The sequence below is a fragment of the Anabaena sphaerica FACHB-251 genome (assembly GCF_014696825.1).
GTDB lineage: Bacteria > Cyanobacteriota > Cyanobacteriia > Cyanobacteriales > Nostocaceae > RDYJ01.
In genome coordinates this window covers 115,344-230,686 of sequence record NZ_JACJQU010000002.1, presented here as the reverse complement: position 1 = coordinate 230,686, position 115,343 = coordinate 115,344, and the positions used below count along the sequence as shown (strand labels likewise).

The following is a 115,343-nucleotide window of genomic DNA, read 5'->3' as shown; positions in this document are numbered from 1 at the left end:
ATTAACACATCTTGAGTCTATATAAGCGGTAATGCACCTTCAACGAAAACCAAACTACTGTATAGATAGAAAATAGAAATAACTCTCTTCTTCCACTCTCCCAAAACCTTTGTCATTCATGAGTTTTATAATTGATAATCAAAAATCTGCGACACGCACAAACTTAACTCCTGAAACTGTGGAGAAATCACCAAATCATCACCAGCAAAAATCCCCACCTCATGATAAATACCATCAATTAATTCCAACACTAACACAGTCTTATTTTCTGGATCAATAATCCAATATTCAGGAATACCACAATCTTGATATTGTAACCGCTTGGCTATAAAATCTCTATCTCTTTGTAATTCCCCTGGACTCACCACTTCAACCACCAATAAAGGTGGTAACATTGATAATCGTATGGTGTTACGTTTTGCTAATTGTTGAATATGTTCTGCTCGAATAATAGTTAAATCAGGATAACGGTTTCTCGGTTCTCCTCTTACTTCCAATTCTAAACCATGTCCCCGTACTCTTTTATAACCTAACAATGCAACAAATTGAATTAATAAAAACGTGGCAACTTGTACATTAATTCCTGAGTCCGGTGGCATTTCTATTAACTCTCCATTATATAATTCATATAATTTATCTGAACTATCATCATAAGCTAAATATTCTTCAAAACTTTGAAAACGTGGCTTAACTTCTAACATGATAATTCCTCCGTTATCAGTTGTAAAATTTCTGAATATTCAATTGTGAATAAATAGGTAAGTCTCAAATTTGGGAATAGCAAAGATGCTATAAATCTGGATAATTAATCATTAATTATTTTGACCTCACACTCCCGTTTCGTCACAAAATGCCGATAACGAAACATCGCTTCTAACTGCACTTGAATTAACCAACCGCTAACAAATTCCACCCCATCACCACCAGGAAGAGAATAAGCAATATTATCAGTTAATTTTGTCTTTCCATTTTCATCTGTAAACTCATGACGATGTACCCAAGACTCAAAAGGTCCAGATATTTGTACATCAGTAAACAGACGACATTTTTCATAGTCAGTGTGACGTGCTAACCAAGTCAAAGGTAAAGGCCCCAGAAACAAGCGAAACTCAGTTATTGCACCTTCATCAAGTCCCCCTTCGCGTCGGAGTACCTGTACAGGTTGCCAAGGTGGGGTTAGTAGTTGTAAAATATCTGGTCTTTCATGGAATTTCCAAACTACTTCGACGGGTGCATTAATAATGGAAGAATAAGTAAAGTGCAGCATGAAACGAAAAACCTAAACTTTAACCTTCGTATTCACTATCTATTTCAATATCTAGCGTATCTTCATCAATTCTGACATACAAAATATTTGGACGACAGCAAATTTGACAATCTTCTATATAATTTTGCATCATTCCTGCACTGAAATCAATAAAAGTTGTATTTTCTTCTCCACAATAAGCACAATAAAATTCTGATGTGTTTTGCATTTTCTCACTTGGGGAATTTTTGGTTTTTATTGGACAGGGGACGCAACGCGAAAATGACTCATCGCTTCCGTCAAATGCTTTATTAGTGTAGACTGTGGTAAGGGTCCTTGCAAGTGATTCCAAGGTAAAATTTGCTCAGTTGACCAATTACTATAAACGTAATAATCTAAATCGGGAATTTTTCCTTTTAATTCTTTAAAAGCGCGTTTGTAACTACCTAAAGAGTCACCAAAATCACGAGTTAATTCTAACAGATAAGAAAGTCTGCGATCGCCCCTCGATAACAAAGCTTGAATAACAGACCAATTATAACTTTCTGGACGAAAATCTATACCCTGCGGTTTTAGCTGTTTTTGTAAAGACTGTAACCGCTTTTCAGATTGTTTATTCACCCCAAACCATTGAAATGGCGTGTGAGACTTGGGTACAAAGGTGCTGCATCCCAGCGTTAACCGCAAACCAGGAGCAGCTTTTTTTACAGATTTCATCATTGCTACCGTTGCATCTAAATCTTCTGGTTCTTCCCCAGGAATACCCACCATTCCGTATAGCTTCAAACTTGATAAACCTCCAGCTTTAGCATTTGCTGCTGCTTGGATAATTTCATCGTTATATAACTTTTTATTGATAATTTGGCGTAATTTATCCGAACCACTTTCTATAGCAATAGTCAGTGAACGGGTATCACGTTTTGCCAAAGTTGCAGCTAACTTTTCCGTTACCGTATTGGTTCTCACAGAAGCAACACTCAACCGCACATCATCATATTTTGGTTGACTAATATAATCTAATAACTCTGAAAATTCAGGATGTTGAGTTACAGAAGCACCCAATAAACCCAGACGGTTAGTAACTTTTAAACCTTGTTCAATAGCAGGAATTAAAGAACTTTCTAAACTCGCAGTTCTAAAAGGTAGAGTTAAATAACTTGCTAAACAAAAGCGGCACATTTCGGGACAACTCCGCACCACTTCCACCATGAAAATATTTTCCCATGCAGCTTTTTCTGTGACAACAGTAGAAGCAGAAAGAGTATTTCCTCGGTAAGTTTGCTTTTGAATAACTGCGGGAATATCAGAAGTAATGGGATAAATTGATTTTATCTCACCATCATTGCTAGAATATTCAACACTATATAAACTAGGAATATAAATACCAGGAACTTGGGCTAATCTTTTTAATTTAATTTCTCGTGTTGCGTTTCTAACTTCTTTATAAGCTTCAATAAAACTTCCTAGTAAAATTTCCCCATCACCTAATAAAATCACATCAAAAAAATCTGCGAAAGGTTCAGGGTTAGCAGTGAGAACAGGTCCTCCACCAAAAACGAGAGGATGATTTTCAGTTCGATAACTTGCGCGCAGGGGAATTTGTAAAGATTCTAAAAGATTGAAAATATTCACATAATCTAATTCCCAAGACATAGAAAAACCTAATATTTCTGGTTGTCTAGGAAGTTGTTCTTGAGTATCAGTAAATAAACGACTTACCTGTAAATCATCACGCATCGCTAAAGTTGCCCAAACCACCTGATAACCAAGACTCGTTATTCCCACCGTGTACTCATTGGGAAAAGCGAAAATCAAAGGAATAGCGTCAGTCTTGGGGGTTGCTGGGCTAAATAAAAGACGTTCCGAGTCAAATACAGATGATGTCACAGGTTCTTCTAAAAGGTTATCTATATCTAATTGTAAACCAAATAATCATGAATTTGTCTCTTGAATAGAGATAAAGCACCATACTTTACCGTGTAAACGTAACCGTTCAGGTGTGACGAAGTAGGTTGAAAGGCTTTAATGACAGAGACCATTTTATTAAAATTTTACATGATTTTGACCCAAAACATAGGTAAGATATCAGCACTTAACACCAAAATTATATTAACTCAATGAAAGTAGCTCCATTACCACCCAATGAAGCACAGAGGCTAAAAGCACTCTCAAAATACCAAATTCTTGACACTGCTGAGGAAGCTGGTTTTGATGATTTAACTGCTTTAGCCGCATATATCTGTAATACTCCTATTGCCTTAGTCACCTTAATAGATGAACATCGACAATGGTTCAAATCAAAAATCGGTTTAGAAGCAACAGAGACTCCTAGAGAAGTAGCTTTCTGCGCTCATGCTATTCTCCAACCAGAGGAAATGCTAATAGTGCCGAATGTTCTAGAAGATGAGCGTTTTTTTGATAATCCATTGGTGACAGAAGACCCTCATATTCGGTTTTATGCAGGCACACCTCTAGTTACATCAGATGGTTTTGCCTTGGGAACTCTGTGTGCTATTGACAAAAAACCGCACATTCTTACTCAAGAACAAATTGCAGCCCTGAGTAGATTAGGCCGTCAAGTCCTCACACAGATGGAACTGAGAATTAATTTAGTTAAGTTAGAAAAAAATCTGACCCAGCGTCAAAAAATTGAAGATGAGCTACGCATCAGTAATAAACATCTTTTTCATACTGTACATAAGTTAAGACGAACTCAAACAAAACTGATTCATGCGGAAAGAATGTCCAGTTTAGTTCCTCTGATTACAGGTATTGCCCATGAAATTAATAACCCCGCCAATTTTATTTATGGCAATCTCAAGCATTTGGATGATAATGTCAGAGACTTACTCGACTTATTAAGTCTTTACCAAGAAAATTATCCCCATCCAAATCATCGAATTCAACAAAAAACCGCAGCTATAGATTTTGATTTTCTGACTGAAGATTTGTTTAAAATCCTCAGTTCTATGAAAGTTGGTACTCAGAGAATTCGGGAAATTGTGCTGTCCCTGCGAAACTTTTGTCGGGTAGACGAATCAGAAAAGAAAGTAGTGAAGATAGAAACAGGTATTGATAGCACATTATTATTTTTACAGCATCGACTGGAAACAAAGGGACATCGTCCGAAAATACAAGTTATTAAACAATATGGTGAACTACCATCAGTGGAATGCTATCCAGCACACCTAAATCAAGTTTTTATGCATCTGTTGATTAATGCTATTGAGGCTTTAGAGGAGGCTTTTGTCAAGCAACCTGAACAAAAGAATAAGCCAACAATTCGCATTCAGACTGATTATTCTAGCGCAGGCTGTGCTGTAGTCAGAATTGCAGATAGCGGCATGGGAATCCCTGAAGTTATTGGTAAACAAATATTTGACCCATTTTTTACAACTAAACCAGTAGGGAAAGGTCAAGGTTTGGGATTATCTATTAGTTATCAAATTGTAGTTGATAAACATGAGGGAATATTGAAGTATGTATCTCAAGCAGGAAAAGGTACAGAATTTTGGATTGAAATACCTTGTAAAAAAGAGACACTAATACCAATGACAAATTAAAATATAAAAATTAAAACTTGTGGGATGGGCATACTGACCGCCCTTATGTACCTGAATCAGAGGAAATGTGCTGTAAGATTTGTGTACATCTTTGCCGAACGTAACAATAAGCTGTGGTTATCTCAAGACGCTTTCCAGAAACACTAGAGGGAAGGTGACAGGTGACAGGGAAGCCAGCTGTTCTTTCATTTGTAACCAGTGGGTAATATCCCCAGTAGGACGCTCATCACAGACAAAAGACGATAGACTCATTACAAATATGAGTCAGGTTTTTCTGTTCCTTTCCCCCGGAAGTGACTTCTGCATCAAGATGAATGGTGAAAAATCAGACAATTAATGTTTTTTAGTTGATTTATTATTAACAAGATTAATTTTGTTATAAGTACCAGTTTGATTATGACCAATCCCAAAATTTTCTCTACATCTTTAAATTTTCAAGAAGATTACCCCTGTCCTGTGTGTCGCATCGGTAAAATTTCCTCTATGCCGTTAATGGAAGCAATGTCTTGTGACTTTTGTCAAGAAATTTTTACAGTCAATTTGGAATCACAGCAAATCAAGATGCCTTCTAGACAACCGCCGCTGGTGTGGCGTTGGAATGGCTTTAAGTGGAATCAAGCCCAATTAGAAGGTGTGGAATTAGGTTGGGGTTACGTGTTAGCCGCAATTGCTTTTGTGATCTTTCCCACTAGCTTAATTGGTATAGGAGCCTATTATTTACCACCAAATTCTGATGTTCCACTTTCTTGGATACCATATATTTGGACATTACTGACCTTTGTGTTACACTTATCAATTATAGTTTGGATTTTTATTGAGATTTATCAGATTCCCATTCGGGCATATTGGCGAGCGATAAGTCACTGGAGAAATGGCATAACCAGGTGAATTATAAATTGGTAATTGGTAATTGGTAATTCGGAATATTTCCTATGGCTATAGCTTGCGTGACGAACTAGGAGTCATACGCCACGCTCCGCAAACGCGAAGGTAATTCGTAAATTATTGATTTTCTCCCCGTTCCCCATCTCCCCTGTTCTCTGTTCAGAGTTCCCTATACCTAAGATGGCTACATCAATCATAATTATTATTATTTGATTTTCCAACAACAATACATCGTATGAGCGAACTGGAGCAGTACTACAGAGTCTTAGATTTAGAGCCTGGAGCAACACTAGAAGAGGTAAACCAGGCTTACAAAGATTTAGTGTTTGTTTGGCATCCTGATCGCCTACCTAAAGATAACCACCGCTTACAACAAAAAGCTCAAGACAAGATCAAAGCCTTGAATGAAGCTCGTGAAAAATTACGTTCTTTTAAAGATCAGTCTCAAACTGTAAATTATTCTAGACCAACTCAACAAAAAAAACCATCTTCGAGTTACTATCAACAACCACAAACCAACTATCAACAGCCAAACCAAAATCCTGACTTAAGCGGCAAAGATTTTAGTCGAGCTAACCTCAGTAACAGAGACTTATCTGGCAGAAACCTAAGTTATGCTAATTTGAGCGGTTCTAATCTCAGTGATACTTTTATGCACAAAGTTAATCTCAGAGGTGCGGATTTGTCGGAAGCAAACTTATTTAGAGCTAACCTGTTGTTAGCCGATATGAGAGAAGCAAATTTACGCTCGGCTAATTTGATTGGTGCGGATCTCAGTGGTGCTGACTTGCGGGGTGCTGACTTGACAGGTGCTAGGATTCGTTCAGGAGAACGTTTGCTGGTGAAATTAATAGGTGCTAACTTAACTGGGGCGATTATGCCTGATGGCGCAATTCATCGCTAAACTACACTGAATTTATCAAAGGATCAAGAACTAAGTTAACCATACTTGCAAGATGGGAAACTGAGTAATCTTGCTGAAGACAAAAATTCCTAAAAATGGTATCTTACGTAACAGAAAAATTAAAATGTTCTGCGGGAAGCTACTTTAGGGGAGTTTATAATATTCCCAAAAGAGTATTTAAGTTTTAATTTTTGAATTTTCATGGGAAAGTAGGGATAGTCATAACTTAGAAACTCTTGTAATTAACGATTTTGGCAACTTCAAGTGGGAAAGTAATTTAATTTTTTGTGTATAGATCGTCATGAATATAGCAATAATTGGGTGTGGTTATGTTGGTTATTCAGTTTCTCAATATTGGCAGCAAAATAAAAATTTTATGCTCACTGCAACCACAACTAGTCCTGAGCGAGTTCCTGGACTAAAAGCAGTAGCTCAAAAAGTTATAGTCACTAAAGGCAATGATTATGAATCTCTAAAATCCGTATTACAAAATCAAGATATCGTTTTGTTAAGTGTAGGGGCAAAAAACGGAAATACCTATGAAGAAACTTATTTAGAAACAGCAAAAACGTTAGTATCTATCCTCAAGCATTCTCCCAACATCCACCAATTGATATATACAGGGAGTCATTCTGTTTATGGCGATAGAAATGGTGTATGGGTAGATGAAGAAACACCACCAGCACCTGCTAATCTCAATGCTCAGATTCTCCGCAAAACTGAAGACGTTTTACTATCAGCAGAAAATGAAAATCTGCGCGTTTGTGTTTTGCGCTTGGGGGGTATTTATGGACCCGGTAGAGAATTGGTGAAAATATTTGGACGAGTCGCTGGTACAACTCGTCCGGGGAAAGGTGAAGAGATCACAAATTGGGTGCATTTAGATGATATTGTTGGGGCGATAGAATTTGCTCGTGATCACCGCTTACAAGGTATTTATAATTTAGTTGATGATGCTCATCTTACCAGTCGAAAATTAATTGATAATGTCCTCACAAAACATAATTTAGCTAATGTGATATGGGATGCAACAAATAAGAGTACCCGCCAATATAATGCGTGGGTGTCGAATCAGAAGCTAAAAGATGCAGGATACCAATTTATCCACCCCCAAATCATTTTTTAGCAACTATCTATCTATGAAATTTTAGCATCATGCGATCGCCAATGTTAGCTAATTCCTCGGACATAACAACATCTCCTACCCATTTTTATACCTGGGAAAATAACCGCTGTGCTTATGAAGTACATCAATCGGTAAATTATCATCCTGAAGATATTCCTTTACTATTAATTCATCCTATTGGTGTAGGATTATCACGGCAATTTTGGCAACGTTTTTGCCGTGAATGGTATAATACCAATCATGGAAATGTCATTTACAATCCTGATTTATTGGGATGTGGTGAAAGTGATACACCCAGGAAAGCTTATACACCAATTGATTGGGCAAAACAGTTACAATACTTTTTACAAACAGTAGTCAAAAAACCTGTAATTTTAATAGCGCAAGGTGCTTTATCACCTGTAGCAATTGAATTAGTCAAATTATCACCAAATTTAATTACTGGATTGGTATTTTCTGGGCCAACAGCTTGGAGTGTAACTACTAAAAATGCCCCTAAATGGCAACAAAAATTGCTTTGGAATATCTTTGATTCACCTATAGGTAACGCATTTTTTCGCTATGCACGCACCCGCAAGTTTTTAGTTTCTTTCTCAACTGAAAAACTGTTTGCTTCTGGTGATGCTGTTGATGAAGAATGGTTAAATACTTTATTAGCAGATGCTAAAAATATGGGTGGACGTTATGCTGTATTTTCCTTTTTAGCGAGATTTTGGCAACGGGATTATAGTAGTGATATTGCAGCTATTCAACAACCAACTTTAGTAGTTTTGGGAGAGACAGCATCAGCTATTAGTAAAGAAGGTAAAAAAGAAACTCCAGATGAAAGAATGGCTGATTATCTGGCTTGTTTACCCGAAGGAAGGGGAATAAAAATTAAGGGGAGAAATGTTTTACCCTATGAATCAACGGCTGATTTTGTAGCTGCTATATCTCCTTTTATTAAGGGATTAAACTCTCATTCATGATATGGTTTGGATAATTAATCAACGTTTGGCTAATTTATTATTAGATTTATAAAAATTGCCAGCTACACATCCCCTAAATCTTCAATCAGGTGTTTTGAAATAATATTCGGTAGGGTAGGTACAGGCGAAAAATTAAAAAACTGATTACAATACTCAAGGCTAAAAATAATTACCTTGTGTTACTAATCATGGAAAATTTTGTTTTTTACAATCCTGTTAAAATCCTCTTTGGCAAAGGCCAAATTGCCAATATTGCTTCAGAAATCCCCGCAGATGCCAAAATCCTCATCACCTACGGCGGTGGTAGCATTAAAGCCAATGGCGTTTATGATCAAGTAAAATCGGCTTTAGCTGGAAGGAATGTATTTGAGTTTGGGGGAATTGAACCCAACCCTCACCTGGAAACTTTGATGAAAGCGGTGGAATTAATCCGCAAAGAAGGGATTGATTTCCTCTTAGCTGTCGGTGGTGGTTCCGTTGTTGACGGGACTAAATTTATAGCAGCTGCGGTTCCCTTTGTGGGTGATCCTTGGGATATTTTAGCAAAAGGCGCACCGATAACTGCGGCTGTTCCTTTTGGTGTGGTCTTGACTTTACCAGCAACTGGTTCGGAAATGAACCCAACTTCGGTGATTACCAAGTCGGAAACTCAAGAAAAGTTATATTTCGCTAATCCCCTAGTGTTTCCAAAATTTTCTGTTCTTGACCCAGAAACTACTTTCTCCCTGCCTACGAGGCAAATTAGTAATGGGATTGTGGATGCTTTTACTCATGTGATGGAGCAGTATTTAACCTATTCAGTGAATGCACCATTGCAAGATCGCATGGCTGAGTCAATTCTGAAAACGCTGATTGAAGAGGGGCCAAAAACCTTAGCAAATCCTACAGATTATGATGCACGGGCGAATTTAGTTTGGGCTGCAACAATGGCATTAAATGGGTTAATTGCTGTTGGTGTTCCCCAAGATTGGACAACTCACATGATTGGTCATGAGTTGACAGCGTTGCATGGTATGGATCATGCTCAAACTTTGGCGGTTGTGTTACCTAGCACTTTGACAATTAGACGCGATCGCAAATGGCAAAAACTTTTACAATATGCAGATAGAGTTTGGGAAATTGTCGGTGGTTCGGATGAAGAACGAGTAGATGCAGCAATTAGTAAAACTCGTGATTTCTTTGAATCAGTTGGTGTTCGCACTCGTTTATCTGACTATGGTGTGGGTTTAGAAACTATTCCCGCAGTGATCAAGAATTTAGAAAAGCATGGGATGACAGCTTTGGGGGAAAATAAAGATGTTAACCTGCAAGTTGTTGAGAAAATTTTAGCTCTTTGTGCTTAGAAATTAAATAATTAGGTCAGGCTTTTGTCTGACCTTTATTAAACCAAACCTGCTAGTGATTTACAATTAACGGTTGGAGAGTTGTTTGGTTGTTAGAGTAAAATTGATTATTAGTTAGAATAAGAGTATAATGATTAGGGATATTTAGGAGATGATTTTATGAAATTAAAAATCAAATCAAAAGTTGATGCAGAAGGTAAATTATTTTTACAACTTCCTCAACATTTAGCTAATCAAGAATTAGTAATTATTATTAGTGATGTTTTTGAAGAAAAAATACCGACACCGGAAGAATTAAGATATGCTGCTGATTTTTTTGATAAAACTGCGGGAAAATGGGAAGGTAAAATTTTAGCTAGAGAAAATCTAGTTGATTGTGATCAAAGAATCTGGGATATTGAATAATGATTTATTTGCTAGATACTAATATCTGTACCGTTTTTTTCTAGTGATTTACAATTAAAGATTGATGAGTTGTTTGGGTGGTTGTTAGAGTAAATTGGTATAATAAATTTTGATTTCAAAGGAAATATATATGAATGTATCAGAACGTGACCAACAAGGTGATATGGGTGTATATGGTGTAGGGCTAAAAGTTACAGAATTAGGTTGGATATATAGACCTCAACCTTTAAGAGATATAGGTATTGATGCTCAAATCGAAGTCGTGGAGAATAATAAAAGTACGGCTGAATTCATAGCTTTACAAATTAAGTCCGGTGATAGCTGGTTTAAAGAAACAAATGAACAAGGTATTGTTTTTAGGGGTGATATTCAACATTTAGAATACTGGCAAAACTATCCACTACCTATTATTGTCGTACTTTACGATAGTACAAATCATATTGCCTATTGGCAAGTAGTAAATACAGATATAGTTATAAATACTGGGAAAGGTTGGAAATTGATTATTCCTTTTAACCAGAAAATTGATAAAACCTCTGAAACTACCTTGAAAGAAATTTGTAAATCAATATTTTATTCAGAAATTTTTGAGATTCTAAGTGTTAAAAATGTTAGTCATGCTAAAGCAAAACGATATACAGCTAATATATTAGTCTACGGTCAGCGTTCTAAAGCTGATATCATTAGTGTCATAAGACAAGTAACTAAAGATTTAACTAGCCCTAAATACTACATTACCAATAGTCCAGCACAAGTTATTTATCTTTTTATTTATATCGGACTTGAGGATGTAAAGATAGCAAACTGGATTTGTCACAGTCAATGGATAGATGAAAAATTAGACTCACACTTTAGACCAATGCTAATTGAAGGAGTTGATATTGGAGATGGTATTATTTCTGAATGGTCAAATAAATATGAAGATTGGTCTAATTGGTTTAAAAAGGATATAACAACAAAACAAAAATTTCTCGAAAAGACTATACCCATTATAGATAAAATCAAAAAGATAGTAGAAGAAATTTCTCAATTGGTTTTGTACTACGATAATAAAAACATTTATTATGAAAATTTTATAAAAAAAATGGTAAATTTTGAAATCGAATTAACAGCACTATACCACCAATCAATAGATATAGGTAATCCTGCTTTAGAATGCAAAGATTTTGCTCAAAGATTTTATAATGTCATGGCATATGCACATAATATTACTCTACCATTTTCACAACAAGGATTAAAAACATGGAACGAACATAATCGCTACCACATAATGAAAGACTCAATAAAAGATTATCAGCGTGAAATATTAAGATTAGAGTATGAACTTGAAAAACTATAGGACTCCTAAAAAATATGCCTACTGAAACTGTTACTCTGCAAATACCCGAAATTATCTATCAACGGTTAGTCAATACCGCTCATGCTACTCAACGCCCTTTAGAAGAAGTCATGCTTCATGCTTTACAAGTGGGTAGTCCACCAGCATGGGATGATGTACCAGAGGAATTTCAAGCCGAACTTGCGGCTTTAGATAAGTTAGATGATAATACTCTCTGGCAAATTTTCCATAGTCAGAAAACAGCAGCCGACATGGAAGAATATAATAACTTACTAGAGAAAAATTCTAGTGATACATTGACAAAAACAGAAAGATTAAATTTAATATCTCTCCGACACGAAGCTGATCTTTTTATGTTACGTAAAGCCCAAGCCGTTGTTTTACTTCGTTGGCGAGGATATAGTTTACCAAATCCTTAAATTCTTGTGTCTACATATATTTCCGAAGGTTTAAGAAAACAAATAATATTATGATTATAAATAGCTAGACAAGCGAGTAAATTTATGTCAGTTATAGCAGCTAAAACTTACGTAGAGTATCGGAACGATGGATATTGGGTGGAAGGAACTCGGATTTCTCTAGATTCGATTGTTTATGCTTTCCGAAAAGGCTTATCACCTGAAAGCATTGTTCAATCTTTTCCGCTACTAACCCTAGAACAGATTTATGGAGGAATCACGTTTTATCTAGCTAACCGCGCTGAGATTGATACTTACTTGGCAGATGAAGAAGCGGCTTTTGATGCTATGCCTCAACCATTACAAACCAGTGATCCTATTTTATATGAGAAACTCAAGGCAGCGAAGACAGCAAGACAACAGGTGAGATTGTGAATATTCGCTATCAAGCCGATGCTGATTTGAATCAGTCTATTGTAACGGGAGTTCTGCGACGAGAACCCAGCATTGATTTTCAAACTGCCTTTGTTGGTGGCTTAGAAGGTGTAAAAGATTCAGAAGTATTGGGAATGGCTGCACAGCAGGGGCGTATCCTTATCAGCCATGACCGTAAAACAATGCCATCAGAGTTTGCACAGTTCATTACCAACAACCAAAGTGCGGGCGTTATCATAGTTTCTCGTAAATTACCGCTTGAAGTCATTATTGAGGAACTATTGCTGATTTGGGCAGTATCCAATGCAGAAGAGTGGCTTAATCGGATTGCAAAACTACCCCTTTGAGGTAAGCTAAAAATGCCCATGCAGCCGCTTGTTCAACAACTTTAAAATATATTTAACCAAAACAAGTAATTAAAAAAACCACTATGACACAACAACCAATACAAGTAATTGGCGGTGGACTCGCAGGAACAGAAGCAGCATGGCAAATAGCCCAAGCCGGCGTTCCTGTAATTCTCCACGAGATGCGCCCTAAACGCTTCAGCCCTGCCCATCATACGGAAAATTTGGCAGAATTGGTCTGTAGTAACTCCTTCGGGGCTATGGCAAGCGATCGCGCTGCGGGATTATTACACGAAGAATTACGCCAACTCGGTTCTATTATCATCGCTAAAGCAGATGAACACGCAGTTCCCGCTGGTGGCGCTTTAGCAGTTGATAGGGGACAATTTGGGGAAGATTTAACCCAAACATTAGCAAATCATCCTTTAATTGATTTCCGCAGGGGAGAAGTTAAAGAAATTCCTGAAGGTATCGTTGTTTTAGCCAGTGGACCTTTAACAAGTCCCGATTTATCGGCAGATTTACAGCGTTTTACCGGGATGGAATATCTTAACTTTTTTGATGCTGCCAGTCCTATTATTTTAGGAGATTCTATTAATAAAGATATTGCTTTTATGGCTTCCCGTTATGACAAAGGTGAAGCAGCTTATCTGAATTGTCCGATGAATAAAGAACAGTATTTACATTTTTGGGAAGAATTACGTAAAGCTGAACAAACAGAATTAAAGGACTTTGAAAAAGAAACAGCAAAATTTTTTGAAGCTTGTTTACCAATTGAAGAAATGGCACGACGGGGAGAAGATACCATGCGATATGGTCCCCTGAAACCAGTGGGTTTATCAGATCCGCGCACGGGTGAACGTAACTATGCAGTAATTCAATTGCGACAAGAAGATAAAGCAGGTCAACTTTGGAATATGGTAGGTTTTCAAACTAATTTGCGGTGGGGTGAACAAAAACGAGTATTTCAAATGATTCCTGGTTTGGAAAAAGCCGAATTTGTCAGATTAGGAGTCATGCACCGCAATACTTTTTTAAATGCACCGCAGTTAATGTCTGCAAGTTTGCAATTTAAAGAACGTCCAACTTTATTAGCAGCAGGACAATTAATAGGAACAGAAGGTTATACTGCTGCATCTGCTGGAGGTTGGTTAGCGGGAACAAATGCAGCGCGGTTAGCTTTAGGAAAAGAACCGCTAATTTTACCCGTCACAACAATGATGGGGGCTTTGTTTGAGTTTATTAGATCAGCTGCACCTAAGCATTTTCAACCGATGGCTCCTAACTTTGGCATTGTCCCAGATTTGGGAGTGAGAATCAAGAGTAAACCGGAAAAATATGGACGTTATCGAGATAGATCCTTAGCAGATTTAGCCAGCTGGAAAGCTGCAAATTTAGGATAATCAATAAGATCCCCGACTTTTTTTTGATATTGTCGATAAATGATATATTAATCATAGAAGTCGGGGATATGAACTTTATTATATATATTTATCAGAAATGGCTAACGCCACGCTACGCTATCAGGATGTCCAGGATTTAAGGATTTACAGGATTTTAATTGACTGCTGAAAATCTCGACAAATCACTCTTTATTCTTTCTCTTTTAATATTACTAATCCATGAATACCTATTGCTGTTATTACACCTCCTAATAATCCCCAAGTAGCATCAGCAAAAACATTAATTCGATGAGCTAAAGCTCGATGATAGGCAAATTGCAGATTTCTCTCATTAACTTTTTCATCCTTGACTAATTGTTCTACATAATTTTCAGCTTTGATCAGTGCAGAGTAGTCAGTACCAAAGTAATATAGCGAGATTAAAAATACTAGCAAACCAGGCATGACTAAACTAATTAATAAAATTCCAGGACGTGTGTTCATAATTACTTTTAACAGTAGGATTGATTATATTCTCAAAATTCACGTATAATATCAATTAAACCACAATAAAATCACACCGACAATTGGTAAATGCACAAAGGTAAATTAACGGTCTGGAAAGATGATCGCGGATTTGGATTTATTCAACCCGATGATGGTGGAAAAAAAGTTTTTTTACATATCTCCAATCTCAGAAATAAACGAAATCGCCCTCAAGAAGGGGAGATGATTAAATATCAACTGACAACTGATGAAAAAGGCAAACTTACAGCTATCAACGCATCTATTCAGGAAAAATTTTCAGCGTGGATATTAATTTTACTAATTCTATCAATTTTACCTGTTTGGGGAACAGTGAAACTATCCATGATTTATGGTAATCCTTTACCAATGGCTGTTTATCCAATCACAGGATTAATTACTTATTGGTTTTATGCACAGGATAAAAAGCAAGCAACTAATGGAAATTGGCGCACTCCTGAAAAAACTCTCCATTTTTGGGAATTAATAGGGGGATGGATTGGTGGTTTTATGGCTCAGAATATACTTAACCACAAAAGCAAAAAACCTTCTTATCAATCAGTTTATTGGCTCATCGTAACTGTTCATTTGGCAGGTTGGGCATATTGGTTATTTTTGCAGCCATAAAATTTGAGCCGTCGTTCTTAACTATGTGTTAGGTTTTACCCAATTTTGGGCATAATGCTGTATAGGTTTGCACTGCTTTGGCTGAATTTAACTAGATGAAAACGGCATTTTTCCCAAAAATTAGATTGTGGTGGTTGTTTCTGACATTTTGTTGTGTTGTCTGGAGTGTTTTGGTATTTTTACCAGTATATGCAGAGTCTTCGCAAACAATTAATACCCTAAAACAACAACAGCAGCAAGTTCAGCAGGAGCGTGAAAATGTTATTCAGAAACAAAACCGCTTAACGAATCTGCAAACAGAAGCCCAAAAACACTTAACTGGAATTGAGCAAAATTTACAAACTACTAATAGCCAAATTCAAAACAGCGAAACTAGGTTAAAATTCGCTACCGAAAGCCTCCAGGAGTTAGAAGCAGCTTTGGCTGTAACAGAACGTAATTATGAAGACAGACGAGTTGCAACAGTGGCGCGGTTACAATTTATTCAGCGATCGCCATCTTCACAGGGATTGGCTGTTTTGCTGCAAAGTCAGAATTTGAGTGATTTTATCAGCCGTCGTCATCAGTTAAAGTTAGTTTATCAGGCAGACCAGCGAATTTTGTCTAAACTTGCAGAACAAGCTAACTTCTTAATTCAGCAAAGAACGGATGTAGAACGGCAAAAAAACGTGATTTCTATCATTAGAGAGCAATTATTAGCCCAAAAATCTGATTATCAAGCTCAAGCAGAGTCACAGGGAGAATTGATTCAACGTTTAAACAGCGATCGCTTGGCTTTGGATGCAGCACAAAAACAGTTACAACAAGACTCGGAAAATTTGACAGTTTTAATTCAACAAAAAATTGCTGAACAACAAGCCAGAGAAGCGCGGGAAGCAGCACAAGCAAAAGCTAACAGCAAAATTTGGATTCGTGGTACTGGTATTTTTGCCTTTCCTAGCGATGCACCCACTAGCAGTCCTTTTGGTTGGAGAGTACACCCTATTCTCGGTTATCGGCGTTTTCATGGAGGTTTGGATTTTGCCGCTAGTTATGGTAGTACCATTAGATCCGCAGATTCAGGTACAGTAATTTTTGCTGGCTGGTATGGTGGTTATGGTCAAGCTGTGATTATTGATCATGGTAAAGGAATTACCACACTATATGGGCATTGTAGCCAGTTGTATGTGAGTGAAGGGCAATCTGTGCAAAAAGGACAAGCGATCGCTGCTGTCGGTTCTACGGGTTTATCTACAGGACCACACCTACATTTTGAAGTTAGACGCAATGGTTCACCTGTTGACCCTGCAGATTATTTATAATTTAATTCTGACTCAATTCAAAAAGTATGTTATACTCTCAAATGTATATGTAAGGGCGCGTGGCTCAGTGGATAGAGCAACAGGTTCCGGTCCTGTGGGTCGGGGGTTCAAATCCCTCCGCGCTCGTTTTTTTAATAAAAATCACAAAAGAGAAAGTTGATTTTCTCTCACTTCACCTTATTTTATCCCTTATACAACTTGTTAGGGGTAAATTGCCTATCAATACTTTTTACGTCTGTGTGGAAAATGTAATATTCCTACTCAGCTTGCTCTATTAGGGGACTTGCGTAAAAATAATAAGTAAAACGCTGTCATATATCTTCACAATGTCACTCACCCAGCTTACTCAAACCCTTACCCCTCCCCACACACCCGCAGACAAGCGGGGATATGATTATGATTTGGTGATTGTTGGTGGTGGGATTGTTGGCTTAACTCTGGCTGCTGCTTTAAAAGACTCTGGCTTAAGTATACTGCTAATTGAAGCTAGGGTGACATCAGCATCTGTGGCTAAAGGCCAAGCCTATGCTGTACATATGCTGTCAGCCCGCATTTTCCAAGGAATTGGGATTTGGGAGAAAATTCTGCCTAATATCGCTAAATATAGACAGGTGAGTTTATCTGACGCTGACTATCCCGATGTGGTGAAATTTCAAACTTCTGATTTAGGAACACAAGAATTAGGTTATGTGGCGGAACATTATGCACTGTTAGAACCTTTACAGGAATTTGTGCAGAGTTGTGTTAATGTAACTTATCTGTGTCCAGCGGAAGTGGTAAATACGCAGAATGAACAAGATATAGTTACTGTTAATATTAAAGTTGATGGTGAAAATCGGACGATTCGCAGTAAGTTGTTAGTAGCTGCTGATGGTTCACGCTCACCAATTCGTCAAGCTGCGGGCATTAAAACTAAAGGTTGGAAATATTGGCAATCTTGTATAGTGACTTTTGTCAGACCAGAAAAATCTCATAACTATACAGCTTATGAGAAATTTTGGACGAGTGGACCTTTTGCAATTTTACCTTTACCTGGGAACCGTTGCCGAATTGTTTGGACTGCACCTCATGAAGAAGCAAAGGCTTTGTGTGCTTTAAATGATGAGGAATTTTTGGCAGAACTAACTAAGCGTTATGGTGATCAGATGGGTAAATTGGAATTATTGGGCGATCGCTTTATTTTTCAGGTACAGTTAATGCAGAGCGATCGCTATGTTCTCCCCCGTTTGGCTTTAGTTGGTGATGCAGCACACAACTGTCATCCCGTCGGTGGACAAGGTTTAAATTTGGGTATTCGTGATGCAGCAGCTTTAGCTGAAGTTATCCAAACAGCACACCAAGCCGGTGCAGATATTGGTAACATTGAAGTTCTCAAAAAATATGAAAATTGGCGAAAAAAAGAAAATCTCGCCATTTTAGGTTTCACCGATTTATTAGATCGGGTATTTTCTAATAACTTCTTACCAGTGGTAATCATCCGCCGTTTGGGTTTATGGTTGATGCAGCGAGTCCCAATGTTGAAAATATTTGCACTCAAATTAATGATTGGTTTAAAAGGGAAAACTCCAGCATTAGGGAAACAGTGAATATTGCTAACTAAATTTTACCAAGTTCTCAACCTGGTTTGAATATCAATCGGGTTGATTTTCATCGTAGTATAGGGATTTAGCAACCTCAGTTGAGTCAAATTAATGACGATCATGGGAAAAAGAGATTTTTTAGGATGTAATATTTTTTTATCCTTATAATATAAAACCAAAAGGTAGATACCTGATTTCTTAAAGAAGTCGGCGATTTTGGTATATTGTTATGAATTGTTCTGAATAATATAGCAGGAGTCAGGAGTCAGGAGTAAAACCCTTTTGTAGTGGGAGTTTCATTATCAATTCATGTCCTAACCACCCTGTCCATGGTTATAACATACATAAATCTTTTATGAGTAAAACCACTATTAAAAAATGTATAGGTTTATAACAGTGAGTTATTTATATATTAAAATTGGAAAACAGCTTTGTTACATAAAAAACCATGAAATTAAAAATTATACCTTACTCCCTGGCAGTATTTGTCTTATGTAGCGGATACGCCATCACTCAATCTGTATCAGCAAATCAGCCGTTAACAGTAGCTCAGTCGATCTGGAAGAATTTTTCTGATCCAGAAGGCAGCTTTAGTATTTTAATGCCAGGTATACCTACAGTATCAAAACAAACGGTTAATACGAAAAATGGATCTGTGGAAGTCAATCTCTTTACAGTCGAGCGCCAACAAGAAGAGGTGAAATACACAGTTGCTTATATTGATTATCCCGAAGATTATATTGAGCTATTGAAGCGTAATAATTTGATAGAAGAAGCAATAGATGCTGGCAAGAAAACAGCGTTAGAGAATGCAAAAGGCACCTTAATTAGTGAGGAAAAAATTAGTTTAGGTGATTATTTTGGTAAGGAATTTAACTACACCAAACCAGGTAACAAGATTATTAAACACAGAATTTTTTTAGTAGAAAAAAGGTTATATCAAATCAGTGCGGAAACTACCAGTAATAAGCAAAAATATTTAGTTAAAAGTATTACAGGATTTTGTAACTCTTTTAATTTATTACCAAAGTAGTCGTCATCAGATAAATTCTTAGTGTTGACGTTTAACATCCATTTTATTTGATGTTGTATATAGACTTGACATTATGTGAATTGGGAATTAGTTTTATTTTTTAAGCCACAACTTATTGCTGTTCAATTATCAACCTTTATGTATAGCTGAACGACCCCAAATACTTTGTCAATAACCAAACTCACATAATTTGTCATCTATCTATGGATAAAATTCTTCCTCCTTCATAAATCTGGATTGATTTATCAATCAAACAAATGCTTGGCTGTATCAGCAAAGACTGTGTTAAAATAGGAGATAGTTTTATAAAAATCCATGATGAATTGCTCTGTTATCATGATTTATATCACTTGGAAGTTTCCTGTTTACCAAGAATTAAAATGGGAAAATATCAGATAAGTGGAATTCACGGAATTAATTCACCAATTTTCCATGATACAGAAATTATAGAAGTATGATGCTCTTTTAGATGAGGCTCGTGTAGCATTTCATGAATGGCTGACGCGCACATCATTTTTGAATACTCTTAAACTTTTTGGTTGGTCAATTTGGTTAATTACTCAAGGGATAAACCCTATAGGGGTATTAATTAGACATTTGCGAGTTTTGAACCGTGATATTCTTTTTTATCCGCCACACCACCAAAGGAACTTTTAACAGGGAACGCTTAATTAGACATCTTGCACATCTCCGTATAAGCCCAAGCAATTTAACAAAGATGCGCGAGCAGTCCACCTATTTCATTCGTAGCGGGTGGTTTACGAAAGCTCAAAGCTGCAACTTAAAAGTGATAACATTTCCCGCTAGTAGTGTTAAAGTGGCAAGAAACTGATCGGAATCTTTCTTTTCCAGACGCTAGGCTAAAAGCGGGTATCCATGCTGAAGAAACTAAAAAACAAGCAAATTTATCTGATCGCTGGGGCTGGACTATGTGCCTTTTTAGTTGGGGGTATGGTATCAGCCCCACAAGCTGGAAAAACCCTAAGTAAATGGTTGAACTTGAGTCAGAGTCAGCCTGAAAAAGTATCTGAGGCTAATAAATACCAGTCAGTTGTATTTAATTGGGTATCAAAATCTTTACCAGAACGAGCAGCCAAACTAGCGGAAATTGCGGAAAAAGGCGCTTCACCAGATCGGGAAAGGGCGCGTTATCTTTTGGCAAGTGATTATATTGAAACTGACCAAGGGAAAAAAGCCCTAAGTATACTGGAAGGGCTAGAGAAAGACTATCCTGTTTTAGCACCATACATCTTACTTAAACAAGCCCAGGCGCAAGATATTGTGGGGGAGAAGGGTAAGGCTTCGGATCTGCGGCAAAAAGTGGTGAAAGATTATGCTGAAGACGCAGCGGTAGTTAAGGCTATATATTTGATTGGGCAACCTAAACTACATGATCAAGCGATCGCTAAATTTCCTTCCCATCCCCTCACTTGGGAAATTATCCGCAAACGCTTACGAGAGAATCCTAATCAACCCAAGTTACAATTAATCTTGGCACAATACGCTGCTGATGAGCCAGGAATCATTGGTATTTTAGATCAGTTAGTGAAACAGCCCCAACTCACATCCGCAAATTGGGAACTAATCGGTTCGGTATATTGGGATAATAACCAATTTCCCAAAGCAGCAGCTGCTTATACTAAAGCACCCAAAACAGCTAAAAATCTTTATCGCACCGCCAGAGGGTTGCAGTTAGATAAAAAGCGAGATCAGGCAGTCGCTATTTATAAACAACAGGTACAACAATTTCCTACTGCCGAAGAAACCGGAACAGCCCTATTAAGATTAGCAGAAATCGCTCCAGGTAAAGCTGCAATACCGTATCTTGACCAAATAATTAATAAGTTTCCCAAACAAGCACCTACAGCACTGGTACAAAAAGCCAAACTGCTAGAAACTCTCCCAGATAATCAGTCAGCTATAGCAGCCTGGAAATTACTGTTAGGTAAGTATAGCAACTCTGAGGAAGCAGCAGAATATCGCTGGACAACCGCCCTGAGTAAAGCTAAAGCTGGAGATTATGTAGGTGCATGGCAATGGGCAAAACCCATTGCTACGGAAAGTCCTAATAGTATTCTCGCTCCCAGAGCCAGTTTTTGGATAGGTAAATGGGCAACTATACTAGGGAAACAGGAGGATGCGCGGACTGCATACCAGTATGTACTGAGTCAATTTCCCCAATCTTATTATGCTTGGCGTTCTGCAAGCATTTTGGGTTTGGATGTAGGTGATTTTAATAACCTACGGTTGATGAATCCAGAAATTAGTCCTCCGCAACGTCCTGTACCTCCAACAGGTTCTGATGCTTTTAAAGAGTTATATTTGCTGGGACAAGATCGAGATGCTTGGTTGGAGTGGGAGACAGACTTTAAGAACAATAATCAGCCTAGCGTAGCCGAACAATTTACGGAAGGGTTGATGCAGTTAGCAAAGGGTGAAAATCTGATCGGTATTGCCAAGATATCTAAATTGGAAGATCGGGAAACACCAGAAGAACAAGCAGAATATACCGCTTTAAGTAAACAGATCACTTATTGGCAAGCTCGTTATCCGTTTCCCTATTTCTCAGAAATAGAAAAATGGTCTACTACACGAAAAATTAATCCTCTGCTAGTTACGGCTTTGATGCGGCAGGAGTCAATGTTTCAACCAAAAATTAAATCTATAGTTGGTGCGACTGGTTTAATGCAGGTAATGCCCAGTACAGCAGCGTGGATAGCCCCACAAATCAATGTTGATATGAAAACCATTGATTTGGAAAACCCGAATGATAACATCATGCTGGGTACATGGTATTTGGATCATACTCATCAGCAATATGGTAATAATTCCATGTTAGCGATCGCAAGTTACAATGCAGGTCCTGGTAATGTTGCCAAATGGCTGCGAACCATACCCAAACAAGACCCAGATGAGTTTGTGGAAGAAATTCCTTTCGGTGAAACCAAAAATTACGTCCGCCAAGTATTTGGTAACTACTGGAATTATCTACGGTTATATAATCCGTCTATCTCTGCTTTAGTAGCTAAATATTCAGCCGAACAACCGAAATTACCGACACAGTGATGGGGACTGGGGAGATGGGATAATACCTATTACCTGTTCCCAATTCCCTCTTCCCTCTTCCCTGTTCCCTGTTCCCTGTTCCCTGTTCCCTGTTCCCAATTCCCTCTTCCCTCTTCCCTCTTCCCAATGACTAATGATCATTGTTTTTTAAAGTAACAGTGAAGACTCGTGGTTATCTGTTAAAAATTACATGAAACTCCAATAATCTCAGTATTTTTATCGGCATATCATTTATAGTAATTCCATAGCAATCAAACAAATTCCAGATTAATGACTCAGGGGAAAAAATCCATGCAAGTTATCAACCAAAGTTCCGCTCAGAACTCAACACAAGTTTCTACTGATAGCCGTAATTCAGAACAAGATCAATCCAGTGTTTATACTCTAGAAAATTTGATTCAAACCTTAGAAGAGGTAGCTAACTACATGACAGGCAAATAATGTCTTGGTATTATTTGTGTATGCACAAAGAGCGATCGCTCTCTATCACTTTCGGGTTATTATGCAAATAATCCTGCAATAATCCACAACCTTGTTTTAATAACATATCTAACTTAATATCTGACAGGTTGCGTAAAATCACTGTTCCATTACCACTACCCGCAGCCAGAGTTTTCCCATCAGGACTAAAACTGACACTGGTCAACTCATCCTTATCACCCTTTAAAACCATCAATAAAGTTCCTTCCTGACTGAAAAGTCTAATTTTATCATCACTGTTAACCGCCAGGGTTCTAGCATCCGCACTAAAACTAACACTGATCAAACTATCACCATCACCTGACAGTGTTTTCCGTAAACTACCGTTCCGATTCCAGAGTTTTACCGTACTATCAATACTGACACTGGCGATAATTTGACCATCAGGAGACCAAGCTACACCATTTACTCGTCGAGAATGACCAGTTAAATCGGATATAAATTTACCATCTTTTCCCCATATCTTCACTAATTTATCATCACTGGCTGATGCTAACAGCTTACCATCAGGGCTGAAACTAACCCAATTGACGGCATTACCATGACCGGGTAATGTTTTCAGCAGCTTACCTTCACGACTCCAAAGTTTCACCGTACTATCTTTACTTGCAGAAGCAATAGTTTTACCATCGGTTGACCAAGCGACATCTAAAACAGTATCTTTATGACCGGGCAAAGTTTTGAGTAGCTCACCTTCTCGACTCCAAAGTTTAACTGTGGTATCCTTACTTGCAGAGGCAATCGTTTTACCATCAGGCGACCAAGCTACCCCCCAAACTTGACCTTGATGGCCTGTAAATGTGTTCAGTAATTTACCGTCTTTACTCCAGAGTTTTACGGTTTTATCTCGACTCGCACCCGCGATCATACTACCATCAGGACTAAAACTGATACTCGTTACCCAATCATAACTAGCTTTAGGATTTCGCAACAGTACATCATCCCAGCGCCAAATTTTCACAGTTTTATCCCTACCCGCAGAAACTAAAGTCCGACCATCAGGGCTAAAATTAACACTATTCACCCAATTATTATGTCCTCTGAGAGTTCCTAATAACACACCGTCCCCACTCCAGAGTTTCACGGTTTCGTCGGTACTCGCGGAAGCGATAGTTTGACCATCGAGGCTAAAACTCACACTGGTGACACCAGAAGTATGACCTGACAAAGTTCTCAGTAACTTACCTTCTCGACTCCACAACTTAATATTTTTGTCTAAACTAGCCGCAGCAATAATTTTACCATCGGTTGACCAAGCGACATTTTTAACCGCATCTTCACATCCGAGTAAGGTCTTGAGTAGTTTACCGTCCCGACTCCACAATTTAACAGTATTATCTGCACTACCCGAAGCAAGTATTTCACCATCGGTTGACCAAGCTAAACTTAAAACTGCACTATCATGACCCTGCAAAGTTTTAAGTAATTTCCCTTCCCGACTCCATAATTTTACTGTCTTGTCGGTACTAGCTGAAGCAATAATTTCACCATTAGGGCTGAAAACCGCACTATTCACAACTGAGGTATGATCGATTAAAGTATTTAATAAATTACCTTTGCTGTTCCACAGCTTTACTGTCTTGTCTTGACTACCAGAAATAATAATTTGACTATCAGCACTAAAACTAACACTATTTACTACGTCTTCATGTCCTGATAAACTTCTGAGCAAAGTACCATCAGGATGCCACAGGTTAATTGTTGTATCGGCACTAGCTGAAGCAATTAAAGAGTTATCCGGACTAAAAGTAACGCTATTAACTCCAGACGAATGACCTTCTAAGCGGTTACGTTCTTTGACTCCATAAACTGCTTGATAGAGGGACGTTAACACCTGTTCTCTGGTTTGAGAACTTACCCAAATAGTCTGTTTTAATTTTTTCCCGGCTTTTAAACTATCTTTGAGTGCGTCAATACCTTTTTGGGAAGCAAACAGAGTTTGACTAGATGCACTGAGAGTTTTAATTTCGCTATTTATAGAAGTAATCACAGAAATAGTTAAACCCATGATAGCCACAACAGAAGCAGCAAGGGCAATTTTTAACGTGCGGTTTAACCGCGCTTCACTTAACCTTTGTTTTTCTTGACTTTCTGCGAGTTGGGCGGTTAATTCTTTTTCTTTGAGTTCTCCGCGCAGATATTCAATTTCTAACTGACTTAGTTCTTCTCGTTTGCGTAATTTTCGTAATTCTGTGAGTAAGTCTACTCCTTGTTCATGCTGTGTATCTACAAGTGTCGCGTGCTGTTTTTTTTGCCTTACTTCACTTTTAAGACGTTCAATTTCTTGTTGACTATTTTCAACTTTATAACGTAAATAATTGAGTTGTACTTGTAAACTTGATTCTTGTTGTTGTAGATAACGAATTAGGTCTACCAAATAATCATGAATAAGTTGATAGCGTTCAGGAACGTCGGGAAATAGTACAACTAAACCTGAACTTACTAAAACTTTTAAAATTAGTTCTAATTGGTTATTAGCTTCTAATTCTGTCAATTCGGCTGCTAATTCTGCCTGGGTTTTAAATGGGCGTTGGTTACTTTCATCGGTTAATAAATACAAAACAATTAAAGCAGCCCGTTCATTGTCTGGACCACAGTCTTTAATTAATTCTTTAATATATCGTTCAATTAGTTTATTGGGTCTGTAAGGCTGATACTGGGATAAACTGGTAATGCGTTCATCTTGCAGTTGTGCGCCGACTACTTGCAATTCAATGGGACGAACTTCTCCCAGTTCTGCGGATAAATCTTGGACTAAGGCATCAATTAAAGCAGGTTCTAAATGCAGTTGGGAACGTTCGGTTAATTTGTGAATAATGGCTTTTGCATATTCAGGAGAAAAATTATTTAATTGATAACGAATATTTTTGTCGAGAATATTATGATTAATTGCTTCTAGTGAAGATAGATATTTAAAGTCAAGCAAGCGATGTAAATAATCTTCTCGTAAAGTTAAAATAACTTTGACAAAAGATATATTTAAACATTCACTAATAAAACTATCAAAAGCTTGTTTTTGTTCACGGTCAGTATGACCAAAAAAGAATTCTTCAAATTGGTCAAATATTAAAACTGTAATCAGATGATTATTGGCATTTTCTCGTAATTGTTGCCAAATACCCTCAATGGTGGTAGGTGAAACTAGATCAGGTATAATTTCTGGTGCAATGTCTGCTGCTTGAGATTGAAACATTGCTGCTGTTAGAGATTTACCTAATTCTCGCACCCAATCGGTATAAATTTGCAGGACAACAGGAATGGCAATTTGATCACCTATGGCACGGTTTTGTAATGCAGGTATTAAACCAGCAGTAACGGTAGAACTTTTACCCACACCAGATGGACCATGAATGACGATCAGCTTGTAGTCAGCGCGGCTAATTCTGCCAATTAAATTATTTATATCACCTTCCCGACCGGAAGCAGCAATTTCTAAAGCAATGCTGCTATTTCCCGATGCAGACATAACAGCGGGGTTGGTAACTTTACGTTGAGGTTGCAAACGTCCAGCACCGATAAAGGCACGGAAACCATATTGCTGTTCAACGGAACGGCGTTTTTGTCTAATTAAATAAGCTTCCAGATAGCAATCAGCTTCAAAATAGAGCGATCGCAAATTTTTTAACAAGCGAATATAACGATGGGCATCATATTGATGTTCACTGTTTTCTAAAGAAACCAATAGTTCTGTTTTCGCCTTTTCTAAATATTCAGATGCTACTTTTTCTTGCCCTAGTCGTTGTTGTGCTTTTGCTAAAGTTAAATAATAAATTTGCGCTAACAGTAAAGGAAATAAACATTTATGAGGATCACTTTGTTTTTGAGCTTCTCCTAATTTTAGTAAGGCGATATGCGCCAAAATACTTGCTTGCATCCAGCGCGACTGTTGTACAGCTACCTGTGCCAACAAACCATAGTCACAAGCTAGTTGAATTTGACTACCATAATTTTGGTGTAGTTCTAAAGCCTTTTCGGCGACAATTTGTAATTCTGACCATGCTGATAAACTTTGCAAGACCTCAGCTAATTGACCAACAAATTCAGCAACTAAATCTGTACGTCCAGCTAAATTAAAAGTGTGTAAACATTGTTGAAAATAATTTTTTGCTGCTTGCCCATATTGGTAACTTTCTGTTTGATTGTGTTCGGTGAGACGACAATAACATAACCCGATATAAAGTAACAAAACTCCCTGTTTGAGAAGATGGGGAGACGGGGAAATGGGAAGATGAGGTGAGGGAGAAAGATTATCCCATTCGATAATTCTGCCTTTGTCCCATTCTCCAGTAATTTGCCTTTCTTCTCCTGCTACTTCGTTATACCAAAATAATAAACTCTGGCGAAAATGATTTAAAGCTGAATTTATCCTGTCACTTACATAATCATCTAGACCAAAGACAAATTGTAAACTAGCATTTAATGATGGATCTAAACTAATGCCCCGATTTTCTAAATCCTGAATCGCAAAATGGAGTTCATAGCTACGGACCCATACTTGTTCAATGGTGGAATAATTAGTTTTTTTGTGCTGACCTTGAGGTGTTCCGTTGTGTAAAGCTTGTGCAAATAAAGTGTCAGTTTCCTGTCGTAAAAATTCTAACAACGCAGGAGAAGTCATTTTAAATTTAATTGGTGTTGCTGCCCAACTAGCAAAATCTGGGGCTAATTTTACTACTTTTTGCAACGCTTGCTCATTTACCCAGATTACCATGGGAAATGGATGATGTTTGCGAAATTCATCACGAATTTGATTAATAGAAATGAGCAGATCATCGAGTTTTTCTACCGACTCTAAACCCAAAATCATTAATGCTGCGGGTTGATGAACTTGTTGCTGTAAATGAATGGTAGTATATAGGCTCAGGGAATTTGAAGATAATACTACTTTTTGAAGTTTGTCATCTTCCCAACCCATTTTCGTGAGTTTTTCTAGGATTGAATCCCGTAAACTTCCATAGTTACAACTCACCAAAACAACGGAAAATTCGCCCTGAGAAAGAGAAATTGCCCTGGCTAAACTGCGTAAGGAACGTTCATTATCATTATTAATATCTATTGCTGTGTTTCGTTCAACCATGATTTGAATTTTTGGGTTTCTGCTAACACGGGGTTGACACCAAACCAAGCTCCTTGGCGATCGCGATATTCAAACACAAACAAACTACGTAATAATGTATGATATTCTATGTCACCTCTGACTCTTTGTTCCTGCATAACTTGAAAAATTAATTCCCACTCATGGGGGTCAATAGCGTTAGATCGAAAATCTCGTTGTCGTAGGATCACTAATTCTAAACATTCCCGATCAAAAGGTGGATCTTGTTCCCGCAGACAGTCAAATAACAGTCCTAACAAGTCACGGACATGGCCACCACTGATCAAACACAAGCGGTCTAGAGTTTCCTTGCTATCAAATAGTTCTGTAATTAAGTTTAAACGATGACTGGGCAAAATGTCAGGAAAAGCCCTAGCTAGTACCATTTGTCGCATCAATTCTATTCCCTCTGTATAAATTTCTCCAGTGCGTAGTAACACAGGTATCATTGGTAATACTTTCGGTGCAACGCCACCACCTAAACGATGTTGCAGTTCGGCGCTATCGTTGGAGAAAGTTAAAGACAAAGGAATAGTATAAACAAGATGACAATTGAGTTTACGTAACTGTTCACCCCGTTCGATAAACAAGTATTCAGGGAGCGATCGCCCAGACGCGAGCGGTCGAAACGCTACCCGATCCAAGTTATCAACAATCACCACCAATCCTTTTTTACCCCTGGCTTTAAGTTCACTATTCGCACGTTGCAAAAGTTCTTGATTAATGGAAAGTAAAATATTTTCCGTGCGTGGTTCTAGGTAGTCTCTTAACCTTCGTCGTAACTGAGGACTTTCTTTAGTTTTCGCCGTAATTTTAGCAATACCTACTGATAATTCCGCCTCTACCCCCAGTTCCACAGGTGTTTGCAGAAAATCCACTATCTCAGTGAACAACTTGGCAAAATAGCGCGGTTTGAGGTTGATTTTCATCGCCTCCAGACTTTCACTCACTTGCCCAGCAACAGCTAAGAGAATATCCGTCACATCCACATCCGCCATTTCCAAGACACGGGTAGACTCAAAATATACAACCTGAAACTGCTGTTCCTCTAATTCTGCCTTGAGGCGCAACAACTCCGTAGATTTTCCACAACCCAGGTGTCCTGTAAATAATTGACAGGTCGGTGTATTCGGTGAAATTTTGGTAATAGTTCGCAGCAACGCCTCAATAATCTTACCGCCCCGCACCGAGGCAAAATCGATATAGTACAGGCGATCCGCAGCATTTTCAATCATTAGTGGTTTGCTCGGATTACAAGCCTGATAAAATCTTTCTAAATCTAGGATCATGATGAATCAATCTACTTCACTCAAGAACGGGGAACAATTCATAATTCATAATTCATAATTCATAAGTCATAAACTTCTGACTCCTGTAGAGACGTTCCCCCGGAACTTCTCTACTCCTGACTCCTGACTCCTGAATTCTTATTCAAGATTGCCGTTATTTTCAATGTCATGGTTTAATTTAAATCCCATATCTCCACCATAGATTATCTCGCCTTGTCTTTCTCCTGCCAAATCCCAGGTAATTTTTTCAGGAGGATTGAGAAAATTTTTATACGCTAAAGCCATTTGTCGTGCTGCTTCCAGATGGGGAACTTTACCTGTTCCTGTTCCCAAGCCAGGACACACCACAATTTCGATGGTTTTTTCACCTGTTTGGTTATGCTTTCGCACAGCCAAAAGCATTGCCCACATAGCTAAATAAACGTGATCTGTAGATGCTATCCTCATGGGTATCCGCATGGTTGGTGTATGGGCAATAAAGGGATGTTGAGGATGATTAGTTTCTACAATCATTGATGTGCCAACTGGTTGTTCTCCTAGATATTCGCTCAGAATACGTTGTTGAACTCTATACATCAACTCTTTTCCAAAACAGTTGATAATTGCCAGATCAACTCCACCATCCATCAACCCAAAAGAGTTAGCAGCACTAACCATACAATCAAATTCTGACAAATCTTGAAAATAGCCATTAAATATTTCTACATCAGGCAAATTTTGAAAATATTTTTGAAAGGCTTTATATAAAGTAATTTCCGGGGCTGATAATATTAATTTAATGACAGAATTTTTGCTCATTGATTCCTCGTTTATTTTAGGTTTACTTATTTAGCAGAGAAAATAAAATAATTTCATTTAATTATTCAATAATTAAATAACTCAATTTTTTCAATTTCTAGACTTTATTAATCTTACCTTATCACAAATCACCAATCATCAATCTTTACACATACCTAAGCGCAAACAATCTTCAGTTTGGTCATCTCTAGCGCCGATAATTTTTAGTTTTAGCTGAAAATTAGCATCGGTTACTACTGGATTTTGAGGAATTTTCATAGACGTTATATACTGGAACAGCGACGAATTACTACTAGTAATACCTAAAGTGGAATTGGATAGGTATATTGGCAGTACCATCAATCCCATATAAATTTTCCTCTTCATCATCTTAAACCTCTGTTCCTATTGATGATTGCGTTATGGAAAACAATCTTTAATGAACCAGGGTTAACACAGCACGAAAAAAATAAAGCTATCATGATATATCAATCAACAGTTTCATATTACAGCAGGAGTCAGGAGTCAGGAGTCAGGAGTAAAACTGGTTTTGTTTATAGGTTTCAATTTAGATTCTGTACTTCATTGATCTGCAATCTGCTGTATGAACTTTTTGAGTTTTAACTTCTGTGTAACAGTAATAGCTACTCCAGTAGGACTTACGCAAGATTGAACTCAAAACCTGATTCTTGCGTAGGGGTAATACCGCAACGGGCAAGCAAGCTACATGAATTACCCCTACTTCCGTTCTGTTTTGCGTAAGTCCTGTCCAGAAGTGATTCATCAATGAATGGTTTCCTACGTATTTTACGTAGACATCCCCCTAAAGATGTCTTCTTACTTACTTATGCAGATGCAACACCACACAACCGGAAAAATCTCTCAAAACCAACAAAACCTCTGTTGCTAGTCGCTCTGGCAGATAAAATAGTTAAGGAATGTTGCCTATTAATTGACTCATGACACCTTCACCAGACGTAGATACTATCAATTCTCCCGATGTTGACAGTGAAAGAAACAGTAACTCAGCAGCTGATAGCCTTGATGAGTTACCAGATGAGGTAGAAATGTCCTTATCTGACCATCTGGAAGAATTGAGGCGGCGGATTTTTTATTCTCTTATTGCTGTAGCGGTCGGTGTGATCGGCTGTTTTATGGTCGTTAAACCCCTGGTGCAGTTACTGGAAATCCCCGCCCATGGGATAAAATTTCTGCAACTAGCACCGGGAGAATATTTCTTTGTCTCCATCAAAGTTGCCGGTTACAGTGGTTTGGTACTTTCTAGTCCTTTTATTCTTTACCAAATTGTTCAGTTTGTACTTCCCGGTCTGACTCGTCGTGAACGTCGTTTGTTGGGTCCTGTGGTTTTGGGGTCGAGTGTACTTTTTGTTGGGGGGTTGGTATTTGCTTATTTTCTCCTGATTCCCGCAGCTTTGCAATTCTTCATCAGCTACGGTGCAGATGTAGTAGAACAACTGTGGTCAATTGAAAAATATTTTGAATTTGTGTTGTTGTTGTTATTTAGTACTGGATTAGCATTTCAGATTCCTGTTATTCAATTATTGCTAGGTAATTTAGGTATTGTTTCTTCAGCACAAATGCTGGCTGGTTGGCGTTTTGTAATTATGTTTGCAGTGGTTTTGGGAGCAGTTCTCACACCTTCTACTGACCCTTTAACTCAAAGTCTTTTAGCGGGAGCAGTTTTAGGGCTTTATTTTGGTGGTATTGGTTTGGTTAAACTCACAGGTAATTAATGGTAATTGGGAAAACAATAGGTGACAGGTTACAGATGACAGGTGACAAGGAGAAGATTATTCTTCCTATCTCCCCATCTCCCCATCTCCCCATCCTCACAAGGGTAGGTTTTTTACAATTGGGTGAAGGCAGGACTAGGAAGACTCTGTCAAACGAGTTTTATGCCACTGCCATCCATCACTCTTGACATCTCTATAACCACATTCAATTCCGATACGTAAACTGTACCAGAGAACATCCCCAAGTTCTGGTGCTAAATCAGTAACAATCAACCAAGGATCTTGATAACCTTCATCCCAACGTGCTAATAAAGTACAATTCAAAGGATGTGTTTTAAAACAAGTAACAACTCCTGAGCAACTCATTCCAGTTTGAGGTACTACTGTGTCAAGAAACCGCCATTCCTTCTCACCTCTAATTTGAAATGTTCCTTGATGATTAATTCTTAAAAAAGGATGCCAATTCAAAGCACAAATATCGAAAAACAACCAATCGGCATAAAGACCTCTATCTGCTAAGACGATTACTTGCCAGTCAGGAGGAATGGCATCTTTTAAGGATTGAAAGAGCTTGTGCCAATGAGGTTTCCAAGAGCCTCTACCCCTGTGAGCGGCAAGGGCAGGGGGCAGAGGAGAAGAGTTATCCCCCTTGCTCCCTGCTAGAAAGCTCCTTGTCCTCTTCACTGTCACCTGTCACCTGTCACCTGTTCCCTGTCCCTCAATTTTTCCTAGCTAATGTCAATCCATCAGCTATGGGAACTAAACTCAGGGTAATTCGTGAATCTTGATGTAACTTTTGATTAAAGGCGCGAATTTTTTTAGTTTGATTATCTTGAATTTCGGGATCTGCAACTTTGCCAGACCAAAGTACATTATCAACGGTAATTAGTCCACCTGGTCGAATTAATTGCAGCGATCGCTCATAATAATTTTCATAGTTACCTTTATCAGCATCAATAAACGCAAAATCAAAACTTGATCCTTCCCCAGCTGCCAGCAAATTATCTAAAGTTTCCAAAGCTGGAGCAATACGCAAATCAATTTTATTAGCTACCCCTGCTTTTTCCCAATAACGGCGAGCAATGCTGGTAAACTCTTCACTCACATCACAGGCGACAATCTTACCATCTGCTGGTAAGGCCAACGCTGTCACCAAGGAACTATAACCTGTAAAAACACCTACTTCTAAAGTTTTCTTTGCTCCCAGCAATTTAACCAGCAACGCCATCAACTGTCCCTGTTCTGGGGAAATTTGCATTATAGCCATTGGTAGCTGGGCGGTTTCTTGACGTAGTTGGGTTAAAATTTCCGGTTCGCGCAGGGAAACTGACAGTATATATTCATATAAGTTTTGTTCTAAGCCTATTGTTTTTTTGCTCATTACGGTGGTGCTAATAATGGATGTAACTAACTATATCACCGCATTTGGGAAATTTAGATAAATCTCAAATAGTTCTTCCTTATCAATTTGATTGTACCAAATTTCAAATCACTTGTCAACCTCAATATTCTATCTTGGCGCTGAAAACTGGGAAATTTGCGATGCTTGCAACAAAAGAAGCGATTGCCTACGGCACTGCGTTCCCATCTCCCGCCATCATGTAATTTTGGACAAGGATTATGAGAGGCGAGAGAATTCCTGCTCAAGCCTCTATGTTGAGAGATGTTGCGACCACGGTTAAAGCTTGAATTTTTTAGCTGATTCCCCTCTAAAATTGAGAAATTAGTTAAAACTGTTCTCCATAAACATTATTACGCAACCAGCTTGTGTTAAAGGGGGTAAGATGAGTCGTCCAATCATTCTTGGTATTGTTGGTGATAGCGCAGCCGGAAAAACCACCCTAACTAGGGGTATTGCTCAGGTACTTGGACCAGAGAATGTTACACTCATCTGTACCGATGATTACCACCGTTATGATCGCACACAGCGGGCGGAAATTGGAATTACTGCTCTCCACCCTGACTGCAACCATCTCGATATTATGCAGCAGCATTTATCGCTGCTACGGACAGGACAACCAATTCTTAAACCAGTTTACAGCCACAAAACTGGGACATTTGAAGCTCCAACCTACATTAAACCCAATAAATTTGTAATTATTGAAGGTTTACTTGGTTATTCTACCCGTGCAGCCCGTGATGCTTATGATGTTAAAGTTTATCTTGCCCCTCCTGAACCACTACGGGCTACCTGGAAAGTGAAGCGAGATACCCAAAAACGCGGTTATAGTGAAGAACAGGTATTAGCAGAATTAGAAAAACGCGAACCAGACTCAGAAAACTTTATCCGACCCCAGCGTCAATGGTCTGATATCGTTGTCAGTTTCTATCCTCCCAATGAAAATGAGGATGAAACCAATGGACATTTAAATGTGCGTTTGGTGCTACGGCCAACAATTCCCCACCCGGATTTTACTGAGATTATCCAAGCAGGTAATGATGATTATACATCAGCGGTGCGTCTGGGACTAGACCGAGATATGGGTAAACCGGTGGATGTGTTGGAAGTTGATGGACACGCTACCTTGGAACAGGTGAATAAGATAGAGCATATTATGTGCAATGATATGCCTTACTTAAAAAATATCTGCGATCGCGAAATTAATCCCGAACTAGGCAAAATCGCCGGGACAACCGGAGAAACACTGCAAAGTTATCCCCTTGCACTCACACAGTTAATCATTACCTATCATATGCTCAAAGCTACGCAAATTTATCAGTAACGGGGACTGGGGACTAGGCAAAATTCATCAACTTTTGCCTATTCCCTATTCACTGTCACCTGTCACCTTTCTTACAACCAGTTTCCCACTAAAACAAAAGCTGACCAATAATAGGGATGGGAAAATTTTGTATTCTTATCCCGTAAAATTGCTAATTGAGCGTTGCGGAGAATTTCGGCTTTGGTATGTTTGTTATTAGATAATTCTTGATAAAATTTGGTCATTAATAAGGCAGTAGCTTCATCATCGACATACCAAAGACTAGCTAGAGTGCTACGCGCTCCTGCTCTAACGGCCATTCCTGCTAGTCCTAAAGTTGCTCTTTTGTCTCCGGCCGCAGTTTTACAAGCACTAAGAACCAATAATTCAATGGGACGAATCTGCTTTTGATCTGAACGCAGAAGATTATTTAAATCATCTACATTCAGTTTTTCATTCCAAGTGAGAACAAAAGTATCTTCCGCTTTAGAACTAAATTCACCGTGAGTAGCTAGGTGAACTACTTGATAAGGATTTTGGTTAACTTTTTGCTCTAGTTGTTTATCTGTAAAGGCATCATTTTTTAGTAATAAGGAACTAGGAACCTGTGCTTTTATCCGTTCTAATTCTGAAACTACATTAGGAAGAGCAGGAAAACCGAAGCGAGCCTCACTTAATCCACCACCAAGCACTTGAATTTGTTCTCTAACTAAAGCTTTGGGGTCTATTAGTTGTAAACTGGGAGCATTAGCAATACTGTATTTTTCAATCAGATATTGTTTACCATCATAAAGAACACTCATAGGAATATTTCGCAGAAGTCCATCGGAGATAAATACAAGATTCTTGACTTTATTGGCTTGTAATTTCTCTTCTGCTGGTTTGATTAACCAGTTATAGACTTTTTGGGAAAGTCCTAACATTTGTTTCTGAAAAACTATTTCTGAGCGACGAGCTAATTTAACTCTTAATTCTTCAATATGATCTTCTATTTCTGACTGAGATAATTGTTCACTATGGTGATATAAAGTTTGATCAGGAAGTGCAACAATTACTTCTAAACGATCTTTGAGAACAATTGTATAGAAAATTGCTGATGTGCGATCAATTTGGTCGATTTGTACAGGTTTGGCATCTAGACAAGCATTACGAAAGAAGTTGTCTAGTTCTGCTAGTTGTAATGATTCAATTACTTCTCTAGCTTGTTTGAGTTCTTCTTGACTGGGACTGTCTTCTAACAGTAATTCTACTAGTTCTCGATAAACTGGTTCAACTCGTTCTCGAAAATCAAATTGTGCGTCTGAACTAATTGCAACTATATCAGTGCGGATGGATTTGAGGGTTTTAACTGATTGAGTGTATGCAGCTATAGCACTCTCACGATCAGCTTTTGTAGTTCCTGCTTTTGCTGTAATAATTCTGCCTAGTTGCCATTGCCATTGATAACTCAGTTCAGGTGCATTATTACTTTGAGAAATAAGCAAAGCTTTTTCGGTTAATTCTCTGGCTTCTTGATAGCGTTGATTTTTTTCATAGAGGTTTCCTAAAGTTCCGGTTGCATAACTTTCTCCTCTTTTATCTTCTAATTTATGAGCTATTTTAATTGCTGTTGCTAGTTCATTGGATAACCAAGATGGAGAATAATTTTCTGGGGGTAATTTGAGGAGAATTCGTGCTAAACTAATACGAGAATAAACGGCGGTACGAGTAGGCGGTAATTCGGTTAAACTGTTTTGGATTTGTGGTATTAGTTGTTTTGCTAATGATAATTGTTCATTGTTTAATAGTAATTCTAATTGATTTAATTGTCCTTGAATTCTGAAATCAGATGAGGGTGATGTTTCGATAACCTGTTGAAAATATGCAAGTGATTTTTGAGTGTTATTTCCTTGTGATGTGCTGGTTTTACCTAAACTAAGAAGTGCTTGCGTAGTTGCGGTGGGAGAAGATAATTTTTGAGCGATCGCTAAACTTTCTTCTAACGCTATTTGAGATTTATCTAATTGTCCTATTCCCCGCAATACATCCCCCAAACTTAGTAGTGCTTTAGCTTTAATCAGGGTATCCTGTTGTTGATTCAGAGTATTCTGACTATCAACTAAAGTTTTCACAGCTTGATTATATAATCCTAAAGCTTGTAAAGCTTGAGCTTGATTAATTTTACTTCTCATTGATCCGGTGTTTTCGCCAATTTTTTGATATGTATCTGTGGCTCGTTTCCAAGTTTCTAAAGCTGCTTGGGAATTACCCATAGACAATTGTATTTGTCCTTGAACTTCCAGAGTTTGAGCTAGTATTTGTTGGCGTTCTTTGCCATCTTTAATTTTATTAATATTCTTCAAGCTACTTGTAATTGCTCGTCTAGCTTGTGTTAAATCTCCCATTTTTTGATAGACTAAAGATAAATTTCTCCAAGCCATGACCTGACCAACTATATCACCTTGTTCACCATAATTTTTAATCGCATTTTGCAAAATCGCAACTGATGATTGAAATTGTCCATCTTCATATAACTTTTGAGCTTGTTCTTCTAGAGATAAAGGATTTGTGACTATTGAATTATTGATGTTGTCCTTACTAGAAATAGCCAGGACTTTTTCTGCTGTCAAAAAGCTAGTAAGAGATAAAATACCAAGAGTTAAAATTGAGATATTCTTCATTATATTTACCCTTTTGAGTTCAAGCTATTTAATCAATTTACCAAAATATGATTTATCATCACTAATTTAATGACAACCAGGATGAGTTAAAGCTGAATTTTGCAGCGTAACCTTGGGAGATTCTGCTGTTAGAATCACCTTACCATCAGCAGTAATTATCCATCCTTGCGCTTCCTGAATTACCCGATTGTTAATATTTTCCTCCTCCTGATTTACTTGTGATTTCCTCATCACAACAGGTGTGGTTTCCTGCTTACCTGACCGAGTAGCCCATTCTAGCATACCTGGAGAATTGCTAATTAATTCATCACTTTCAGCAGGTAAACCACCGCTACCGATAATTGTAAAAGAACTCTTTTTAGCAATTTGTTCTGCTGAACAAATATCTTTCCCTACTAATGATTCTGCATCGACTAAATTGCCAGGTAATTCTATTAAACCAGAAGTAGGATTTACATCAGGAGTATTGATTTCCACTTCTCCAGCTAAACCAAATTGAGAAGATGCGGTAATATCACTTCTTTCGGTTAATTGTTGTTGATATTTTAATCCAAAAATAGCATTAGTTGTAATGTTAATTTCCCCGCCATTTCCTTGATAAGCATTAGCGGTAATATCACTATTTCCTCTAGGAAATGCTATAATAAAAGGAGCATTTATATTGATATTTCCTCCATTTCCTCCTGATTGACTTGTACCTGCTGTGGCACTGATTCTACTGTTATTTAGCAACAATAATAAATTTTGAATATTGAGATTTATTTCCCCACCTTGGTTACTGGCAGTTTCAGCACTAAGAAAGGCTTGATTATCTAGACTCAGAGTACCTGCTTGCAGTGAAACATCTCCACCTTTACCACTACCTTGACTATTTACTCCTATCCCTGCGCCGTTTTTAATCATAAAAGTGAGTGGATCAATGGTAATACTACCACTATCACCTATTGAACCTTTTTCTGTGTTAGCAAATAATCCAGTATTTGTGCTGTCTAAAGTAATATTATCTTTCACATTTACAATGATATTTCCGGCTTTGGCTGTACCAGATGTGGTGGTTAATAATTGTGCGCCATTATTAGCAGTGAAGGTGTTAGCATTGAGGTTGATATTACCACCCTTACCACTACCAGAAGTTGCAGCTGATATTTTCACTCCATCTGCAATATTTAAGTTTTGGGTGTTAATTTGAATATGGCCTGCATCACCTGTTCCTGTGCTTTCAACTGCTAATTTTCCCTGTCCAGTAATGTTAATATTTTCTGGTGCGTTGATAATTAAGTCACCACCTTTACCACTGGCAGAAGTGGAAGCAGATATGCTGGAATTGGGGAAGAGAGTAATGTCTAAATTGGGGTATTTTTGGTAAGGATTGAGTTTTAATGTACCTGCGGGTGCTTGTCCTTGAGTTTCTGCAAAAATTCCCACCACGCCCGCTAAATTCATTTGAGAGGCATTTAAGGTAATGCTGCCTCCTTGCTCTGTATTCGTAGCATTTTTAGTGGCTGTGGCAGTGATCCGAGCAGTTTCTGATAAAGTGAAATTAGGAGTATTAATAATGATATCGCCGGCTTTTCCTGCGCCATTAGTTTCCACTGAAACAACGGGTGCGAAATTCTGTACTTCTACACCTAAATTAACTAAATTATTGGCATTAATATTAACTGTGCCGCCATCACCACTACCATTTGTAAAAGCTGATATTTGTCCCCCACTTTCTAATGTTAAAGTAGCACTATTTAAGATAATATTTCCTGCTTTTCCTGCATCTTGAGTATAGGCGAAAATTCCTGAGGGTTGTCCTTGATTATTAATATTTGCCTGAATCGGATTAGGTTCTAGAGAGATTTGTAGATTATAGGATGTTCCTGTAATAGCCTGACCAGAAAAAGTTTTATAACTACTAGGAACACCTTGATCATCAAAATTGCTAACTTGAATATAATAAGTTCCCCCTTGGGTGAAAGTATATCGGAGATATGGGTCTTGTTGTAAGGTCATAGTAGTATCACTTCCTCCCGCAGCAAGACCATGAGAAGTATCATCATTAGATGATAATTCGTTACCCTGACTATCTAATAGGGTTAATTTTGTATTTATAGCGGGAAAATTAATCAATTTTGCTTGTTCATCATATTCATAATTTAGCCCAGTATTATCAATATCAAAAACTGCTTTTGTCCCGGCATTCACGTTAATTGCATAAACATGAATTTGATCATCTCCTGTAGCATTTAAGGATACATAAGGGGATCTGGTATTATATTCTACATTAGGATTTGTTTGGTTAGGATTATTGAGGTAAAAATCACTAGCTTGCAGTTGTTGTGCTGTGAGGATGGAATTATTTGTCCCTATATTTAAAATTTGTTGATTACCAAAATCATCGTAATCACGTTTACCTACATTTTGCCCTGGTAAGGCATTGGGGTCAGGATTAGCAAAGTTAGGATCTATTCCACCGATGATGATACTATCACTCGCATTAACAATAATTTCCCCTGCTTTTGATGTTCCTATTCCTTCTGTTAAGGCTTGAATTTGACTGCCGTTTAATATGGATAATGTGCGGGAATTGAGTTGTATATTGCCACTATTGCCTGATGCTGTTTTCGTAGCAGATGTACTAATACTACTACTATTACTAAGAAATATATTTCCATCGGGGACATTTAAAAATATATTACCTGCATTTCCTTGATCTGCGGTTAAACTTTGCAAACTACTACCGTTCTTTAGGGATACATTTTGGGCATTGATATTAATATTTCCGGCATTACCAATGCTATAAGTTCCTGTATTAATAACAGCAAAGTTAGTGAGATTAAAGTTTTGTGTTTGAATCTGAATATTACCACCTTCTCCGGTGCTACCAGGTTCTAATGTTGTAAATAACCGACTACTATTGAAGTTAATATTACCTGTGGAATTTAATTCTATTTGTCCAGAATTGCCACTACCATAATTGGAACTACTCAGGTCACTATCTGTTAATTGGATCAAAGGTGCATCTAATTTAATTAGACCGCCATTACTGCCACTTTGACCATCACTATTGATGACTATATTATTAATATCTAATTTGTTTCCTGTAAATTGAATTGTGCCACCATTTCCACTTTGTCCTGTAGCAGATGAGATGATGTAGGGTATATTGATACCGCCTTCAAATATTTTCAGGGTAGTATTTCCCCCATTTCCCGCGTTTCCATTAGGTGAACGTGAGGAGGAATCTAGGGATTGTGTAGAGATATCACCTTGAGTGGTATTGAGGGCGATCGCACCCCCATTTCCCGCGTTTCCTAAATCTGAAGACGAGGAGGAGTTTAGAGATCCTGTAGATATATGACCTTGAGTGGTATTGAGGGCGATCGCACCCCCATTTCCTGCATTTCCTGAATATGAATTTGAGGAGGAGTAGAGACTTAGTGTAGAGATATCACCTAGAGTGGTATTGAAGGCGATCGCACCTCCATTTCCTGTGTTTCCTGAATATGAACGTGAGGAAGATTCAAGGAATTGTGTAGTAATATTACCCCCAGTAGTATTGAGAGCGATATCACCTCCATTTCCCGCATTTCCAGAAAAATCTCCGTTTGCAGCATATGAAGATGAGTAGGAGTATAGGCTTAGTGTAGAGATATCACCTTGAGTAGTAGTGAGGGCGATCGCACCCCCATTTCCTGTATTTCCAGGTGAATTTGAGAAGGAGTACAGGGATTGTGTCATGATATCGCTCTGTGCGTTAAGAGAAATATCCCCACCATTTCCTACATTTCCAGAATATGAAACGGAAGAAGAGTTCAGTGATTCATTAGGGGTAGAGAGATATATCTCACTTTGAGAATTCAGAGAAATATCTCCGCCATTTTCTGCGTTTCCATAATACGAATATGAAGAGGAATTTAGAGATTCATTAGAGATATGATAGACACCGCCTTGAGCAGTCATAAAAATATCGCCGCCATTTCCTGCATTTCCATAATATGAGTATGAGGAGGAGTTGAGGAAATATTGTGTAAATATATTGCCACCAGCAGTGAGTGCGATAGCACCCCCATTTCCTGCGTTTCTATCCCATGAATATGAGGAGGAGTCTAGTAGATATTGTATATATATATTGCTCTGAGCAGCCAGAAAAATTGCTCCACCATTTCCGGCTGTACCTGAATATGAAGATGAGGAAGAGTTGAGGGATTCAGCAGAGATTTCACCTACTGCTGTTAGGAAGATTTCCCCACCATTTCCGGCTGTACCTGAATATGAATAGGAGGAAGAATTTAGCTGTTGATAACTATAAATATTGCCATTGGTATTGAGAGAAATGAACCCGCCATTTCCAGCGTTTCCATAATATGAAGATGAGTAGGAGTATAGGTTTCCTGTAGAGATATCGCCATGACCATTTAAAGTTATATTTCCCCCATCCAATTCGGAGCTAGTATCAATATTACCAACAATTAAATTAACACCTTTAATCTCAATACTTCGACCGTTAGCTGTTATAATATCAGCAATATTCATCTGAAAATTACCGCTTCCGTTACCATCAGTATCAGCAGTAAATGTGATTTTACCACTACCATTAACTAGATTTAAACTATTATTACTTAAAGGATTAATTGTAATATCATTTGTTGCCTGAAATATCAAATTTGTATTTCCAGATAAACCATCTAATGTAGTTTTATCAATTGTGGCGTTATTATTTTCAGCAATAGTCAGATTTTTAGTATCAACTAATAATGTAGTTGTATCTATATTTCCTCTAATTGTCAGATTTTCTGTACCTGTGATTTTAACTGTTCCCCCTGGTGCTATTAATGTACCTGTGTTGGTGACATTTGCACCAAATAAAGTTATGTTCTTCCCCTGATCAACTGTTAAATTACCTCGATTAAGAATAGTTGCTTGTTGATTTTTCAAAGCATTAACAAATAATGCACTTGGTTGGACTGTCAATAAATTACTTGTCGCTGGTGCTGTGGCACTAAATAAACTATTCTCTACCAAGTTAATGCTATCCGTAGTTGTGGCAGTAAATGAACCACGAATATCTAAACTGGCATTATTTCCAAAAAATATACCATTGGAATTAATTAAAAATAAATTTGCTGTTCCCTCTACTCCCAACTTTCCAAAAATATTAGACGCATTACCACCAGTGACACGAGTTAATATATTCTCAATTCCTGTAGGATTGGCAAAATAAACACTTCTATTTTCACCTACATTGAATTTTTCAAAGCTGTGAAATAAATTTGCACCTCTAGTAGCACCACCTTCAATCATGTCTTTTAAGTCGTTAACTTGGTTGACAATAGAATTTTCTTGCCCTAATGTGTTATCAGGTTCAAGTTGCGCTAATACTCTGAGATTTGTAGAGGTGAATATTCCTCCTATTGCCAATAAAGTTGTTATAGCTAATTGATAAACTCTTTGCTGTCTTTGAGTGGTCATTATATAAACTCCTTATATGAGCTACTCGCTCTAATTGATTGAAAAAGTGCTTTGAAAAGCATACCAGCTTCTGCCGGAGGTTTGAAGGTAAATTGCAGATAAAAATTACCCGGAGTTGCAGGTTTATCCAAAACCTTGGCATAGATATCTTCGCTCTGTGGCTCTTGATTATTAATTATTAATAAATTCATTTTAATATTACCTAAAGGACGTGGTAAAGTATGAGCTTCTTCTGACTCAATTTTTACTTCTGCTCCCTTAACTGAAAGTTTGATTAAACTGCCTTTAAATATCTGCTCAGAAACTTGTTTTCCCTCAACTAATTGGTAGCTGATGGGAATTGGTTCTATCATTGCTGTTAAAGTAGGCTCACACTTCTGAAGCCAGTTGTTCTGATAGGGCTGTGAATCCTCTTAAATCGGAAGTAACGATGGTGATTTTTTGCCGTTTACCGCTAATTTTCAGACCATCTGGGCATTTTAGCAAGGTTGCAACTACCTCATCTGTCAGGTAACGTCCAAAAGTTTTGCGAATCAAGTCTGCGGTGTGGGCTATAATCCAAACAAACCAATAACCCTGGGTTTTCTCGCTTTCAGTTTCTCCAACAACCGCGCATAGACATCATCGGCAATGTAACCTTGTTGCAAATATTTTACATCTGCTCCCTCAATTGCCACAATCACTATCCTGTCATCCTGGGGTTGAGCAGGCCGCAAACGCATATATTGATCAAAAGCTGCCCATTCCCAAGATTGCAACAAACCCAGAAAACGCAAAATAATGACTATTCCCGCAATACTAGGGGTAGTAATTCCCACAGTACGCCATTCCCGCCAAAATTGTTTTATCTTCCCCATATCCCCGGTAAATCAATTCCCACCATCAATTGATTTTAGTTTTTAACTATTAAATTGTAATATGTTTTACCAGATAATAGTTAATTTTGCGGTGGTCTCAATTACGCACTAATTCTGGGGTGCAGGGGAAGTAGAAGAAACTTGACAGCACTTAGAACCAGGAATTGCAGACAGCTTTTCCAACTTCACAGAAGTTAGAAGTTCTACCCATTCTGCCTGTGCTTGGGGATTCCGTTCGCGCAACTGATCGAGTATTTTCATAGTTTCATTCCAAAATCCAAATTCTGAGTATAATCTTGCCTGTTCTAGAGAATTCTCCTTTACCTTCTGTATTTTAGCCTTTTGTTCAGAAGTTAGAGGAGTATGCAAAAGCCAACCCTCAACTAGTTTATCTGCTTCTCTGTCTTTAGGATTACAGACAATTATCACTTGCCACTGATAAGTATTATTCGCTTTGATGTTGGCGGTTTTAGGTATACCTATTTTCACTATCCCAGGAGTATTCACCAGTGGAAAGGTTGTTTTATAAACAATTTTTTCATCTTGTGTGTCAATGAGACGAAATTCAGCTTGCTTATTAACGGCTTGAGGAACATACACATACACTTTTGGATCAAGTGCTGCTGTTGTCAAGACATTATTTTCTGGAGTCAAAGCAGTCAGAGGTATTTTGATCTCATCACTGCTTTTTGCTGTTCCTTCAGCATCAGAGTTCTGATGACCACAAGCAGGACCCCGTGAACCCGCGCCTGAAGTTCGCGCTGGCGCTCCCAAATCCTGCACTGGTGGGAACTTGACGCTTACTTGCAATCCTTTGTATAACTGCGCGTTGCTTGGAATGGGTAAGATAGGAATCATCAAGATTCCCGTAACAATACTTAAGTGGCGTGTTTTTACGGCAAAGGAAGAAATTTTTATAGGCATATAGACTAGCGTTGATTTAATGTTATATATCTAAACAATACTCTAAAAGTTGCTTGATACCAAGAAGACAAAGGTAAGATTTATTACCACGTCTGCTTTGATGTTGGTGTAATGTAGTCTACAAAGCTTAAAGAGGCTTTTCCAGAAATTCAATATGTTTTACAATACTTGTCGGTTAAGCTCAAAACAATGAAATTATGTAGGTTGGGTTGTGGAACGTAAACGTTCGCGTAGCAATGTAACGTATCCCTTCGGGACACTACGTGTTCGCAAAGCGTGCCGTAAGCATACACGAAGTGTGGCGAAGCCATAACCCAACATTGACAACGGTTTGTTGGGTTTCACTTTGTACCCTACGGGAAACAAGCTACAACCTAACCTACTAAAATCCTTAACCGATTTGACTTCCTCTAATTTTGGTTCATATCCTGAATGATGTTCTAATACTGCTTTATCTCCGAATAATTGCCGATAAACATCCGCTGTTTGTTCAATGATACTTTTCAGGTAAAAGAAAGGTTATAGGGCAAGATGACAAAGGGTGACAATTACCAACTAAGATGATTGAGGATTGAAACAAAACACAACACCACATAAAAACCCATACCACTCATCCAAACCCACACCAGTAGTAGCAGAAACCTGAAAAATCTGGATTTGTGGGTTTACCTGTTTTGCATATTCAATACAGCGTTGTACATCAAACTGGAGATAGGGTAATAAATCAATTTTCGTGATGATCATGATTTCACTAGCGCGAAAAATATGAGGATATTTAATTGGTTTATCCTCACCTTCCGTCACCGATAAAATAACAACTTTAGCCTGTTCTCCTAAGTCAAATAAAGCCGGACAAACCAAATTTCCGACATTTTCAATCATCACCACAGAATCTAATGGGGGGTTGAGTTCTTGTAAACCCCTTTCTATCATGGATGCGTCTAAATGACAGCCTGTTCCGGTGTTAATTTGCACCACTTTACAGCCTGTTGCTTTAATTTTTTCTGCATCATTAGTAGTTTCTTGATCACCTTCAATGACGCTGATATTTAATTTCTCTTTTAAATCATTAATAGTGCGAGTTAATAAAGTAGTTTTTCCCGCCCCTGGAGAACTCATTAAATTTAAAGCCAGGATATTTCGACCTTTAAACCAGCCACGATTTTGGGCTGCTAATAGATTATTTTTACCTAAAATTTCCTGTTCTAAAGATATCGTTGTATTATGAATTTTGGCGTGAACATTTGCAGTTTGTTCGTGAGAATCATGATGATTTTCATGGTTATGGGAATGGGTAATTACAGTCCCATCGGGTAAAGTGTGAGTATGATGATGTTCGTTATCCATGTTTGTAATTGTTGCTTCATTATCATCAGAACATCCGCAGGTTACACACATAATTCCTCTACTTCTATTTCCTTAATGTTTAATTCTTCACCAGTTATTAACTCTAATTTCACACTACCACATTCACAGATGCCAAAAGGTTTATCTACATAAAATGTAGCACCACATTGACGACATCTAGCCATTCCGGGGATTTCCAGAATTTCTAATAAGGCACCTTCTACTATTGTACCTTGGGCGCAAATATCAAAGCAGAATTTAATGGCATCGGGCATAATGGCGGAAAGTTTGCCAATTTCTAATAATACTCTTTGAACTTTTTTACCTTGGGCGTTTTCACTGACGATGGCGATGATGTTTTGAGTTATTCCTAGTTCGTGCATAAGTTTATTTTTTTATCTCACGCAGAGGCGCAGAGAGAGGAGGGAGTTTAACATATTCTTGGTAGTTGATCGCCTACTAGCATATCAACTATTCTTTCTGCACCAAAGGCTGTTTTTAGGAGGACTATTCCTGGTGGTGTGGGAATAATTTCACCGATGATAGATGCTTGTTTTCCTGTGGGATGATTTTTCATTGTTGATAAAATTAACTCGGCTTTTTCTTTGGGTGCTACGATAACTATTTTTCCTTCGTTGGCTAAATATAAAGGATCTAAACCGAGTATTTCACACATTCCATTTACTTCTTCTCTGACAGGAATGGCGTTTTCATTGATGCGTATTCCTACGTTTGCTGTGAGGGCAAATTCATTTAATACTGTGGCTAAACCTCCTCTGGTTGCGTCTCGCATGGCATGAATTTCTGGACACACTTTGATAATTTCAGATACTAAATCATGTAAGGGCTGACAGTCACTTTCGATATCTGTTTCTAATTCTAATTCTCCCCTAGCAATTAAAATTGCTGTCCCATGATTTCCGATTTCTCCGTTAATAATTACTACATCTCCTGGTTGGATATTGCTAGGAGAAATATCAATACCTGTAGGAATAATACCAATTCCAGCGGTGTTTATAAATAGTTTATCAGCACAACCACGATTAACAACTTTTGTGTCACCTGTAACTATTTGTACTCCTGCTTTTTGCGCTGCGGCTTGCATACTAGCAGCTACACGGCGCAATGTTTCCACAGGTAAACCTTCTTCTAAAATGACGCTACAGGTGAGATATAAAGGTTTTGCACCACTGACAGCTAAATCATTGATAGTACCATTAACCGCTAATTCTCCTATATCAGAACCAGGAAAAAATAAGGGGTCTACAACATAAGAATCTGTAGTAAAAGCTAATCTATTTCCTAATTTGGCAAGATTCGCTAAATCAAAACTGGCTTGGTCTTCTAACTGTGATAAAATAGGATTATCAAAACTTTTCACAAACACATCATCAATTAAATCACGCATGGCTTTACCACCACTACCATGAGATAAATTAATGTGAGTATCTTTGATTTTATTGGAGCGACGGCGCACTTGTTCTATTTTCTGAAACAGAGGATTTTGAGATTCTTGATTTTTGTAAACTTCCATATTAAACATATTATGAATTGCAACTAAAAAAATTCTTCTCTTTCTTTTCTTTCTTTTCTTTGCGTCTTTGCTCCTTTGCGTCTACCCTGCGGGATCTCCTGACGGAGATTGCGCGAAATAAATATTATAAATTTATCTAATAATCAATATAATTGGTGCGTTACGCTAACGCACCCTAAAACCTACCTCCCAGTTTCCTCATGCCTTCCGGCGTGTTTATCAGAATGTAAAACACCACCAACAGCCCAATTTTCCCGTTCAAATTCATCAATATGAACAGTTATCCACTCAGGTTTAGTTCCCAAAGCAGAAACCAAAGCATCAGTTACAGCTTGGACTAATTTCCGCTTCTTTTCTATCGAGTGACCTTTTCCAATTTGAACAGTAACAAAAGGCATAGGAATTTCCTCAAAGTGTACAATTATCTAGCCCAGAGGAACAGGAACTTTCGCTTTTTTCTCCGCTTTTTTCGCCATTGTTGAAAGTCGCCCATATTTATAATATGCTGCACAAGCACCTTCGGAAGAAACCATGCAAGTGCCAATGGGTGTTTCTGGTGTGCAAGCTGTTCCAAATACTTTACATTCCCAAGGTTTTAAGACTCCTTTGAGAATTTCGCCACATTGACAGGCTTTATGATCTGGAACTTTTAAGTTAGGAATGGTAAATTTAACTTCGGCATCAAATTGGGCGTATTCTTCGCGTATTTTAAAACCAGAATTGGGTATTTCTCCTAAACCACGCCATTCAAATTTTTCACGTATTGCAAAAACTTGATTCATGGCTGCTAAGGCATTTTTATTTCCAGTTGGTTCGACTAAACGGTTATATTGATTTTCTACTTGACAACGGTTTTCTACTATTTGTTTTAACAACATCCAAATTGATTGGAAAATATCTAATGGTTCAAAACCAGAAATAACGATGGGTTTATGATATTGTTGGGAAATAAATTCGTAAGGGTCTGTACCTATGACCATGCTGACATGACCAGGACCAACAAAACCATCAAGTTCTAAGTCTGGGTTATCTAATAATGCTTGCAGGGCGGGAATAACTAATACATGATTGGAAAATAAACTAAAGTTAGTGATGTTTTCTGCGGCTGCTTGGAGGATGGTAAATGCGGTGCTGGGGGCGGTGGTTTCAAAGCCTAAACCGAAGAATACTATTTCTTTATTTGGATTTTCTTTGGCAATTTTTAAACTATCCAAGGGTGAGTAAACCATGCGAATATCTGCACCCTGGGCTTTGGCTTGCAAGAGGCTGGTTTTTGAACCGGGTACGCGCATTGCGTCGCCAAATGTGGTGAAGATGATGTTGGGGTTTTGACAAAGTGCGATCGCATCATCTATTCTACCTTTAGGCATGACGCACACTGGACAACCAGGACCATGAATTAATTCGATATTATCGGGTAATATTTCTTCGATGCCGTATTTAAAGATAGAATGGGTATGACCGCCGCATACTTCCATTATTTTGAGATGTTTATCTATTTGTTGGCTGAGTTTTTCGATCTCTTTTTGTAAGGCTTGGGCTTTTTCGGGGTTGCGAAATTCGTCTACATATTTCATTTTTTTAATAAACCACGAAGGCACGAAGGACACGAAGGAAGAAGGAAGAAGGAAGAAAGAAAAGAGATTTTAAGTGTAAGCTTGGGCTATTTCTTGGAGAAGTTGTAATGTTTCGGCTGCTTCTTGTTCGTTAATACGGTTCATTGCAAAACCAACGTGAACGAGTACCCAGTCTCCTATACATTTTTCGGGTGGATGTTGTTCATCGACGATACAAGCTATGTTTATTTGGCGTTTCACTCCCCCAACGTTAACCATGGCTAGTTTATGTTCTGGGTTGGTTATTTCTACAATTTGTCCGGGTATTCCTAAACACATTTTTATTTTCCTTTTTTTAATACGAACCGCAGAGGCGCAGAGGACGCAGAGGTTTTTATATAGGTTGTTAGTTGCATGAAAACATACAGTTATCTTATTAAAAATAAGACATTACAAAACTTGTAACTCTGTCACCTGTCACCTGTCACCTTTAAGTAATTAGCAGCAGCAATAACAGCCTGTCCTAGTGATAAACCTCCATCGTTTGCAGGTACTATGCTATGAGTGAGAACTGGTATATCTATTTTTTGTAAGCGTTTGGTTACTTGTTCTAAAAGAATACGGTTCTGAAATACTCCTCCTGTTAATGCAACTTGAGTAAATTCGTAATTTTGGGACAATTGTTTAACTATTGTGGTAATTACACTAGCCAAACTTATATGAAATTTCGCAGCTATTTCTGATGGTGAAATTTGCTGCTGTAGGTCTTTCAATATCCCCTCCCACATCGGGGCAGGGTCTATACAATAAATTTTATCTAAGTTTTCAAATTTAAAGGGATAATTTATAGTTTCTTCATCATTGTTTAATATGTTAATATTAGCTATGGCTTCCATTTCTATAGCTGCTTGTCCTTCATAGCTGCATTCTTCTCGACAAATACCTGTTGCTGCTGCTACTGCATCGAATAACCTCCCAACTGATGATGCTACAGGTGAGTTAATACCTTTCTCTATCATCTGGTTGAGTAGCTTTAATGGTTTTTGTTCAAGAAATTTAATAATTTCTAAATCACAATATTGTTGTTTTAGTTCTTCCCATTTAAATGCGCTTTGAAATTGGGAGTAGGTGTTTCGCCAAGGTTGATAAATTGCTTGTTCTCCTCCTATCATTGCCACTGGTTTAAATGTGGCTAAACGCCTACTTTCATAATAATCAGCTAGTAAAAATTCTCCTCCCCATAAGGTACTATCCTCACCATATCCTAAGCCATCAAATGCAATTCCTAAAACGGGTTTTGAGTTTAAGGGAATTTGATTTTCAGCCATGCAAGCTGCTACATGGGCGTGATGATGTTGTGTTTCATTTAATTTAATTTGGTTAACTGTGGCTAGTTCCTTTCCTAGTTTAGATGATAGATATTCTGGATGTTTATCAATAGCAATTATTTCTGGTTTATGGGCAAATAAGTTAAGATATAAATTCAAGGTTTCTTGATAAGCATTAAAAGCAGCAGCGTTTTCCAAATCTCCCAAATGTTGAGAAAGAATAGCCTCACCTTCACGCAATAAACAAAAGGTATTTTTTAACTCGCTACCCATTGCTAAAATTGGTGGTATTTTCTCAAATCCTGATGGTAAAATAATGGGTGCAGGTGCATATCCCCTAGCGCGTCTGATGGTTTGTACTTTCTCATCAATAACCCTGACAACTGAATCATCTACACGGTTAACAATATCGCGATTATGTAACAAAAAATAATCGGCTATTTTAGATAATTTATCTTTCGCTTCTTCATTATCTATACATTGGGGTTTATCAGAAATATTACCGCTAGTTAATACTATGGGATTTTTCATTCTCCTCAAAATCAAATGATGTAAGGGCGTATAAGGTAACATAAACCCCAGGGTATTTTGTCCTAGTGCAACAGGCGCAGCTACTTTTTTCTCATCTTTCACTTTTAATAAAACAATAGGTGCAGCAGGACTGGTTAATAATGATTTTTCTAAATCGTTAATATAGCAATATTCACTAATTATATTGATATCTCTTGCCATTAACGCAAAAGGTTTGTGATAACGTTGTTTGCGTTCTCGCAATTTTTTAACTGCTGTTTCTTGAGTTGCATCACAAGCTAAATGAAAACCACCTAAACCTTTAATAGCAACAATTTGACCTTTTTGTAATAAAGTACAAACAGCATCGACATCATCCAACATCGAGAACATATCAGAACTTATAACTTTACCATCAGCCCTTTCTAACCATGCACGAGGTCCACAGGTAAAACAAGCTACGGGTTGGGCATGAAAACGCCGATTTTCCACATCTTGATATTCTTTTTCACACTCTCCACACATCGGAAACTTCACCATGCTGGTGTTATTTCTATCGTAAGGAATAGCGCGAATAATACTCAACCGGGGACCACAATGAGTACAATTAGTAAATGGATAACGAAAATAACGACTAAAAGGATCAAAAATTTCCTTTTGACATTGGGGACAAGTAGCCGCATCAGCAGCGATTTCTGTTTTTACAGTATTATTAACACTGTGAGAAATTACAAAATCATCAAAATTCAACTCCCCCAAATATCGACTTCTCACCAACTCATTAATTTTCGCCAAAGGTGGACATTCTTGATATAACTTATCTACAAATTCTTGTAGCTGTTTCTCACTTCCACAAACACGAATTAAAACCCCTTCCCCATCATTACAAACATCCCCCTTTAAACCACAAACTTTCGCCAAACGATAAACTGTAGGACGAAAACCCACACCTTGCACAGTACCACGAACCCTAATTTCTTCTATTATCATCCTTCCTCCTCTGCGTTCTCTGCGTCTCTGCGTGAGATAATCAAAATTTCCAAATCAAAACCCGATTATTTCCAGAATCAGAAACTACCGCATTTTCACCACAAACTTTAATTCCATAACACCAATTTAAACTTTGTCGAGTTGGTAGTCCAAAATTACGATTTTCACTTTTACTTTTAAAACTATCTTGTCCCAGCACACCATCAGCATCTGCACCTTGTAACAATAATATAGAATCCCGTTTCTTCCATCCTAACAAACGAGAATTAGCTGTATCTGCAACTATTAACCAATTTCCCGCAGCATCTACCCCATAAGGCATACTTAAACTACTACGACTAGGGAAATATACTCCTTGATTTAATTCCACAAAATTGAAATTTTTTTGTCCTAAAACTACCGCACAAGGGGCATTATTTTCTGTTGGGATTCCATCCCAAATCATTACTCGGTTATTACCCGCATCAGTGACAACTAAATTATCATCCCAAATCGTTATATCATGACACCAACGCATACTAGAAGCAGTGGGAGAACCACCCCCATTTTCATTGCGAGATATCATGTCTGGTTGTCCCAAAACTATATCCGCAGGTTGTCCATTTTCTGTTGGTATTTGATTCCAAATTAATAAACGTCGGTTTCCCGTATCAGCTACAAATAATTTATTTTCATAACATAAAACACCATAAGGCCAATGGAAAGTATTAGCCGCAGGTTGCTGAATTCCTCTGTTATGTTCGTTATCAATAAAATTAGCTTGTCCTAATACCAAATCTGCGGGAACATTCTTATCTTCTGGGACATTATGCCAAATTAAAATGCGATGATTCCAAGCATCAGCAACGGCTAAACCATTACCACATTTACAAATACCTGTAGGGACACTAACTGTAGATTTTCCAGGTGTACCTTTGGCATTTTGTCCTTCATGAAAAAAGTCAGTTTGTCCTATTAACCAGTCAGCCGCTTGATTATCTTTTGTGGGTAAATTTCGCCATCCTAATAACCGATGATGTCCTGTGTCTGCTACCCATAATGGTCCGGTTGGTGATAATAAGCAAGCCGCACGGGGTCCAAACATTGTTGATGGAGTTGGTGCGAGAGGAATAGCTATTTGTTCGGATGTGGTAGCGTTTCCTAAGATTATTTCTGCACCGTTGGAAGATAGGGGTATTTGGTTTGATGTGTTGGGTATTAAAGACATTTTTTATCTCACGCAGAGGCGCAGAGAGAAGGATAGAGTTTTTGGGTGTTTATTTATTTAAGAATATTTGTGGGTGGAAAGATGTAGTTATAATGGCAATTTGAGTTAGCTGTGAAAATATTACTTATCTTCTAAATTTGATGAAATATCTTGCATCTCATTTGAGTAACATATTCGATATTCTCTAACTTTTCTAGAGAATTAGTTAATTTATGTTGGATTTTTATTTCTCCAGCCCAACTCACATATTCTTCATCACCACCTTCAAGGTTTTCTGCTGTCCAATTCGTGAAAAAACTCGGATAAAACTTGATATTTTGCTTCAAATTCTCTCAGTAATTTATTAGTTTTTTCTAGTGAACGTTTTAAGTTTTTTATTTCGGATTCTATAGCTGATTGAACCAAGTTTTGTACTATTTTAATGTCGGAAGAATCGGATTTAATTTGTAGTTGCAACATAAATAAAATATACCTCAGAAGTTTTGAATCCTGGAATAAAACTTTACAATTTTATTTAGTTATTTATTTTACCTCATTTTTAAATCTTTCAACAAAAATGGCATTACTGCACCTGTGACTAAGCTAGATACTGCTACTGGTAGCCATAATGGTAATTTAAATCCGGCTAGGAATAGCAATAGTAGCAAACCAATAGCTACACCAATTATGGTTTGTTGAGTAAAGTACATTGGGTCACGGAGTAGCTTACCTTGAACTAATAATTTAGCAGAGAAAAATCCGATTTTAAACATGACTATGCCTCATGAATTTGTCATTATTGTTAATAAACATAAACCTAATAGGATAGCGGGAATGGCAGCGGTAGGACCAAATAAGCCTCCTATAGTAGCAGAAAATGAATATCCAAAATCTTTACCAGCTAAGATAATTCCCCCAATAGCACCACCTAACATAGAGAAACCTGTTGCTATTAATAACAACACTAAACCTGTGAATAAATTCAGTTCTCCAGTGGTTAAACTTGTCATTAAATTATTCATTGTCTCTATTCTCCTGAATATCGTGATAATGCTGCTATTTCTGCTGTTATTTCTTGTAAGGTTTGCGCTACCATTTGCGCTTGTTCTGTCTGTTGATGTTGTTGGAAAATTTCCCAAGCTTCTTGATAATATTTTTTGGCTTGCAAAAGATTTTGATAATTCCCTGCTTCTGGGTTTTCTAAATTATCAGGTAGATTAATTAACGCATTGGCTTTATTAGCAATTGTATTCGCGTATTCTAAAGGTGTGTCTTTAGGGTTACGCACTTTTAATGATTCATCATAAGCTGTAACTGCTCGCAAATTATTCTCTACAGGATGGGTACTTTGTAAATACTGCAAAGCATTACCCAAATTATTTTGCAGCATTGCATATTCTCTAGGATGTTCAATCAAATTAATTTGCTTAAGTGCCTCTTCAAATGTTTGTACCGCTAAACCTTCACATAAAGCTTTTCTTTCTTTACTGCCAGGTATGGAAAGGTAAGCGATCGCAATATTGTTAGATAATATTGCATATTCTTGGGGATATTTTTGGCAAGTAAACACCTGCAATGCTTGATTGTAAGCCTGTATACTATCTCCTATTTTTGCTAAATTAAAAGGTACTAAAGACTGTAACACTAATCCTAAATTCATCTGTGCTTCTGCTATTTCTACAGATGAACCTAATTCTTGTAAAGTTGGTAATGCCTCTTGATAGGCTGTTTTAGATTTGATTAGCAATTCTGCACTATCATCAGGAACTGACCGCAAAGCTGTTGCCATTCCTACTTTAGCTCTCGCTTTTAATAATAGATAGTCTTGACTACAAAGTTCTTCCGCTTGTTCATATAATTTTACTGCACTCCATAAATCATCAGGCGATTTAGGCTGTTTTTGTAACCCATTTGCTAACTCAATCAGCATTTGAATTTTTTCTTCTGTGGTTGCTGACTCTGAAGCAATGGCAGCAATGGCAGCTTTGACTGTTGTATCTGTAAAGCTAGACATCATTGTTAGTCTATATATAGAGATTGACCTGCTGTTCTGTTGACCGCATTAAGTAAAATTAATAGATGTAACCAGATTATGTCTGACTAATTTAATACTTCTTGGTAAAAAAATCTAGATGCGACGATACTTTTTTGGATAAAATACATAAAACTTTATATTGTTGATTTTTTTGGGATAAAGTTATAGTTTGATGATAAATTAAAGGGTGTGACAGTATGAAAACTGTCACTTATATTTATTAAAAAACTTATATCTAAAAAATTCGTTGTTTTGCCTTTTGACCGATATTTTAATTTTTGTTAAGTAAGTGAAAATATTTAGTCAAAATATCTGATTATGCTCAGAATAAGTATTTGATAAGCAGGTGAGATTTACAACTCGGTTATCATCACCTTGGTAGTTATTTGAGTTTTATCAAAGTATTGATATCAAACCGTTGGCAGTGAAACTTACCTAGTTTTTCATCTCAATCACACAACAAAATATAGCTTATGGCTAACGTACTCTGGCTACAAGGTGGTGCTTGTTCAGGCAACACCATGTCATTTCTTAATGCCGAAGAACCAACAGTTTGTGATTTGATTAGTGATTTTGGCATTAATATTCTTTGGCATCCCTCACTAGGAATGGAACTAGGGGCAAACTTGCAAAAATTATTGCGAGATTGCATTTCTGGCCAAATTACTTTAGATATTTTGGTCTTTGAAGGTACAGTTATCAACGCCCCCAACGGTACTGGTGAATGGAACCGTTTTGCAGACAGACCAATGAAAGATTGGTTAAATGATTTATCCAAAGCGGCTAATTTTGTTGTAGCTGTGGGAGACTGTGCCACCTGGGGAGGTATTCCCGCCATGTCTCCTAACCCCAGTCAGTCCCAAGGTTTACAATTTCTCAAACGCAAAGAAGGCGGATTTTTAGGTAAAGACTTCCGCAGTAAAGCTGGTTTTCCTGTAATTAATATACCTGGATGTCCTGCCCATCCTGACTGGATAACGCAGATATTAGTCGCCATAGCCACTGGACGCATCAACGACATCACCCTAGACGAACTCCATCGTCCTGAAACATTCTTTAAAACCTTCACTCAAACAGGTTGTACCCGCAATATGCACTTTGCCTATAAAGCCAGTACCACCGAATTTGGACAGCGTAAAGGCTGCTTATTTTACGACTTGGGTTGTCGTGGACCCATGACCCATTCATCTTGTAACCGCATCCTCTGGAATCGGGTATCATCGAAAACACGCGCCGGAATGCCCTGTTTAGGTTGTACAGAACCAGAATTTCCCTTCTACAACCTCCAACCTGGAACCGTATTTAAAACCCAAACACTACTAGGCGTTCCCAAACAACTACCACCGGGTATCAACGCCAAAGACTATGCCCTACTTACTGTAGTAGCTAAAGATACAGCTCCAAAATGGACAGAAGAAGATATTTTCACAGTTTAGTCATTGGTCAAACCTAACCCCCCAGCCCCCTTCCCTATCAGGGAAGGGGGAGGAAATTGTTCCCCTCGCCTTTTAGGAGAGGGGTTAGGGGAGAGGTCAGTATATATTGCATCCACCTAACAATTTAGAACTAATCAAATATGCCAATTCAAACCTTAGATATTTCACCAGTTGGGAGAGTCGAAGGCGATTTAGATATCCGTGTGGAAATAGAAGACGGATATGTTACCAACGCCTGGACACAAGCAGAACTGTTTCGCGGCTTTGAAGTAATTTTACGAGGTAAAGACCCCCAAGCAGGCTTAATTGTTACTCCTCGTATTTGTGGTATTTGCGGTGCTTCTCACCTTTCCTGTGCATCCTGGGCATTAGATACCGCTTGGGAAACAACCGTTCCCCGCAATGCTATTTTAGCCAGAAATCTAGGTCAAATTGTTGAATCATTGCAGAGTATACCCCGGTACTTTTACGGTTTATATGCCATTGATTTGACTAATAAAAAATACCAAAACAGCAGCTTTTATGAAGAAGCTTGTCGGCGTTTTGCACCGTTCACAGGCACATCTTACGAAATGGGTGTAACAATTTCCGGCAAACCTGTAGAAATCTATGCCCTCTTAGGTGGTCAATGGCCACATTCTAGTTACATGGTCCCCGGAGGTGTGATGTGCGCCCCCACGTTAACTGATGTTACCCGCGCTTGGTCAATTCTTGAATATTTCCGCACCAATTGGATAGAACCAGTTTGGTTAGGTTGTTCAATGGAACGCTATGAACAAATCAAAACCTATGATGACTTTATGGCTTGGTTAGATGAAAGCCCAAATCATGCTAATTCAGATTTAGGTTTTTATTGGCGCATGGGGTTGGATATTGGTTTAGATAAATATGGTGCTGGTGTCGGTAAATACATAACTTGGGGATATTTACCCCATGAGGATAAATACCAAAAACCCACTATTGAAGGACGAAATGCCGCTTTAATCATGAAAAGTGGAGTGTATGATAGTTTCACGGATACTCACACCTTAATGGATCATAATTTTGCCCGTGAAAACACTATGCACTCTTGGTATGATGAAGGTTCAGAAAATGTCCATCCCTTTGACCGCACTACGAAACCCAGCTACAATAATAGTAAAGATTTTGATAACGCTTATTCCTGGGCAACTGCTGTTAGTCATACCAACTATGGAAGATTAGAAGCTGGTCCCCTAGCACGGCAAATAGTAGCTGGTGGTAAACACGGAGAATCGTGGCAACATTACGACGGCTTTATCCTGAGTATGTTTAAAGCGATGGGTGGCGCTAGTGTTCACCTGCGGCAGCTAGGAAGAATGCACGAACTCGTCAAATTATACCGTCAAGCCGAACACTGTTTACGTGAGTTCAAATTAAATGACCCCTGGTATATTAAACCCAAGGAAAAAGATGGTAGGGGTTGGGGGGCAACGGAAGCAGCGCGGGGTGCTTTATGTCACTGGGTAGAATTAGAGGGCGGTAAAATTAAGAACTATCAAGTAGTTGCCCCAACGACTTGGAATGTGGGACCTCGTGACAGTGAAGGTATTCGTGGACCCATTGAAGAAGCTTTAATTGGCATACCTATTCATGATTCTCAAGACCCTGTAGAGGTGGGTCATGTAGCTAGGTCTTTTGATTCTTGTTTAGTTTGTACTGTTCATGCCCATGATGCAAACACAGGTGAAGAGTTAGCACGTTTTCGTACTGCTTAGGTTTGAATTTAACGCAGATGTACGCAGATAAACGCGGATGAATTATTTTTAATAATCTGCGTTTTTTATTTGGGTCATAAAAACCCGTTTTGGGTTTATCCCATATTCGGTTTTAGGATGAAAGACGATAATTTTGCATTATCTATTTCTTGTTGCCAAGAATTCAGATGAATTATTTCCCATGATGAATTATCTTTAGAATCAATAGTTATATAAGCAAATAACTTTCCTTTATAAAAAGTCATGCCATTAATTTTTGCGCCATACTGTGAACGACGATAATCATTAGCAATCTTGGTATTATAGATATCTTTAACTAATTGTATTGCCTGATCAGTTTTTTGAGAAAATTTTATCTGAGGCTCTTTGCTTATTTCTATAGTTTCACTGTGAATATATGAACTTGGAGGATATAAATAACTAAAATCATCGGTTGGATATTCAGATATAAAAAACTGTAAATTTCCCTTTTTTCCGAAATAAGTTAGAGTTTCACTACTATATTCTAGAGTTGGTAATTGAGGCTTAGTTTTTACCCATTCCAAAACATTAACTATATTTTCCCCTGGTAGGGCATGAGCAGGATTGACAGCTGATGCTATTACCAAAGTAGATACAATAACTTGAATGACAAAATTAAATTTATGAATCATTTCAATTATCCATCAAAATTAAAATGTAACATGAATTTACTCAAGATTATATGCTATACCTATCTTAATTTTCCTGTCCTTATTTCTGCACTTTCACATAGATCTTATCACCCTTGACTTTCATTTCGTAAGATTGTAGAGAAACATCAGGAACAGTTAAACATTCACCTGTCTTTAAATCATACTGAAACTGATGGGATGCACAAGTAATAATCCCATTTTCTACTTTACCTTTATCTAAAGGAAACCCCAAATGAGAACAAGCATTACGATAGCAACTGATCTTATCACCTTGTCGGTGTAAAATCACGTTATGATTTTCAACTCTAGCTGCTAAAACATGATTTTCAGGAACGTCATTGTTATTCGCAACTTTCACCCAATAGGAATCTGTGGAAATAGCAGCAGGTGTAGAAGTAGAACTATGATTAACAGCAACTACATTAGTAATTTCTGGACAATGCTTTTTAATTGCTTGTTCTACTCCTTGAGTTAAGGTTAAAGTCGAACTAGCACAATTACTACAACTACCAATTAATTTAATTTCTACTGTATTTGGTGGTTTAATCGCTACTAATTCCACATCACCATCATGGCTTTGTAAACTAGGGCGAATTTCCGCTAATGCTGTTTGTATCCGTTCTGATAATGGTGGTTTGACTAAGTTGTGATATAACAAAACCGCATAAACAATTTCATCATCTACAGCATCACGCAAAGCTGATAAATTATCTTGTTTCAAACTTTTAATTAAATTAGTTAAAGCCGCTTTATGTAAAGCTTCAATTGCACTTTTTAAACCAACAGCCACACAACGCTGGCTTTCATCCCACTCAGAAATAATAGCTTCAAATCTCTGAATATCTCCAATCAAGTCATTTAAATTATCCATAAAAATCTGCGTTTTATCTGCGTTTATCTGCGGTTTATAATAATTCAATCCCTCAGATAAATCTGTAGGGATTGATAACTTTCAGGATTGTATGTATCCAGACTCATTTCATTCTAAAATCTTTAACCAGGAAAGGCATCATCACACCTGTAACTAAACTAGCTACAGTAATAGGAATACAAAGGGGAATTGATGCCTGTGCTAATAATACTAATATGAGTGTACCTATACCACTAGCAATGGTAGTTTGACGAAGAAAATATACAGGGTCACGGAAAAGGTTTCCTTTGAGAAATAATTTGAAGGTAAACCAGCCAATTTCTATCATAAATATCCTCCTAGTAGTTAGCGAATAAGTTAAGCATTAACAGACCTAAAATCATTGCAGGAATAACTCCAGCAGGGGCAAATAAACTGCCAAGAGTTGCTGCAAATTGATAGCCTATATCTTTACCTGCAAGTATCATACCGCCAATTGCACCACCAATCATAGATATAAATGTGGCGATAATTACCCAAGTTAATGCTGTGGTTAAGTTTAGTTCTGTATTCAAGCTATGCAGAAAATTTGTAAATGCTAGGTCGTTGAAAATACCAAACATGATCATTCTCCTCATACAGTTTTAATTTAAGGCAAATGCTTGTATTTCTGCTGCCAAATCTTGTAGTGCTTTGGCTACTATTTCTGCTTGTTCAATTTGTTCATGTTCTGTAAAAATTTGCCAAGCTTCTTGATAGTAGGATTTGGCTTTAAGCCGATTTTGCGGATTGCCTAATTCTGGTTTGTCAGGGTTGTCAGGTAAGTTAAAAAGTGCGTTGGCTTTGTTAGAAATTGTGTTGGCATATTCCCAAGGTGTATCTTGAGGATTACGCACTTTTAAAGCTTCGTCGTAAGCAGCAACAGCCCGCAAGTTATTATCAATTGGATGAGAACTAATTAAATATTGCAAAGCATTACCTAAATTGTTTTGCAACATTGCATATTCCCTGGGATGTTCAATTAAGTTAATATGCTTGAGTGCTACTTCAAAAGACTGTAATGCTAACCCTTGACGCAAATATTCCCGTTCTGATGGCATTGGCATCGAAAGGTATGCGATCGCTATATTATTATATAAAATCGCATATTCCTGGGGGTATTCTTGCCAAGTAAACACCCGCAAAGCCTCATGATATGCTTGGATACTATCAGTTATCCGCGCTAAATTATAGGGAACTAAAGACTGTAAAACTAACCCCAAATTCATCTGGGTTTCTGCTACTTCTTCAAGTGTAGCAAATTGCTGTAAAATTTCTAAAGCTTCCTCATAACTTTCCTTAGCTTGTACTAATAATTGAGGGTTAGAATCGGGGATTATTTGTAAAGTACCCGCCATTCCCACTTTTGACCGTGCTTTCAGTAAAGGATAATCTTCACCACACATTTCATAAGCACGATAAAACAATCCTAACCCATTTCGCAAGTCTTGGGAAGTTTTTGGCTGTTTTAGAAAACCTTGCGCCATTTCTATCAGCATTTGAATTTTTTCTTCTGCTGTTGCTGACTCGGAAGATATGGCTGCAATAGCCGCTTTCACGGCTGAATCTGTAATACTAGAAGTCATAAATTGGCCATGGGAATTGAGTCATCAACTAAGCCGATTTACGCAGTTTTCAAGTTTATACAAATTCCCCAATTTCTCATGGTTTTATCACAGATGATAAAACCAAAGCAGCCAAATTTTACGCTAGTTTCTTCATCAATAACCCAAGAAATTTATTTCCTGGTTCAAATCGGAAGACAGCGTTTTTACCTAATCCATGTTTATGGACTTGAATGGAAAGGTAAGAACATTACTATTTCCTACTATAAAACACTCGATTTATAAAAATCTAGCGTGAATTTACTAATATTAATTTTAGTGTCAACCAATTTATAACTTGAATGATGTTTTTTGTATAAGAAGTTGACAAATTATATGGCATTATAGTATAATAAGCCAATTGTCTTTATGACAAAGCAAGATATAAAAGTTACTCATATCATAGGTAAAATATGTGAATTTGACTTGGTATTACATACTTACTGCATTTTTTCTTGCCTTTTCACTTACAGCGTGATGATAAAGTTTAATAGCTGAGTAATTTTTCATCAAACACCGCAGTAAAAATAGTAAAAGTAAATTTTTGTGGAAAATAATCTCATAATATTTAAAAATAATTTAATATAAAAGATCATTAATTGATCAACCGGTGAGACTCTACAAGATTCCTCAGCAGTAGAAATTCAAAAATTGATAATGTTGCTAATTTTCCTGCGTATCTCCTCATCAACACGGGTGCAATAATCCCGTTTATCTCTCCACATCAACAACAGAAAAATCATAGCCAATGACTAATGTACTCTGGCTGCAAGGTGGTGCTTGTTCAGGCAACACCATGTCCTTCCTTAACGCCGAAGAACCTACAGCTTGTGATTTAATTGCTGACTTCGGTATTAAAATTCTTTGGCATCCTTCCCTTGGTGTCGAACTAGGTGCAAACTTACAAACCCTGCTTTGGGAATGTGTCTTAGGTAAAACTCCTCTGGATATTTTGGTATTTGAAGGTAGCGTGGTTAACGCCCCCAACGGTACAGGAGAATGGAACCGCTTCGCTGACCGCCCCATGAAAGAATGGTTAAATGACCTAGCCAAAGCCGCTAACTTTGTCGTCGCTATCGGTGACTGCGCTACCTGGGGAGGTATTCCCGCAATGTCACCCAACCCCAGCGAATCTAATGGGTTACAATTTCTCAAACGCGACAAAGGTGGTTTTTTAGGTGCAGATTTCGTCAGTAAAGCCGGCTTACCTGTAATCAATATTCCCGGATGTCCCGCCCATCCCGACTGGATAACGCAGATATTAGTCGCTATTGCTACCGGACGTATTGGCGATATTGCCCTAGACGACCTGCACCGTCCCCAAACCTTCTTTAACACCTTCACCCAAACAGGTTGTACCCGCAACATTCACTTTGCATACAAAGCCACAACCGCCGAATTTGGTCAACGCAAAGGCTGTCTATTTTACGACTTGGGTTGTCGGGGACCCATGACCCATTCTTCCTGTAACCGCATCCTCTGGAACCGCGTCTCATCGAAAACCCGCGCCGGAATGCCCTGTATCGGTTGCACAGAACCAGAATTCCCCTTCCATGACCTCAAACCGGGAACGGTATTTAAAACCCAAACCGTCATGGGCGCACCTAAAGAACTGCCTCCCGGAGTCAAGCAAAAAGATTACGCAGTCCTCACCGTTGTTGCTAAAGATGCAGCACCAAAATGGGCAGATGAAGACTTTTTCTTGGTTTAGAAATTGGGGATTGGGTGAGAAATTTCTTTACCTGTTCCCTGTTCCCTGTTCCCTGTTCCCTATTTCCTATTTCCTATTATTATGCCAATTCAAACATTAGATATTTCACCCGTTGGTAGAGTCGAGGGTGATTTAGATGTCCGTGTCGAAATTGACAATGGATATGTGACAAACGCCTGGACTCATGCTGAACTTTTTCGCGGGTTTGAAATTATTTTGCGCGGAAAAGACCCCCAAGCTGGTTTAATTGTTACCCCTAGAATTTGTGGGATTTGTGGTGGTTCGCATTTAAGTTCTGCATCTTGGGCATTAGATACGGCTTGGGGAACAGAAGTTCCTCGTAATGCAATTTTAGCGAGAAATTTAGGTCAAATTGTCGAAACAATCCAAAGTATTCCCCGCTATTTTTATGGATTGTTTGCCATTGATTTAACTAATAAAAATTATCGCCGTAGTCATTTCTATGATGAAGCTTGTCGGCGTTTTGCTGCTTTCACTGGGACATCTTATGAAATTGGTGTGACAATTTCTGCCAAACCTGTAGAAATCTATGCTTTATTAGGTGGACAATGGCCGCACAGCAGTTATATGGAAATAAATTGGGAAATTGCTTATATAGCAAGGATTTCTCAGGATAGGTGTGATTATTCCCTGGCTTTTCCTTAAATTAGACGATAAACCCACCCCAGCCATATCATAAGTCCATTTATTTTTATCTACTAACAGCTATTTGGTGTTTTCAGACGTTACCTAATTCTTCCCTACATGGCCTCACATCAACCTCAAAACCTTGTAAAATTAAAAAGTTCTCTAACTGCCAAAATCCTATGACTCGCTGGTTTAATATTGCAGGTCCTTGTGAAGACGATATCCACTATATGCTATCTCCAATAATACGATTACCAGATTTGGAGGAGCTAATTCAACAGCGTAGTTATTTTGTCCTTCATGCACCGCGACAAACGGGGAAAACAACAGCAATGTTAGCCCTAGCACAGCAACTTACTGATACAGGAAATTATGCAGCAGTCATGGTATCAGTAGAGGTAGGAAGTGCATTTAATCATGATCCCGGTGCCGCAGAATTAGCAATTTTGGGAACTTGGTATGATACTATTTCCATACGTTTACCCAAAGAATTTCAACCCCCTGTTAAACAATGGCAACAGGAAGAACCAGGAAGCAGAATTAAAACTTTTTTATCAGGTTGGGCAAAATCTTTACCCCGCCATTTAGTATTATTTATAGATGAAATTGATTCTTTGCAAGATCAAACATTAATTTCAATTTTACGTCAATTAAGAGATGGTTTTCCCAATCGTCCCGAAAATTTTCCCTCATCGGTGGGATTAATTGGTTTACGAGATGTGCGAGATTATAAAGTAGCATCCGGTGGTAGTGACAGATTAAATACATCCAGTCCTTTTAATATTAAAGTTGCTTCTATAACTATGCGAAATTTTAATATTGAAGAAGTAGGAGAATTATATCAACAACATACAGAAGCAACAGGACAAATTTTCACATCAGAAGCAGCTGCAACAGCTTTTGATTTAACCCAAGGACAACCTTGGTTAGTGAATGCTTTAGCTAAAGAAGTTGTAGAAAAAATGGTTAAAGATAGAAGTATTGCTATTACAAAAGAACATATTTTAAAAGCAAAAGAAATATTAATTGCTCGTCAAGATACTCATTTAGATAGTTTAGCTGAACGCTTACGAGAACCAAGAATCAAAGCAATTATTGAACCGATGTTAGCAGGTTTAGAATTGGGAGATATACCTAATGATGATATTCAATTTGTGATTGATTTGGGATTATGTAAAATGCACCCCTACGGAGGTTTAACTATTGCTAATCCCATTTATCGGGAAGTGTTACCCAGGGTTTTAACAGTAACACCAATGGCATCTTTACCAATGATTGCACCAACTTGGTTAACCCCAGAAGGTGAATTAAATATAGATGCGTTACTTGCAGCATTTCTCAAGTTTTGGCGACAACATGGAGAACCGTTATTAGGTAGCACTAGCTATCATGAAATTGCACCGCATATTGTATTAATGGCTTTTTTACATCGTGTTATTAATGGTGGGGGAGTTTTAGAAAGGGAATATGCAATTGGTAGTGATAGAATGGATTTATGTCTGCGTTATAAAGATGTAACTTTGGGTATTGAGTTAAAGGTATGGCGGGATAAAAAGCGCGATCCGCAAGCTGATGGTATTGAACAATTAGAATCTTATTTAGCTCGTTTGGGGTTAGATTTTGGTTGGTTATTTGTGTTTGATAGGCGTAAAAATGCCTTACCAATGGAAGAACGTTTATCAACTGAGGTGGTGGTGACGGAAAATCAACGTAGGATTACTGTGATTCGGGCGTGAGTATTATATTTTTTGTTTCGCGCAGAGGCGCAGAGTCGCAGAGAGGAGAACGCAAAGAAGGAATTTTGCAGATCGCATTTCTCAAAGATGTTTAACGGTGAAATTATTGAGTTTTTACCAGAAATACATAGTAAGATTAGATAAGTTAGCAAAAATTCACTCGCCACATCATGAATTACAGAGACTATATCACAATCGAACCCAATAAACGCGGTGGTAAGCCTTGTGTACGTGGCTTGCGAATTACAGTTTATGAGGTGCTTGAATACCTAGCTTCTGAGATGACTGAAGCGGAAATTCTTGATGATTTTCCCGACTTAACGCGAGAAGATTTAAAGGCTTGTATTGCTTATGCTGCTGATCGTGAACGTCGGCTGATGATTTCGACTTTATCAGCATGAAATTACTGTTTGATGAAAACTTATCCCCTAAATTATCCACCCGTTTGAGCGATATTTTTCCAGGCTCGCTTCATGTTCGGGATGTAGGTATGAAAGCAACAATAGACCCGATAGTTTGGAATTATGCAAAAGATAATGATTTGATGATCGTCTCGAAAGATGCTGATATGCACGATCTAAGTTTAGTGTTTGGGAATCCTCCAAAAGTCATCTGGCTTAGACTTGGAAACTGTTCTACCTTACAAGTTGAAAATTTACTGCGTCGGGAGTTCAGTACAATCAAATTATTTTATGAAGATGAAAATTCATCCTTACTTGCTCTCTCATAATCGCACTGAAAAATTGGAACTGCATTCAAGTAATAAGGTTCGTTACATTCCATTAACGCACTCTACAAGATCGGCGATCTCATTAACTCAATATTAGCGATCGCAGTTAATAGTAGTTAGGGAAGCATAATAAAATGGAAATTTAGCGATCGCACTTACCCATGAGATCGCAGTTAATCACAGTTAAAGAAGCACAAGACAATGGATTTTGAGCGATCGCAAAGCGCGACCTAGAAATCGCTTTTCTTAAAAATGTTTAACAGTGAAGTTATAAGATGCTTTACATTCCATTAACGCACTCTACAAAATCGGCGATCGCACTGAGCGTACAGTGACTTTGGAGAGTGCATAACCACATCAAAGCAATGCTCGCCTTATGCTTTGATGCGTGAAACTAACAAACCCATACCAAAAACACAACAAGCTAATGCTGATGCTGGCTCAGGAATTGCCTTACCAACATCACCTGGGGTATTAGATGCAACGATGCGTAGATTATCAAATGCAGCGTAGTTGCCACTTAAAAGATCGATACGCAAAATTACATTACCATTTGTAGATGCAGAAGCGTCAAGTGCAAGTAAAACCTCTGTCCAATCAAAAACACTGCGATCCGAAATGCTACCAGAAACTTGCTGAGATGAGAGAATCAAGCCACTGCCAGTACCTAAAGCCCCACTCGGATTATCAAACAGGGTGAATTCAAAGACTGGTAACGCTCCAGCAGTTGGTAAGAAAGGTCCACGTAGCCTATCTAGATCAATGCTAGATATATCTAATCTTACGTTGAGAAAGTCATTATCTCCAACGTTAAAGGCCAGTCCCAACAAGTCATCTTGACCTCCAGATATTGATGAACCTGCAAGCATACCCAATGCGTAGTTTCCCCCTACTCCAGTTGGATCAGAATAACCAGTTCCAAACGCATTGTTTCCTGTAATCAAGAGTGTTTCGACAGTGAAACGCTGTGAGAAGGAAAATCCGACTGGTTGGTTACCATAAAGGCTATTGACAGATTGTTGAGACACGTCGCCTCCACTAGTGTCGACAAAACCATTTGGATTCTCAAAGTCTTGATCATATAAGACAATCGTTGATGCTTTTACTGAAGAAATCATCAAAAAAAGAGAACTGATGCTGATAAATAAAGATGAACTCAATATTTTATTCACGGTGATTTACCCCACATACACTTGATGCTATTAAAACCATAGCAAGTATAGCTACCAGTTTTACAATTAATCTTTAAGTAAATGTTAAATTCCCCATTGGCATTGGTAGTAAATCGCCAAAAATTAACGAAAAATAAGGTTTAAATACCTGAATGTCATACTCACCCAATATTTGGTGTCTTCTGTCAATGCGTAACTCCTATAAATAGGACATTATTACTGTTAAGGAATTACTCGTACACAAAGACGTGAAAACCACCATAATCTATATCCACACTCTTAACCGTAGTGATAAATCTGTTCCCACTCCTCTGAATTTTTAGTTTCCAACAATTTCAACTTTTCTACCTCCAACTTTAACCTTTCATTCTCCATCCTCAACGCCAAAATTTCATTCTTCTGCAACTCAATTAACGACCTTTGACTAATTACCTCACCAAAGGCTTTTTTCCTATTTTCAATCCCAAACCATCTTTGATAGGTTTTTGTATGTTCATCAACAGTATGACCTAAATTGTCTGCTGCTGCTTTTATCGGTATTCCCTGAAGATGCGCTCGAATTGCACAAGCATGGCGTAAATCATAGGGTTGAAACTCAATTCCCACCTTTCTAAACCATCTCGATATATCTCTTCGCATCCAATTAATATTTTGTACAGAGGCAATTTTGTCAACCTTTCTTTCTAAAATATTTAATGGTTTGGGATTTTTTAAATCAAATAATTTTACCCATTCAGGAACAAAAGGAATAACTTCTCGATATCCAGTTTTGGTATTTTTATTCACTTTCCAAGTACGATCTATATTTTGGGCAGACATCCACCAATTAATATCCGGTTGTACAAATAATTCCCTTGGTCTTAATCCATAAGTCGCCAACATTCCATATACCCAACGCCACATTTCCCAAGTATCTATTTCATCACTAATGTTTGTATTTTTGCGGTTGAGGGCGAATTTTTCAAACAGGTAAAAAGCAGATATGATTTTTTCATCTTCAGGTATTTCTCGATAAGCAGGAGTGACATGATCTCGTTTAACATCGAGTTGAAATCCTAAATTAAAGGTTTTAATCAAAACAGAAGTTACTGCTATTAATTCATTTTTTTTATTACCCTGAACTGAATTAATAACTTCCTCAAAATTTTCTTTTGTAGCTAAATGGGTGAGAGTAAAATTTCTTTTAATTACAGATATATAATTAGCAAAAGTATTTTCACTGGTGATAGTTTTCTGACGGGTTTGATAATATTTTTCGTCAAATGTATCTAATAATTCCCCAATGGTTTTAATTTCTTGTTTCTCTCTCGATTTAATTCCTAAATACTTCTCATTCCATTGGAAAGTATGACGAGCAATTAATTTACCTAATTCGTAACTTTCCTCAATGGCAGTTTTTAAACCCTCTAAATTTGCGGGTATTCCTAGAGATAAATCATACTGTTTTTTTTGTTTACCTACACTACTATCCCCTGGTTTTAACGGTAGAGTAGCTCGTAATTGAAGAGAATTTCCAGTTTGTTTAATACTAACTCTTATTCTCTCCCTTTTTAAATTATTATTAGCTTCTACTAACTTCTGTTCAAAAACTGCTTGATACTGTAATTCTGTTGCTTTTATTTTCGCCATTGTTCCCCTATAGCTGCCATCTGTGGTGTTCTGCGGCTCAAAATCTGCAAACATATCTGCAAACCAGTCGCTTGAGTGTGCATTTGCATATTCCTGTGTAGATGTGGAATATGTCTCCTCGCAATTACCCTGATTTTGCTGACTCATTCCCTAAATATTCCCTTAATTTATAAACTGAAATGGTGAAAATAAAATGTTACTACCGAGCAAAATAACCTGATAAAATAAGTTACTCAGGAACATTTACAGCATATCACCAGTTGTCATAGCAGTTATATGGTGCCTGGTGGTGTGATGTGCGCCCCAACTTTGACCGATATTACCCGCGCTTGGGGGATTTTGGAATATTTCCGCACCAATTGGTTAGAACCTGTTTGGTTAGGTTGTTCTTTAGAAAGATATGAAGAAATTCAATCTTATGAAGATTTCCAGAAGTGGTTAAATGAAGATATCAAACATCGAGAATCAGACTTAGGTTTATACTGGCGCATGGGTTTAGATATCGGTTTAGATCGATATGGTGCTGGTGTGGGTAAATATGTGACTTGGGGTTATATTCCCCATGAAGATAGATACAATAAACCCACCATTGAAGGACGTAACGCTGCTGTAATTATGAAAAGCGGTGTTTATGATAGCTTCACTGATACTCATGCTTTGATGGATCAATCTTTTGCTCGTGAGAACTTAACCCATTCTTGGTACGATGAAGGTACAGAAGATTGGCATCCGAGCGATCGCACCACTGCACCTACTATCAACAATAATAAAGACTTTAGCGGTGCATATTCTTGGGCAAGTGCTGTCCTTCACCAAGACTTGGGACGTTTAGAAGCCGGACCCCTAGCACGTCAATTAGTTGCAGGTGGTAGACATGGTGAGTCTTGGCAACATTACGACCCCTTCATTCTCGATGTCTTCAAAAAAATGGGTGGTGCTAATGTTCACGTCCGTCAATTAGCACGAGTTCACGAAATTGTCAAGTTATATCGCCAAGCTGAACGCTGTTTACGGGAGTTCAAATTAAACGACCCCTGGTATATCAAACCCAAAGAAAAAGACGGTAAAGGTTGGGGTGCAACGGAAGCAGCAAGAGGGGCTTTGTGTCACTGGGTAGAAATTGAAGAAGGGAAGATTAAAAATTACCAAGTTATCGCCCCAGGAACTTGGAATATTGGACCCCGTGACGGTGCTGGACAACGCGGACCGATAGAACAAGCGTTAATAGGAACACCTATTGAAGACCCTACAGACCCCGTAGAAGTTGGTCATGTAGCCCGGTCTTTTGATTCTTGTTTGGTGTGTACTGTTCATGCCCATGATGCCAAAACAGGAGAAGAATTAGCTCGTTTTCGCACTGCTTAAATGGGTAGATAGGCGAAAATATTAGACATCTACCTGGTAAAAATTAAATATGTGTCTTCCATAACCCTTGTAGAGACGTTCCATGGAACGTCTCTACTAATCCGAGGATTCCCCATCTCTGCGTCCGAGTTCATAAATCCCTGTACCCATACAGGCAAGTATGCCGGTGCTAATTCCCCAACTCTCACCTAAACTGATTTCTAGACCCCAGTTACATAAAGCACCAAAGATGAAAAAAGGCATAATGCTAAACAGTGAGGCGTAAAAAGCATTTTGCGATTCTCTGGCTTTGCGTGTCTTTTCAAATTCTGTTTGACTAGTATACAGCGATCGCTCGGCAAAATTAAACCACCTGTTCAGTTGTTCTGTCACCCATTCCCTGGTTGATGCCAAAGCCAGATATAGAGCCAAAGACCATAAACAAGCTCCAGCGATCGCAATTTTATCTAACTCAAATCGAAAGGGCAATATATCAAACATGGCATCGGGTAATTCTGCAATACCTAATTTTAGCTTGAATTTGCTGCTAAATGGGGCATAGGGAATACAAAAACTCCTGTCTTCTGATCGCCCAGCTTGGTGTCAGCCCTAATTATTTGAGCATTATTTGTGAAAAACAGCACAAAAAAGAGAACACTATAATTAAGTATATAATTTTCCCTATATTCTATGACAAGCAACACTCAAGAAGCCTCACACATCTTAAATCTGCAAGAGTGTCAAAATCAACTACAGCTTACAGTTCAGTATCAAAAAATCTTGTCGAGAATTCTGGCTAAGATTCGCGCATTCATAAACCTAGAATCTCTGTGTTCATCTTCTTGTCAAGATATTTGTCGGCAATTGAAGATTGAACGGGTAGCAATTTATCGCTTTAAGGATGACTGGAGCGGTAGTTTTATCAATACCTTGGGTTTTGCAGAACCCCCCTGGAATACACTGGCAGCCTTTGGACAGGATCTGGTGTGGGCAGATACCCACCTACAGGAAACCAAAGGTGGAAGATACATAAAAAATGAGCCGTTTGCTGTAGGTGACATTTATGAAGTTGGACACTCTCGTTGTCATATTGAAGTATTAGAACAGTTCCAGATTCGAGCTTATGCGATCGCCCCAATTTTTGTTGGTGCCAAATTGTGGGGTTTGCTTGCTGCCTATCAACACTCAGGTCCTCGAAAATGGCATCCTCATGAAGTTGAATTTTTAGCGCAAGCTGGCAGCCATATTGGCATCGCTATGCAGCAGACAGAAATCCTAGAACAAACTAAACAACGTACAGCAGAACTACAAGATTCTATTGCCCGACAACGTGCTTTAGCTGAAGTAGTGGGAAATATTCGCTCATCTCTAGATACAAAGATTATTTTAGATACCACCTGTCAAGAACTCTGCAAACTTCTGAAACTAGAACGGGCAGCAGTTTATCGTTTCCATGAAGACTGGAGTGGCGAATTTGTCAGCCAATTCGGCATGGTAGAAGCCCATTGGGATAGAATTAACCCATTTGGTAGAAATCTAGTCTGGGAAGATTCCTACCTGCAAGAAACCAAAGGCGGCAGATACCGCAATAATGAAAGTTTCGCCGTCAACGACATCTATCAAGCCGGACACACCCGCTGTCACATAGATATTTTAGAACAATTTAAAATTCGGGCTTATGCCTTAGCACCCATTTTCATTGGTCCAAAACTATGGGGAATCATAGCAGCTTACCAACACACCAGCCCCCGTCAATGGGCAAATTATGAAGTAAAGTTTCTAGAACAAGTGGGGGCGCAATTAGGTGTTGCCCTCCAGCAAGCTGAAAATTTGGCTCAGTCCAAACAACAAGCGATCGCGCTCCAAGATGCGATCGCACGGCAACGCACACTCACAGAAGTAGTCGGCAAAATTCGCTCCTCTCTCAATATTGACCTCATCCTCAAAACCACTTGTCAGGAAGTATGTAAACTATTGCGAGTTGAAAGAGTCGGCGTTTATCGCTTCCATGAAAACTGGAGTGGTGAATTTGTCAGTAATTTTGGCATGGTAGAACCACAGTGGGACAGCATTAACCCCTTTGGTAAAAATCTAGTTTGGGAAGATACCCACCTGCAAGAAACCAAAGGTGGACGCTACCGCAATAACGAAAATTTTGCAGTTAACGACATCTATCAAGCCGGACACACACGCTGTCACCTCGATATTTTAGAACAATTCAAAATTCGGGCTTATGCTTTAACTCCCATTTTTGTAGGTCGCAAGCTATGGGGATTACTGGCCGCTTATCAACATTCTGCACCACGTCAATGGGAAAATGTAGAAGTGGAATTTTTGGGACAAGTTGCCAGTCAACTAGGAGTGGCGCTGCAAAGTTCGCAAATGATGACCCAAATCCAAACCCGTGCGGATGAAATGCAGCAATCGGCTGAACAGCGGCGGATTTTGTTTGATTTAGTCGTCAAAATTCGGGAATCTTTAGATTTAGAAACTATACTCCATAACACCACACAAGAAGTCAGGCGCTCACTCAAAGCAGATCGAGTTGGTATCTTCCACTTTAATCCTGATGTTAATTTTGGCGGCGGTGAATTTATCGCTGAAGATGTACTACCCAAATTCGATTCTGCTCTAGCGATGAAGGTGCAGAACTATTACTTCGGAGATCAGTACGCACCCCAATATAGCCCAGGAGAAGTACAAGTCATATCTGATATTAACAGCGTCGGCTCTAAAGTACCTCATTTGGACATAATTGAGCGATTCCAAGTTAAAGCCCAAATCATTGTCCCCTTAATTGAAGGTGATCAACCTTGGGGTTTATTGTGTATTCACCAATGCACCCATCCACGTAATTGGGAAGAGTCCGAATTGGAATTTGTCACCCAAGTAGCGGCTCAACTCAGCGTAGCCCTGCGTCAAGCCAATTTATTCCAACAATCGAGTTTACTTGGTCAAACCCGTGAAGAAGCCAATCAACTTGCCCAAGCACTAAATGAATTACGCACTGCCCAAATGCAAATTATTCATGCAGAAAAAATGGCAAGTTTGGGGCAACTGGTAGCAGGAGTAGCCCACGAAATCAATAACCCCATTAATTTTATCCACGGCAACTTAGAACACGCCCACCAATACACACAAGAATTAATGCGCTGTGTAGAACTTTATCGGCATCATTATCCATATCCTGCCCTAGAAATCCAAGAATTTTTTAAAAAAACAGAAATTGAGTTTTTATTTGAAGATTTGCCTAAACTATTCCAGTCTATGAAGGTTGGCACAGAGCGCATTCGGGAAATTGTCACCTCTTTACGAAATTTTTCCCGATTAGATGAAGCAGACTTCAAAGCCGCAAATATTCACGAAGGTATCGACAGTACATTGATGATTTTACAACACCGTTTGAAAACTTCCGGTGATAACTCTGCTATTTATGTGAGCAAAGAATATGATAATTTACCTTTAATTGAATGCTATCCTGGTCAGTTAAATCAGGTATTTATGAATTTGCTCTCTAATGCCATTGATGCCCTGGAAGAGCGAAACGCCAAAACAACTCCCGAAGTGCTGGAAACAAACCCCAGCAAAATCCGAATTTCTACCTCCCTGCTGAATCAAGATTGGATTGCTATTCACATTGCTGATAACGGATTTGGTATAGATGAATCAGTAATCTCTCGGCTGTTCGATCCCTTTTTTACTACTAAAGTAGTCGGAAAAGGTACAGGACTAGGACTTTCTATCAGCTATCAGATTGTGACAAATAAACATAACGGCAAGATCTACTGCCATTCGGAACTTGGCCAAGGCACGGAATTTGTAGTTGAGTTGCCTATTAATCCAGTGACAGCTAGAAAACAGGTATAGCAGGGAACAGGAAATAGGTGACAGAAGGTAAAAGGCAAAAGGCAATTATTTCTTCCCTGCACCTCTGCACCCCCTGCTATACAATACCTAATGTGGTACAGCTAACCGTTCATCTTTTACCCGCACCTGGCTATTTTCCTCAACAATCTTACGGAATAAATCACCATCAATGGTTTCCTGTTCTGCTAACAAATCAACTAAACGCTCCAAAACCATGCGGTTTTCTTGCAGCAATTCTTTGACCTTCACGTAACAATTACTAACAATCTCTCTGACTTGAGCATCAATTTTAGCAGCAATTTCCTCAGAATATTCTGATTTATTCCCCCAGTCACGCCCCAAAAATACTTCCTGGTTTGGACTTTCCAAGGACAAGGGGCCCAAATCAGACATCCCAAACCGTGTTACCATTTGTCTGGCCATATTTGTGACCTGTTGCAGGTCTTGTCCTGCACCTGTGGTTACTTCCGGCTTACCAAACACAATTTCTTCGGCAGCCCGACCGCCTAAAGCTGCCATAATCCGCGCTAAGATTTGGGAACGGGAAATTAAGCCTTGTTCTTCATTGGGCGTAAACCAGGTTAAACCTAATGCTTGTCCTCTGGGAATGAGGGTAACTTTTTGTACTGGGTCATGTTCTTTAACTAACGTACCTATCAAAGCGTGTCCGACTTCATGGTAAGCAATTAAACGTTTGTTTTTGCTATCTACTAAAGCTGCACCTTCCATACCAGCTACCACCCGATCTACCGCATCATCAATTTCGAGGATGGTAATTGCTTCTTTGCGTCTTCTGGCGGTGAGAATAGCTGCTTCGTTGAGGAGGTTAGCTAAGTCTGCACCTGTAAAACCAGGAGTACGACGGGCGATCGCATCTAAGGAAACGCTAGGATCTAATTTCTTATTCCGCGCATGAACTTGCAATATTTCCAAACGTCCTTTTAAGTCCGGTGCATCCACCATGACTTGTCTATCAAAACGACCAGGACGCAACAATGCAGAATCTAAAACATCAGGACGGTTGGTAGCCGCAATAATAATAATGCCTGTGTTACCTTCAAAACCATCCATTTCTGTTAATAGTTGGTTTAAGGTTTGCTCTCTTTCATCATTACCACCACCGATACCCGCTCCCCGCTGTCTACCGACTGCATCAATTTCATCAATAAAGATGATACAAGGAGCGTTATCTTTGGCTTTTTTGAACAAGTCGCGGACACGGGAAGCACCCACACCCACGAACATTTCGACAAATTCAGAACCGGAAATACTAAAGAATGGTACAGCGGCTTCCCCAGCGATCGCCTTTGCTAGTAGAGTTTTACCAGTACCTGGAGGTCCAACCAACAGCACACCTTTAGGAATTTTTGCACCCACCGCCGTAAATTTTTCCGGTTGTTTGAGGAAAGTCACAACTTCCTGTAATTCTTCCTTGGCTTCTTCAATTCCCGCCACATCATCAAATTTTACCCCGGTTTTGGCTTCCATTTGAAACCGAGCGCGGGATTTGCCAAAATTCAAAGCTTGGTTAGAAGCATTGGTAGAACGGCGCAGGAACAACAGCATTAAAGCCACTAGTGGTAAAATCCACATCAGGTTGATTAATAGCCCCACAGCTGCTCTGCTGTTAGCGGAGGAAACCTGACCAAACTCAACATTTTTTTCTTTGAGTTTGTTAATTAACTCAGAGTTTTGATCTAAAAGTCGCACCGGTATAGGTGGTGCATCTGGCTTTTGATCGGCTAGATAAACTTTAGCTATTTGTTCAGTTTCATCAAGTTCTACTCTTTTAACTGCCCCTTGCTCTGTTTTCTGGAGCAATTCCCCATAAGATAAAGAGTTACGCTCTACTTTTTGTGCCAAGACGGGACTAATCCCGAAAATTCCCGGCAACATGATCATAGCGGCTGCTAATGCCCCAGTCCAAGGAACGCGCTTTGTGGGACGCTGTTTTCTCAATGCTTTTTTACCAACATTTGTCATAAGATTTACCCTTTTTCTTTTGGCATAAGCTGATTTTTGGTTTTATGCCTATTCTTCTAGCAGAAATAGCAATAACTGGAAATTACAGTTTTCTCATCTAGTCTAACTTCGAGCTATGAGGAATTGGTGATTGATGTTTAGGAAAGATAACGATCAAGGAGAAACGCGACAGCTTAAATCCTATTATCCTCTGCTCTTCGGTCTATATTCCCCCCAATGGAATTTGACAGAAAACAAAACTCATCGTTACAATCACCATAGTCGTAATGACTCCGCTTTTTAATAATTCTAGTTTTGTGGGTGAATTATGGTAAAAATTGTTGGTATTGGTGGTAGTTTAAGACCTGGCTCCTATACCCAGCTAGGGTTACAAGTAGCAGCACAACGAGTAGCAGCTTTAGGTGCAGAGGTAGAAATTCTCGATTTACGGCAAATGCAGCTACCTTTTTGTACTGGTGCTAAAGAATATCCAGAATATCCAGATGTACAACGCTTGCGCGATACTGTTGGCAGTGCTAACGGCTTAATTTTGGCTACACCAGAATATCATGGCGGCGTTAGTGGTGTTATCAAAAATGCTTTAGATTTAATGAGTTTTGATCAACTATCAGGGAAAGTGACAGGATTGATTAGTATTTTAGGTGGGCAAGTAAATAGTAATGCTCTCAATGACCTGCGAATCATTATGAGATGGGTGCATGGTTGGGTAATTCCCGAACAGATTGCTATTGGACAAGCTTACAGTGCTTTCAGTCCTGAAGGTAAGCTGCTGGATGAAAAATTATCTCAGCGGTTTGATCAGTTTGCTCAAAGCTTGGTAGATAATACGCGGAAGTTGCACGGAGTTAATTAGAAATAGGGAGCTATTAACTGATTTGAGGTATAAAATCTAGCTACCTGGTTAATAGCTCTGCCATTTAAACTAGCAAATTTTCTATAAGTGGCAATAGTGTACATTGAGAGAATCTTCTACATCAGGACTTACGCAACTAGCATATTAGTAAGGTGCGTCAGATGTCAAAAATCTATTTATTGACAGGATTTATGCAATCTGATGCACCCTACAAGAGATGTTTGATGTGACACTTGCGTAAGTTCTATACATATAGCATCGTTTTTAGGTATTGAGCATGATTTGAGTTTTACGTTACACCGTTCTAATGATAAAATTAGCTATTACAATAAATATACAAGTCAGAATAAGTAATATTTAACAAGTATGGCAATTGAAGTAGTTCCAATTACTTCTGATCAATTAAATCAGATACTTATAGCTGAAGAAAGTCATTTTCTTGACCTCAAGGCGATAGATGTACAACCTAGAAAATTATGTAAATTTATTTCTGGATTTGCTAACGCTGATGGTGGAGAACTTTTTATTGGAATTGATGAGAGTATAGTAGATGACAAAAAAATAAGACATTGGCATGGTTTTTCTGATCAGGAAGCTGCAAATGGACATTTACAAATTTTTGAATACCTTTTTCCGCTGGGAGATGATTGTTCATATACATTTCTTACTTCTGAAGGTTATCCTGGTTTAGTTCTACAAGTGACTATTTTTAAGTCACGAAGAATAGTAGAAGCTTCTGATGGTATTCCCTATTTAAGACGTGGCGCACAGACTCTACCTGTTAAAGGTGATAAAGCTTTAGAAAGATTAAAACTTGACAAAGGTATCGAGTCATTTGAGAGAAGCACTATTGGTGTAGAGCTTGAGCTAATCACAACCTCACAGGTAATGTCCACATTCATTAATGCTGTTGTTCCAACTACTGAGGCTGAATTGTGGCTAAAGAAACAACAGTTAATTCAAAAGGATAAACCAACAATAGGAGGAATTTTACTGTTTGCCGATGAGCCTCAAGCCATTTTACCAAAGCATTGCGGAGTGAAAATTTATAGATACAGAACAAAAGATGTAGAAGGAACAAGAGAAACTTTAGCCTTTGATCCAATCACTATTGAAGGTTGTCTGTATGATCAAATTCAGCAAGCTTTAGCTAAAACGATAGAAATTGTTGAAGAAATACCAAAAGTAGGAGATAAAGGATTAGAATCAATCAAATATCCAGAAGAAGCCATACATGAAATTTTAACAAATGCTTTGCTACATAGAGACTACAGTATAGCCTCTGATACTCACATTCGCATTTTTGACAATAGAATCGAAATTGAAAATCCAGGAAAACTGCCTGGTCACATTACGGTAAAAAATATTCTTAAAGAGCAATATGCACGGAACGGAGCTATTGTTCGTATCATCAACAAATTTCCTAATCCACCCAATAAGGATGTTGGAGAAGGCTTGAATACTGCTTTCCACGCAATGGCTAGGTTAAGACTACAACCTCCTGAAATATGTGAACAAGAAAACTCTGTTGCTGTACACATTAAACATGAACCTCTAGCTTCGCTAGAAACAACTATAATGTCATATCTAGAGAAGCACAAAGAAATTACTAATAAAATCGCTCGAAAAGAAACTGGAATTCGTTCAGAAGGTACTATCAAAGCAGCATTTTACAGATTACGAGATAGTAGACTAATTGAGCCTGTTCCCGGAAGATCAAAAAGTAATGCGGCTTGGCGTAAAGTTGGAACTATTGATACAGATCCAGAAGATACAACTTCAATATATGAAAATTATCCAGAGTATGAGCTATTAGTTATGAACTATCTTGACACACATTCAGAAATAACGAATCGTGAAGCCAGAGAACTTACTGGAGTTGAATCAGGTACAGTAATTAAAAATATATTTTATAGACTGCGGAAAAAAGGACTTATAGAAATCGTGCCAGGTAAATCACGTATTCATGCTTCATGGCGTAAAGTTTTAAAATAATTGGTAGTTTTTGTTTTCTTCATGACCACAAACGCTGAATAGAATAGGCATCAAAAGCTACATCACGACTAACTAAAACCAGAGAATGATTTATAGCTTGTGCCACCAGAATCCGGTCAAAAGGATCACGATGATGCAGGGGCAGACTCATATAAATTTCAACATCTTGAAATGTAATCGGTAAAATTTGAGCGTTAACATATTGCAATTCCTTCTGTAATTCTTGAAATGATCGATTGAGTTGCAATTTACCCAGATTGATTTTAATAGATATTTCCCAAAGGCTGGCAATACTAAAATACAAACCTGTTTGACTATCAATAACTTCTTTTGCTGTAGCTCCTAAATTGGCATCACCAAGTAAGTACCAAAGAATAGCATGAGTATCTAAAAGTGATTTCATGTTACATATATTCCTTCATATCTTCTAAAGGTTCATCAAAATCATCAGACATAATGATTTGACCAGACCAACTACCATAACGATGAAATTGTTCAAGCTGTTCTTGAGAAGATTCAATCTTTGCGTGTTTCTCAAGTAGATATTCTGCATAATGCAATATCTCTTTTTTTAGAGACTCTGGCATTTTGATAAGTGTTTGAAAAATATCTGTATCTAGGGTCATGATTTCTCCTTATATTCTCAACTCCAAACTTCAATTAAATCCAAAACAAACCCAGGTAAAACATCTTCCCCAGACAAACTTACAGGATGATCTAAAACTTCCACATCTTTACCAGGACGATAAATTTCTACTCGTTGATTTTTCCGGTCAATCAACCAACCTAAACTAGCACCATTTTCTATATATTCTCTCATCTTCGCTTGCAACTTTTCCAGAGAATCAGTTTTAGAACGTAATTCCAGCACAAAATCAGGACAAATAGGTGCAAAACTTTCCTGTTCTTCTAAACTGAGAGCATCCCATTTTTCTTGTTTTACCCAAGCTGCATCAGGAGAACGGTCAGCACCATTAGGAAGATGAAAGCCTGTTGAAGAGTCGAAAGCTTCTCCTAATTTAGTCTGACGATTCCACAACCACAGTTGTCCAGCAATATCAAAATTTCTTTTTCCGGTATAACTTCCGGTAGGTGGCATAATAATTAATTCTCCCGTAGCAGTTCGTTCTAATTGTAAATCTCGATTTGCGATCGCCAAATCAACAAACTGCTCATGAGAGATTTTCAAAGTTATTGTAGTAGGGATATTCACAGCCATAGCTGAAGATAAGTTAGCTTGTGTCATCCTTCCCTCCTGAAACTGTTACCTGTCTTGTAGTTAGTTCCAGATTAACATTGAAACTTAAGGTAAGAGGCAAGAGGTAAGAAGCTATTCTTCTTCTGTTCCCCTCTTCCCTGTCACCTGTCACCTAATTAATGATGATGGTGATGATGATGTAAAGCTAACTCACGATTAACTTCCTGACCTTCCTCTTGCATCAACTCTGCAATATGAGCATTTGCCCATTTAGCAGCCATATCCAAAAATTGGGGATCGTCATTTACACAAGCCATTTGTAAATAATCCACACCAGAATGCTGTTTTTCTAAGTCATGAATGATGTGATGAACATCTAACAGCGTTTCGTGGTTTTCTGTAGCAAAGCCAATAGGCATGAAGATAATCACCTTTGCACCCAATTGAATTAGGTTTTTTGCAGCTTGGGTAGCATTTGGCTGTGTCCATTCAATTAGCGGTGTGTCGTGATTAAGCCAACCCACAGAAATTAAAGGATAACGATTAATTAATTTTTCTCTGACTAATTCATAAAGTGCTTGACTTTCATCAATTCCTGATGTAAAGCCTTTGGCTTTGTGAGGACAACCGTGATTCATCAACACAATGCCAATTTGTGAAGGTAAATAAGCTGCTGATAAATCAGTGTTAATTTTCTCTTCTACCAACTGCGCCATTAAATTAATATATTCTGGCTCATTGTAGAAAGAGGGAATATATCGCTGTGCTTTCACCCAGTGTTCATCACCATCAGCTAATTCGACCAGAGCATTATTAACTTGCTCAATGGCAATGCCACTGGTAAAAATGGAATCTACAACCAAAAGCGGGTAAATGAGAATTTTGCTAAAGCCCTGCTTTTTAATTTCTGCTAAAACCTGGTTAGGCAGAAAAGGAGCGCAAAAGTTAAAAGCCTTGAAAACTTGAACACCACCACCCCATTTATGTTGTAATTCGTGTTCAATTCCAGCCCGTTGCCGTTCAAAAATGGCATTATGTGGAGAGATGAAATCATGGTGTGTGTGTCCCCATTCATGGCGGTCAAATAACGCCAACAGCTTTGCAAGGGGGGGATAAATCCAAGTGGGGACTGGTGCGAATTTGGCAGTGAGTAGATTTAAAGCCTGTTCATTATAATTAGCGAAATCTTCGTAGCTTTCGACTTCGCCATAGCCCATGAGCAATACAGCTACGCGGTCATGGCCTGGTAGATGCTCGTGAGTATGTTGCAGTTTTTCTGGAGTTGCAACCACAATAATTTCCTCGATATAAGCAAAATGGAGAGATCCTCAAAGGGAATAACTGTATTATTCCCCATACTCATTAATTATTATCCCATCCAGGGGGATAGGATAGATATGAACATAAAAATATACAACTAAAGACATAGTGAAACATAGTGTTGCTATTACCTTACATAGCAGTTAGAGTATTTTGTTACCCATGCCTGATGTAGATCACAATTAGCAGGCGGCTTAAAAAGCTAATGAAAATAATTATTTGCGCCGGTATTCATGAACCAGAATTAACGAAAAGCTTTATCACAGGGTGGTTAGATTCAGCAACAGATAGATCAAACAATGAAAATCAGCCTGATATACTGGTTTTTTCGGGAGAAGGGATTTTAACTTTATCAGCACTTCATATTTTGCTGTTTTTGCGCGATCGCTTGAGTAATAAGCTAGAATCGCCTGTTATATTCATTGGCTTTAGTGCTGGTGTAGTTGGGGCTATAGGTGCGGCGACGAAATGGCAACTCCAGGGCGGTAATGTCAAAGCGTTTATTGCTATAGATGGTTGGGGAGTCCCACTATGGGGTAATTTTCCCATACATCGCCTGAGTCATGATTATTTTACCCATTGGAGTTCTGTTATTTTAGGTAGTGGGGAAGATAATTTTTACGCCGACCCACCAGTTGATCATTTATCAATGTGGCGATCGCCCCAACAAGTACAAGGTCATTGGGCAGATCCATCAATTGGGTTTCCCCAGCCTCCAAATTCCCTGAATGCTGCTGAATTCCTTCATCTATTGTTAAAACGCTATGAATAAAAGAGGACTGGGGAGATGGGGGAAGAAAACAAGGAGCTTTCTCGCAGGGAGCAAGGGGGAAAATACCTCTCCCCTGCCCCCTGCGCCCTGCCCCCTGCCCCTGCCTCCTGTCACCTATCACCTATTCCCTAGTATCTAAATGTTTCCCACTGAACCGACTGCTGTTAATAGCGGCTTTGGCGCACTGCTAAAAAACCGTAATTTTATGCTCCTGTGGATCGGGCAACTGGTTTCCCAACTGGCAGATAAAGTATTACTGATCCTAATGATTGATTTGTTAGAGAAAAAATACCTACCTGCCAATTTGTCAGAAGGCACTGGGCGCTTTTATCTATATATGGCATTTACCCTGCCAGCTATTTTTTTTGGATCTGCGGGTGGTGTAATTGTTGACAGGATGCCAAAAAAGTTAATTATGGTTGGTTCTGACTTTGTGCGGGGGCTATTGACACTGAGTATACCTTTCTTGCCAAGGCAGCTATGGATATTATTAACACTTAATTTCGGTATTTCCACAGTGACGCAGTTTTTTGCCCCAGCGGAACAAGCCACTATTCCCCTGATGGTAAAACGAGAGAATTTAATGGCGGCTAATGCCTTATTTAGCAGCACGATGATGGGAGCATTAATTGTTGGTTATGCTGTGGGAACGCCAATTCTGCACTGGGCTGAATATCTAAACTTTGAATTTGGCAAAGAACTATTAGTAGGAGGTTTCTACCTTTTATCGGCCATAATCATGCTGCCGATTCAGTTTAAAGAAAATAGGCAAACCTCTGTAGTTAATCCCCTAACTGAATTTTTACAAGGCTGGCAGTATCTGAAACAAAATCGCCTCATCTGGAATGCGATGTTGCAAATTGTCGCGTTGTACTGCGTGTTTGCCGCACTACTGGAATTAGCCATCAGATTAGCTGCAAAGCTGAACTTAGAGCAAACTGATTTTAGCTTTTTTGTCGCAGCTGCTGGGGTGGGAATGGTTTTAGGTGCTGGAATTCTCGGACACGTTGGCCATAAATTACATCGTAAGCCCCTGCCTTTGATTGGTTTTATATTTATGGCATTGGCACTAGGAATGTTTATTGTTATTCATAATCTCTTTTTAGCTCTCGCAGTGTGCGTTTTCTTGGGATTAGGAGCATCCCTAATCAACGTGCCAATGCAAACTTTAATTCAACAGCACACGCCCCCAGCAATGCACGGTAAGGTATTTGGCTTTCAAAATCATGCCATTAATATTGCCCTATCGGCTCCCCTGCTGATTACAACCAAGCTAGTTAACGCTTTTGGTTTATCAATAGTTCTGTGCGGAATGAGTCTCACTGTGGCAGTTATCGGTTTCTGGACTTGGCACAATACCCGGAGAGTCTTGCAAGATGTGATGTAAAACTTGTAGAATCATAATCCATCTCTATACTGATCGATAGAGATTATCTCAGCATTTGCTAGAATTTTTAAATTAAAATGAAATTCTAAATACAGAATCTAAGCGTTAATTTTAGCTATATTTTGAGGTTAACCGTGCGTTCACAAAGTATCTCCGCAGGAGAATCGCCTTCTCAAATCAGTCTCCCACAATCTGAAAACCACAAGCCCTCTCGGAACTCCAACTCGTCTGCTGTTACTCCCAAGCGGGAAACAGGCGGTTTTGCCTTGTTAGATAGTCTCCTCCGTCATGGCGTTGAGTATATTTTTGGTTATCCCGGTGGGGCAATTCTCCCGATTTATGATGACCTGTATAAAGTAGAAGAAACTGGCAGGATTAAGCACATCCTAGTCAGACACGAACAAGGCGCGTCCCATGCAGCTGATGGTTACGCCCGTGCCACTGGTAAGGTGGGAGTATGCTTTGGTACTTCAGGACCAGGCGCAACTAACTTGGTGACAGGTATTGCCACTGCCTACATGGATTCAATTCCCATGATTGTGGTGACAGGACAAGTACCAAGAGCAGCAATTGGTACAGATGCCTTCCAAGAAACAGACATATACGGCATCACTCTACCCATTGTCAAGCATTCTTATGTAGTCCGTGACCCGAAAGACATGGCCAGAATTGTGGCTGAAGCGTTCCACATTGCCAGCACGGGAAGACCGGGACCAGTTTTGATAGATGTCCCTAAAGACGTGGCTTTAGAAGAATTTGATTATGTGCCTGTAGCACCAGGTTCTGTTAAATTACCTGGATATCGTCCCACAGTTAAGGGCAATCCCAGACAAATTAACGCAGCTATACAGCTAATTCGCGAAAGTCGCCGTCCATTATTGTATGTGGGTGGGGGTGCGATCGCTGCCAATGCCCATGCAGAAGTTAAACATCTGGCAGAATTATTTAATATCCCTGTCACTACCACTTTGATGGGGATCGGTGCATTTGATGAACATCATCCCCTATCTCTGGGAATGTTGGGAATGCACGGAACCGCTTACGCTAACTTTGCGGTGACAGATTGTGATTTGCTAATTTGCGTCGGTGCGAGATTTGACGATCGCGTCACAGGTAAATTAGATGAATTCGCTTCCCACGCTAAAGTCATTCATATTGACATTGATCCGGCTGAAGTTGGTAAAAACCGTGTTCCTGAAGTGCCTATCGTCGGCGATGTCAAGAGCGTTTTAACTGATTTACTCCGTCGATGTCAAGACGCAAAGGGAAAAAGTATACCTGATCAAAATCAAGAATGGTTAAATCTCATTAACCGTTGGAAAAAAGATTATCCTTTGGTTGTGCCTCATCATGCTGATAGCATTTCTCCCCAAGAGGTAATTGTGGAAGTTGGTAGTCAAGCACCCAACGCATTTTATACTACAGATGTGGGGCAGCATCAAATGTGGGCAGCCCAATTTTTGAAGAATGGACCAAGACGCTGGATTTCTAGCGCAGGTTTAGGCACAATGGGTTTTGGTGTGCCTGCGGCTATGGGTGTTAAAGTTGCCTTCCCGGATGAAGAAGTAATCTGTATCAGCGGTGATGCCAGTTTCCAAATGTGCTTGCAGGAATTGGGAACACTAGCACAATATGGCATAAACGTCAAGACTGTGATTTTAAATAACGGCTGGCAGGGAATGGTGCGCCAGTGGCAAGAAGCCTTCTATGGTCAACGTTATTCCTGCTCCAATATGGAAGTCGGGATGCCAGATATAGAGCTTTTAGCACAGGCTTATGGCATCAAGGGGATGGTGATTAGCAAGCGCGAAGAGTTGGCAGATAAAATTGCCGAAATGCTGGCACACAATGGACCGGTGATTGTCAATGTTCATGTTACCAGAGATGAAAACTGCTATCCAATGGTAGCTCCTGGTAAGAGTAACGCGCAGATGTTTGGTTTACCTAAGCCAGCACCTACAACCGCAGATGAGCCGGTTCATTGCAGCCACTGTGGTACAAAAAATCCATCCAGCCATAATTTCTGCGCTGAGTGCGGGAATAAGTTGTAAGTAGCATACCCAGATCCCTGACTTCTTCAAGAAGTTGGGGATTTCTATTCTGTCAATCTACCCACAGTTGAGAAAAACGTTCAGCTGTCCATCCAACAATATCTGACACCTGCCCATCACCTATTTCTACTATCCGTTTAGTGCCATCTCTACGTTCTATTACATCCACAGAAAAAAACTGGCTCTTAATTCGCTTGGCACACTCAAAAACAATTTCTGGAATTTCTTCATCTGGTAAAGGGGCAAAAGGTTTACCAAATAAGACAAAGTAACGCCTTTCTGTTTCAGGTACAAAATCTTCAAGACGGCGCACACAAATACCTCCTTCAATCGTGCCTCGAAACTTTTTCATTTGGGCAACTACTGTTTTGATTTCTGAAGGTTGATTAATTATCGAGCCAACTGAGGTTTTGAGAGATTTAACATAATCTTTAATAAAAAATTTATTCCAGCCAAGTCGGTTCAACTCACTCTCTAAGTCATCATTGACGGCATAAAATTTAGTCTCTGGAGTTAAATCAGTAATTAGGGGATACCAATTGGGAAGATAGTGTGTGGCTAGATATTTAGCCTGGGAAGTCAAGACACTTGCCCCTGTACTTTCTACGACATTAACTAATAACTCGTAATCTTTGGGCGAGAGCATCCAACCTCGATATACTAATTTTGAACCAGGAGTGGGGACGGGAATAATCTTTGATGAACCAGACCCCAAGGACTCCAAAGAAATGACGGAAGTTGCAAACCCAGCATTCTGCATACAAGCAACTTGCTCTGAGTACGCTGCATCTGCTTTTTTAGGATTGAAGTAATCGCTAGGAAAAAGAAATCTCACAATACCTCAAATGAATATGCTGCCTATGAATTATATTTTACGAGATCAAAATAATATAAATCGTTACAGCTTCGGCAACGACAGCGAAGTGTCTGTTATTGGCTTATGGATGACGTGCTTCATAGAATATTCTCCACCATCAGCATCAGATAAAAATTCTATTGCCAGTTCGGATATCTTCTTTTAGGTCGGGTGTAAAGCTTCTGCACTCTGATAAGATTTTTTTAACCGATGACACATACACTCCCATACCCTGAAACCATTGTCTTTTACCTCTGTGGGGCTAATGTATGAAAAAAAGTAACAGTCTCTGTGATTTTATGCAATCATTTGGGAATCTTAGAAGTTAGCTAAATCCTAAGGATATTTATGTCTAAATGTGAGTTGCTCAAAAGCAGCAGCAGTAAAGTGAAGCTAGAACCAGAAGTAGCGATCGCCATCATCGGACTTTTTTCAGCCTCTACTGAAGAGGAAGGTATTATTTCCACCGAAGAATACCCCTTACCGGAAATGCTGGAAGGTATTGAACTGTTTGAAAATTACTCTGAGGAAGACTTTGAGCAGTTAACAGCGAAAGTCAACGCCTTGATAGGGGAACAAAAATTAGAGAATTTAATTCCTGGTGCGATCGCATCCTTAACAAAAAAGAGCTATCGTGAAGCTGCTTACATCACAGCTATCTTGATAGTGGGGATGGAAGAAGAGATACCCGAATCAGAAGAAGATTATCTCTTTGAGCTTCAGGAAGCATTAAAGATTTCCGATGAGCGAGCAGAAGAACTGATAGACGAAGTTTTCGAGGAATATGAAGACGAAGAGGAAGAGGAGGAAGAATAATAATTCTTTGTTTATCTAAATTTCTGATCAGGAGCTTCCACTTAATAAATCTCATACCCAGATCCCCGACTTCTTTGAGAAGCCGGGGACCTATCTCCCGATAAATAAGTTTATTTAGCTCATGAGTGGCATATTTTAGGCTATCATGGGCTTTTTACGTAGTAATAAGGTGTAATAAAAACTCAATGTAGGTTGACTTGACATTAGGAAACCCAACATTTAGCCTTGATGTTTAGTTACCAACAGCTAAGTAGGTGGGCGTTAAAAATATAAGATAAACCTAACCCCCCAACCCCCTTCCCTACCAGGGAAGGGGGAGTCAAAGCCTCTCTCCTTGTAGGGGAGAGGTTTGGAGAGAGGTTTTATATTTAATTGTGCCGAGCTACTTACGCAAAGTCACGAAATTATGATTAGATTTAGTAGAAATAAAATGATTTACAAAAGAATTTCTATTAGCTTGATGCTGCTATTTATCGGTGTTCAACTTAATCTTAACCAGCAAATAGCTCAAGCACAAACCCCAGTAACACCAGCAACTACCACAAAATATACTTGTCCTGCTCAACTAGAATCATCCATAGATGCTGTAATTAATCGTCCTTTATTTAAGAGAATGCGTTGGGGAATTTTGGTAAAACCCCTATCATCTCCACAAACTCTTTACAGTCGAGATGCAGAAAAATACTTTATTCCTGCTTCTAATACTAAGTTATTCACAACAGCAGCCGCATTGCAAAAACTAGGTGCAAATTTCCGCATTCGTACCTCTATTTATCAAGACAGTGAAGGTATTTTGCGTGTTGTTGGTAGGGGAGATCCGAGCTTAAAAAATGCTCAATTAACAATATTAGCAAAACAGTTATATCAACAGGGTATTCGGCAAGTTAATCAATTAATTGCTGATGATAGTTATTTTCAAGGTGAAGTTGTTCATTCTAGTTGGCAATGGGAAGACGTACAGGCTTATTATGGCGCACCTATCAATAGTTTAATTGTCAATGAAAATGCGTCTATATTAAAATTTTTACCCCAGAATATTGGTCAACCATTACAACTTCAGTGGGCTGAACCTACAGAAGCATATAGATGGAAAATTGAAAATAATTCTGTCACTACTCAAGAGAATGAACCTGGTTTTGTTGAAGTCAACCGTGATTTAAAAGGACAGATATTGCGAATCAAAGGGCAGTTAGCTGTAAATTCTCAACCAGAAATTACAGCTTTAGCGGTTTTTGATCCCATTGATAATTTTTTAAGAAATTTCCGACTGACTCTAGCAACTGAGGGAATTAATGTTAAACAGACATCTAACCTCAATGGTGGGAAAAATGAAAAAGAAATAGCAGCAATTGAATCTCCACCCTTATCTGAATTATTGGTAGAAACCAATGTCAATAGTAATAACTTGTATGCTGAAGCTTTACTTAGAAATTTAGCTGATAAACAAACATTAACAAAAAATCAACCTACTGCTGATGCAGGATTGCAAGCTATAAATACTATTTTAAATCAATTAGGGATTGAACCCAATAGCTACATTTTAGTAGATGGTTCTGGTTTATCTCGTAAAAATTTAATTAGTCCAGAAGCTTTAGTACAACTTTTGCAGATTATGGCTAAATCTTCTCAAGCCGAAGTGTTTCGTGCTTCTTTGCCTGTTGCTGGTATTAGCGGTACTTTAAAAAATCGCTTTCTTAACACATCTGCTCAGGGAATTGTGCAAGCGAAAACAGGTACAATGATGGGTGTAGTTTCTCTATCAGGATATGTAAATATTCCTCATTATGAACCTGTTGCTTTTAGTATTATGGTAAATCAATCTGAACAACCTCCAAGTGTTGTTAGAAAAGCAATGGATGAAATTGTGGTTTTATTAACGCAGTTAAAACGATGTTAATATATAAAGTTGTCTGATAGCGTTTGGATATTTGCGATGTCAGCATGACCGAAGGTGGCTTTTTTTGGTGTTTGCTCAAGATATGAATCAAGTCAAAAGTGGGTAGTCTCAATACAGCACAGATCAAGCCATACCTTGATTAATAAGAAAAACTTTTGAATACATGAGGTTTTCCACAATTAAACTTTTAGGTATCCTTTCGCGGAAAAATGGCATTCTCTCTTGTATTCATGTAGTAGCAGTTGTCTACAAAACCAAGCTGAGGCTCCTCAAGGGACGTAACAGCTATTCAGAATGCTTGTAATTTGATGTCTAACAAGTCTAATTTGATACTATCCCTTAACTCATAATTGTTTGAGCTATGAAACCAGAACAATTTCAAAAAATTATAGGCTACTTTGTCGAAGAATCACAAGAATACCTAAACACAATCTATAGAGCTTTCTTAAATTTACAAAACACAATTGATGATAGAGATGAATTAAATGAAATCTTTCGGGCTACTTTTAGTATCAAAGGTGGCGCTGCAATGCTAGGATTTACTAGTATGCAGAAACTTGTCTATCGTTTAGAGGATTGTTTAAAATTACTTCGTTATCCGATTATTGCTGATAAACCTCTACAATTATTATTCTTAGATATCTATAATGCCATCCATAGGTTAGTTCGGGAAATTAAAACTCCTGATGGTTTAACAGAAGCTAAAGTCAATGAGATTACATTAAATATAGATACTATTTTTACACTGATCAATTCTCATTTACTGTTTCTGATTGATAAGTCAAACTATAGAGCCAAAATAACCAACATAGATGCCTGTCAAACTTGGGGTTATGACATCCCATTAAAATTAATTCTGCTAGATACTAAAACTTTTCTGTGTAGAACTTTTGCAGATTATTTTGAAGGCTTACCTCATGTACAAATAGTAAATGGCTCGTTTGAAGACTTACCTTTTTTTGATTGTGTAGTTACTGCGGCTAGTTCTTTAAATTCTGCTCAAAATAATATTGATGCAGCAATTCTGAGATTTTTTGGTGAAGATGTAGAGAAACTTTTGCAAAAACGCATTCAAGAAGAGTATTTAGGAGATCAACCTATCGGTACATCTTTAATTGTGGAAACAAATCATCCTTTACATCCGTTTATTGCTCATGCTCCGGCGCTGAGAATGCAGATATCTATGGCTGGTAAGGATCATGTATATCAAGGTTTGTGGTCAACTTTGTTAGCCATCCGTCAACATAATAGAGTTTACTGCAATTGCATACAAAAGCAAATTAACATAGTTGCTGTTCCCGGTTTAGGGACGAGTCTTGGTAGCGTTCCAATTGATGAAGTTGCTAGACAAATGTCTATGGCATATCAAAATTTTCTTTTCAGTCTTTGCCCCTTCCAAAATTCTTATCAGCAACAAAGTCAGGATTTACTGACAGTATTTTAAAAGCGCAAAAATAAAGTTTTCTTAAATTCCGCAATTGCCACCAAGACAATTGGAAAATACTGGTTTATTCTTGAATAATAAAGGTATTGGTAGTGGAAAACTATTTATAAAATTATTTTATAAATAAAATGCCAACTACTCCTGAAGCAATTTTATAATATTTTGTTCCTCCCATGGCTCCCAAAAACACAAAAATTCAATTTCCTCTTTGGCATTATTTGAACCAGCCCTTATTTAGTCGTGATACTAAATTGATTTTGAATCCTCGTCAGTTTGCGGTACTCTGGCGGATTCAACTTTTAGAACGGTGCTGGGTTAAACATTCCGACGCTAAAGGACATCAACAGTCTTAGAGGCTGTTTGATAGCTTGCGTGGCGTAGCCATAAACTTTTTCGTGTGGTATCTGACACCCGCAGATCCCCCCTTTTTCCTTCTTAAGGAGGACTTTGATTCCAGTTCCCCCCTTTTTAAGCTCACATATTGCACCAAGCCCAGGTGATTAGAAAGATACTGCTAGACAAACTAAGTCCGTCTGCACGGACTCACGGAAAATCAAGGGTTTGAAACCCACGCAGGTGGGTTTTGTATGTATAGGCGTGACTTCCAGTCGCCTGGTGCAAGATGTGAGTAAGGGGGGAGGGGGGATCTAAAGATGTTTGATACATCACCAAAGACTTTTAAAATATCCTCTTAGATATTAGCTTCCTGCTGTAACGGGGATCTGACAACCTATTGTCTGTTACCATCATCTCAGATGCTATGAAATACCTTGTAACTCTTAAAGTACCACCTACGATGCTCAAAACTACAGGAATAGGAAAGCGGTAATTTAAGGCAAAAACTGTTAAGCTGTTACTGCATCGTGAATTTTTAATTATTAATTATTAATTTTTTAATGGCTTATGTCTTTTGTACCGTTGCATATTCATAGTGACTACAGTTTGCTGGATGGTGCTAGTCAACTACCAGAGTTAGTAGATCAAGCGATCGCACTAGGAATGAAAGCGATCGCTCTCACAGATCATGGTGTTATGTATGGGGCAGTTGAACTAATTAAAATCTGCCGCAGTAAAACCATAAAGCCCATTATTGGCAATGAAATGTATATCATTAACGGCGAAATTGATAAACAAGAACGCCGTCCCAAATATCATCAAGTCGTATTAGCTAAAAATACCAAAGGTTATAAAAACTTAGTTAAATTAACCACAATTTCTCACCTTCAAGGTGTGCAAGGTAAAGGTATTTTTTCCCGTCCTTGCATCAATAAAGATTTACTCAAAGAATATAAAGAAGGTTTAATTGTCACCAGTGCTTGTTTAGGTGGAGAAATTCCCCAAGCAATTCTGAGTAATAGACCAGATGCAGCCCGAAAAGTTGCTAAGTGGTATAAAGAGGTATTTGGTGAAGATTTTTATTTAGAAATTCAAGATCACGGTTCACAAGAAGACAGAATAGTTAATGTCGAAATTGTAAAAATTGCCCGTGAATTAGGCATTAAATTTATTGCTACCAATGATTCTCATTACATTTCTTGCTTTGATGTAGAAGCACATGACGCTTTGCTTTGTATTCAAACTGGCAAGCTAATTAGTGAAGACAATCGGATGCGATATAGCGGCACAGAATATCTCAAATCTGCCCAAGAAATGCAGATGCTATTTCGTGATCATTTACCCGATGATGTCATTGCCGAAGCCATAGCCACAACGGTAGAAGTAGCGGATAAAGTCGAGCCTTACCATATCATGGATGAGCCGAAAATTCCTACTCCTGATATTCCTTCTGGTCACACTCCTGACACCTATGCAGAAGAAGTAGCTTGGCAAGGACTTTTAGAAAGATTAAATCGCAAATCCCGCAGCGAAGTAGATTCTATTTATAAAGAAAGATTAGAATATGAATTAAAAATGATTCAGCAGATGGGTTTTTCTACCTACTTTTTAGTAGTGTGGGACTACATCAAATTTGCACGAGATCATAATATTCCTGTCGGTCCAGGTCGGGGTTCTGCTGCTGGTTCTTTGGTTGCTTACGCCATGCGAATTACTAATATTGATCCCGTGCATCATGGCTTACTATTCGAGCGATTTTTGAACCCAGAACGGAAATCCATGCCTGATATTGATACAGATTTCTGTATTGAAAAACGGGATGAAGTAATTGAATATGTCACTAATAAATATGGTGCTGATAGAGTTGCCCAAATTATCACCTTTAACCGTTTAACATCGAAAGCAGTATTAAAAGATGTGGCTAGAGTGTTAGATATTCCCTATGGAGAATCTGATAAAATGGCGAAAATGATTCCCGTAGTCCGGGGGAAACCTACTAAACTCAAAGTCATGGTTTCTGATGAAACCCCAGCACCAGAGTTTAAAGAAAAATATGATCATGATCCTAATGTTCGTCGTTGGCTTGATATGGCCATGCGAATTGAAGGAACTAACAAAACCTTTGGTGTTCATGCTGCGGGTGTGGTAATTTCCGCAGAACCTTTAGATGAAATTGTGCCATTACAGCGTAATAATGATGGTTCTGTAATTACCCAGTATTTCATGGAAGATTTGGAATCACTGGGTTTGTTAAAAATGGACTTTTTAGGTTTACGGAACCTGACCTTAATTCAAAGAACTTTGGATTTAATTGAACAAAGTAAAGGTTATCGTGTTGACCCTGATGAAATTACAAATCAGGAAAGAAAAGCCCAAAAGATATTAGCTAAAGGTGAACATAGCACTTTACCTAAAGATGTATCCAAAGCTTATACATTATTAGAATCAGGTGATTTAGAAGGTATATTTCAACTAGAATCTTCAGGAATGAAGCAAATAGTTAGAGATTTGAAACCTTCTAATATTGAAGATATTTCTTCTATTTTAGCACTTTATCGACCCGGACCATTAGATGCGGGATTGATTCCTAAGTTTATTAACCGCAAACATGGCAGAGAAGCAATTGATTATGAATCGCAAATTTTACAACCAATATTAAATGAAACCTATGGAATTATGGTCTATCAAGAGCAAATTATGAAAATTGCTCAAGATATGGCTGGTTATTCTTTAGGACAAGCTGACTTACTGCGTCGCGCTATGGGTAAAAAGAAAGTTTCTGAAATGCAGAAACAGCAAGAAAAATTTATTGATGGCGCAACAAAAAACGGGGTGAAAAAGCAAGTTGCTGAACAACTATTTGGGGATATGTTGAAATTTGCCGAATATTGTTTAAGTTATGAAACTGAAGTTTTAACTGTGGAATATGGCTTTTTACCAATTGGTGAAATTGTCGAGAAAAAAATTGAGTGTAGTGTGTTTAGTGTTGATAAAAATGGGAATGTTTATACTCAACCCATTGCCCAATGGCATCATCGGGGAGTACAAGAATTGTATGAATATTGTTTAGATGATGGTTCAACCATTCGCGCAACAAAAGACCATAAATTTATGACGATTCAAGGAAAAATGTTACCCATTGATGAGATTTTTGAGCAAGGTTTAGATTTGTTAAAAGTAACGGGTTTACCAGAGTAAATATTCCCTATACTCCTATACCTAATTTCTATCTTTAGGCTGATGAAGTTTAAAGAAAAAAACATTACATTACCCTTGAAAGCTTTAGGAAGTACCAATGGTTACAACAACCAGACCACAACAACAAGTTAAGGTTAGACCTACTCAACTGTTAATAATGAATGAGTAGAAAGTATTGTAAAACTATTAGTAGACGCAGATTTGCTACGATGTGGAAGAAGTGATTCAACGGGCAAATAACACCATGTATGGTCTTGCAGCTGCGGTGTGGACTCAGGATATCACAAAGGCTCATGCGATCGCTAACAATATCCGTGCAGGTACGGTGTGGATAAACTCTCTTTAGTCTACTTTAGTAGACTTTGGCTATTAGCCTGGGAATTCATTCCCTGGCGGGTGTGGAAGCCAACAAATAAGATTTTCTAGCTTAAATTGACACTCATTAACATTGCGCTTTACCTCTAGCTATGTATTTGTATCATCATTAGGCTTCTTGCAAAAGCAGCTAAAATTTCACAACTCTGCCTTAATAAGTTTATTTACGTAAAATTACGGTTTTCTCTATTAGTCTAATCCATCACCATTATATCTCCATTAAAATGTGTCTTTATTAGAAAAGATAGGCTTTAGCATTGCTAAAACCCTACTAGGTTCCATGCAACAGGAAATTACACTTCGTTACCAGGTGCAAAAACCAAAAATATGTTAAACAATTCTTTACTCCATCAAACCACCACCGTTGTTTTTATTGACTCCTCGGTTTCCGACTACCAAACCCTACAGACAGGAGTTATTGAAGGAGTAGAATCAGTTATTATTTCACCACATCGAGACGGAATTGGGGAAATAACCGAATTTTTACAAAAACATCCCCAGATTACCACCATTCATATCGTTTCTCACGGTTCTCCAGGATATTTGTATTTAGGAAATACGCAACTGAATTTAGATAATATCAGTAAATATGCTGATTCGTTGCAGCGTTGGCAAAGCAAAAGTATCTTACTCTATGGTTGTAATGTCGCTGCGGGAGATGCTGGGGAAGAATTCATTCACAAGTTACATGAGATTACCAACGCAACCATTAGCGCAACCGCAACAAAAACGGGAAATGCAGCTTTAGGAGGAAATTGGCAGTTAGAGGTTAATATTCCTGAAAATCATGGGACTTCTCTTGTTTTTCGTGCGGACACCCTCAACACCTATCAGGGAGTATTTGCACCTACATTAGTCGGTGTGTGGGATCGTTTAAGCTATGCCAGGGATGTGACAATCGTGGGTAACTACGCCTACGTAGTGGGGGATACACTAGAGATTATTGATATTAGTGACCCCCACAACCCTGTTTTTATAGGGAATGATGATATTTATGATGCTATAGATGTGGAAATAGTAGGCAACTACGCTTATGTGGCTGATTTTGGTTCAGGACTTTCTATCATCAACATCAGCAACCCAGCCGCACTCACCCTCGTCGGCAATTATAATACTTCTGGCTCTGTTTTGGATGTGGAAATAGTCGGCAACTACGCTTATGTGGCTGATGGCTTTGACGGAATGCAAATTATCAACATCAGCAACCCAGCCGCACCCACACTCGTCGGCAATTATGATACTCCTGGCCTTGCTATAGATGTACAAATAGTAGGCAACTACGCTTATGTGGCTGATTTTGGTTCAGGACTTTCTATCATCAACATCAGCAACCCAGCCGCACCCACCTTTGTTGGTAATTATGATACTTCTGGCTTTGCTCAGGATGTGGAAATAGTAGGCAACTACGCTTATGTAGCTGATAGTTTTTCAGGACTTTCTATCATCAACATCAGCAACCCAGCCGCTCCCACCTTTGTTGGTAATTATCATACTTCATACGATGCTAGGGATGTGGAAATAGTAGGCAACTACGCTTATGTGGTTGATGAGTATTCAGGACTTTCTATCATCAACATCAGCAACCCAGCCGCTCCCACCTTTGTTGGTAATTATCATACTTCATACGATGCTAGGGATGTGGAAATAGTAGGCAACTACGCTTATGTGGTTCAAGAGTATTCACGACTATCTATCATCAATATCAGCAACCCAGCCGCTCCCACCCTCGTGGCTAATTATAATACTTCACACTATGTTAGGGATGTGGAAATAGTAGGCAACTACGCTTATGTAGCTGATGGGGGTTCAGGACTTTCTATCATCAATATCAGCAACCCAGCCGCACCCACACTCGTCAGCAATTATGATACTTCATATGCTATAGATGTGGAAATAGTAGGCAACTACGCCTATGTGGTTGATGGGGATTCAGGACTCTCTATCATCAATATCAGCAACCCAGCCGCACCCACACTCGTCGGCAATTATCATACTCCTGGCATGGCTTGGGATGTGGAAATAATAGGCAACTACGCCTATGTGGTTGATTGGAATTCAGGACTCTCTATCATCAATATCAGCAACCCAGCCGCTCCCACACTCGTCGGCAATTATCATACTCCTGGCGCTGCTAGGGATGTGGAAATAGTAGGCAACTACGCTTATGTAGCTGATGGGGGTTCAGGACTTTCTATCATCAATATCAGCAACCCAGCCGCTCCCACCCTCGTCGGCAATTATCATACTTCAGACTATGCTCTGGATGTACAAATAGTAGGCAACTACGCTTATGTGGCTGATAGTTTTTCAGGACTTTCTATCATCAATATCAGCAACCCAGCCGCACCCACCTTTGTTGGTAATTATGATACTTCTAGCTTGGCTTATGATGTACAAATAGTAGGCAACTACGCTTATGTGGCTGATGCGGGTTCAGGAATCTCTATCATCAATATCAGCAACCCAGCCGCACCCACCCTCATCGCCAATTATGATACTTCTGGCAATGCTTATGGTGTGGAAATAGTAGGCAACTACGCTTATGTTGCTGATGGTAACGGTGGCTTAAAAATTATTGATGTGAGTGAGTTTACTGCTAACAACACCATCACAGGTACAGCAGCTAACGAAAACTTCACCACCACAGCCCAAACAGACATCATAGACGCTCAAGGTGGAGATGACACCATCACCAGCACCTTTGACAACCTCAAGCAAAACGACAACCTCAACGGTGGTACAGGAATTGACAAACTCATTGTCAATGGTGGGACAGTTGATGATAGTGTTGTCATTACTCCAATCATACTCGATCCTACACTCAGTCAATTAAATAACATTCCTGTAACACAAATCACTGGCTTTGAACAGTTTGATTTAAGTGGATTTAATGGTACTGTCAGTTTTTACGCCACATCTGGTAATAATTGGATTAAATCAGGAAATGAAGAAGATGATTTAACCGGCGGTAGTGGTAATGATTATCTCAATGGTGGTGCAGGTGCAGATTTATTAATTGGTGGTGGTGGCAATGACACTTATGTGGTAGATAATGTTGGTGATGTCATTGCTGAAAGTTGGAATCAAGGCACTGATACCGTTGAATCTTCCATCACTTGGACATTAAAAGCCAACTTAGAAAACCTGACCTTAACAGGCACAGCAGCCATTAACGGTACAGGTAATACCTTAAATAATACCCTCACTGGTAATAGTGGTAATAATGTCCTCAATGGTAAAGCTGGTGCGGATACCATGATTGGTGGTGCTGGTAATGATTCCTACTATGTGGATAATGCAGGAGATACAATCACTGAAGCTTTTGGTGAAGGAAATGATACTGTTTTCAGCACTCTTAGTTATACATTAGGTAATAACCTAGAAAACCTGACTTTACAAGGTACTTCTCCCATTAATGGTACAGGTAACGACCTGATTAATAAGATCATAGGTAACGCCGCAGCTAATATTCTGACAGGTTTTGCTGGTAATGATACCCTTGATGGTAAAGCTGGTGCTGATACTTTGATTGGTGGACTAGGTAACGATAGACTCAATCTAGGTTTAAATGATGGTGCTGTAGATATCGTTCATTATGCCTCTGGAGATGGTGCGGATACCATTACTCAGTTTGTCCGTGGTGTTGGTGGTGATAAAATCCAGTTTACAGGCATTGCTAATATTGATGTGGTGACATCAGGTAATAACACTTTACTGCGTTTGAGTGATGGAACAATTGGTAATTCTGGTTTTGGAACTGGTCAGTTATTAGCTACTTTATCGGGTACAACTGGCTTTGTTAGTGCTGATGTGAATGTCAACCTATTAGGTACTAATTTCTTGTTTAGTTAATTAGTGGTTGATGATGTTGGTGGGTGGCGCTGTCGTTAACCCACCCTACGATTTACCTGACGCAAAGAGAGGAGGAGTAGGATTGACATCGAGTTTTAGATGTGCTATTATGATTTTGATAAGGAAGAACTATCGTATAAAAACTAGAAACTAAAAAAACAGTTATACTCAAAACGGCTGAATCATTTGATGCTATCGGTAGGGGTTCAGCACTGCTAAACCCCTACAAATCTAGGTTTTTCCTCATTGTGCAAAAGTCCATGTCCCAACCGTGTTTAGTATAATTTCTCTCCGAGTCTCTGCGTGAAAAAAAAGATGGCTGGAGTTGAGATTTTCTGTACTAAGAAAGTAATATTTGCGCTTAGTTAAACATGATAATTAAACTATGTTTAACCCAAAGCAAATTTCTATGGTAAAAGCCATCTCTATTAAATTTAGCCAAATTATTGCCTATTTGAACAGAAATATCTGGATAGGATTAATAGGCGCAATATTAGTATTATTACTATTCGCTATTCCCGGACTTGCCCAAAAACCAGCATCCCAACTACCTTTATTAGTAGCAACCAGAGAAATACCACCCTTTGTATTTTCCCATCAAGGTGAGCTATCAGGATTTAGTATTGACCTTTGGCGCAGCATCGCCAACCAGATGAATATAGAATCTAAATTTGTCGAATATTCAACCGTCGCAGATTTACTCACTGCTGTTAAAGATGGTAAAGCCAACTTAGGTATTTCCGCAATTTCCATTACAGCCCAACGCCAGGAGAGTTTTGATTTTTCCTTACCCATGCTTGCGGCCGGACTTCAGATTTTAGTACGCAAACAAGCAACCAGCGGTAGTTCCTTACCCAATATTTGGCAAGTATTTTTCTCAGCAGGCTTGTTGCAAATTCTTGGTGTAGCCTTGGTACTGGTTATAGTTGCAGCCCATATAATTTGGTTAACAGAACGCCGTCACCCAGAAGGGATAATTCCCAAATCATATTTCCCTGGTATTTTCAAAGCTTGTTGGTGGGCTGCTGCTACACTAGGGGCGCAAGTTGACGAAATGCCCAAAGGTGCGATTGGACGAATTTTAGCAATTATCTGGATGTTTATCGCTATTATTTTCGTTGCTTACTTTACAGCCAGTGCTACCACCGAACTAACAGTACAGCAACTTCAAGGCGATATCAAAAGTATAGACGATCTTCCAGGTAAGATAGTAGCAACCACTTCTGGTAGTACAGCAGCAGCATACCTGCGAGAAAACAAAATTACCGTTTCCGAATTTCCTAAAATTGAACAAGCTTACAATGCACTGCTGACCAAAAAAGCAGACGCTATTGTTTTTGATGCTCCCGTACTTTTATTTTATGCTGCCAATGAAGGCAAAGGAAAGGTAGAAGTTGTTGGTAGTATCTTCCGTGAAGAAAACTACGGTATAGTTCTACCTAACGAAAGCCCCTATAGAAAAAAAATCAACAGCGCCTTACTCAGTTTGCGAGAAAACGGCACTTATCAAGCCCTTTATGATAAGTGGTTTGAGGCGAAAAAACTTTAGGCGTTGCTGATAGCCATATTGAGGTATGAAAATCAAAAATTCCCTTTCTTAAACTCTTACTCTCCGCGCCTCTGCGCCTCTGCGTGAGAATAATTCATACTTTCATTCACCAACGCCAAACTTTAAAATAATTCGTAGTTGGGAAATAGGGAATAGGAAAAATTGAGACATCACCAATTACCAATTACCCAGACCCTAATCTTTTGCAAGTTTAGCCTTAGCCTGTTGCCAAAGTGCATCTAATTCTTCCAAACTATAATCAGTTAGAGGACGATCAATTACATCTTCCATTTTTTGCAACCGTTGAATAAATCGCTGACTTGTACCTTGCAAACCTGCACTGGGATCAAGATTATGCCATCTAGCAACTTGAATAATTGCAAATAGTAAATCACCTAATTCTGATTCTTGTCTTTGGGGTGTTTCCTCAGCTAAAGCCTGTTGAAATTCCCCTAACTCCTCGTGAAATTTGCCCCAAACTTCATCAACATTGTTCCACTCAAACCCAACACCAGCAGCCTTTTGAGAAATCTTCATCGCTGCATTTAAAGGCGGAAGACTACGCCGATAACGACTAAGTTTATCACTAAGCTTTTGCGCCTCTGGAGTTTCTCCCTTTTCAGCGGCTTTGATAGTTTCCCAATTTTGGCGCACCTCGTCCACATTTTCCACCGTCACATCACCAAAAACATGAGGATGACGACGAATTAATTTTTGAGAAATACCTTCTGCGATTTCTTGCAAAGAAAAATCACCGCTTTCACTAGCTATTTGCGCTTGTAAAACTACCTGTAATAATAAATCACCTAATTCTTCAGCGATCGCTCTTTTATCTCCAGATTGAATCGCGTCAACCACCTCATAAGCTTCTTCAATCACATAAGGGGTAAGGCTTTCGGGCGTTTGTGCCAAATCCCAAGGACAACCACCATCGGGCGATCGCAATTTTGCCACCACATCAATTAATTTTTGTAACGCTGCTAATGTCTGATTTTCTATCATTCTGCCTTACCTCTGCGTTTTCTCACCGGCTTTACACTCCGCGTCGGTTTACGCTTCTTAATTTTGCCATGAGGCAGTAAACCTTGAATCCCCTGCTTTTGGAAACGTTTATAAGCTGAACCAGTCCAGTCGCTGAGAGAATGACTCATAGCACCGAGTTCAAACCCCAAAAACAAAGCCAAAAATTCCCCATAATATATAGATATAGTCCGCCCCACACTTTTCCAAACTTCTCCCCAGTTCAAAGCCACATTACCCAATTTAGCGAAAATCACCAACAGCAAAATCGCCACCACCGCTACAAAAGTCGTCAGATACACCACCCGCAAAGTTGTACCAATAATTGGACCGTGAGATAAAAAAGACCGATGACGCAGACTTTTTTGATAAGGTAGCCAAATCCAACGCAAAAAGCCCCAACGCTGAAACTGACGGGAATAAATATCTAAGTCGGGACCAAACATCAGCCCCCCAAACATAAACCCACCCGCCACCAACAACGTCACATTACTGCTGCGAGTTGAAGCTAAGGTAACACCTGCCACCAATGGCAAAGACCAGATAGTAATGCGATCGTGCGTTTGACCAGAGGGCATATTTACAAGTCAAAAGTCAAAAGTCAAAATTGAATACTGAGTAAGTATAGCTAACAACCTCCCTCCAGCCCTAAAAAAGAATTTTCCCAAACCCCTTGCACAATTTTAAAAGCCTATGCTATATTAATTAAGTGATGAAAAACGGGCGGTTAGCTCAGTTGGTAGAGCGCCTGCCTTACAAGCAGGATGTCATCAGTTCGAGTCTGGTACTGCCCATTTAAAATAAGCTTCCTCATATAGCAGTTTACAATTAATTTGTAAACTGCTAAAAGCTTTTTGGCAATGAATTATCAACTACTTTTTTTTAAACAAAGCTTTTAGATTTGACAAATCGTCACTACATTAATTTGCGATAAAGCCTGAGAAATTTAATTTCTACATTTTCTCGGCTCATATCTCCGACTTCTCTAAGAAATCGGGGGTCTTGTTGTTCATTCCCAATAAGCAGCCCTTATTTATAATATTTACTATTCTCTGTCAAGTCTTATTGACATTTTGTAATAATCTTGTTATATTAGTTTACATAAGGCAACAAACAAATAACAAACAAAGGAAAAACATTATGTACACCACCACCAACGAAGAAGGTATCCTCAATAACTACGCCACTGAACCACAACTTTACTACGCTCAATATCCTACACAAGAGCAACAAAACCGCTATCTTTTCCAAGGTGCAGTAGCAATCTTATTTGTAACTTCTATATTTTTGATTGCTTTGGGTGTTAGCTAATAGCTAATATTTTCAGAAGAATTGTTCAATTAATTTACACAAACAAACAAAGGAAAAACATTATGTATACCACCACTGACGAAAAAGGCATCCTCAATAACTACGCCACTGAACCACAACTTTATTACGCTCAATATCCTACACAAGAGCAACAAAACCGCTATCTTTTCCAAGGTGCAGTAGCAACCTTATTTGTAACTTCTATATTTTTGATTGCTTTGGGTGTTAGCTAATAGCTAATATTTTCAGAAGAATTGTTCAATTAATTTACACAAACAAACAAAGGAAAAACATTATGTATACCACCACTGACGAAAAAGGCATCCTCAATAACTACGCCACTGAACCACAACTTTATTACGCTCAATATCCTACACAAGAGCAACAAAACCGCTACCTTTTCCAAGGTGCAGTAGCAATTTTATTTGTAGCTTCTATATTTTTAATTGCGTTGGGAGTTAGTTAATATTTTTTAAGTTTTCTCAGCGTCGGTATTGGAATCTAATCGTCATTCTAATTTCTCCTAATCAACCTCGGCCAGTTTCACCGGGGTTTTTTATTGTTTAATTACAGTATATGAAATACCACCCCATGATATTGAAAACTTAAAAAAAGTCTTTAACAAAGATTTAGCTGAATAAGCTAAAACACACCTAATTTAAATATTAAGGCGAACAATGATTTAATCAATGGTAAAATATCCATCCATAACTAATGAAGATAGATTATCATAACCATGCCCAAACTATACATTATCGGCGGTGCAAATGGTTCGGGAAAAACTACCGTAGCTTTGCAAATTCTCCCGTATTTTCTAGATGTGTTTGAATATGTTAATGCTGATAAAATCGCAGAAGGTATTTCTCCTTTAAATTCTGAAGCTGTAGCTATTGAAGCAGGAAGGTTAATGTTGCAAAGATTAGAAACTCTTGTTAATGACAAAGCTGATTTTGCTTTTGAAACAACTTTAGCTGCTCGTAATTTTGCGCGTTTTATTAGAAAATGTAAAGAACAGGGTTATATAATCAACTTAATATACTTTTGGCTAGAAACTCCAGAATTAGCAATCGCTAGGGTAAGCAGACGGGTAGCAAGTGGAGGTCATAATATTCCTGAAGATGTGATTTATAGACGCTATGAACGGGGACGGAAAAATCTAACTGACCTTTATTTGCCTTTGTGTGATACTTGGATAGTATATAGCGTTTCCTAGTCTGGTGAAGTACAAAATCATCTGCGTCTATCTGCGTCCATCTGTGTTTAATTATTACTGCTTGTACCTGACTTGAATGGTAATTGCTATATAATAATTCTGGGGATGAACCTCAATTAGTTGCTGAATCAGGTATTGATAAGGAAGTGATAATTTATGAATACGGAAGCTGGAATCAAATTACAGCAAGATAATAAATCTCCTGTTCCTGTCACAGAGTTACATCGAAAAATAGATGCTGGGGTGAAGTTTGCTATTGCGAACGCGATAGAAAGACATCGCAGGTTAGGAGAGTCTATTAGTATTTTGCGAGATGGTAAAGTGGTGAATTTGACAGCGAATGAAATACCAGCGCGGGATGTTGATAAATTAAGAAATAGTCTTTAATAAAGATGAGAAAAATTATAATTTACAGCATTTTATAAATTTACCTTAACAATAAAACTAATGCCTACTATCTTCTTAGACGAATGTGGATATACAGGTCGAAATTTGCTTGATTTAGAACAGCCGATTTTTTCTTTAGCATCATTAAACTGTCCTGAAGAAACCTGTCAAGAGATCAAACAAAATTTCTTTGGTAAAGTTCAAGCACAAGAACTGAAATATACACAGTTATCAAAGCGACCATACCAGCAGAATATGTTGCTGAACTTTTTCCATGAACTTGCTAAAAATCCAGAATTGGTTAAATTTTTCGTTGCCCATAAAAAATATGTGCTAGTTACTAAAATGGTGGAAATAATAGTTGAGCCAGCGGCTGATGAGGATGGCATTGATATATACGATAAAGGTGAAAATATTGGATTTTCCAATTTACTCTATTATACCTTACCAGTTATTGGAGGAAGAGATTTTTTTGAAGATTTACTTATGAGATTTCAGAAAATGATAAATTTAAGAACATTAGAGTCTTATAATTATTTTTTTGAATTAGTTTTTGAAAAAACATATCCTGATTCAATTAATGGATTACTTGATATTTTTAGGGGGATTCATATTGTTATTGGATATGATATTTTAGATACAAATGAAAACTTAAATATTGCACTATCTTGTACATTTTCTCTTATGTCAGACTGGCGAAAAAAGATTTCAGAGGAAATAACACTTATCCATGATGCTTCTTCTGAAATGGCTAAAAACCGTGATATTTGGGATGCGCTAGTTAACCCCAATCTTTCACCAATCGAACTTGGTTATGATCGCCGCAAATTCTCTTTACCTATTGGAGTTAAAGAAACTTGTCAAAAGAACTCAAAGGACTTGTCTGGATTACAGCTTACAGATTTACTTGCAGGTGGAGTAACTCAATATGTAAAATGGCTTAGTGAAGGGCAAGACCCAGAAAACGAATTTTGTAAAAAGTTGGCAGAAACTCAGCTATTTGATATCTCTGGTATCTCTCTAAATATGGCCAGAACAGAAGTTCATACCACAAGAACTAGGTACGATAGGAGATAATGCTGCATCTCCTATTGACCACTTTGCCCAAATTCTGATGGAAAGCCAAGATAATAAATAAGCAGTTTTATTAGAAGTAAAAATTTTCTTTCCTAGAATTGTAAGGGTTTAGCAATGCTAAACCCCTACGAAAAATTTATATATATCATAATTTTCCTGAAATAGTATGATGCTCTAAAATAAACTATATCAACAAAATCCCCATATCCAAATGAGTAGAGAATTTAATGTAATTATTGAACGAGATGCTGATGGTTGCTTCGTCGCATCTGTACCCAGCCTCCGTGGATGTCACACCCAAGCAAAATCTTTAGATGAACTGATGGAACGGGTGAGAGAAGCAATAGAACTTTGTTTAGAAATAGATGAAAATCACACAGAACCTATGGAATTTGTAGGTGTTCAAAGAATTGCAATTGAAGTATGAGCAAATTACCAAGTTTAAGGGGAAGGGAAGTCATAGCAGCACTTGGTAAAGCAGGTTTTGAAGTAATCAGAGTGAGAGGAAGTCATCATATTCTTGTACCAAATACTCCGTGATTGTCAATTAGATAGAGCAGAATTTATAAACTTACTTTAGAACAGCTAATCAAGGAATTTTGGCTTTGAATATTCATCTTTTTCTTCTTTTGTATCTTTGCTCCTTTGCGTCTTTGCGTGAAACTAAATCTATATATAATAATCCAGGGAATAAATTCCCTGTCTAAAAGCTAAAGTCGGTTAAAACCGACTATTTGATTACCAAAAATAAATTGTAATTATTTGTTAATTAGAGTGCGTTAAAATGCACTTTCGCTATTAGCCCGGAAATTGATTTCCGGGCGGGTGTGGAAGCTAACAGACCTATTCTTTTTCTTTCCCTACTGCCAAACGTAGATAAGCAGAAACAAAATAATCCAGATAACATCAACAAAGTGCCAAAACAACGAAGTTGAATTAACACCAAAGTGACCAGTATCGTAATTACCGGGAATAAAAGAACGAATCAAAATAATACACTGCAACAAAATCCCGGTGAAAACGTGCAAACCGTGAAAACCGGTTAACAGGTAAAACATCCCGCCAAAAGTACCGGAAGTGAAGCCAAATTCTAATTCACTCCATTCCACAGCTTGACCATATAAAAAGTAGCTACCCATGACCATTGTTGCCAACAAAAACAGGCGAAATCCCTGTAAATTGTCACGTTGTAAGCATCTTTCAGCAAAGTAAATTACAAAGCTACTGGAAACCAGAATAATTGTGTTAATTGTAGGTGCTGTAATTTCCAGTCCTGAAACACCAGCAGGAAGCCAGTTAGCGTTTGTGGTTTTGTAGATAATATAGCCAGCGAAGAAACTTAAAAAGATGACACTTTCAGATAAGAGAAAGACAATAAAACCAAACATTTTATTGCCTTCTTCGTCGTGTTCATGTTCATGGGCAACATGATGTAATTCTTCAGGTTGAATCGAACTATCCATTGGCGAAATACTCCTTTTAGTTTATCAATGCAGAGGGTACGCAGAAATTTTCTGCGTCCTTCTTTTTTTCTGCATTATTCTGCTTCTATTAATGTTGCGTGATTTTCCAAATTAGCTGTTAATGGTTCTGACTTCCCATAGCCGTAAGGTGCGCTAATGACAATGGGAATTTCTTCAAAATTCTCAACAGGAGGAGGTGAAGAAATCAGCCATTCTAAACCAATTGCCCTCCAAGGATTATCAGGTGCTTTTTCTCCTTGCAGCCAAGAAATTAAGATGTTGAAAATAAAAGGTAAGGTAGACATTCCTAATAAGAATGCACCAAGACTAGCGAGAACATTCCAGAAAGTATATTCTGGTGCATAGGAAGCAACTCGGCGTAACATCCCTTGCAAACCTAATGGGTGCATGGGTAAAAAGTTGAGGTTAGTACCGATGAATGCTAACCAAAAATGAATTTGTCCCCAACCTTCATTAAACATCCGCCCTGTCATTTTGGGGAACCAATGATAGATGGCTGCATACATTCCCATCGTCACAGTTCCGTAAAGAACATAATGGAAATGACCTACTACAAAATAGGTGTTGTTAACGTGAACGTCTACTGGTACAGAAGAAAGCATAATGCCTGTAATACCAGCAAAAACAAACATAATTAAACCACCCAAAGCAAACATCATTGGTGTAGTTAATTTGATTTTTCCACCCCAAATTGTTGCCACCCAAGCGAATACTTTAATTCCAGTTGGTACAGACACAAACATGGTTGTTACCATGAAAAGTAACCGCATCCAGCCAGGAGTACCACTAACATACATATGGTGTACCCAAACAATGGCGCTAACTGCGGCGATTAATATGGAAGAAATTGCAACTACCTTATAACCAAATAAAGGTTTGCGGGAATAAACAGGGAATATTTCTGAGAAAATCCCGAAGATAGGCAGAATAATTACATAAACCGCAGGGTGGGAATAAAACCAGAAATAATGCTGGAACATGACAGGGTTTCCGCCTTTGCTGGGGTCAAAAAATGCAGTTCCAACTGTTAAGTCAAACAGCAACATCACCGCACCAGCAGTTAAAGCAGGAAGTCCAAATAATTGAATGATTTGGGCGCTAAATACTGCCCATACAAACAAGGGCATTCTAAAAAATCCCATTCCTGGCGCACGCATTTTCACAATGGTGGTTACAAAATTCACCGCGCCCATGATGGAAGAAACGCCAGAAATAGCTACTGCTAATAACCAGAGAACTTGTCCATTAATTAAGTGACCTGTGGGGTTTTGTAAACTGACAGGAGGATAAGCCCACCAACCGGCTTGGGCTGGTCCACCAGGTACAAAAAAGCTGGACATGAGGAGAATTCCCACCACAGGAACCATCCAAAAAGCGACGGCGTTGAGGCGAGGAAATGCCATATCTCGCGCCCCTATCATGATGGGTACGAGGTAGTTAGCTAAACCAACAAGGGAGGGAAATGTCCACAGGAACAGCATAACTGTACCGTGCATAGTGAACATTCCGTTATAAACGGTACGGTCGATTAAATCAGATTCGGGGGTGATGAGTTCGCCCCGCAAAATCATAGCGAAGATACCACCAACGAGAAAGAAAATAAAGGAAGTAACGAGGTACTGAATACCTATTACCTTGTGGTCTGTGCTGAAAGTGAAATATGTTTTCCAGTGAGTTGGCGGTTCATGGTGATGTGATTCACCAGTAATTTCAAGGGAGATATTTGTCATGCGATTTTGGATTTTAGATTTTAGATTTTGGATTGGAGATTGGAGATTTTAGGCTTAGGAATAATCCTACAAATCCTTAAATCCTATAAATCCTGATATGGCTACGCTACGCTATCAGACAAAATGAAAGTTTTGCGCAAAGTCGCAAAGTAAGAATTAATTAACCATCAAAACCAACGAAAAATCTCTCTGAAAACCTCTTTTCTTCGTGTTCTTCGTGCCTTCGTGGTTCATTTTTCCCTTACTTGTGCCTAAGTTCTAACCCGAAAAATTAACTACTGGAGGTGCAGCAGGTTTGACAGTTTCCCAACCAGTTTTTATGCTTTGGTTGCTGGTTTGGGCGTATTCACTGGCTGCTTGATTTTTGGCTGGTGTGGGGATGTGACTGACAGCTTTTTCTAACCATTCGTGATACTCTTCTGGAGTTTCGACAATCACGTTTGCTTGCATGGTTGCAAAGTATGTACCACTATATTGGGAGTCGGTGAGGCTATATTTACCGGGGCGAATTGGTGTAAATTCAAAGTCGATGGTTTTACCGGGAACGATATCTTGTTTGAGGCGAAAAGCGGGAATATAAAACCCATGTAGCACATCTTCTGATTGTAGTGCTAAACGGACTCTGCGATCGCTCGGTAAATGCAATTCTGTACTTGTAATTCCCTTTTCAGGATAATGGAATACCCACGCCCACTGTTTAGCAAGTACGTCAATTTTTTCTAAAGGTTCGCTGACAGTTTCGGCTGGCGTTTCTTTCTCTTGGGCATCAGCAGTTTGGATGGAAATGGGGTTATGTAAGTGTAGTAAATGTGATGGTCCTTGAATTCCCATCTGTTCATACACTTGATAACTGTAAGCTGCTATCCACAATACCAACATGATAGGAATAGCAGTCCAAACAACTTCTAGGGTGATGTTACCTTCAATATGTGGACCATCACTCATATCATAATTTTTGGCGCGGTGGAAGGTAACGGAATACAAAACAGTGCTGGTGACAGCCAAAAATATGAAAGCACCTACAGTCACCAAAAAGCTAAACAAATCATCAATCAAATGCGATTCAGCCGCAGCTTGGGGGGGAAGCCAAAAATAAGCTTGTTTACCGATGAAAATACTCGTAATTGTGATGACAAGCCCCCCCGTCATCAAAGTCAAAAGATTTAAAATCAGCCGGATGTTCATAATTGGTCATTAGTCATTGGTCATTAGTCATTAGTCATGAGTCATTGGTCATTGGGTATTCGTCCCAATCCCTAATTCCCAGTACCCAATACTTGATTGATGTCTTTTCCCATTCTCAGCAATTTATCAGCAGTGTTATGTACACCAAATTCAGCTGCTAATTGCGCTCCTAATGTGCCATGTAAATACATCAGAAACATGATGGAGATTCCGGCAAATATATAACTCCAGCGCACTTGTATATCTGAGTCTTTACAGGAAATATAACGTTGCCATCCTCTCCAAAAGGTCATAGCAATCATTAAAGCTAATAGGAAAACTCCACCCACACCATGCCACATCATGGTTTCCATTGCTTGCAAACCCCAAGAACTTTTTAAGTTTCCTGGTGGAGTTGCTAACAACATTTCATAAAACCCAGCTGCAACTGTAAAAAATGTGATTACAGCAGAAGCTACCATGTTGTACCAACCAACTTCAAATAATTGGGCGCGTTCAACAGCTAAACCCAAATATTTAAACATCCAATTTTCTAAGGGGAAAAGTACACCAGCGATATCAAAGATAATACCAATGATGAATAATCCCAAAGTTAGGTGAACTAAGTTAGGATGAATAGGAATTGTGTAAGGTAGTCCGTTTGCTCCCATATGGGCGCTAACTTGATCAATTAATTCTGAGTTCATGGTAAGATTCCATCCTTTACCGCTTCCACAACTGGTACTGTGTGTATTCCATAAACCCACACTAATTCATCACCAAGATATACTTGAAAACCAACAAGTATGGTTAAAAGTAACCCAACCGCTAAATAGTGAATTGGCAATTTTTGCGGGTTACGAACGCGAAGTACATAACGCCAAGCTGTGATGGCAGCAAGAATTCCTGACAGTGACCAACCGATTAAGGTGTGGTAATTTAATACTGATTTGACCAAGTTGTAAGGTTTGGCTAAACCAGCTTCAAATTGACCGAAAATAATGGCAATAAAAATGGAAATTGTGGCTACAAATAAGTTCCACCAACCTACTTCAAAGAAGCGATATTTTCCAGTTAAAAACCCAATAAAATCACAGAAAAATGCAAACAATATCATCGCAATTACGAAGTGAACGACGATTGGATGCAGTGGATCTGGATATGGTAAATTATGATCATTCAACGACATTAACGACTCTAGCATTAAATTCTCCTAGACTTATGTACTGCTCCTCAGACAAACTTGAATAATTGCTCAATATCCGCTCAATCAATATCACTACTACTAATCACCCCTAACCAGATGTTTTATAATATCTGTGTGATAATATTCTGTTAATCTGGTGTCAGTTTTATATTGATTAATAGGTGAGTTGGCGGGAATTTGTAGCGAATGATTTGAAATCAATTCCTATACTCATGAAAACAGTCTGCAACAGCAATTTTTGATGTAGCTAAATTAAATTGCTGTTGGGGCGCTGTTGTGGCTTTGATTTACTAGACCTATTTTTTAGGTTACGTAAACTTTTATAAATTGTCAAAAAACTAAAAGTGAAACTTTTAGAATGAGTAGAGAGCCAGAAGGGGAATATGATAGTCTCACTACCCTTGCTTTCTTTAAATATTATGAAATAAAAAGAAAAGATTTTGATGTCTACTAGTGTACATTTAATAATTATTACTTTGTAATGCAAATAACAGAACTTTAAATTATTACTGGTACAGCTAAAAACTCTCTATTTTGTCAATTTTGTTTAATTAATATTATTGTAAATTATTCTCTGTAGGGTGAGTTAGGGAAACGCACCGCTTGTTTATAAGTTGCTTATATAGCGTTTGTCTGTTGGATGAGAACATACAGTAAATATCAGCATCAGGATTTATAAGATTAAAGGATTAGCAGGATTAATGATATATTTTCTTCATCTTCTTTATCATGTTCGCGCAGCGTGGCGTATGACTCCTACGTCGTCACGCAAGCTAAAGCCATAAATCCTCAAATCCTGTAAATCCTGATTCAGACATTTGAAATTTTCTCAATACTACTAGCTAGATATCTGGCAGTTTGATTAAATATAAAATAATCCCAATTAGTGAACCTAAAATTAGTGCGATACTGCTCAAAGAACTAATACCAAAACCTATACCCCGCTTTTCTGCTGCTTGATAATATCCCCAAGCATAAGCGATACGTCCTATTATCCACGTTGTACCTAAAGCAGAAGCCCAAATTGGGCTGACATAAAAAGAGAACAACCATAAAGCAGGTAAAAATAAAATTAGTTGTTCTAAGGTATTTTGTTGAACGCGCAGCACTCTTTCAAAATCTGGGTTTCCAGTTGTTTCAGGAGGCATAATTTTATATTTAGCTCTAGCTCTACCAACGTTAATTGTCACTACAAAGTAAACAATTAGTGCTAGAACTGTAACAAGGCTAGTCCAAGGAAACATAAACAATTAAAAATTGAAATTACTACATAATTATAGTCCATAATGATAAGTTTTGCTCAAAATCAACGTAACTGTGATATTTGCAATAAGGACAGGAATGTACATTCCCAAACTAGCCGGGGTTGAGCATAAGATAATAAATTTTTACGCGTTTTTTCTAACTGTTCAATAATACTCCTTTTATGTATTTGCTGCCAGTACGATTGTTGCAGATAATCAATTAACCATAATTGCGCTTCGGTATCTAATTCTTTATCAACTTTCTTAGCTAATTCTAAAGCATTGCGATAAGATGTAGGTGTTTTTGTTACCTGCTGGAGTAACTCACTATTAATTGTTTGTAATTGTTGGTAAGCTGCGATCGCACTTCCTGGACTACCAGCAGCTAAACTTAAAACTTCTGGATGTAGCAAAACATCTGCATTTCCTGTTTGTGTCAATACCTGAGTAACGGAAGCTGTATCTAATCTATAAAAAGGTATTTTTTGACAGCGGGAAACTAAGGTTGGTAAAATCGACTCTGGGGAAGGTGCAATTAAAATTAATGTTGCTTTTCCCGGTTCTTCTAAAGTTTTAAGTAAAGCGTTCGCGGCTGATTCTGCCATTGTTTCGGCTTGTTCTAAAACTACCACATTTCTCGGTGCTTCCAATGGTGGGCGGGATAGAAATTGGGTAATTGCTCGAATTTGTTCTAAGCGAATAACAGGAGGTGCTTTGCGTTTAACTCCTTTTTCTGCTGCTTCTGCTGCTGTGAGTCTTTGTCCTTGATATTGATAAGTTGGTTCTACCCAAAATAAAGCCGGATGATTTCCTTGACGGATGCGATTTTTTAAAGTTTGTATTTGATGAGGTTGAACAGAAGTAGAAAATAGCAATTCAATAAAACATCGTGCTGCTAAACTTCGTCCCACACCATCAGCACCAACAAAAAGATAAGCTGGTGAAACTCGGTTTTGTTTAACAGCTTGAGTTAATAATTCTACAGCTTGTTTTTGTCCTATTAATGGCTCAAACATAATTTGTCAGGAGTCAGAATACTTGTGAAATTTATAAATTCATCCCTCTTAATCTGTGTTTATCTGCGGTCATCTGCGGTCAATGATTCCAGGAAAATAATTCCAAACAAATTAACCTTGATTTATTAAAAGCAAATTATTAATCAAAATTTCCTGAATCCTTTTTTGTACAACTTCTTTACTCAAATTCCCATCTATCCGAAAAATTCGTGATGGATAAGTTGCCCCTAATTCTGTATATCCTTGTTGCACACGACGATGAAAGTCAATTGTTTCCTGTTCAATTCTATCTAATGCAGCTTCACTTCCGCGTTTCCGCGCTAGTCCCACTTCTACATCAACATCTAACCAAATAGTTAAATTACTTTCTAAGCCACCCGTAGCAATATAATTAAGTTGATTAATTAGACTCATACTCAAACCCCGACCATAACCTTGATAAGCAATGGTAGAGTCAGTATAGCGATCGCACAAAATATATTTACCCGCCGCTAAATTCGGCTTAATTTCCTGTTCGATGTGTTGCGCTCTATCAGCAGCATATAATAATAATTCTGTAACCTCCCCAACAGGCTTATCCTCAGATTTTTCCAACAACAGCTGTCGCAAATGCTTCCCTAACTCCGTTCCCCCCGGTTCCCGCGTCAGTACCACTGATACATTTATATTTTTTAACCACTGAGTACACAGTTGCATCTGAGTAGTTTTACCACAACCTTCCACACCTTCAAATACAATTAATTTACCACTCATATTTTGAAATTTTCCTATTAACGATTTTTTTTACCCTAAGACAGAATAAATATCTATGTCACGTACCCATAGTCCAGTCTCCCATCAGTTTGCGTTCCAAAGTCTACCAAGAAGTATGACTACCTTGGAAACCTGGACTTTTGGTGTCACAAACCATCTCAGTTGGCCAACATTAGCAGCAACGGTTCATGCAGACCTGGGAACAGCAGCTATTTTTGTTTGGATACCCGCTGTCATCGTCGGAATGCTAGTCAACTATCAAGTTAAACATCTAGGGAGAAATTTATTAAATGTATCGGGAGGAACTCCTAACTACATCACTCGTTTGTGGCCACAGTACCCCATTATTGCTCGCTATGCTGCAATTGGATATCTGATTTCGTGGCTTTCAGTTGTACCACTTAATTCCGTCATCCTCACAGATATCATTAAAGCAAACCTAGATGTATTAGATATTGCCTGTCCAGAAGCAATTCTCAAACTGGGCTTCACCTTACTGCCCTTTATTGTAGCCTTTAGTGGCAGTCGCGCCTTGGGTATTTTGCATCTATTATTTTCACTGCCAGCTTTATTTTTACTGTTATTATTTTGTTTCCAAGGGCTAGGTTTTTTAGCTTTTGCCCCCTCAAGTCCTAGCTTTTTTCCTCAGCATTGGACATCATTAAGTTTTATAGATTGGGCTAAATGGTTCTTTTTTATTAGCTATACAGCCTACAGTTGTGAAACTGTTTCATCATTTGTCGCTGATAGTCGTCATCCCCAAAAAACTTTGAAGTTTCTTGACATAGCTGCTTGGTTGATGATTCCCATTTTTATCGGTGGTTCTTGGGTAATGATTCGTTTATCCACAATTGAAGGTCTAGAAGATAACACCTATCTGACTTTTGCAGTAGCATCTGTATCATTTTGGGGAGACTTTGCCCCAGCAAGCATCACTTTTTTATTAGCGAGTTGCTGTTTATTAGGTTCAGCTACCACAGTTGCCAACTGTCCCCGTATCATCTACCAGTTAGCAGTAGATAAACACTTAGCACCAGTATTTTCTTTAGTTTCATCTCGTGGTGTATTTGGGTCATCGCTGTTTTTAAGCTTATGTATCTGCATGATATATTTCATTTGGGGAGATATATCTCGCATTGTCATAGTCGGAAATGTAGCCTGGTTTGTAGCCTTCATGTTCATGCACTTAGGATTGTGGCAAAAACGCAAGCAACCAGATATATTATTTCCCAAACTATCTTTAGGTTTTTTTATTATCGAGACTGTAATTTTATCAGTGACTGCCTATGCTTGGGGTTGGCCAGATTTTTTAGCAGGATTATTAGCTCCCTTAGTTGTATTAATGATTGATGCCTTAGTGCGCTATCTTCCCATTCCTGTTTTCCGTCCTCATTGGTGGATAAAATTGTATCAATCACAACGACGAAATTTTTTCAAAGATTCCCTAGCAGTACAAGTGGGAATATTGATATTTCTACTGTGTGGTGCTTTTTTAGTAGGTTGTTTATTTGTTTGGTTGTTGAATGTAAGTTTCATTACAACTTCTAAAAATTTGCTGGTGATCTTATTAATCACAATCTCATTTGTAGGAGTAGCGATCGCTTGTTGGACTAGTTTACCCCAAGTAGTCGCCCTAGAAGAAGCCAGAGAAGCATCAGAACATCTATTTATGGTTGCTCAAGAAGGCATTTTAGTCTTAGATGAAAAAGGCATTATTCAACAAGC

104 protein-coding genes, 2 tRNA genes and 2 pseudogenes (2 of these 108 cut by a window edge) are annotated in these 115,343 nt (G+C 38.4%); 55 read left to right on the top strand and 53 right to left on the bottom strand.

Annotated elements, in window-relative coordinates:
* Positions 1-25, top strand: partial view of an RloB family protein gene (locus H6G06_RS04735; RefSeq protein WP_190557581.1) — the 3' end only. The gene continues 728 nt to the left of window position 1, outside the view; only the last 25 of its 753 coding nucleotides appear in the window; its start codon lies beyond the left edge, outside the window; its stop codon occupies positions 23-25.
* Between the two features lie 100 nt (positions 26-125).
* Here the strand turns inward: H6G06_RS04735 and H6G06_RS04730 are convergent, their stop codons facing one another.
* The 4 genes from H6G06_RS04730 to H6G06_RS04715 form a co-directional block, all read right to left on the bottom strand.
* Positions 126-701: a Uma2 family endonuclease gene (locus H6G06_RS04730; RefSeq protein WP_190557579.1), complete on the bottom strand. Its 576-nt coding sequence runs from the start codon at positions 699-701 to the stop codon at positions 126-128.
* 104 nt (positions 702-805) lie between these two features.
* Complete coding sequence (locus H6G06_RS04725; RefSeq protein ID WP_190557577.1) at positions 806-1,267, bottom strand: SRPBCC family protein; 462 nt, start codon at positions 1,265-1,267, stop codon at positions 806-808.
* Positions 1,268-1,286: 19 nt separating this feature from the next.
* Entirely contained in the window at positions 1,287-1,475 is a 189-nt protein-coding gene (locus H6G06_RS04720; RefSeq protein ID WP_190557575.1) for a CPXCG motif-containing cysteine-rich protein, read from the bottom strand.
* Positions 1,476-1,501: 26 nt separating this feature from the next.
* On the bottom strand, positions 1,502-3,133 hold the full coding sequence (locus H6G06_RS04715) for a radical SAM protein (protein WP_190557573.1): 1,632 nt from the start codon (positions 3,131-3,133) through the stop codon (positions 1,502-1,504).
* A gap of 230 nt (positions 3,134-3,363) precedes the next feature.
* On the opposite strand from H6G06_RS04715, the gene H6G06_RS04710 reads away from it, so the two are divergent.
* Positions 3,364-4,809: a sensor histidine kinase gene (locus H6G06_RS04710; RefSeq protein WP_190557571.1), complete on the top strand. Its 1,446-nt coding sequence runs from the start codon at positions 3,364-3,366 to the stop codon at positions 4,807-4,809.
* Between the two features lie 117 nt (positions 4,810-4,926).
* Here the strand turns inward: H6G06_RS04710 and H6G06_RS27750 are convergent, their stop codons facing one another.
* Positions 4,927-5,061 (bottom strand): hypothetical protein, encoded by a 135-nt coding sequence (locus H6G06_RS27750; protein WP_277875168.1) that lies wholly within the window; start codon positions 5,059-5,061, stop codon positions 4,927-4,929.
* A 144-nt stretch (positions 5,062-5,205) separates the two neighbouring features.
* On the opposite strand from H6G06_RS27750, the gene H6G06_RS04705 reads away from it, so the two are divergent.
* From H6G06_RS04705 to trmFO, 11 genes are all read left to right on the top strand, one after another.
* Positions 5,206-5,697: a hypothetical protein gene (locus H6G06_RS04705; protein WP_190557569.1), complete on the top strand. Its 492-nt coding sequence runs from the start codon at positions 5,206-5,208 to the stop codon at positions 5,695-5,697.
* A 232-nt stretch (positions 5,698-5,929) separates the two neighbouring features.
* On the top strand, positions 5,930-6,598 hold the full coding sequence (locus H6G06_RS04700) for a pentapeptide repeat-containing protein (protein ID WP_190557567.1): 669 nt from the start codon (positions 5,930-5,932) through the stop codon (positions 6,596-6,598).
* Positions 6,599-6,899: 301 nt separating this feature from the next.
* On the top strand, positions 6,900-7,724 hold the full coding sequence (locus H6G06_RS04695) for an SDR family oxidoreductase (RefSeq protein ID WP_190557565.1): 825 nt from the start codon (positions 6,900-6,902) through the stop codon (positions 7,722-7,724).
* A gap of 29 nt (positions 7,725-7,753) precedes the next feature.
* Positions 7,754-8,692: an alpha/beta fold hydrolase gene (locus H6G06_RS04690; RefSeq protein ID WP_190557563.1), complete on the top strand. Its 939-nt coding sequence runs from the start codon at positions 7,754-7,756 to the stop codon at positions 8,690-8,692.
* A 188-nt stretch (positions 8,693-8,880) separates the two neighbouring features.
* A complete protein-coding gene (locus H6G06_RS04685) occupies positions 8,881-10,035 on the top strand; it encodes an iron-containing alcohol dehydrogenase (RefSeq protein ID WP_190557561.1) in 1,155 nt (384 codons plus the stop codon).
* Between the two features lie 159 nt (positions 10,036-10,194).
* On the top strand, positions 10,195-10,440 hold the full coding sequence (locus H6G06_RS04680; RefSeq protein WP_190557559.1) for a hypothetical protein: 246 nt from the start codon (positions 10,195-10,197) through the stop codon (positions 10,438-10,440).
* Between the two features lie 130 nt (positions 10,441-10,570).
* On the top strand, positions 10,571-11,779 hold the full coding sequence (locus H6G06_RS04675; protein ID WP_190557557.1) for a DUF4365 domain-containing protein: 1,209 nt from the start codon (positions 10,571-10,573) through the stop codon (positions 11,777-11,779).
* Positions 11,780-11,793: 14 nt separating this feature from the next.
* Positions 11,794-12,198 carry a hypothetical protein gene (locus H6G06_RS04670; protein WP_190557555.1) on the top strand — a complete coding sequence of 135 codons (405 nt, stop codon included), beginning with the start codon at positions 11,794-11,796 and terminating at the stop codon, positions 12,196-12,198.
* Positions 12,199-12,282: 84 nt separating this feature from the next.
* Positions 12,283-12,612, top strand: a complete 330-nt coding sequence (locus H6G06_RS04665; RefSeq protein WP_190557553.1) for a DUF433 domain-containing protein — start codon at positions 12,283-12,285, stop codon at positions 12,610-12,612.
* Positions 12,609-12,959: a DUF5615 family PIN-like protein gene (locus H6G06_RS04660; RefSeq protein WP_338422911.1), complete on the top strand. Its 351-nt coding sequence runs from the start codon at positions 12,609-12,611 to the stop codon at positions 12,957-12,959. Before H6G06_RS04665 ends, H6G06_RS04660 begins: the two co-directional genes overlap by 4 nt.
* A gap of 83 nt (positions 12,960-13,042) precedes the next feature.
* Positions 13,043-14,362 (top strand): FADH(2)-oxidizing methylenetetrahydrofolate--tRNA-(uracil(54)-C(5))-methyltransferase TrmFO, encoded by a 1,320-nt coding sequence (gene trmFO, locus H6G06_RS04655; RefSeq protein WP_190557551.1) that lies wholly within the window; start codon positions 13,043-13,045, stop codon positions 14,360-14,362.
* A gap of 189 nt (positions 14,363-14,551) precedes the next feature.
* Here trmFO and H6G06_RS04650 read toward each other — a convergent pair whose 3' ends face one another.
* Positions 14,552-14,845 carry a hypothetical protein gene (locus tag H6G06_RS04650; protein ID WP_190557549.1) on the bottom strand — a complete coding sequence of 98 codons (294 nt, stop codon included), beginning with the start codon at positions 14,843-14,845 and terminating at the stop codon, positions 14,552-14,554.
* 90 nt (positions 14,846-14,935) lie between these two features.
* On the opposite strand from H6G06_RS04650, the gene H6G06_RS04645 reads away from it, so the two are divergent.
* From H6G06_RS04645 to H6G06_RS04615, 7 genes are all read left to right on the top strand, one after another.
* The gene (locus H6G06_RS04645; RefSeq protein WP_190557547.1) at positions 14,936-15,493 is read left to right on the top strand and encodes a DUF1294 domain-containing protein; all 558 of its coding nucleotides are present in this window, start codon (positions 14,936-14,938) and stop codon (positions 15,491-15,493) included.
* A 95-nt stretch (positions 15,494-15,588) separates the two neighbouring features.
* A complete protein-coding gene (locus H6G06_RS04640) occupies positions 15,589-16,794 on the top strand; it encodes a murein hydrolase activator EnvC family protein (RefSeq protein ID WP_190557545.1) in 1,206 nt (401 codons plus the stop codon).
* 53 nt (positions 16,795-16,847) lie between these two features.
* Positions 16,848-16,920, top strand: a tRNA-Arg gene (locus tag H6G06_RS04635).
* Positions 16,921-17,120: 200 nt separating this feature from the next.
* Positions 17,121-18,380 carry an FAD-dependent hydroxylase gene (locus tag H6G06_RS04630; RefSeq protein WP_190557543.1) on the top strand — a complete coding sequence of 420 codons (1,260 nt, stop codon included), beginning with the start codon at positions 17,121-17,123 and terminating at the stop codon, positions 18,378-18,380.
* Between the two features lie 442 nt (positions 18,381-18,822).
* Complete coding sequence (locus H6G06_RS04625; RefSeq protein WP_190557541.1) at positions 18,823-19,407, top strand: hypothetical protein; 585 nt, start codon at positions 18,823-18,825, stop codon at positions 19,405-19,407.
* 876 nt (positions 19,408-20,283) lie between these two features.
* Complete coding sequence (locus tag H6G06_RS04620; protein WP_190557539.1) at positions 20,284-22,473, top strand: lytic transglycosylase domain-containing protein; 2,190 nt, start codon at positions 20,284-20,286, stop codon at positions 22,471-22,473.
* Positions 22,474-22,764: 291 nt separating this feature from the next.
* Positions 22,765-22,914 (top strand): serine dehydratase, encoded by a 150-nt coding sequence (locus H6G06_RS04615; RefSeq protein ID WP_190557537.1) that lies wholly within the window; start codon positions 22,765-22,767, stop codon positions 22,912-22,914.
* A 10-nt stretch (positions 22,915-22,924) separates the two neighbouring features.
* On the opposite strand, the gene H6G06_RS04610 is transcribed toward H6G06_RS04615, so the two are convergent.
* The 3 genes from H6G06_RS04610 to H6G06_RS04600 form a co-directional block, all read right to left on the bottom strand.
* The gene (locus tag H6G06_RS04610) at positions 22,925-28,030 is read right to left on the bottom strand and encodes a WD40 domain-containing protein (protein WP_190557535.1); all 5,106 of its coding nucleotides are present in this window, start codon (positions 28,028-28,030) and stop codon (positions 22,925-22,927) included.
* The gene (locus H6G06_RS04605) at positions 28,006-29,337 is read right to left on the bottom strand and encodes a P-loop NTPase fold protein (RefSeq protein ID WP_190557533.1); all 1,332 of its coding nucleotides are present in this window, start codon (positions 29,335-29,337) and stop codon (positions 28,006-28,008) included. Before H6G06_RS04605 ends, H6G06_RS04610 begins: the two co-directional genes overlap by 25 nt.
* A 138-nt stretch (positions 29,338-29,475) precedes the next feature.
* Entirely contained in the window at positions 29,476-30,135 is a 660-nt protein-coding gene (locus H6G06_RS04600; protein ID WP_190557531.1) for a macro domain-containing protein, read from the bottom strand.
* Positions 30,136-31,073: 938 nt separating this feature from the next.
* Between H6G06_RS04600 and tatC the strand changes: the two genes are divergently transcribed.
* The gene (gene tatC / locus H6G06_RS04595; protein ID WP_190557529.1) at positions 31,074-31,868 is read left to right on the top strand and encodes a twin-arginine translocase subunit TatC; all 795 of its coding nucleotides are present in this window, start codon (positions 31,074-31,076) and stop codon (positions 31,866-31,868) included.
* 135 nt (positions 31,869-32,003) lie between these two features.
* On the opposite strand, the gene H6G06_RS04590 is transcribed toward tatC, so the two are convergent.
* Together H6G06_RS04590 and H6G06_RS04585 are read right to left on the bottom strand one after the other, a co-directional pair.
* Positions 32,004-32,552 carry a transposase gene (locus H6G06_RS04590; protein ID WP_338422910.1) on the bottom strand — a complete coding sequence of 183 codons (549 nt, stop codon included), beginning with the start codon at positions 32,550-32,552 and terminating at the stop codon, positions 32,004-32,006.
* A gap of 34 nt (positions 32,553-32,586) precedes the next feature.
* Positions 32,587-33,249 (bottom strand): class I SAM-dependent methyltransferase, encoded by a 663-nt coding sequence (locus H6G06_RS04585; RefSeq protein WP_190557527.1) that lies wholly within the window; start codon positions 33,247-33,249, stop codon positions 32,587-32,589.
* Positions 33,250-33,652: 403 nt separating this feature from the next.
* Between H6G06_RS04585 and H6G06_RS04580 the strand changes: the two genes are divergently transcribed.
* Complete coding sequence (locus H6G06_RS04580) at positions 33,653-34,591, top strand: phosphoribulokinase (protein WP_190557525.1); 939 nt, start codon at positions 33,653-33,655, stop codon at positions 34,589-34,591.
* 71 nt (positions 34,592-34,662) lie between these two features.
* Here the strand turns inward: H6G06_RS04580 and H6G06_RS04575 are convergent, their stop codons facing one another.
* The 18 genes from H6G06_RS04575 to H6G06_RS04490 form a co-directional block, all read right to left on the bottom strand.
* Complete coding sequence (locus H6G06_RS04575; protein WP_190557523.1) at positions 34,663-37,230, bottom strand: CHAT domain-containing protein; 2,568 nt, start codon at positions 37,228-37,230, stop codon at positions 34,663-34,665.
* 66 nt (positions 37,231-37,296) lie between these two features.
* Positions 37,297-42,687 (bottom strand): two-partner secretion domain-containing protein, encoded by a 5,391-nt coding sequence (locus tag H6G06_RS04570; protein WP_190557521.1) that lies wholly within the window; start codon positions 42,685-42,687, stop codon positions 37,297-37,299.
* Positions 42,687-43,040, bottom strand: a complete 354-nt coding sequence (locus H6G06_RS04565; RefSeq protein WP_190557519.1) for a hypothetical protein — start codon at positions 43,038-43,040, stop codon at positions 42,687-42,689. The genes H6G06_RS04570 and H6G06_RS04565 overlap by 1 nt, the downstream gene beginning before the upstream one ends.
* Positions 43,041-43,056: 16 nt before the next feature.
* Entirely contained in the window at positions 43,057-43,224 is a 168-nt protein-coding gene (locus H6G06_RS04560) for a hypothetical protein (RefSeq protein WP_190557517.1), read from the bottom strand.
* Between the two features lie 14 nt (positions 43,225-43,238).
* Positions 43,239-43,544, bottom strand: a complete 306-nt coding sequence (locus H6G06_RS04555) for a CHASE2 domain-containing protein (protein WP_190557515.1) — start codon at positions 43,542-43,544, stop codon at positions 43,239-43,241.
* Positions 43,545-43,652: 108 nt separating this feature from the next.
* Positions 43,653-44,468 (bottom strand): DUF928 domain-containing protein, encoded by an 816-nt coding sequence (locus H6G06_RS04550; RefSeq protein WP_190557513.1) that lies wholly within the window; start codon positions 44,466-44,468, stop codon positions 43,653-43,655.
* Between the two features lie 555 nt (positions 44,469-45,023).
* Positions 45,024-45,866: a hydrogenase nickel incorporation protein HypB gene (hypB, locus tag H6G06_RS04545; protein WP_190557511.1), complete on the bottom strand. Its 843-nt coding sequence runs from the start codon at positions 45,864-45,866 to the stop codon at positions 45,024-45,026.
* Positions 45,857-46,198, bottom strand: coding sequence for a hydrogenase maturation nickel metallochaperone HypA (gene hypA / locus H6G06_RS04540; RefSeq protein WP_190557509.1), 342 nt, complete (start codon positions 46,196-46,198; stop codon positions 45,857-45,859). The genes hypB and hypA overlap by 10 nt, the downstream gene beginning before the upstream one ends.
* 47 nt (positions 46,199-46,245) lie before the next feature.
* Positions 46,246-47,349, bottom strand: a complete 1,104-nt coding sequence (hypE, locus tag H6G06_RS04535) for a hydrogenase expression/formation protein HypE (RefSeq protein ID WP_190557507.1) — start codon at positions 47,347-47,349, stop codon at positions 46,246-46,248.
* Positions 47,350-47,531: 182 nt separating this feature from the next.
* Positions 47,532-47,747 carry a tautomerase family protein gene (locus tag H6G06_RS04530; protein ID WP_190557505.1) on the bottom strand — a complete coding sequence of 72 codons (216 nt, stop codon included), beginning with the start codon at positions 47,745-47,747 and terminating at the stop codon, positions 47,532-47,534.
* A gap of 27 nt (positions 47,748-47,774) precedes the next feature.
* On the bottom strand, positions 47,775-48,926 hold the full coding sequence (hypD, locus tag H6G06_RS04525) for a hydrogenase formation protein HypD (RefSeq protein ID WP_190557503.1): 1,152 nt from the start codon (positions 48,924-48,926) through the stop codon (positions 47,775-47,777).
* A gap of 69 nt (positions 48,927-48,995) precedes the next feature.
* Positions 48,996-49,244: a HypC/HybG/HupF family hydrogenase formation chaperone gene (locus H6G06_RS04520; protein WP_190557501.1), complete on the bottom strand. Its 249-nt coding sequence runs from the start codon at positions 49,242-49,244 to the stop codon at positions 48,996-48,998.
* A gap of 131 nt (positions 49,245-49,375) precedes the next feature.
* Positions 49,376-51,733, bottom strand: a complete 2,358-nt coding sequence (gene hypF / locus H6G06_RS04515; RefSeq protein WP_190557499.1) for a carbamoyltransferase HypF — start codon at positions 51,731-51,733, stop codon at positions 49,376-49,378.
* Between the two features lie 40 nt (positions 51,734-51,773).
* The gene (locus tag H6G06_RS04510) at positions 51,774-52,940 is read right to left on the bottom strand and encodes an NHL repeat-containing protein (RefSeq protein ID WP_190557497.1); all 1,167 of its coding nucleotides are present in this window, start codon (positions 52,938-52,940) and stop codon (positions 51,774-51,776) included.
* 131 nt (positions 52,941-53,071) lie between these two features.
* The gene (locus tag H6G06_RS27225) at positions 53,072-53,266 is read right to left on the bottom strand and encodes a hypothetical protein (RefSeq protein WP_242039595.1); all 195 of its coding nucleotides are present in this window, start codon (positions 53,264-53,266) and stop codon (positions 53,072-53,074) included.
* Between the two features lie 201 nt (positions 53,267-53,467).
* Entirely contained in the window at positions 53,468-53,692 is a 225-nt protein-coding gene (locus tag H6G06_RS04500; RefSeq protein WP_190557495.1) for a hypothetical protein, read from the bottom strand.
* Between the two features lie 9 nt (positions 53,693-53,701).
* A complete protein-coding gene (locus tag H6G06_RS04495) occupies positions 53,702-53,941 on the bottom strand; it encodes an asr0689 family protein (RefSeq protein ID WP_190557493.1) in 240 nt (79 codons plus the stop codon).
* 5 nt (positions 53,942-53,946) lie between these two features.
* The gene (locus H6G06_RS04490) at positions 53,947-54,936 is read right to left on the bottom strand and encodes a tetratricopeptide repeat protein (RefSeq protein ID WP_190557491.1); all 990 of its coding nucleotides are present in this window, start codon (positions 54,934-54,936) and stop codon (positions 53,947-53,949) included.
* A 491-nt stretch (positions 54,937-55,427) separates the two neighbouring features.
* Here H6G06_RS04490 and H6G06_RS04485 point away from each other — a divergent pair, with 491 nt between their 5' ends.
* Positions 55,428-56,390 (top strand): hydrogenase small subunit, encoded by a 963-nt coding sequence (locus tag H6G06_RS04485; protein ID WP_190557489.1) that lies wholly within the window; start codon positions 55,428-55,430, stop codon positions 56,388-56,390.
* 140 nt (positions 56,391-56,530) lie between these two features.
* Positions 56,531-58,126 carry a nickel-dependent hydrogenase large subunit gene (locus H6G06_RS04480; RefSeq protein WP_190557487.1) on the top strand — a complete coding sequence of 532 codons (1,596 nt, stop codon included), beginning with the start codon at positions 56,531-56,533 and terminating at the stop codon, positions 58,124-58,126.
* 95 nt (positions 58,127-58,221) lie between these two features.
* On the opposite strand, the gene H6G06_RS04475 is transcribed toward H6G06_RS04480, so the two are convergent.
* From H6G06_RS04475 to H6G06_RS04455, 5 genes are all read right to left on the bottom strand, one after another.
* A complete protein-coding gene (locus H6G06_RS04475) occupies positions 58,222-58,779 on the bottom strand; it encodes a hypothetical protein (RefSeq protein WP_190557485.1) in 558 nt (185 codons plus the stop codon).
* Between the two features lie 79 nt (positions 58,780-58,858).
* A complete protein-coding gene (locus H6G06_RS04470) occupies positions 58,859-59,671 on the bottom strand; it encodes a NifU family protein (RefSeq protein ID WP_190557483.1) in 813 nt (270 codons plus the stop codon).
* A 103-nt stretch (positions 59,672-59,774) separates the two neighbouring features.
* Positions 59,775-59,999 (bottom strand): hypothetical protein, encoded by a 225-nt coding sequence (locus H6G06_RS04465; protein ID WP_190557481.1) that lies wholly within the window; start codon positions 59,997-59,999, stop codon positions 59,775-59,777.
* Positions 60,000-60,009: 10 nt separating this feature from the next.
* Positions 60,010-60,273 carry an asr0689 family protein gene (locus tag H6G06_RS04460; RefSeq protein ID WP_190557479.1) on the bottom strand — a complete coding sequence of 88 codons (264 nt, stop codon included), beginning with the start codon at positions 60,271-60,273 and terminating at the stop codon, positions 60,010-60,012.
* Between the two features lie 21 nt (positions 60,274-60,294).
* The gene (locus H6G06_RS04455; protein WP_190557477.1) at positions 60,295-61,275 is read right to left on the bottom strand and encodes a hypothetical protein; all 981 of its coding nucleotides are present in this window, start codon (positions 61,273-61,275) and stop codon (positions 60,295-60,297) included.
* A gap of 766 nt (positions 61,276-62,041) precedes the next feature.
* On the opposite strand from H6G06_RS04455, the gene H6G06_RS04450 reads away from it, so the two are divergent.
* From H6G06_RS04450 to H6G06_RS04430, 5 genes and pseudogenes are all read left to right on the top strand, one after another.
* Positions 62,042-63,004, top strand: coding sequence for a hydrogenase small subunit (locus H6G06_RS04450; RefSeq protein ID WP_190557475.1), 963 nt, complete (start codon positions 62,042-62,044; stop codon positions 63,002-63,004).
* An 81-nt stretch (positions 63,005-63,085) separates the two neighbouring features.
* Positions 63,086-63,595 (top strand): annotated as a pseudogene (locus H6G06_RS04445) (nickel-dependent hydrogenase large subunit); the annotation flags it as partial.
* A 236-nt stretch (positions 63,596-63,831) separates the two neighbouring features.
* The gene (locus H6G06_RS04440) at positions 63,832-65,388 is read left to right on the top strand and encodes an AAA family ATPase (RefSeq protein ID WP_190557471.1); all 1,557 of its coding nucleotides are present in this window, start codon (positions 63,832-63,834) and stop codon (positions 65,386-65,388) included.
* Between the two features lie 170 nt (positions 65,389-65,558).
* Positions 65,559-65,789: a DUF433 domain-containing protein gene (locus H6G06_RS04435; protein WP_027402180.1), complete on the top strand. Its 231-nt coding sequence runs from the start codon at positions 65,559-65,561 to the stop codon at positions 65,787-65,789.
* Entirely contained in the window at positions 65,786-66,118 is a 333-nt protein-coding gene (locus H6G06_RS04430) for a DUF5615 family PIN-like protein (RefSeq protein ID WP_190557469.1), read from the top strand. The genes H6G06_RS04435 and H6G06_RS04430 overlap by 4 nt, the downstream gene beginning before the upstream one ends.
* A 374-nt stretch (positions 66,119-66,492) precedes the next feature.
* Here H6G06_RS04430 and H6G06_RS04425 read toward each other — a convergent pair whose 3' ends face one another.
* Positions 66,493-67,290 carry a hypothetical protein gene (locus H6G06_RS04425; RefSeq protein WP_190557467.1) on the bottom strand — a complete coding sequence of 266 codons (798 nt, stop codon included), beginning with the start codon at positions 67,288-67,290 and terminating at the stop codon, positions 66,493-66,495.
* Positions 67,291-67,569: 279 nt separating this feature from the next.
* Positions 67,570-69,066 carry a tyrosine-type recombinase/integrase gene (locus H6G06_RS04420; RefSeq protein ID WP_190557465.1) on the bottom strand — a complete coding sequence of 499 codons (1,497 nt, stop codon included), beginning with the start codon at positions 69,064-69,066 and terminating at the stop codon, positions 67,570-67,572.
* Between the two features lie 117 nt (positions 69,067-69,183).
* Between H6G06_RS04420 and H6G06_RS04415 the strand changes: the two are divergent.
* A pseudogene (locus tag H6G06_RS04415) lies at positions 69,184-70,284 on the top strand (nickel-dependent hydrogenase large subunit); the annotation flags it as partial.
* 96 nt (positions 70,285-70,380) lie between these two features.
* On the opposite strand, the gene H6G06_RS04410 reads toward H6G06_RS04415, so the two are convergent.
* Entirely contained in the window at positions 70,381-70,764 is a 384-nt protein-coding gene (locus tag H6G06_RS04410) for a hypothetical protein (protein ID WP_190557463.1), read from the bottom strand.
* 189 nt (positions 70,765-70,953) lie between these two features.
* On the opposite strand from H6G06_RS04410, the gene H6G06_RS04405 reads away from it, so the two are divergent.
* Positions 70,954-74,130 (top strand): GAF domain-containing sensor histidine kinase, encoded by a 3,177-nt coding sequence (locus tag H6G06_RS04405; RefSeq protein WP_190557461.1) that lies wholly within the window; start codon positions 70,954-70,956, stop codon positions 74,128-74,130.
* Between the two features lie 87 nt (positions 74,131-74,217).
* Here the strand turns inward: H6G06_RS04405 and ftsH are convergent, their stop codons facing one another.
* Positions 74,218-76,113, bottom strand: a complete 1,896-nt coding sequence (gene ftsH / locus H6G06_RS04400) for an ATP-dependent zinc metalloprotease FtsH (protein WP_190557459.1) — start codon at positions 76,111-76,113, stop codon at positions 74,218-74,220.
* A 307-nt stretch (positions 76,114-76,420) separates the two neighbouring features.
* Here ftsH and H6G06_RS04395 point away from each other — a divergent pair, with 307 nt between their 5' ends.
* Both H6G06_RS04395 and H6G06_RS04390 read left to right on the top strand, forming a co-directional pair.
* Positions 76,421-76,966 carry an NADPH-dependent FMN reductase gene (locus tag H6G06_RS04395; protein WP_190557457.1) on the top strand — a complete coding sequence of 182 codons (546 nt, stop codon included), beginning with the start codon at positions 76,421-76,423 and terminating at the stop codon, positions 76,964-76,966.
* A gap of 366 nt (positions 76,967-77,332) precedes the next feature.
* Positions 77,333-78,961: an ATP-binding protein gene (locus H6G06_RS04390; protein ID WP_190557455.1), complete on the top strand. Its 1,629-nt coding sequence runs from the start codon at positions 77,333-77,335 to the stop codon at positions 78,959-78,961.
* 19 nt (positions 78,962-78,980) lie between these two features.
* Here H6G06_RS04390 and H6G06_RS04385 read toward each other — a convergent pair whose 3' ends face one another.
* From H6G06_RS04385 to H6G06_RS04370, 4 genes are all read right to left on the bottom strand, one after another.
* Positions 78,981-79,364 (bottom strand): type II toxin-antitoxin system VapC family toxin, encoded by a 384-nt coding sequence (locus H6G06_RS04385; RefSeq protein WP_190557453.1) that lies wholly within the window; start codon positions 79,362-79,364, stop codon positions 78,981-78,983.
* 1 nt (position 79,365) lies between these two features.
* A complete protein-coding gene (gene vapB / locus H6G06_RS04380; RefSeq protein ID WP_190557451.1) occupies positions 79,366-79,587 on the bottom strand; it encodes a type II toxin-antitoxin system VapB family antitoxin in 222 nt (73 codons plus the stop codon).
* 17 nt (positions 79,588-79,604) lie between these two features.
* Positions 79,605-80,207: a Uma2 family endonuclease gene (locus H6G06_RS04375; RefSeq protein ID WP_190557449.1), complete on the bottom strand. Its 603-nt coding sequence runs from the start codon at positions 80,205-80,207 to the stop codon at positions 79,605-79,607.
* A 128-nt stretch (positions 80,208-80,335) separates the two neighbouring features.
* Positions 80,336-81,451: a ferrochelatase gene (locus H6G06_RS04370; protein WP_190557447.1), complete on the bottom strand. Its 1,116-nt coding sequence runs from the start codon at positions 81,449-81,451 to the stop codon at positions 80,336-80,338.
* 233 nt (positions 81,452-81,684) lie between these two features.
* On the opposite strand from H6G06_RS04370, the gene H6G06_RS04365 reads away from it, so the two are divergent.
* The 3 genes from H6G06_RS04365 (at position 81,685) to ilvB (ending at position 85,689) form a co-directional block, all read left to right on the top strand.
* Positions 81,685-82,251 carry a hypothetical protein gene (locus H6G06_RS04365; protein ID WP_190557445.1) on the top strand — a complete coding sequence of 189 codons (567 nt, stop codon included), beginning with the start codon at positions 81,685-81,687 and terminating at the stop codon, positions 82,249-82,251.
* Between the two features lie 139 nt (positions 82,252-82,390).
* Entirely contained in the window at positions 82,391-83,638 is a 1,248-nt protein-coding gene (locus H6G06_RS04360; protein WP_190557443.1) for an MFS transporter, read from the top strand.
* 134 nt (positions 83,639-83,772) lie between these two features.
* The gene (gene ilvB / locus H6G06_RS04355; RefSeq protein WP_190557441.1) at positions 83,773-85,689 is read left to right on the top strand and encodes a biosynthetic-type acetolactate synthase large subunit; all 1,917 of its coding nucleotides are present in this window, start codon (positions 83,773-83,775) and stop codon (positions 85,687-85,689) included.
* A 52-nt stretch (positions 85,690-85,741) separates the two neighbouring features.
* Here the strand turns inward: ilvB and H6G06_RS27220 are convergent, their stop codons facing one another.
* Positions 85,742-86,524 carry an ATP-grasp domain-containing protein gene (locus tag H6G06_RS27220; protein ID WP_190557439.1) on the bottom strand — a complete coding sequence of 261 codons (783 nt, stop codon included), beginning with the start codon at positions 86,522-86,524 and terminating at the stop codon, positions 85,742-85,744.
* 16 nt (positions 86,525-86,540) lie between these two features.
* Between H6G06_RS27220 and H6G06_RS04345 the strand changes: the two genes are divergently transcribed.
* The 9 genes from H6G06_RS04345 (at position 86,541) to H6G06_RS04305 (ending at position 100,012) form a co-directional block, all read left to right on the top strand.
* Positions 86,541-86,711 (top strand): hypothetical protein, encoded by a 171-nt coding sequence (locus H6G06_RS04345; protein ID WP_190557437.1) that lies wholly within the window; start codon positions 86,541-86,543, stop codon positions 86,709-86,711.
* Positions 86,712-86,893: 182 nt separating this feature from the next.
* The gene (locus tag H6G06_RS04340) at positions 86,894-87,361 is read left to right on the top strand and encodes a tellurite resistance TerB family protein (RefSeq protein ID WP_190557435.1); all 468 of its coding nucleotides are present in this window, start codon (positions 86,894-86,896) and stop codon (positions 87,359-87,361) included.
* A 433-nt stretch (positions 87,362-87,794) separates the two neighbouring features.
* Positions 87,795-89,258: a D-alanyl-D-alanine carboxypeptidase/D-alanyl-D-alanine endopeptidase gene (gene dacB / locus H6G06_RS04335; RefSeq protein WP_422387044.1), complete on the top strand. Its 1,464-nt coding sequence runs from the start codon at positions 87,795-87,797 to the stop codon at positions 89,256-89,258.
* 361 nt (positions 89,259-89,619) lie between these two features.
* Complete coding sequence (locus H6G06_RS04330; protein WP_190557432.1) at positions 89,620-90,702, top strand: Hpt domain-containing protein; 1,083 nt, start codon at positions 89,620-89,622, stop codon at positions 90,700-90,702.
* Between the two features lie 173 nt (positions 90,703-90,875).
* Positions 90,876-91,055 carry a hypothetical protein gene (locus tag H6G06_RS04325; RefSeq protein ID WP_190557430.1) on the top strand — a complete coding sequence of 60 codons (180 nt, stop codon included), beginning with the start codon at positions 90,876-90,878 and terminating at the stop codon, positions 91,053-91,055.
* Between the two features lie 550 nt (positions 91,056-91,605).
* A complete protein-coding gene (locus H6G06_RS04320; RefSeq protein ID WP_190557428.1) occupies positions 91,606-94,236 on the top strand; it encodes a DNA polymerase III subunit alpha in 2,631 nt (876 codons plus the stop codon).
* Positions 94,237-94,447: 211 nt separating this feature from the next.
* Entirely contained in the window at positions 94,448-94,582 is a 135-nt protein-coding gene (locus tag H6G06_RS04315; RefSeq protein WP_338422909.1) for an aldehyde dehydrogenase family protein, read from the top strand.
* Between the two features lie 356 nt (positions 94,583-94,938).
* A complete protein-coding gene (locus tag H6G06_RS04310; protein WP_190557426.1) occupies positions 94,939-98,463 on the top strand; it encodes a DUF4347 domain-containing protein in 3,525 nt (1,174 codons plus the stop codon).
* Between the two features lie 409 nt (positions 98,464-98,872).
* The gene (locus tag H6G06_RS04305) at positions 98,873-100,012 is read left to right on the top strand and encodes a transporter substrate-binding domain-containing protein (RefSeq protein ID WP_190558497.1); all 1,140 of its coding nucleotides are present in this window, start codon (positions 98,873-98,875) and stop codon (positions 100,010-100,012) included.
* A gap of 195 nt (positions 100,013-100,207) precedes the next feature.
* Here H6G06_RS04305 and mazG read toward each other — a convergent pair whose 3' ends face one another.
* Together mazG and H6G06_RS04295 are read right to left on the bottom strand one after the other, a co-directional pair.
* Positions 100,208-101,014 carry a nucleoside triphosphate pyrophosphohydrolase gene (gene mazG / locus H6G06_RS04300; protein WP_190557424.1) on the bottom strand — a complete coding sequence of 269 codons (807 nt, stop codon included), beginning with the start codon at positions 101,012-101,014 and terminating at the stop codon, positions 100,208-100,210.
* The gene (locus H6G06_RS04295; RefSeq protein ID WP_190557422.1) at positions 101,011-101,610 is read right to left on the bottom strand and encodes a metal-binding protein; all 600 of its coding nucleotides are present in this window, start codon (positions 101,608-101,610) and stop codon (positions 101,011-101,013) included. The genes mazG and H6G06_RS04295 overlap by 4 nt, the downstream gene beginning before the upstream one ends.
* Before the next feature lie 143 nt (positions 101,611-101,753).
* Here H6G06_RS04295 and H6G06_RS04290 point away from each other — a divergent pair.
* The 9 genes from H6G06_RS04290 to H6G06_RS04250 all read left to right on the top strand — a co-directional run bounded on the left by H6G06_RS04290 (position 101,754) and on the right by H6G06_RS04250 (position 105,560).
* Positions 101,754-101,826 (top strand) — tRNA-Val (locus H6G06_RS04290).
* A 346-nt stretch (positions 101,827-102,172) separates the two neighbouring features.
* Positions 102,173-102,343, top strand: a complete 171-nt coding sequence (gene psb34 / locus H6G06_RS04285) for a photosystem II assembly protein Psb34 (RefSeq protein ID WP_190557420.1) — start codon at positions 102,173-102,175, stop codon at positions 102,341-102,343.
* A gap of 62 nt (positions 102,344-102,405) precedes the next feature.
* Positions 102,406-102,576, top strand: coding sequence for a photosystem II assembly protein Psb34 (gene psb34, locus H6G06_RS04280; protein WP_190557418.1), 171 nt, complete (start codon positions 102,406-102,408; stop codon positions 102,574-102,576).
* Between the two features lie 62 nt (positions 102,577-102,638).
* On the top strand, positions 102,639-102,809 hold the full coding sequence (gene psb34 / locus H6G06_RS04275) for a photosystem II assembly protein Psb34 (protein WP_190557416.1): 171 nt from the start codon (positions 102,639-102,641) through the stop codon (positions 102,807-102,809).
* A 270-nt stretch (positions 102,810-103,079) separates the two neighbouring features.
* Positions 103,080-103,556 (top strand): ATPase, encoded by a 477-nt coding sequence (locus tag H6G06_RS04270; protein ID WP_190557415.1) that lies wholly within the window; start codon positions 103,080-103,082, stop codon positions 103,554-103,556.
* A 156-nt stretch (positions 103,557-103,712) separates the two neighbouring features.
* Positions 103,713-103,943 carry a hypothetical protein gene (locus H6G06_RS04265; protein WP_190557414.1) on the top strand — a complete coding sequence of 77 codons (231 nt, stop codon included), beginning with the start codon at positions 103,713-103,715 and terminating at the stop codon, positions 103,941-103,943.
* A gap of 60 nt (positions 103,944-104,003) precedes the next feature.
* Entirely contained in the window at positions 104,004-105,020 is a 1,017-nt protein-coding gene (locus tag H6G06_RS04260) for a DUF3800 domain-containing protein (RefSeq protein WP_190557413.1), read from the top strand.
* 211 nt (positions 105,021-105,231) lie between these two features.
* The gene (locus H6G06_RS04255; RefSeq protein WP_190557412.1) at positions 105,232-105,447 is read left to right on the top strand and encodes a type II toxin-antitoxin system HicB family antitoxin; all 216 of its coding nucleotides are present in this window, start codon (positions 105,232-105,234) and stop codon (positions 105,445-105,447) included.
* Complete coding sequence (locus tag H6G06_RS04250) at positions 105,444-105,560, top strand: type II toxin-antitoxin system HicA family toxin (protein WP_242039594.1); 117 nt, start codon at positions 105,444-105,446, stop codon at positions 105,558-105,560. Before H6G06_RS04255 ends, H6G06_RS04250 begins: the two co-directional genes overlap by 4 nt.
* A 320-nt stretch (positions 105,561-105,880) precedes the next feature.
* Here the strand turns inward: H6G06_RS04250 and H6G06_RS04245 are convergent, their stop codons facing one another.
* From H6G06_RS04245 to tmk, 8 genes are all read right to left on the bottom strand, one after another.
* On the bottom strand, positions 105,881-106,483 hold the full coding sequence (locus H6G06_RS04245; RefSeq protein ID WP_190557411.1) for a cytochrome c oxidase subunit 3: 603 nt from the start codon (positions 106,481-106,483) through the stop codon (positions 105,881-105,883).
* Positions 106,484-106,557: 74 nt separating this feature from the next.
* Positions 106,558-108,234 carry a cytochrome c oxidase subunit I gene (ctaD, locus tag H6G06_RS04240; protein ID WP_190557410.1) on the bottom strand — a complete coding sequence of 559 codons (1,677 nt, stop codon included), beginning with the start codon at positions 108,232-108,234 and terminating at the stop codon, positions 106,558-106,560.
* A gap of 258 nt (positions 108,235-108,492) precedes the next feature.
* Positions 108,493-109,419, bottom strand: coding sequence for a cytochrome c oxidase subunit II (locus tag H6G06_RS04235; RefSeq protein ID WP_190557409.1), 927 nt, complete (start codon positions 109,417-109,419; stop codon positions 108,493-108,495).
* Between the two features lie 71 nt (positions 109,420-109,490).
* Complete coding sequence (locus tag H6G06_RS04230; RefSeq protein ID WP_190557408.1) at positions 109,491-110,105, bottom strand: DUF2231 domain-containing protein; 615 nt, start codon at positions 110,103-110,105, stop codon at positions 109,491-109,493.
* Positions 110,102-110,602 (bottom strand): DUF2231 domain-containing protein, encoded by a 501-nt coding sequence (locus tag H6G06_RS04225; RefSeq protein WP_190557407.1) that lies wholly within the window; start codon positions 110,600-110,602, stop codon positions 110,102-110,104. The genes H6G06_RS04230 and H6G06_RS04225 overlap by 4 nt, the downstream gene beginning before the upstream one ends.
* Positions 110,603-111,447: 845 nt before the next feature.
* The gene (locus H6G06_RS04220) at positions 111,448-111,849 is read right to left on the bottom strand and encodes an MAPEG family protein (RefSeq protein WP_190557406.1); all 402 of its coding nucleotides are present in this window, start codon (positions 111,847-111,849) and stop codon (positions 111,448-111,450) included.
* A gap of 62 nt (positions 111,850-111,911) precedes the next feature.
* Positions 111,912-112,865 carry a DNA polymerase III subunit delta' gene (gene holB / locus H6G06_RS04215; RefSeq protein WP_190557405.1) on the bottom strand — a complete coding sequence of 318 codons (954 nt, stop codon included), beginning with the start codon at positions 112,863-112,865 and terminating at the stop codon, positions 111,912-111,914.
* 111 nt (positions 112,866-112,976) lie between these two features.
* Positions 112,977-113,618, bottom strand: coding sequence for a dTMP kinase (gene tmk, locus H6G06_RS04210; RefSeq protein ID WP_190557404.1), 642 nt, complete (start codon positions 113,616-113,618; stop codon positions 112,977-112,979).
* A gap of 55 nt (positions 113,619-113,673) precedes the next feature.
* Here tmk and H6G06_RS04205 point away from each other — a divergent pair, with 55 nt between their 5' ends.
* A protein-coding gene (locus H6G06_RS04205; protein WP_190557403.1) for an ATP-binding protein crosses the window boundary here: on the top strand, positions 113,674-115,343 show its 5' portion. 1,132 nt of this gene lie beyond the right edge of the window; 1,670 of the gene's 2,802 nt are visible here — the first part of the coding sequence; its start codon is at positions 113,674-113,676; its stop codon lies beyond the right edge, outside the window.

Bases quoted from the DNA above. Each gene is read 5' to 3' on its own strand.
- H6G06_RS04270 (WP_190557415.1), top strand. From the start codon at position 103,080: ATGCCCAAACTATACATTATCGGCGGTGCAAATGGTTCGGGAAAAACT.
- hypE (WP_190557507.1), bottom strand. From the start codon at position 47,349: ATGGAAGTTTACAAAAATCAAGAATCTCAAAATCCTCTGTTTCAGAAA.
- H6G06_RS27750 (WP_277875168.1), bottom strand. From the start codon at position 5,061: ATGAGTCTATCGTCTTTTGTCTGTGATGAGCGTCCTACTGGGGATATT.
- H6G06_RS04510 (WP_190557497.1), bottom strand. From the start codon at position 52,940: ATGTCTTTAATACCCAACACATCAAACCAAATACCCCTATCTTCCAAC.
- H6G06_RS04385 (WP_190557453.1), bottom strand. From the start codon at position 79,364: ATGAAATCACTTTTAGATACTCATGCTATTCTTTGGTACTTACTTGGT.
- H6G06_RS04410 (WP_190557463.1), bottom strand. From the start codon at position 70,764: ATGTTTGATATATTGCCCTTTCGATTTGAGTTAGATAAAATTGCGATC.
- H6G06_RS04520 (WP_190557501.1), bottom strand. From the start codon at position 49,244: ATGTGTTTAGGAATACCCGGACAAATTGTAGAAATAACCAACCCAGAA.
- H6G06_RS04605 (WP_190557533.1), bottom strand. From the start codon at position 29,337: ATGATCCTAGATTTAGAAAGATTTTATCAGGCTTGTAATCCGAGCAAA.
- psb34 (WP_190557420.1), top strand. From the start codon at position 102,173: ATGTACACCACCACCAACGAAGAAGGTATCCTCAATAACTACGCCACT.
- H6G06_RS04730 (WP_190557579.1), bottom strand. From the start codon at position 701: ATGTTAGAAGTTAAGCCACGTTTTCAAAGTTTTGAAGAATATTTAGCT.
- H6G06_RS04725 (WP_190557577.1), bottom strand. From the start codon at position 1,267: ATGCTGCACTTTACTTATTCTTCCATTATTAATGCACCCGTCGAAGTA.
- H6G06_RS04695 (WP_190557565.1), top strand. From the start codon at position 6,900: ATGAATATAGCAATAATTGGGTGTGGTTATGTTGGTTATTCAGTTTCT.
- H6G06_RS04720 (WP_190557575.1), bottom strand. From the start codon at position 1,475: ATGCAAAACACATCAGAATTTTATTGTGCTTATTGTGGAGAAGAAAAT.
- H6G06_RS04470 (WP_190557483.1), bottom strand. From the start codon at position 59,671: ATGGATAATTTAAATGACTTGATTGGAGATATTCAGAGATTTGAAGCT.
- hypD (WP_190557503.1), bottom strand. From the start codon at position 48,926: ATGAAATATGTAGACGAATTTCGCAACCCCGAAAAAGCCCAAGCCTTA.
- H6G06_RS04585 (WP_190557527.1), bottom strand. From the start codon at position 33,249: ATGAGCAAAAAAACAATAGGCTTAGAACAAAACTTATATGAATATATA.
- H6G06_RS04700 (WP_190557567.1), top strand. From the start codon at position 5,930: ATGAGCGAACTGGAGCAGTACTACAGAGTCTTAGATTTAGAGCCTGGA.
- hypF (WP_190557499.1), bottom strand. From the start codon at position 51,733: ATGATAATAGAAGAAATTAGGGTTCGTGGTACTGTGCAAGGTGTGGGT.
- H6G06_RS04705 (WP_190557569.1), top strand. From the start codon at position 5,206: ATGACCAATCCCAAAATTTTCTCTACATCTTTAAATTTTCAAGAAGAT.
- H6G06_RS04610 (WP_190557535.1), bottom strand. From the start codon at position 28,030: ATGGTTGAACGAAACACAGCAATAGATATTAATAATGATAATGAACGT.
- H6G06_RS04580 (WP_190557525.1), top strand. From the start codon at position 33,653: ATGAGTCGTCCAATCATTCTTGGTATTGTTGGTGATAGCGCAGCCGGA.
- H6G06_RS04265 (WP_190557414.1), top strand. From the start codon at position 103,713: ATGAATACGGAAGCTGGAATCAAATTACAGCAAGATAATAAATCTCCT.
- H6G06_RS04675 (WP_190557557.1), top strand. From the start codon at position 10,571: ATGAATGTATCAGAACGTGACCAACAAGGTGATATGGGTGTATATGGT.
- H6G06_RS04530 (WP_190557505.1), bottom strand. From the start codon at position 47,747: ATGCCTTTTGTTACTGTTCAAATTGGAAAAGGTCACTCGATAGAAAAG.
- H6G06_RS04575 (WP_190557523.1), bottom strand. From the start codon at position 37,230: ATGAAGAATATCTCAATTTTAACTCTTGGTATTTTATCTCTTACTAGC.
- H6G06_RS04405 (WP_190557461.1), top strand. From the start codon at position 70,954: ATGACAAGCAACACTCAAGAAGCCTCACACATCTTAAATCTGCAAGAG.
- H6G06_RS04460 (WP_190557479.1), bottom strand. From the start codon at position 60,273: ATGTTTGGTATTTTCAACGACCTAGCATTTACAAATTTTCTGCATAGC.
- H6G06_RS04320 (WP_190557428.1), top strand. From the start codon at position 91,606: ATGTCTTTTGTACCGTTGCATATTCATAGTGACTACAGTTTGCTGGAT.
- H6G06_RS04640 (WP_190557545.1), top strand. From the start codon at position 15,589: ATGAAAACGGCATTTTTCCCAAAAATTAGATTGTGGTGGTTGTTTCTG.
- H6G06_RS04295 (WP_190557422.1), bottom strand. From the start codon at position 101,610: ATGCCCTCTGGTCAAACGCACGATCGCATTACTATCTGGTCTTTGCCA.
- H6G06_RS04485 (WP_190557489.1), top strand. From the start codon at position 55,428: ATGGCTAACGTACTCTGGCTACAAGGTGGTGCTTGTTCAGGCAACACC.
- H6G06_RS04235 (WP_190557409.1), bottom strand. From the start codon at position 109,419: ATGAACATCCGGCTGATTTTAAATCTTTTGACTTTGATGACGGGGGGG.
- H6G06_RS04310 (WP_190557426.1), top strand. From the start codon at position 94,939: ATGTTAAACAATTCTTTACTCCATCAAACCACCACCGTTGTTTTTATT.
- H6G06_RS04305 (WP_190558497.1), top strand. From the start codon at position 98,873: ATGGTAAAAGCCATCTCTATTAAATTTAGCCAAATTATTGCCTATTTG.
- H6G06_RS04690 (WP_190557563.1), top strand. From the start codon at position 7,754: ATGCGATCGCCAATGTTAGCTAATTCCTCGGACATAACAACATCTCCT.
- H6G06_RS04625 (WP_190557541.1), top strand. From the start codon at position 18,823: ATGAAATTAAAAATTATACCTTACTCCCTGGCAGTATTTGTCTTATGT.
- H6G06_RS04620 (WP_190557539.1), top strand. From the start codon at position 20,284: ATGCTGAAGAAACTAAAAAACAAGCAAATTTATCTGATCGCTGGGGCT.
- H6G06_RS04500 (WP_190557495.1), bottom strand. From the start codon at position 53,692: ATGTTTAAAATCGGATTTTTCTCTGCTAAATTATTAGTTCAAGGTAAG.
- H6G06_RS04570 (WP_190557521.1), bottom strand. From the start codon at position 42,687: ATGACCACTCAAAGACAGCAAAGAGTTTATCAATTAGCTATAACAACT.
- H6G06_RS04670 (WP_190557555.1), top strand. From the start codon at position 11,794: ATGCCTACTGAAACTGTTACTCTGCAAATACCCGAAATTATCTATCAA.
- tmk (WP_190557404.1), bottom strand. From the start codon at position 113,618: ATGAGTGGTAAATTAATTGTATTTGAAGGTGTGGAAGGTTGTGGTAAA.
- holB (WP_190557405.1), bottom strand. From the start codon at position 112,865: ATGTTTGAGCCATTAATAGGACAAAAACAAGCTGTAGAATTATTAACT.
- hypA (WP_190557509.1), bottom strand. From the start codon at position 46,198: ATGCACGAACTAGGAATAACTCAAAACATCATCGCCATCGTCAGTGAA.
- H6G06_RS04710 (WP_190557571.1), top strand. From the start codon at position 3,364: ATGAAAGTAGCTCCATTACCACCCAATGAAGCACAGAGGCTAAAAGCA.
- H6G06_RS04495 (WP_190557493.1), bottom strand. From the start codon at position 53,941: ATGAATAATTTAATGACAAGTTTAACCACTGGAGAACTGAATTTATTC.
- mazG (WP_190557424.1), bottom strand. From the start codon at position 101,014: ATGATAGAAAATCAGACATTAGCAGCGTTACAAAAATTAATTGATGTG.
- H6G06_RS04340 (WP_190557435.1), top strand. From the start codon at position 86,894: ATGTCTAAATGTGAGTTGCTCAAAAGCAGCAGCAGTAAAGTGAAGCTA.
- H6G06_RS04455 (WP_190557477.1), bottom strand. From the start codon at position 61,275: ATGACTTCTAGTATTACAGATTCAGCCGTGAAAGCGGCTATTGCAGCC.
- H6G06_RS04475 (WP_190557485.1), bottom strand. From the start codon at position 58,779: ATGATTCATAAATTTAATTTTGTCATTCAAGTTATTGTATCTACTTTG.
- H6G06_RS04245 (WP_190557411.1), bottom strand. From the start codon at position 106,483: ATGGATAGTTCGATTCAACCTGAAGAATTACATCATGTTGCCCATGAA.
- H6G06_RS04345 (WP_190557437.1), top strand. From the start codon at position 86,541: ATGCTGCCTATGAATTATATTTTACGAGATCAAAATAATATAAATCGT.
- H6G06_RS04600 (WP_190557531.1), bottom strand. From the start codon at position 30,135: ATGAGCAAAAATTCTGTCATTAAATTAATATTATCAGCCCCGGAAATT.
- H6G06_RS04490 (WP_190557491.1), bottom strand. From the start codon at position 54,936: ATGATGTCTAGCTTTACAGATACAACAGTCAAAGCTGCCATTGCTGCC.
- psb34 (WP_190557418.1), top strand. From the start codon at position 102,406: ATGTATACCACCACTGACGAAAAAGGCATCCTCAATAACTACGCCACT.
- ctaD (WP_190557410.1), bottom strand. From the start codon at position 108,234: ATGACAAATATCTCCCTTGAAATTACTGGTGAATCACATCACCATGAA.
- H6G06_RS04330 (WP_190557432.1), top strand. From the start codon at position 89,620: ATGAAACCAGAACAATTTCAAAAAATTATAGGCTACTTTGTCGAAGAA.
- tatC (WP_190557529.1), top strand. From the start codon at position 31,074: ATGACACCTTCACCAGACGTAGATACTATCAATTCTCCCGATGTTGAC.
- H6G06_RS04550 (WP_190557513.1), bottom strand. From the start codon at position 44,468: ATGCCTATAAAAATTTCTTCCTTTGCCGTAAAAACACGCCACTTAAGT.
- ftsH (WP_190557459.1), bottom strand. From the start codon at position 76,113: ATGACAAATGTTGGTAAAAAAGCATTGAGAAAACAGCGTCCCACAAAG.
- H6G06_RS04665 (WP_190557553.1), top strand. From the start codon at position 12,283: ATGTCAGTTATAGCAGCTAAAACTTACGTAGAGTATCGGAACGATGGA.
- H6G06_RS04645 (WP_190557547.1), top strand. From the start codon at position 14,936: ATGCACAAAGGTAAATTAACGGTCTGGAAAGATGATCGCGGATTTGGA.
- psb34 (WP_190557416.1), top strand. From the start codon at position 102,639: ATGTATACCACCACTGACGAAAAAGGCATCCTCAATAACTACGCCACT.
- H6G06_RS04430 (WP_190557469.1), top strand. From the start codon at position 65,786: ATGAAATTACTGTTTGATGAAAACTTATCCCCTAAATTATCCACCCGT.
- H6G06_RS04465 (WP_190557481.1), bottom strand. From the start codon at position 59,999: ATGATAGAAATTGGCTGGTTTACCTTCAAATTATTTCTCAAAGGAAAC.
- H6G06_RS04325 (WP_190557430.1), top strand. From the start codon at position 90,876: ATGGCTCCCAAAAACACAAAAATTCAATTTCCTCTTTGGCATTATTTG.
- hypB (WP_190557511.1), bottom strand. From the start codon at position 45,866: ATGTGTGTAACCTGCGGATGTTCTGATGATAATGAAGCAACAATTACA.
- H6G06_RS04220 (WP_190557406.1), bottom strand. From the start codon at position 111,849: ATGTTTCCTTGGACTAGCCTTGTTACAGTTCTAGCACTAATTGTTTAC.
- H6G06_RS04435 (WP_027402180.1), top strand. From the start codon at position 65,559: ATGAATTACAGAGACTATATCACAATCGAACCCAATAAACGCGGTGGT.
- H6G06_RS04480 (WP_190557487.1), top strand. From the start codon at position 56,531: ATGCCAATTCAAACCTTAGATATTTCACCAGTTGGGAGAGTCGAAGGC.
- trmFO (WP_190557551.1), top strand. From the start codon at position 13,043: ATGACACAACAACCAATACAAGTAATTGGCGGTGGACTCGCAGGAACA.
- H6G06_RS04630 (WP_190557543.1), top strand. From the start codon at position 17,121: ATGTCACTCACCCAGCTTACTCAAACCCTTACCCCTCCCCACACACCC.
- H6G06_RS04440 (WP_190557471.1), top strand. From the start codon at position 63,832: ATGACTCGCTGGTTTAATATTGCAGGTCCTTGTGAAGACGATATCCAC.
- H6G06_RS04225 (WP_190557407.1), bottom strand. From the start codon at position 110,602: ATGCTAGAGTCGTTAATGTCGTTGAATGATCATAATTTACCATATCCA.
- H6G06_RS04680 (WP_190557559.1), top strand. From the start codon at position 10,195: ATGAAATTAAAAATCAAATCAAAAGTTGATGCAGAAGGTAAATTATTT.
- H6G06_RS04230 (WP_190557408.1), bottom strand. From the start codon at position 110,105: ATGAACTCAGAATTAATTGATCAAGTTAGCGCCCATATGGGAGCAAAC.
- H6G06_RS04420 (WP_190557465.1), bottom strand. From the start codon at position 69,066: ATGAGTCAGCAAAATCAGGGTAATTGCGAGGAGACATATTCCACATCT.
- H6G06_RS04555 (WP_190557515.1), bottom strand. From the start codon at position 43,544: ATGGGGAAGATAAAACAATTTTGGCGGGAATGGCGTACTGTGGGAATT.
- H6G06_RS04255 (WP_190557412.1), top strand. From the start codon at position 105,232: ATGAGTAGAGAATTTAATGTAATTATTGAACGAGATGCTGATGGTTGC.
- H6G06_RS04650 (WP_190557549.1), bottom strand. From the start codon at position 14,845: ATGAACACACGTCCTGGAATTTTATTAATTAGTTTAGTCATGCCTGGT.
- H6G06_RS04615 (WP_190557537.1), top strand. From the start codon at position 22,765: ATGCAAGTTATCAACCAAAGTTCCGCTCAGAACTCAACACAAGTTTCT.
- H6G06_RS04450 (WP_190557475.1), top strand. From the start codon at position 62,042: ATGACTAATGTACTCTGGCTGCAAGGTGGTGCTTGTTCAGGCAACACC.
- H6G06_RS04365 (WP_190557445.1), top strand. From the start codon at position 81,685: ATGAAAATAATTATTTGCGCCGGTATTCATGAACCAGAATTAACGAAA.
- H6G06_RS04395 (WP_190557457.1), top strand. From the start codon at position 76,421: ATGGTAAAAATTGTTGGTATTGGTGGTAGTTTAAGACCTGGCTCCTAT.
- vapB (WP_190557451.1), bottom strand. From the start codon at position 79,587: ATGACCCTAGATACAGATATTTTTCAAACACTTATCAAAATGCCAGAG.
- H6G06_RS04390 (WP_190557455.1), top strand. From the start codon at position 77,333: ATGGCAATTGAAGTAGTTCCAATTACTTCTGATCAATTAAATCAGATA.
- H6G06_RS04260 (WP_190557413.1), top strand. From the start codon at position 104,004: ATGCCTACTATCTTCTTAGACGAATGTGGATATACAGGTCGAAATTTG.
- H6G06_RS04375 (WP_190557449.1), bottom strand. From the start codon at position 80,207: ATGACACAAGCTAACTTATCTTCAGCTATGGCTGTGAATATCCCTACT.
- H6G06_RS04565 (WP_190557519.1), bottom strand. From the start codon at position 43,040: ATGATAGAACCAATTCCCATCAGCTACCAATTAGTTGAGGGAAAACAA.
- H6G06_RS04250 (WP_242039594.1), top strand. From the start codon at position 105,444: ATGAGCAAATTACCAAGTTTAAGGGGAAGGGAAGTCATAGCAGCACTT.
- H6G06_RS04360 (WP_190557443.1), top strand. From the start codon at position 82,391: ATGTTTCCCACTGAACCGACTGCTGTTAATAGCGGCTTTGGCGCACTG.
- H6G06_RS04685 (WP_190557561.1), top strand. From the start codon at position 8,881: ATGGAAAATTTTGTTTTTTACAATCCTGTTAAAATCCTCTTTGGCAAA.